This is a genomic window from Micromonospora sp. NPDC005215, assembly GCF_040607915.1.
In the GTDB taxonomy this organism is placed as follows: domain Bacteria; phylum Actinomycetota; class Actinomycetes; order Mycobacteriales; family Micromonosporaceae; genus Micromonospora.
Window position 1 is genome coordinate 1 of sequence record NZ_JBEXHQ010000015.1, and the last position, 114667, is coordinate 114667.

At 71.1% G+C, this 114667-nt stretch carries 100 protein-coding genes and 2 pseudogenes (1 of these 102 cut by a window edge); 59 read left to right on the forward strand and 43 right to left on the reverse strand.

Annotation, left to right across the window (positions count from 1 at the left end):
* Nucleotides 1–217: 217 nt before the first annotated feature.
* A pseudogene (locus ABZU25_RS13945) lies at nucleotides 218–820 on the forward strand (endo-1,4-beta-xylanase); the annotation flags it as partial.
* Nucleotides 821–919: 99 nt separating this feature from the next.
* Here ABZU25_RS13945 and ABZU25_RS13950 read toward each other — a convergent pair.
* From ABZU25_RS13950 to ABZU25_RS13970, 5 genes are all read right to left on the reverse strand, one after another.
* Complete coding sequence (locus ABZU25_RS13950; RefSeq protein WP_355029699.1) at nucleotides 920–2146, reverse strand: sigma-70 family RNA polymerase sigma factor; 1227 nt, start codon at nucleotides 2144–2146, stop codon at nucleotides 920–922.
* Nucleotides 2146–2532, reverse strand: a complete 387-nt coding sequence (locus ABZU25_RS13955; protein ID WP_355029700.1) for a YciI family protein — start codon at nucleotides 2530–2532, stop codon at nucleotides 2146–2148. Before ABZU25_RS13955 ends, ABZU25_RS13950 begins: the two co-directional genes overlap by 1 nt.
* Before the next feature lie 142 nt (nucleotides 2533–2674).
* The gene (locus ABZU25_RS13960; RefSeq protein ID WP_355029701.1) at nucleotides 2675–3829 is read right to left on the reverse strand and encodes a cellulose binding domain-containing protein; all 1155 of its coding nucleotides are present in this window, start codon (nucleotides 3827–3829) and stop codon (nucleotides 2675–2677) included.
* A gap of 303 nt (nucleotides 3830–4132) precedes the next feature.
* Nucleotides 4133–5140: an acetylxylan esterase gene (locus ABZU25_RS13965; RefSeq protein ID WP_355029702.1), complete on the reverse strand. Its 1008-nt coding sequence runs from the start codon at nucleotides 5138–5140 to the stop codon at nucleotides 4133–4135.
* A 21-nt stretch (nucleotides 5141–5161) separates the two neighbouring features.
* Nucleotides 5162–6199: a LacI family DNA-binding transcriptional regulator gene (locus tag ABZU25_RS13970; protein WP_355029703.1), complete on the reverse strand. Its 1038-nt coding sequence runs from the start codon at nucleotides 6197–6199 to the stop codon at nucleotides 5162–5164.
* A 317-nt stretch (nucleotides 6200–6516) separates the two neighbouring features.
* Between ABZU25_RS13970 and ABZU25_RS13975 the strand changes: the two genes are divergently transcribed.
* The 7 genes from ABZU25_RS13975 (at nucleotide 6517) to ABZU25_RS14005 (ending at nucleotide 17436) form a co-directional block, all read left to right on the forward strand.
* Nucleotides 6517–8892: a glycoside hydrolase family 3 N-terminal domain-containing protein gene (locus tag ABZU25_RS13975; protein ID WP_355029704.1), complete on the forward strand. Its 2376-nt coding sequence runs from the start codon at nucleotides 6517–6519 to the stop codon at nucleotides 8890–8892.
* Nucleotides 8893–8904: 12 nt separating this feature from the next.
* On the forward strand, nucleotides 8905–9894 hold the full coding sequence (locus ABZU25_RS13980) for an ABC transporter permease subunit (protein ID WP_355029705.1): 990 nt from the start codon (nucleotides 8905–8907) through the stop codon (nucleotides 9892–9894).
* Complete coding sequence (locus ABZU25_RS13985) at nucleotides 9891–10802, forward strand: carbohydrate ABC transporter permease (protein WP_355029706.1); 912 nt, start codon at nucleotides 9891–9893, stop codon at nucleotides 10800–10802. The genes ABZU25_RS13980 and ABZU25_RS13985 overlap by 4 nt, the downstream gene beginning before the upstream one ends.
* Before the next feature lie 50 nt (nucleotides 10803–10852).
* Nucleotides 10853–12490, forward strand: a complete 1638-nt coding sequence (locus ABZU25_RS13990) for an extracellular solute-binding protein (RefSeq protein WP_355029707.1) — start codon at nucleotides 10853–10855, stop codon at nucleotides 12488–12490.
* A 118-nt stretch (nucleotides 12491–12608) separates the two neighbouring features.
* A complete protein-coding gene (locus ABZU25_RS13995; RefSeq protein WP_355029708.1) occupies nucleotides 12609–13295 on the forward strand; it encodes a DUF624 domain-containing protein in 687 nt (228 codons plus the stop codon).
* Entirely contained in the window at nucleotides 13292–15325 is a 2034-nt protein-coding gene (locus ABZU25_RS14000) for a beta-galactosidase (RefSeq protein WP_355029709.1), read from the forward strand. The genes ABZU25_RS13995 and ABZU25_RS14000 overlap by 4 nt, the downstream gene beginning before the upstream one ends.
* On the forward strand, nucleotides 15322–17436 hold the full coding sequence (locus ABZU25_RS14005) for an alpha-glucuronidase (protein ID WP_355029710.1): 2115 nt from the start codon (nucleotides 15322–15324) through the stop codon (nucleotides 17434–17436). The genes ABZU25_RS14000 and ABZU25_RS14005 overlap by 4 nt, the downstream gene beginning before the upstream one ends.
* Before the next feature lie 31 nt (nucleotides 17437–17467).
* On the opposite strand, the pseudogene ABZU25_RS14010 reads toward ABZU25_RS14005, so the two are convergent.
* Nucleotides 17468–18043: pseudogene (locus ABZU25_RS14010) on the reverse strand (hypothetical protein); the annotation flags it as partial.
* A gap of 165 nt (nucleotides 18044–18208) precedes the next feature.
* Between ABZU25_RS14010 and ABZU25_RS14015 the strand changes: the two are divergent.
* On the forward strand, nucleotides 18209–19564 hold the full coding sequence (locus tag ABZU25_RS14015; protein WP_355029711.1) for a PHB depolymerase family esterase: 1356 nt from the start codon (nucleotides 18209–18211) through the stop codon (nucleotides 19562–19564).
* A 110-nt stretch (nucleotides 19565–19674) separates the two neighbouring features.
* Entirely contained in the window at nucleotides 19675–21000 is a 1326-nt protein-coding gene (locus ABZU25_RS14020) for an endo-1,4-beta-xylanase (RefSeq protein WP_355029816.1), read from the forward strand.
* Nucleotides 21001–21413: 413 nt separating this feature from the next.
* On the opposite strand, the gene sthA is transcribed toward ABZU25_RS14020, so the two are convergent.
* The 4 genes from sthA to ABZU25_RS14040 all read right to left on the reverse strand — a co-directional run bounded on the left by sthA (nucleotide 21414) and on the right by ABZU25_RS14040 (nucleotide 25814).
* Nucleotides 21414–22817: a Si-specific NAD(P)(+) transhydrogenase gene (gene sthA / locus ABZU25_RS14025; RefSeq protein WP_355029712.1), complete on the reverse strand. Its 1404-nt coding sequence runs from the start codon at nucleotides 22815–22817 to the stop codon at nucleotides 21414–21416.
* A 53-nt stretch (nucleotides 22818–22870) separates the two neighbouring features.
* Nucleotides 22871–23896 carry a cellulose binding domain-containing protein gene (locus ABZU25_RS14030; protein WP_355029713.1) on the reverse strand — a complete coding sequence of 342 codons (1026 nt, stop codon included), beginning with the start codon at nucleotides 23894–23896 and terminating at the stop codon, nucleotides 22871–22873.
* Between the two features lie 89 nt (nucleotides 23897–23985).
* Nucleotides 23986–24624 carry a response regulator transcription factor gene (locus ABZU25_RS14035; RefSeq protein ID WP_355029714.1) on the reverse strand — a complete coding sequence of 213 codons (639 nt, stop codon included), beginning with the start codon at nucleotides 24622–24624 and terminating at the stop codon, nucleotides 23986–23988.
* Nucleotides 24621–25814 carry a histidine kinase gene (locus tag ABZU25_RS14040; RefSeq protein WP_355029715.1) on the reverse strand — a complete coding sequence of 398 codons (1194 nt, stop codon included), beginning with the start codon at nucleotides 25812–25814 and terminating at the stop codon, nucleotides 24621–24623. Before ABZU25_RS14040 ends, ABZU25_RS14035 begins: the two co-directional genes overlap by 4 nt.
* 145 nt (nucleotides 25815–25959) lie before the next feature.
* Between ABZU25_RS14040 and ABZU25_RS14045 the strand changes: the two genes are divergently transcribed.
* Both ABZU25_RS14045 and ABZU25_RS14050 read left to right on the forward strand, forming a co-directional pair.
* Nucleotides 25960–26718 carry an ABC transporter ATP-binding protein gene (locus ABZU25_RS14045; RefSeq protein ID WP_355029716.1) on the forward strand — a complete coding sequence of 253 codons (759 nt, stop codon included), beginning with the start codon at nucleotides 25960–25962 and terminating at the stop codon, nucleotides 26716–26718.
* Nucleotides 26715–29246, forward strand: coding sequence for an ABC transporter permease (locus tag ABZU25_RS14050; protein WP_355029717.1), 2532 nt, complete (start codon nucleotides 26715–26717; stop codon nucleotides 29244–29246). The genes ABZU25_RS14045 and ABZU25_RS14050 overlap by 4 nt, the downstream gene beginning before the upstream one ends.
* A 51-nt stretch (nucleotides 29247–29297) precedes the next feature.
* Here ABZU25_RS14050 and ABZU25_RS14055 read toward each other — a convergent pair whose 3' ends face one another.
* Nucleotides 29298–30911, reverse strand: a complete 1614-nt coding sequence (locus tag ABZU25_RS14055) for a ricin-type beta-trefoil lectin domain protein (RefSeq protein ID WP_355029718.1) — start codon at nucleotides 30909–30911, stop codon at nucleotides 29298–29300.
* Between the two features lie 97 nt (nucleotides 30912–31008).
* Entirely contained in the window at nucleotides 31009–31431 is a 423-nt protein-coding gene (locus tag ABZU25_RS14060; RefSeq protein WP_355029719.1) for a DUF2000 domain-containing protein, read from the reverse strand.
* 50 nt (nucleotides 31432–31481) lie between these two features.
* Here ABZU25_RS14060 and ABZU25_RS14065 point away from each other — a divergent pair, with 50 nt between their 5' ends.
* Nucleotides 31482–32285 carry an AraC family transcriptional regulator gene (locus ABZU25_RS14065; protein ID WP_355029720.1) on the forward strand — a complete coding sequence of 268 codons (804 nt, stop codon included), beginning with the start codon at nucleotides 31482–31484 and terminating at the stop codon, nucleotides 32283–32285.
* A gap of 6 nt (nucleotides 32286–32291) precedes the next feature.
* Here the strand turns inward: ABZU25_RS14065 and ABZU25_RS14070 are convergent, their stop codons facing one another.
* Nucleotides 32292–33125 carry a helix-turn-helix transcriptional regulator gene (locus ABZU25_RS14070; protein WP_355029721.1) on the reverse strand — a complete coding sequence of 278 codons (834 nt, stop codon included), beginning with the start codon at nucleotides 33123–33125 and terminating at the stop codon, nucleotides 32292–32294.
* 310 nt (nucleotides 33126–33435) lie between these two features.
* Here ABZU25_RS14070 and ABZU25_RS14075 point away from each other — a divergent pair, with 310 nt between their 5' ends.
* Entirely contained in the window at nucleotides 33436–35016 is a 1581-nt protein-coding gene (locus tag ABZU25_RS14075; RefSeq protein WP_355029722.1) for a DHA2 family efflux MFS transporter permease subunit, read from the forward strand.
* Nucleotides 35017–35078: 62 nt separating this feature from the next.
* Here ABZU25_RS14075 and ABZU25_RS14080 read toward each other — a convergent pair whose 3' ends face one another.
* From ABZU25_RS14080 to ABZU25_RS14090, 3 genes are all read right to left on the reverse strand, one after another.
* On the reverse strand, nucleotides 35079–35963 hold the full coding sequence (locus ABZU25_RS14080; protein ID WP_355029723.1) for an alpha/beta hydrolase: 885 nt from the start codon (nucleotides 35961–35963) through the stop codon (nucleotides 35079–35081).
* 113 nt (nucleotides 35964–36076) lie between these two features.
* Nucleotides 36077–37000, reverse strand: a complete 924-nt coding sequence (locus ABZU25_RS14085; protein WP_355029724.1) for a sigma-70 family RNA polymerase sigma factor — start codon at nucleotides 36998–37000, stop codon at nucleotides 36077–36079.
* Between the two features lie 92 nt (nucleotides 37001–37092).
* Nucleotides 37093–38061 (reverse strand): YafY family protein, encoded by a 969-nt coding sequence (locus tag ABZU25_RS14090; RefSeq protein WP_355029725.1) that lies wholly within the window; start codon nucleotides 38059–38061, stop codon nucleotides 37093–37095.
* Nucleotides 38062–38124: 63 nt separating this feature from the next.
* Here ABZU25_RS14090 and ABZU25_RS14095 point away from each other — a divergent pair, with 63 nt between their 5' ends.
* From ABZU25_RS14095 to ABZU25_RS14105, 3 genes are all read left to right on the forward strand, one after another.
* Nucleotides 38125–39258 carry an epoxide hydrolase gene (locus tag ABZU25_RS14095; RefSeq protein ID WP_355029726.1) on the forward strand — a complete coding sequence of 378 codons (1134 nt, stop codon included), beginning with the start codon at nucleotides 38125–38127 and terminating at the stop codon, nucleotides 39256–39258.
* A gap of 114 nt (nucleotides 39259–39372) precedes the next feature.
* A complete protein-coding gene (locus ABZU25_RS14100; RefSeq protein WP_355029727.1) occupies nucleotides 39373–40413 on the forward strand; it encodes a winged helix DNA-binding domain-containing protein in 1041 nt (346 codons plus the stop codon).
* 37 nt (nucleotides 40414–40450) lie between these two features.
* Nucleotides 40451–41194: a DUF2071 domain-containing protein gene (locus ABZU25_RS14105; protein ID WP_355029728.1), complete on the forward strand. Its 744-nt coding sequence runs from the start codon at nucleotides 40451–40453 to the stop codon at nucleotides 41192–41194.
* A 22-nt stretch (nucleotides 41195–41216) separates the two neighbouring features.
* Here the strand turns inward: ABZU25_RS14105 and ABZU25_RS14110 are convergent, their stop codons facing one another.
* Entirely contained in the window at nucleotides 41217–42194 is a 978-nt protein-coding gene (locus tag ABZU25_RS14110; RefSeq protein WP_355029729.1) for an aldo/keto reductase, read from the reverse strand.
* A gap of 139 nt (nucleotides 42195–42333) precedes the next feature.
* On the opposite strand from ABZU25_RS14110, the gene ABZU25_RS14115 reads away from it, so the two are divergent.
* The 9 genes from ABZU25_RS14115 (at nucleotide 42334) to ABZU25_RS14155 (ending at nucleotide 55556) form a co-directional block, all read left to right on the forward strand.
* Entirely contained in the window at nucleotides 42334–43710 is a 1377-nt protein-coding gene (locus tag ABZU25_RS14115) for a hypothetical protein (protein ID WP_355029730.1), read from the forward strand.
* Nucleotides 43711–43767: 57 nt separating this feature from the next.
* Nucleotides 43768–44994 carry a MoxR family ATPase gene (locus ABZU25_RS14120; RefSeq protein ID WP_355029731.1) on the forward strand — a complete coding sequence of 409 codons (1227 nt, stop codon included), beginning with the start codon at nucleotides 43768–43770 and terminating at the stop codon, nucleotides 44992–44994.
* Nucleotides 44991–46238, forward strand: a complete 1248-nt coding sequence (locus ABZU25_RS14125) for a VWA-like domain-containing protein (RefSeq protein WP_355029732.1) — start codon at nucleotides 44991–44993, stop codon at nucleotides 46236–46238. The genes ABZU25_RS14120 and ABZU25_RS14125 overlap by 4 nt, the downstream gene beginning before the upstream one ends.
* Nucleotides 46239–46390: 152 nt before the next feature.
* Entirely contained in the window at nucleotides 46391–47758 is a 1368-nt protein-coding gene (locus ABZU25_RS14130) for a cellulase family glycosylhydrolase (RefSeq protein ID WP_355029733.1), read from the forward strand.
* A gap of 206 nt (nucleotides 47759–47964) precedes the next feature.
* Nucleotides 47965–50634 (forward strand): carboxylate--amine ligase/circularly permuted type 2 ATP-grasp protein, encoded by a 2670-nt coding sequence (locus tag ABZU25_RS14135; protein WP_355029817.1) that lies wholly within the window; start codon nucleotides 47965–47967, stop codon nucleotides 50632–50634.
* A 98-nt stretch (nucleotides 50635–50732) separates the two neighbouring features.
* The gene (locus tag ABZU25_RS14140; protein WP_355029734.1) at nucleotides 50733–52511 is read left to right on the forward strand and encodes an N-acetylglutaminylglutamine amidotransferase; all 1779 of its coding nucleotides are present in this window, start codon (nucleotides 50733–50735) and stop codon (nucleotides 52509–52511) included.
* A complete protein-coding gene (locus ABZU25_RS14145) occupies nucleotides 52512–54356 on the forward strand; it encodes a S9 family peptidase (protein WP_355029735.1) in 1845 nt (614 codons plus the stop codon).
* Nucleotides 54357–54373: 17 nt separating this feature from the next.
* Nucleotides 54374–54928 (forward strand): hypothetical protein, encoded by a 555-nt coding sequence (locus tag ABZU25_RS14150; RefSeq protein WP_355029736.1) that lies wholly within the window; start codon nucleotides 54374–54376, stop codon nucleotides 54926–54928.
* A 73-nt stretch (nucleotides 54929–55001) separates the two neighbouring features.
* Nucleotides 55002–55556, forward strand: coding sequence for a dihydrofolate reductase family protein (locus ABZU25_RS14155; protein WP_355029737.1), 555 nt, complete (start codon nucleotides 55002–55004; stop codon nucleotides 55554–55556).
* A gap of 7 nt (nucleotides 55557–55563) precedes the next feature.
* Here ABZU25_RS14155 and ABZU25_RS14160 read toward each other — a convergent pair whose 3' ends face one another.
* A complete protein-coding gene (locus ABZU25_RS14160; protein WP_355029738.1) occupies nucleotides 55564–58605 on the reverse strand; it encodes a BTAD domain-containing putative transcriptional regulator in 3042 nt (1013 codons plus the stop codon).
* 17 nt (nucleotides 58606–58622) lie between these two features.
* Nucleotides 58623–59294 (reverse strand): hypothetical protein, encoded by a 672-nt coding sequence (locus ABZU25_RS14165; protein WP_355029739.1) that lies wholly within the window; start codon nucleotides 59292–59294, stop codon nucleotides 58623–58625.
* Nucleotides 59295–59616: 322 nt separating this feature from the next.
* Between ABZU25_RS14165 and ABZU25_RS14170 the strand changes: the two genes are divergently transcribed.
* Nucleotides 59617–60372, forward strand: a complete 756-nt coding sequence (locus ABZU25_RS14170) for an alpha/beta hydrolase (protein WP_355029740.1) — start codon at nucleotides 59617–59619, stop codon at nucleotides 60370–60372.
* Between the two features lie 134 nt (nucleotides 60373–60506).
* On the opposite strand, the gene ABZU25_RS14175 is transcribed toward ABZU25_RS14170, so the two are convergent.
* Nucleotides 60507–60971, reverse strand: coding sequence for a hypothetical protein (locus ABZU25_RS14175; protein ID WP_355029741.1), 465 nt, complete (start codon nucleotides 60969–60971; stop codon nucleotides 60507–60509).
* A 203-nt stretch (nucleotides 60972–61174) separates the two neighbouring features.
* On the opposite strand from ABZU25_RS14175, the gene ABZU25_RS14180 reads away from it, so the two are divergent.
* From ABZU25_RS14180 to ABZU25_RS14190, 3 genes are all read left to right on the forward strand, one after another.
* Nucleotides 61175–63028, forward strand: a complete 1854-nt coding sequence (locus ABZU25_RS14180; RefSeq protein WP_355029742.1) for an adenylyl cyclase — start codon at nucleotides 61175–61177, stop codon at nucleotides 63026–63028.
* Between the two features lie 392 nt (nucleotides 63029–63420).
* Entirely contained in the window at nucleotides 63421–63567 is a 147-nt protein-coding gene (locus ABZU25_RS14185; protein ID WP_355029743.1) for a hypothetical protein, read from the forward strand.
* Nucleotides 63567–64778 (forward strand): putative sulfate exporter family transporter, encoded by a 1212-nt coding sequence (locus tag ABZU25_RS14190; protein WP_355029744.1) that lies wholly within the window; start codon nucleotides 63567–63569, stop codon nucleotides 64776–64778. Before ABZU25_RS14185 ends, ABZU25_RS14190 begins: the two co-directional genes overlap by 1 nt.
* An 81-nt stretch (nucleotides 64779–64859) precedes the next feature.
* Here ABZU25_RS14190 and ABZU25_RS14195 read toward each other — a convergent pair whose 3' ends face one another.
* A complete protein-coding gene (locus ABZU25_RS14195; protein WP_355029745.1) occupies nucleotides 64860–65693 on the reverse strand; it encodes a hypothetical protein in 834 nt (277 codons plus the stop codon).
* Nucleotides 65694–66064: 371 nt separating this feature from the next.
* Between ABZU25_RS14195 and ABZU25_RS14200 the strand changes: the two genes are divergently transcribed.
* On the forward strand, nucleotides 66065–68452 hold the full coding sequence (locus ABZU25_RS14200) for a discoidin domain-containing protein (RefSeq protein ID WP_355029746.1): 2388 nt from the start codon (nucleotides 66065–66067) through the stop codon (nucleotides 68450–68452).
* Between the two features lie 104 nt (nucleotides 68453–68556).
* Here the strand turns inward: ABZU25_RS14200 and ABZU25_RS14205 are convergent, their stop codons facing one another.
* The 4 genes from ABZU25_RS14205 to ABZU25_RS14220 form a co-directional block, all read right to left on the reverse strand.
* Nucleotides 68557–68835, reverse strand: a complete 279-nt coding sequence (locus ABZU25_RS14205) for a hypothetical protein (RefSeq protein WP_355029747.1) — start codon at nucleotides 68833–68835, stop codon at nucleotides 68557–68559.
* Nucleotides 68836–69034: 199 nt separating this feature from the next.
* Nucleotides 69035–70144 carry a hypothetical protein gene (locus ABZU25_RS14210; protein ID WP_355029748.1) on the reverse strand — a complete coding sequence of 370 codons (1110 nt, stop codon included), beginning with the start codon at nucleotides 70142–70144 and terminating at the stop codon, nucleotides 69035–69037.
* Between the two features lie 839 nt (nucleotides 70145–70983).
* On the reverse strand, nucleotides 70984–71520 hold the full coding sequence (locus ABZU25_RS14215) for an NUDIX hydrolase (RefSeq protein ID WP_355029749.1): 537 nt from the start codon (nucleotides 71518–71520) through the stop codon (nucleotides 70984–70986).
* A gap of 41 nt (nucleotides 71521–71561) precedes the next feature.
* Complete coding sequence (locus ABZU25_RS14220; RefSeq protein ID WP_355029750.1) at nucleotides 71562–72920, reverse strand: hypothetical protein; 1359 nt, start codon at nucleotides 72918–72920, stop codon at nucleotides 71562–71564.
* A gap of 193 nt (nucleotides 72921–73113) precedes the next feature.
* Here ABZU25_RS14220 and ABZU25_RS14225 point away from each other — a divergent pair, with 193 nt between their 5' ends.
* The 4 genes from ABZU25_RS14225 to ABZU25_RS14240 all read left to right on the forward strand — a co-directional run bounded on the left by ABZU25_RS14225 (nucleotide 73114) and on the right by ABZU25_RS14240 (nucleotide 76006).
* Nucleotides 73114–73275 (forward strand): hypothetical protein, encoded by a 162-nt coding sequence (locus ABZU25_RS14225; RefSeq protein WP_355029751.1) that lies wholly within the window; start codon nucleotides 73114–73116, stop codon nucleotides 73273–73275.
* On the forward strand, nucleotides 73262–74503 hold the full coding sequence (locus ABZU25_RS14230) for a helix-turn-helix transcriptional regulator (RefSeq protein WP_355029752.1): 1242 nt from the start codon (nucleotides 73262–73264) through the stop codon (nucleotides 74501–74503). Before ABZU25_RS14225 ends, ABZU25_RS14230 begins: the two co-directional genes overlap by 14 nt.
* 99 nt (nucleotides 74504–74602) lie before the next feature.
* Complete coding sequence (locus tag ABZU25_RS14235; RefSeq protein ID WP_355029753.1) at nucleotides 74603–75376, forward strand: hypothetical protein; 774 nt, start codon at nucleotides 74603–74605, stop codon at nucleotides 75374–75376.
* 126 nt (nucleotides 75377–75502) lie between these two features.
* On the forward strand, nucleotides 75503–76006 hold the full coding sequence (locus ABZU25_RS14240) for an NUDIX domain-containing protein (protein ID WP_355029754.1): 504 nt from the start codon (nucleotides 75503–75505) through the stop codon (nucleotides 76004–76006).
* Between the two features lie 102 nt (nucleotides 76007–76108).
* Here the strand turns inward: ABZU25_RS14240 and ABZU25_RS14245 are convergent, their stop codons facing one another.
* The 3 genes from ABZU25_RS14245 to ABZU25_RS14255 form a co-directional block, all read right to left on the reverse strand.
* Nucleotides 76109–76975, reverse strand: a complete 867-nt coding sequence (locus ABZU25_RS14245; protein WP_355029755.1) for a metallophosphoesterase — start codon at nucleotides 76973–76975, stop codon at nucleotides 76109–76111.
* Between the two features lie 70 nt (nucleotides 76976–77045).
* Nucleotides 77046–77333: a hypothetical protein gene (locus ABZU25_RS14250; protein ID WP_355029756.1), complete on the reverse strand. Its 288-nt coding sequence runs from the start codon at nucleotides 77331–77333 to the stop codon at nucleotides 77046–77048.
* Nucleotides 77327–77647: a hypothetical protein gene (locus ABZU25_RS14255; RefSeq protein WP_355029757.1), complete on the reverse strand. Its 321-nt coding sequence runs from the start codon at nucleotides 77645–77647 to the stop codon at nucleotides 77327–77329. Before ABZU25_RS14255 ends, ABZU25_RS14250 begins: the two co-directional genes overlap by 7 nt.
* Before the next feature lie 180 nt (nucleotides 77648–77827).
* On the opposite strand from ABZU25_RS14255, the gene ABZU25_RS14260 reads away from it, so the two are divergent.
* Complete coding sequence (locus ABZU25_RS14260) at nucleotides 77828–78679, forward strand: alpha/beta hydrolase (RefSeq protein WP_355029758.1); 852 nt, start codon at nucleotides 77828–77830, stop codon at nucleotides 78677–78679.
* A 73-nt stretch (nucleotides 78680–78752) separates the two neighbouring features.
* On the opposite strand, the gene ABZU25_RS14265 is transcribed toward ABZU25_RS14260, so the two are convergent.
* From ABZU25_RS14265 to ABZU25_RS14290, 6 genes are read right to left on the reverse strand one after another with little or no spacing between them, the layout of a single operon-like run.
* Nucleotides 78753–79769 carry a methyltransferase gene (locus ABZU25_RS14265; RefSeq protein ID WP_355029759.1) on the reverse strand — a complete coding sequence of 339 codons (1017 nt, stop codon included), beginning with the start codon at nucleotides 79767–79769 and terminating at the stop codon, nucleotides 78753–78755.
* 42 nt (nucleotides 79770–79811) lie between these two features.
* Entirely contained in the window at nucleotides 79812–80441 is a 630-nt protein-coding gene (locus ABZU25_RS14270) for a hypothetical protein (RefSeq protein ID WP_355029760.1), read from the reverse strand.
* Nucleotides 80438–81844 (reverse strand): selenium-binding family protein, encoded by a 1407-nt coding sequence (locus tag ABZU25_RS14275; protein ID WP_355029761.1) that lies wholly within the window; start codon nucleotides 81842–81844, stop codon nucleotides 80438–80440. The genes ABZU25_RS14270 and ABZU25_RS14275 overlap by 4 nt, the downstream gene beginning before the upstream one ends.
* 14 nt (nucleotides 81845–81858) lie before the next feature.
* The gene (locus ABZU25_RS14280; RefSeq protein WP_355029762.1) at nucleotides 81859–82590 is read right to left on the reverse strand and encodes an ABC transporter ATP-binding protein; all 732 of its coding nucleotides are present in this window, start codon (nucleotides 82588–82590) and stop codon (nucleotides 81859–81861) included.
* Nucleotides 82563–83396, reverse strand: a complete 834-nt coding sequence (locus tag ABZU25_RS14285) for an ABC transporter permease (protein WP_355029763.1) — start codon at nucleotides 83394–83396, stop codon at nucleotides 82563–82565. Before ABZU25_RS14285 ends, ABZU25_RS14280 begins: the two co-directional genes overlap by 28 nt.
* Nucleotides 83393–84373, reverse strand: coding sequence for an aliphatic sulfonate ABC transporter substrate-binding protein (locus ABZU25_RS14290; protein ID WP_355029764.1), 981 nt, complete (start codon nucleotides 84371–84373; stop codon nucleotides 83393–83395). Before ABZU25_RS14290 ends, ABZU25_RS14285 begins: the two co-directional genes overlap by 4 nt.
* Nucleotides 84374–84551: 178 nt before the next feature.
* Here ABZU25_RS14290 and ABZU25_RS14295 point away from each other — a divergent pair, with 178 nt between their 5' ends.
* The 8 genes from ABZU25_RS14295 to ABZU25_RS14330 all read left to right on the forward strand — a co-directional run bounded on the left by ABZU25_RS14295 (nucleotide 84552) and on the right by ABZU25_RS14330 (nucleotide 90611).
* Complete coding sequence (locus ABZU25_RS14295) at nucleotides 84552–85742, forward strand: LLM class flavin-dependent oxidoreductase (protein WP_355029765.1); 1191 nt, start codon at nucleotides 84552–84554, stop codon at nucleotides 85740–85742.
* A 115-nt stretch (nucleotides 85743–85857) separates the two neighbouring features.
* Nucleotides 85858–85995: a hypothetical protein gene (locus ABZU25_RS14300; protein WP_355029766.1), complete on the forward strand. Its 138-nt coding sequence runs from the start codon at nucleotides 85858–85860 to the stop codon at nucleotides 85993–85995.
* Between the two features lie 92 nt (nucleotides 85996–86087).
* On the forward strand, nucleotides 86088–86390 hold the full coding sequence (locus tag ABZU25_RS14305) for an urease subunit gamma (RefSeq protein WP_355029767.1): 303 nt from the start codon (nucleotides 86088–86090) through the stop codon (nucleotides 86388–86390).
* Nucleotides 86387–86722, forward strand: a complete 336-nt coding sequence (locus ABZU25_RS14310) for an urease subunit beta (protein WP_355029768.1) — start codon at nucleotides 86387–86389, stop codon at nucleotides 86720–86722. Before ABZU25_RS14305 ends, ABZU25_RS14310 begins: the two co-directional genes overlap by 4 nt.
* Nucleotides 86719–88422, forward strand: a complete 1704-nt coding sequence (locus tag ABZU25_RS14315) for an urease subunit alpha (RefSeq protein ID WP_355029769.1) — start codon at nucleotides 86719–86721, stop codon at nucleotides 88420–88422. The genes ABZU25_RS14310 and ABZU25_RS14315 overlap by 4 nt, the downstream gene beginning before the upstream one ends.
* Nucleotides 88422–89114: an urease accessory UreF family protein gene (locus ABZU25_RS14320; RefSeq protein ID WP_355029770.1), complete on the forward strand. Its 693-nt coding sequence runs from the start codon at nucleotides 88422–88424 to the stop codon at nucleotides 89112–89114. The genes ABZU25_RS14315 and ABZU25_RS14320 overlap by 1 nt, the downstream gene beginning before the upstream one ends.
* Nucleotides 89104–89889, forward strand: a complete 786-nt coding sequence (gene ureG / locus ABZU25_RS14325; protein WP_355029771.1) for an urease accessory protein UreG — start codon at nucleotides 89104–89106, stop codon at nucleotides 89887–89889. Before ABZU25_RS14320 ends, ureG begins: the two co-directional genes overlap by 11 nt.
* A complete protein-coding gene (locus ABZU25_RS14330; RefSeq protein ID WP_355029772.1) occupies nucleotides 89889–90611 on the forward strand; it encodes an urease accessory protein UreD in 723 nt (240 codons plus the stop codon). The genes ureG and ABZU25_RS14330 overlap by 1 nt, the downstream gene beginning before the upstream one ends.
* A gap of 249 nt (nucleotides 90612–90860) precedes the next feature.
* Here the strand turns inward: ABZU25_RS14330 and ABZU25_RS14335 are convergent, their stop codons facing one another.
* Complete coding sequence (locus ABZU25_RS14335) at nucleotides 90861–91382, reverse strand: MarR family winged helix-turn-helix transcriptional regulator (protein ID WP_355029773.1); 522 nt, start codon at nucleotides 91380–91382, stop codon at nucleotides 90861–90863.
* Between the two features lie 96 nt (nucleotides 91383–91478).
* Between ABZU25_RS14335 and ABZU25_RS14340 the strand changes: the two genes are divergently transcribed.
* The 6 genes from ABZU25_RS14340 (at nucleotide 91479) to urtE (ending at nucleotide 97832) form a co-directional block, all read left to right on the forward strand.
* On the forward strand, nucleotides 91479–92561 hold the full coding sequence (locus ABZU25_RS14340) for a substrate-binding domain-containing protein (protein ID WP_355029774.1): 1083 nt from the start codon (nucleotides 91479–91481) through the stop codon (nucleotides 92559–92561).
* 414 nt (nucleotides 92562–92975) lie between these two features.
* The gene (gene urtA / locus ABZU25_RS14345) at nucleotides 92976–94220 is read left to right on the forward strand and encodes an urea ABC transporter substrate-binding protein (protein ID WP_355029775.1); all 1245 of its coding nucleotides are present in this window, start codon (nucleotides 92976–92978) and stop codon (nucleotides 94218–94220) included.
* 75 nt (nucleotides 94221–94295) lie between these two features.
* Complete coding sequence (gene urtB / locus ABZU25_RS14350) at nucleotides 94296–95183, forward strand: urea ABC transporter permease subunit UrtB (protein ID WP_355029776.1); 888 nt, start codon at nucleotides 94296–94298, stop codon at nucleotides 95181–95183.
* On the forward strand, nucleotides 95180–96367 hold the full coding sequence (gene urtC, locus ABZU25_RS14355) for an urea ABC transporter permease subunit UrtC (RefSeq protein WP_355029777.1): 1188 nt from the start codon (nucleotides 95180–95182) through the stop codon (nucleotides 96365–96367). Before urtB ends, urtC begins: the two co-directional genes overlap by 4 nt.
* A complete protein-coding gene (gene urtD / locus ABZU25_RS14360) occupies nucleotides 96364–97146 on the forward strand; it encodes an urea ABC transporter ATP-binding protein UrtD (protein ID WP_355029778.1) in 783 nt (260 codons plus the stop codon). Before urtC ends, urtD begins: the two co-directional genes overlap by 4 nt.
* Nucleotides 97140–97832, forward strand: a complete 693-nt coding sequence (gene urtE / locus ABZU25_RS14365; RefSeq protein ID WP_355029779.1) for an urea ABC transporter ATP-binding subunit UrtE — start codon at nucleotides 97140–97142, stop codon at nucleotides 97830–97832. Before urtD ends, urtE begins: the two co-directional genes overlap by 7 nt.
* 33 nt (nucleotides 97833–97865) lie before the next feature.
* Here the strand turns inward: urtE and ABZU25_RS14370 are convergent, their stop codons facing one another.
* Complete coding sequence (locus ABZU25_RS14370) at nucleotides 97866–98924, reverse strand: LacI family DNA-binding transcriptional regulator (protein ID WP_355029780.1); 1059 nt, start codon at nucleotides 98922–98924, stop codon at nucleotides 97866–97868.
* A gap of 109 nt (nucleotides 98925–99033) precedes the next feature.
* Between ABZU25_RS14370 and ABZU25_RS14375 the strand changes: the two genes are divergently transcribed.
* The 4 genes from ABZU25_RS14375 (at nucleotide 99034) to ABZU25_RS14390 (ending at nucleotide 103400) form a co-directional block, all read left to right on the forward strand.
* Nucleotides 99034–99981, forward strand: coding sequence for a LamG-like jellyroll fold domain-containing protein (locus tag ABZU25_RS14375; RefSeq protein ID WP_355029781.1), 948 nt, complete (start codon nucleotides 99034–99036; stop codon nucleotides 99979–99981).
* A gap of 37 nt (nucleotides 99982–100018) precedes the next feature.
* Entirely contained in the window at nucleotides 100019–102121 is a 2103-nt protein-coding gene (locus tag ABZU25_RS14380) for a PQQ-dependent sugar dehydrogenase (RefSeq protein WP_355029782.1), read from the forward strand.
* A 101-nt stretch (nucleotides 102122–102222) separates the two neighbouring features.
* Nucleotides 102223–102693 (forward strand): molybdenum cofactor biosysynthesis protein, encoded by a 471-nt coding sequence (locus ABZU25_RS14385; protein ID WP_355029783.1) that lies wholly within the window; start codon nucleotides 102223–102225, stop codon nucleotides 102691–102693.
* Nucleotides 102694–102878: 185 nt separating this feature from the next.
* Complete coding sequence (locus ABZU25_RS14390; protein WP_355029784.1) at nucleotides 102879–103400, forward strand: hypothetical protein; 522 nt, start codon at nucleotides 102879–102881, stop codon at nucleotides 103398–103400.
* 6 nt (nucleotides 103401–103406) lie between these two features.
* On the opposite strand, the gene ABZU25_RS14395 is transcribed toward ABZU25_RS14390, so the two are convergent.
* From ABZU25_RS14395 to ABZU25_RS14410, 4 genes are all read right to left on the reverse strand, one after another.
* Nucleotides 103407–103784 (reverse strand): nuclear transport factor 2 family protein, encoded by a 378-nt coding sequence (locus ABZU25_RS14395; protein ID WP_355029785.1) that lies wholly within the window; start codon nucleotides 103782–103784, stop codon nucleotides 103407–103409.
* A gap of 105 nt (nucleotides 103785–103889) precedes the next feature.
* Nucleotides 103890–104309: an ATP-binding protein gene (locus tag ABZU25_RS14400; RefSeq protein WP_355029786.1), complete on the reverse strand. Its 420-nt coding sequence runs from the start codon at nucleotides 104307–104309 to the stop codon at nucleotides 103890–103892.
* Nucleotides 104310–104558: 249 nt separating this feature from the next.
* On the reverse strand, nucleotides 104559–105395 hold the full coding sequence (locus ABZU25_RS14405) for an oxidoreductase (protein WP_355029787.1): 837 nt from the start codon (nucleotides 105393–105395) through the stop codon (nucleotides 104559–104561).
* A gap of 33 nt (nucleotides 105396–105428) precedes the next feature.
* Entirely contained in the window at nucleotides 105429–105761 is a 333-nt protein-coding gene (locus tag ABZU25_RS14410) for a nuclear transport factor 2 family protein (protein ID WP_355029788.1), read from the reverse strand.
* 220 nt (nucleotides 105762–105981) lie between these two features.
* Between ABZU25_RS14410 and ABZU25_RS14415 the strand changes: the two genes are divergently transcribed.
* Nucleotides 105982–106368, forward strand: coding sequence for a DUF2267 domain-containing protein (locus tag ABZU25_RS14415; RefSeq protein WP_355029789.1), 387 nt, complete (start codon nucleotides 105982–105984; stop codon nucleotides 106366–106368).
* Nucleotides 106369–106541: 173 nt separating this feature from the next.
* Entirely contained in the window at nucleotides 106542–107504 is a 963-nt protein-coding gene (locus ABZU25_RS14420) for a hypothetical protein (RefSeq protein ID WP_355029818.1), read from the forward strand.
* Between the two features lie 74 nt (nucleotides 107505–107578).
* Here the strand turns inward: ABZU25_RS14420 and ABZU25_RS14425 are convergent, their stop codons facing one another.
* Nucleotides 107579–109984 (reverse strand): ricin-type beta-trefoil lectin domain protein, encoded by a 2406-nt coding sequence (locus ABZU25_RS14425; RefSeq protein WP_355029790.1) that lies wholly within the window; start codon nucleotides 109982–109984, stop codon nucleotides 107579–107581.
* A 248-nt stretch (nucleotides 109985–110232) separates the two neighbouring features.
* Entirely contained in the window at nucleotides 110233–111084 is an 852-nt protein-coding gene (locus tag ABZU25_RS14430) for a copper resistance protein CopC (protein WP_355029791.1), read from the reverse strand.
* Between the two features lie 103 nt (nucleotides 111085–111187).
* Between ABZU25_RS14430 and ABZU25_RS14435 the strand changes: the two genes are divergently transcribed.
* Genes ABZU25_RS14435 through ABZU25_RS14445 form a run of 3 tightly spaced genes read left to right on the forward strand, consistent with a single transcriptional unit; the run spans nucleotide 111188 to nucleotide 113802 of the window.
* Complete coding sequence (locus ABZU25_RS14435) at nucleotides 111188–111652, forward strand: hypothetical protein (RefSeq protein WP_355029792.1); 465 nt, start codon at nucleotides 111188–111190, stop codon at nucleotides 111650–111652.
* A gap of 5 nt (nucleotides 111653–111657) precedes the next feature.
* On the forward strand, nucleotides 111658–112998 hold the full coding sequence (locus ABZU25_RS14440; protein WP_355029793.1) for a hypothetical protein: 1341 nt from the start codon (nucleotides 111658–111660) through the stop codon (nucleotides 112996–112998).
* A gap of 36 nt (nucleotides 112999–113034) precedes the next feature.
* A complete protein-coding gene (locus ABZU25_RS14445) occupies nucleotides 113035–113802 on the forward strand; it encodes a nucleotidyltransferase domain-containing protein (protein ID WP_355029794.1) in 768 nt (255 codons plus the stop codon).
* Between the two features lie 48 nt (nucleotides 113803–113850).
* On the opposite strand, the gene ABZU25_RS14450 is transcribed toward ABZU25_RS14445, so the two are convergent.
* A protein-coding gene (locus tag ABZU25_RS14450; RefSeq protein ID WP_355029795.1) for an FAD-dependent oxidoreductase crosses the window boundary here: on the reverse strand, nucleotides 113851–114667 show its 3' portion. The gene runs 578 nt beyond the window's last position; only the last 817 of its 1395 coding nucleotides appear in the window; its start codon lies beyond the right edge, outside the window; it ends in the stop codon at nucleotides 113851–113853.

Consider the following 114667-nt stretch of genomic DNA (forward strand, 5'->3'; position numbering starts at 1 on the left):
ATGTGCTGGTGAGCGGTATACCTCAGAGGTATGAATATGACTCTGAGGTATACCGCTCACTACCGCATCCGCCCCCCACTGAGGTGACCGACGGTAACCGCCGGTCACAGCCCGAGCCAGGGTTAGGAGTTACTCGTCTAGGCGGCGCCGCGTTGCGGAACAAGTTCCGGAATTTTGCGGCTCTCCTGCTGCCGTGCGGCACCACTGTCGATGCCTCACGACGTCGCCGTACGTGAGCAGCTACCGCACCACGCTGTCGAGCTTCGCGGCGTTGGGGGTGGATGTGCAGATCACCGAGCTGGACATCCAGGGCGCACCGGCGAACACCTATCGCAGTGTGGTGGAGGACTGCCTGGCCGTCCCCCGCTGCAACGGGATCACCGTGTGGGGCATCCGCGACAGCGACTCGTGGCTGGCCTCGCAGACGCCGCTGCTGTTCAACAGCAACGGGTCCAAGAAGGCGGCGTACGACGCGGTGCTGGCCGCACTGAACAACGGCACCGCGCCGCCCACGACGGCCCCGCCGACCACCACTCCGCCGCCCAGCAGCGGGTGCACCGCGACCCTGCAGGACAGCACCCGGTGGGGTGACCGGTTCAACAGCCAGGTGACAGTCAGCGGGGCGAGTAACTGGGCCGTCGTGGTGGCCGTCACCCCACCGCAGAAGGTCTCCAACACCTGGAACGGCAGCCCGAGCTGGGACACCAGCGGAAACGTCATGACCGTGCGGTCGAACGGCAGCGGCAACGTCTTCGGCTTCACCACGATGGCCAACGGCAACTGGAGTCGCCCACAGGTGCTCTCCTGCACCGCCTCCTGAGCACCACCGCACGCTGATGGGGCGGCGACGGGATCCGTCGCCGCCCTGTCCGTGCCCGCACAGCTGGATCGGAGCCGGCGGCTGGCCGTGCTGCCGACGTCAGCCCAGCGCCGCTGCCTTACCCAGGAGCACCGAGCGCTCGCGCTGGTTGGCGCAGAGCCGGGCCGCCAGCTCCAACTCGGTGCGCGCTTCCGGTCGCCGGCCGAGGCGGGTCAGTAGCTCACCGCGTACGGTCGGGACCAGGTGCGAGCCGGGGAGCCGGTTCGCGGCGATCAGCTCGTCCACGATGGTCAGGGCCTGCGCCGGACCCGAGGCCATGGCCACGGCGACGGCCCGGTTGAGCTCGACCACCGGGGAGGGCGCGGCCCGGCCGAGTGCCTCGTAGAGCACCACGATCCGGCCCCAGTCGGTCTCCTCGACCGAGGGCGCCGACGCGTGGGTGGCGGCGATCGCGGCCTGTAGGCCGTAGGGGCCGAGGCCGCGAGTCGATGCCCTGGCCAGCGCGGCCAGCCCGCGGCGGAGCGCCGAGCGGTCCCACAACCGGCGGTCCTGATCCGCGAGCAGAACTGGCGAACCGTCCGGGCCGGTGCGGGCCGGGAAGCGCGCGGCCGTCAGCTCGCACAACGCGAGGAGGCCGTGCACCTCCGGTTCGTCCGGCTGTAGCGCCGCCAGCATGCGGGTCAGCCGGAGCGCCTCGTACGCGACGTCGGGGCGCACCAGCCGGTCGCCCGTCGTGGCAGTCGACCCTTCGGTGAAGATCACGTAGAGGACGCTGAGCACACCGCCCAGCCGTGCCCGGCGCTCGCCGGCCGGCGGCAGCTCGAACGGCACCCGGGCCGCCGCGATCGTCTTCTTGGCCCGGGTGATGCGGGCCTGCACGGTCGGCACCGGTACCAGGAACGCGCGGGCGATCTCCTCGCTGGTCAGGCCGCCGACCACGCGCAGGGTCAGCGCCACCCGGGCCGCCGGGGAGAGCACCGAATGGCAGCTGACGAACATCAACGCCAGGACGTCGTCGTCGATCCTGTCGAGATCGACGTCCGCGTCGGCCGGCGAGTCGACCGTCGGGTCGGCCGCCAGCAGGGCGTATCGGTCCTGTAGGGCGACCCGGCGGCGGATCGCGTCGATCGCCCGCCGCCGGGCCGTGGCCATCAGCCAGCCGGCCGGGTTGGCCGGTGCAGCACGCGGCCACGACACCAGCGCCTCAGCCACGGCCTCCTGCGCGGCGTCCTCGGCCAGCCCGAAGTCGCCGGTGAAGCGGGTCAACGCGGCGACGATCCGGGCCGACTCGACCCGCCAGACGGCCTCGACGTCGGCCGTACCCATCAGATCTGGCCGTTGCTCTCGCTGCCGGGCGGGACCTCGTCGGCCTCGGCCACCCGCCGGACCTCGATCTTGGACCCGCGGACCGCCGGGACCCGCTTGGCCCACTCGACCGCCTCCTGTTTCGTGGCGACGTCGAGGAGGAAGTAGCCACCGAACAGTTCCCGGGTCTCGCCGTACGGCCCGTCGGTGGCCACCGGGGCCTCGCCGCCGAAGTCGACAACGACGCCCCGGCCCGGATCGTCAAGCCCCTCGGCCGCGACGAGCACACCGGCCTCCATCATCTCCTCGATGAACTGGCCGGTCGCGGCCATCGCCTCGTCGATGGTGGCCATCATTGCCGCGTTCGTCTCGTCGGTGCCCCGCATGATCAGCATGTACTTCGACATCGCGTTCTCCTCGTCCGGCGGGGCCGCCTCCCGGCCCTCGCACCCCCATGTCGAACGAGCGGCGCGCGGATCGACACGGCGCCCAATGATCTCTCGCCGCGGCGGTGCCGGGCCGGTGCGGCCCGGCACCGCGACAGCATCGTCAGGCGAGGGTGCAGGCGGTGCCGTTGAGGGTGAATGCGGACGGTCGGCCGGCGTTCCCGGTGTGGGTGGCCTGGAAGCCGATGTCGACAGAGGTGCTCGGCGCGATCGTCGCGTTGTAGGAGACGTTACGGGCGGTCACCGCGCCGCTCGACGGGGAGTAGCTGGCATTCCAGCCGCTGGTGATGGTCTGCCCGCTCGGTAGCGTGAACGCCAGTGCCCAGCCGTTGACGGGGGTGCTGCTCGTGTTGGCCACCGAGACGGAGGCGGTGAGACCGTTGCCCCAGGCGTTGACCGTGTACGTGACACGGCACGCACCGGTCGGCGGCGGCGTGGTCGGCGGCGCGGTGGTGGGCGGCGGCGTGGTGGGCGGCGCGGTGGTCGGCGGCGTGTCGCCGCCGATGCTGCCGGGCACCGACCGGAGAGCGTCGTACCAGGCCACGGCCATCTTGCGGTAGCCGGTCGCGTTGGGGTGCACCCCGTCGGCCAGGTCACTGAGCGTCAGGGCGCGGTACATGTCGACAAGGTGGACGCGTTTGCCGGCGGCGGCCCTGGTCTGCACGATCCCGGGGATCGCCGCGTTGTACCCCCGGACCTGGTTGTCCGCGCCCGACTTCGGGATGATCGTCGCGACGAACACGTCAGCGTTCGGGGCGGTGTTGGTGATCCGGTCGACGAGGGTGGCCAGCCGGCCCGGGGCGCCGGAGGTGTCGCCGTACATGTCGTTGGTGCCGATGTGCAGCAGCACGGTCCGGGGACTCGTGGCCCGCAACCAGTTGACGACGTTGGCGTCGATCTGGGCGATGGTCCAGCCGGAGTGGCCCTCGTGATCGTGGTCGCCAAGGCTGGCCGGGCCGTTGAACTGGGAGCCGACGAAGTCGATCCGGTACCCACCGGACGTGAACCGCTGCCAGAGCTCGATCCGGTATCCACCCGCGACGTTGAACCCGTCGGTGATCGAGTCGCCGAGGGGCATCACGCGTACGCCGCCGTTGGACTCCGCGCTCGCCGGAGCGGTCGCGATCGGTACGGCCGCGGCCACGGCGGCGACGGCGGCCAGGGCCGCCCACCACAGGCGCGCTCGTCGGGGCTTCGGCGTCGTCGCGGTGGCGGTGGGTGACGGAGGGACGGGGTGGCCGAGCGTTGGACTGCTCATGGGACTTCCTCTGGTGGTGAGGGTGCGCGACAACAGCGGCCACCAGGAAGACGGTCGCCGCCAGGACGCGGTACGCGGGGGAGCGGGCCGCGCGGAACGACCAAGAACCCGGACGTCTGCACTGGTGGTCGTGGCGCTGCCGCTGACACTGGTCATCGATGGTCGGGGGCGACAGATCGACGAACCGTGGCGGAAGTGTGCCCTGCACCTCGCCTGACGCACCTTAGCGTGTTATCGCTAACACCGGCAATAGATCGGCGTCCGGCTATGAGTTGCGACCCAGGCTCCGCCCGGACGGCGTGCTCACGTTCCGGATGGACCAGCCGGGTGCAGCGTGGAGCCGAGCCACCGCAGCTGACGCCGGACGTGCACGGCCTCTCCACCCTCGTGACCGTTGAACGGGTAGACGTGCATCTCGCGCGCCGGTGGCACCGGCAACCCGGCCGCCGCACCGTACTGGTTGTAGGCGGCGAAGCCGGTGCTCGGCGGGCAGACGGTGTCCCGCAGCCCGACCCCGAACTGCGCCGGTGCCGTCGCACGTCGGGCGAAGCTCACCCCGTCGACGTAGGACAGGGTGCGCCACACCGCGTCCTCGGCCTCCCGGTGCACGGCCAGGAACCGGGCGATCTCGCCGTACGGCGCGGGTTCGCTGAGCTTCACGGCCCGCCGCATGTCGCAGAGGAACGGTGCGGTGGTCAGCACCGCGCCGAGATCGCCGACCAGGCCGGCCACCGCGAGGGCGAGGCCGCCGCCCTGGCTGTTGCCGGCCACGGCGACCCGGGCCCCGTCGACTTCCGGCAGGGCGCGGACCGCCTCGACCGCCCGGACCGCGTCGGTGATCAGACGACGGTAGTGGTAGTCGCGCGGGTCGAGGATTCCCCAGGTGGCCGGCCAGGGCCCACCGGGGGCGCCGTGCGGGTCGGGGGTGTCTCCGGCGCCGTACTGACCCGCCTGGCCCCGGTTGTCCATCAGCAGGTGGGCGTACCCGGCCGTCGGCCAGGTCAGCCGCTCGTGGGGCAGGCCGCGACCACGGCCGTAGCCGGCGTACTCGACGACGGCGGGCAGTGGCCCCGACGCGTTGGCGGGGCGGGTGTACCAGGCCCGGACCGGGTCGCCGCCGAAGCCCGCAAAGGTGACGTCCCAGGAGTCGAGCAGCCGCAGGTCGGTGGACTCTGGACGGACGTCGACGAGCACCGGCCGGGCGGTCGCCTCCAGGAGGGTGTCGCGCCAGAACCTGTCGAAGTCGTCGGGTTCGACGACCTCTGGCGCGTACCGCTGGAGTTCGTCGAGCAGGGCGGCGGCGTGGGGCACGGGTCCTCGCAGGGGCTCGGGTCAGTGCGGGCTGGCGGGGGGTGCGGTGCTCTCCCGGACGACCAACTCGGTCACCAGGTCGATCCGGCTGGTCGCCGGCTCGTTGCCCCTGGTCAGGTCGAGCAGCATCTGGGTGGCGATGCCCGCCATGTCGCGCAACGGCTGGTTGATCGTGGTGAGGGCGGGGTCGGTCCAGGCGGAGACCGGCAGGTTGTCGTACCCGATCACCGACAGGTCCTCGGGCACTCGCAGGCCGCACTGGCGGGCGGCCCGGAGCACCCCCATGGCCTGGATGTCGGAGCCGGCGAAGATCGCCGTGGGTCGGGACGGCTGGCGGAGCAGTTCCAGCCCGTGGGCGTGCCCGGCTCCCGCGGAGAAGCTGCCGTAGCGGATCAGCTCGCGATCGACAACGAGCCCGGCTTCCTCGTGGGCCGACTGGAAGCCGGCGGCGCGGGCCCGGCTGCACAGCACATCGGGCGGCCCGGAGATGATGGCGATCCGCCGGTGCCCCAACTCCAGGAGGTGCCGGGCGGCCAGCAGGCCACCGTTCCAGTTGTTCGACCCGACGGTGGGCACGGAGGCCGAGGTCGCGCTGTCGGTGTCGACGACGACGAACGGTATGCCCTGACGCCGCAGGTGCTGCTGTTGGGCCTCGGCCAGGTGGGAGAGGACGAACACCACGCCCAGCGGGCGGTCGGCGAGGATCGCGTCCAACCAGCGGGCCGGAGGGCGGTGCGCGCCGTTGAGCTGAGCGACCGACAACCCGATGCCGGCCGCGGCGGTCACCGCCTCGACACCGCGCAGGATCTCCATGGCCCACCCGGTGTCGAACTCGTGGAACACGAGATCGATCCGCCCCCCGCTGGTCGAGGGTCGCCGGGCGCGGCGCTGGTACTTGTGGCGATCGAGGCTCGCCTCCACGCGTGCTCTGGTGCCGGGGGCGACATCGCCACGTCCGTTGAGGACCTTGGACACCGTGGCGACCGAGACGCCGACGTCGTGGGCGATTGTCGCGATGGTGGTGGAGGCGGGTGGGTCGAGCGGGCGGTGCTCTGTCATCGCAGCCCCATACAGCATCCGAAATTTTCGGGAGACCTTAACACGATTGGCCGGTCGCGCCAGCCGTTACGGCGGTCGTCCGGCCCGTTCGCGGGTCATTCTGCGGCGGATTCGCAACGGTGTGCTGACGGTGGAGTCACCGTGTGCAGGGAACGGTCGTCGGAGTCCAGCTGAGACCCTTGACACTCATCGATGGGGCACTTAGGTTGCCGAAAAGGTTGCGCAGGCTTCCGGAAAGTTTCGGATCGTGTGAACGTCCGCCACGGAACTGGTTCTACCAGGGCACGGGGATGTGGCCGGAGCTAAGGGGTCATGGCATGAGAAGTCAGTTGCCCGTGCACAGCGACGCCGCGCCGTGGCGCGATCCGCAGCTGTCGCCGACCGAACGGGCCGAGGCTCTCCTGCCGTTGATGACACTCGAAGAGAAGATCGCGCAACTCATCGGGGTCTGGGTCGGTGCGGACTCCTCCGGCGAGGGCGTCGCCCCGCACCAGTCCGACATGATCAGCGAGCTTCCGCCGTGGAGCAGCCTCATCCAGCACGGCCTGGGCCAGCTCACCCGGCCGTTCGGCACCGCACCCGTCGACCCGGTGCTCGGTGCCCGGTCGCTCGCCGCCTCCCAGGCGCAGATCGTCGCCGCCAGCCGGTTCGGCATCCCGGCCCAGGTGCACGAGGAGTGCCTCACCGGGTTCGCGGCCTGGCGGGCCACCGTCTACCCGACCCCGCTCAGCTGGGGCGCGTCCTTCGACCCCGACCTGGTCGAGGCGATGGCCGACCGGATCGGGCGCTCCATGCGCGCCGCGGGCGTGCACCAGGGGCTCGCGCCGGTCCTCGACGTCACCCGCGACTACCGCTGGGGCCGCACCGAGGAGACGATCGGCGAGGACCCCTACCTGGTGGGGACGACCGGTGCCGCGTACGTGCGGGGCCTGGAGGGCGCCGGTGTGGTGGCCACCCTCAAGCACTTCGCCGGCTACTCGGCCTCCCGGGGCGGGCGCAACCACGCGCCGGTGCCGATGGGCCGTCGGGAGTTGGCAGACGTGATCCTGCCGCCGTTCGAGATGGCCCTGCGGCTCGGGGGCGCCCGCTCGGTGATGAACTCCTACGCCGAGATCGACGGTTTGCCAGTCGCCGCCGACGAGGAGCTGCTGACCGGCCTGCTGCGCGACGAGTGGGGCTTCACCGGCATCGTGGTCGCCGACTACTTCGCAGTCCGGTTCCTGGAGACCCTGCACGGTGTCGCGGGCGACGCCGCCGACGCCGCCCGGCTCGCCCTGCGCGCCGGGATCGACGTCGAGTTGCCCACTGTGGACGCCTTCGGCGCGCCGCTTGTCGAGGCGGTTCGCCGCGGCGACGTCGACGAGGCGCTCGTCGACCGGGCGCTGCGGCGGGTGCTGATTCAGAAGATCGAGATCGGCCTGCTCGACGACGACTGGCAGGAGCTGCCCGACGACGTGGCAGACCTGCGACTCGACGACGAGGTCAGCCAGGAGGTGGCCCTCCGCCTGGCCCGGGAGTCCGTCGTCCTGCTGCGCAACACCGGCGTTCTCCCGCTTGCCGTCGGCAGCCGGGTCGCAGTGATCGGCCCGCTCGCCGACGACCCGATGGCCATGCTCGGCTGCTACTCCTTCCCCAACCACGTGGGCGTCAACCACCCCGACCACGGGCTCGGCCTGGAGATCCCCTCGCTCCGCGACGAGTTGGCCCGACGCGTCCCGCTGCTCAGCCACGAGCCCGGCTGCGCCATCACCGGCGAGGACACCTCCGGCATTCCGGCGGCGGTCGCCGCGGCCGCTGCCGCCGACGTGTGTGTGCTCGCCGTCGGCGACCGCGCGGGAATGTTCGGCCGGGGCACCTCCGGCGAGGGCTGCGACGCCGTCGACCTGCGGCTGCCCGGCGTGCAGGCGGAGCTCGTCCGGGCCGTCCTCGCCACCGGCACCCCTGTCGTCCTGGTGCTGATGACCGGTCGCCCCTACGCGCTCGGCCCGGAGTTCGACACCGCGGCAGCCGTGGTGCAGGCGTTCTTCCTCGGGCAGCTCGGCGGGCAGGCGCTCGCCGAGGTGCTCACCGGTGCGGTGAACCCGTCCGGGCGGTTGCCGGTCAGCGTTCCCCGCGACGCCGGCGGACTGCCGGGCACCTACCTGGCGCCGCCGCTCGGTCACCGCAACAAGGTCTCCTCCGTCGACCCCACCCCGGCGTACCCGTTCGGGCACGGGTTGAGCTACACCACCTTCGAGTGGTCCGACGCCGGTGTGGTGGATCCGGCCGACGAGACGCCGGATGCGCCGGCGGCCTGGCCGGTCGACGGCGAGGTGCGGGTGCGGATCACCGTCACCAACAGCGGTGACCGGGCCGGCACCGAGGTGGTGCAGCTCTACCTGCACGACCCGGTCGCGCAGACCACCCGCCCGGTGGTCCGGCTGGTCGGCTACACCCGACTGCCGCTGGAGCCGGGCGAGGCGGCGTACGTGACGTTCGGCGTACCGGCCGACGTGGCCTCGTTCACCGGTCTGTCCGGCCGGCGGGTCGTCGAGCCGGGCGAGGTGGAGCTGCGCTTCGGCCGGTCGAGCGGCGACGCGGTGGCGACAGTGCCGCTGCGGCTGACCGGCGTCGAGCGCCAGGTCGGCCACCAGCGGGAACTTCTCACGTCGGTGCGGGTGGAGCCCCTCGTGGCCGTCCCGCATCCCGCCTAGGAGGGGCCGAGGATGACATCGACCTTACGGCCACCGCCGCCGGCGCCACCCCGGTCACCGGCGGAGGCGGCCGGCTCTGCCCCGCGGTCGCCGCGCCGCCGCCAGAGCTGGCGGCAGGCGCTGCGCCGGGACTGGCAGCTCTACTCCCTCGCCATCCTGCCGCTGCTGTTCTTCCTGGTCTTCCGGTACCTGCCGATGATCGGGAACGTCATCGCGTTCCGCCGGTTCAAGCCCGGCGGCAGCATCTTCGGTGAGTACTGGGTCGGCCTGCGGTACTTCCGGATGTTCCTGACCGACCCGACGTTCTGGGAGGTCTTCACGAACACGCTGGTGCTCGGGACGCTGACCCTGCTGTTCTGCTTCCCGTTGCCGATCGTGTTGGCGTTGCTGCTCAACGAGGTGCGTGCCCGCCGGTTCAAGCGGTTCGTGCAGTCGGTGTCCTACCTGCCACACTTCCTGTCGATCGTGATCGTGGCGGCGATGGTCATGCAGTTGACCATGGTCGACGGCGCGGCCAACCAGCTCGTCCGGTTCTTCGGCGGCGACGCGGTGGCGTTCCTGCAACAACCCGGTTGGTTCCGGACCATCTACGTGTCCTCCGAGGTCTGGCAGAGCGTCGGCTGGGGCACGATCCTCTACCTCGCGGCCCTCACCACGATCGACGAGGACCTGTACGAGGCGGCGCGGATCGACGGCGCCAACCGACTGCGGCAGACCTGGCACGTGACCCTGCCGGGGATCCGACCGACGATGATGACGCTGCTCATCCTCAACATCGGCAGCTTCCTGGCGGTCGGGTTCGAGAAGATCCTGCTGCTCTACAACCCGTTGACGTACCCGACCGCCGACGTGGTCTCCACGTACCTGTTCCGGATGGGCTTCCAGTCCAGCAACTTCAGCTACGCCGCGGCCATCGGTCTCTTCGAGGCGGTGATCGGGCTGGTCCTGGTCCTGACGGCGAACCTGATCTCCCGGCGCACGGTGGGGACGAGCCTGTGGTGATCCTCGGTACGAAGAGCGAAGCCCCGAAGACCCGGGGCCAGGTGGACAGTCGGGGCTACCGGATCTTCCGGGTGGTCAACACGGTGGTCCTGATCGGCGTCGTGGTCGTGACGCTGTTCCCGTTCCTCAACATCGTGTCCCGCTCGCTCAGCGACGAGGCGTACATCATCACGGGAAAGGTGAGCATCGTCCCGCGCGGGTTCAACGTCACCGCGTACAAGCTGGTGATGTCCGACCCGATGTTCTGGACGAACTACCGCAACACTGTGGTGTACACGGTGGTCGCCACGATCATCTCGATCGTGCTGACCACCTGTTACGCGTACGTGCTGTCGAAGCCGCAGCTCAAGGGACGCGGCGTCCTCGTCGGCATCGCGCTGTTCACCATGTTCTTCACCGGCGGCCTGATCCCCAACTACGTGCTGGTCACCAGCCTGGGCATGAAGAACACCATCTGGGCCGTCGTGGTCCCCAACGCCATAAGCGTGTTCAACCTGCTGGTCATGAAGGCGTTCTTCGAGAGCCTGCCGACCGAGTTGGAGGAGGCCGCGGCGGTCGACGGGCTGAACACCTACGGCATCCTGCTGCGGATCGTGCTGCCGTTGTCGAAGGCGATCATCGCGACGATGGTGCTCTTCTACGCGGTCGCGTTCTGGAACTCGTGGTTCAGCGCGTTTCTCTACATGGACCGGCAGGAACTGTTGCCGGTCACCGTCTACCTGCGCAACCTGATCGTGGGTGCGACCGACGCGCAGGAGGCGGGGGCCGCCGATGCCGATGTCGTGCAGGCCGCGGCCACCCTGCAGGCCGTGACGGTCGTGCTGACCACCCTGCCGATCCTGGCGGTCTACCCCTTCGTCCAACGGTACTTCGTCCGCGGCGTGATGCTCGGCGCGGTAAAGGGGTGACGCCGCCGCACCGTTCCACCTTCTGATCCCCACCACCGAAAGGACGAGCCATGCTCCACAAGACGTGGCGCCGGGTGGCGATGGCCACCGCGGGTCTGCTCGCGCTCACCCTCAGCACCGCCTGTTCCGAGGATCCCGCCGAGTCGACGGACCTGTCGGACAACAAGGTCGGGGCGATGGCCAGCTACGGCGTCGGCGACCAGTTCAAGGCCACCGAGGCGCTCTCCTTCTCCACCCTCTACAACAACCACACGTTCTATCCGCTCAAGGAAGACTGGCTTTTCTGGTCGGAGCTGACCAAGCGGACCAACGTCAAGATCGACCCGGTCGCCGTCCCGCTGAGCGACTACGAGCAGAAGCGCAGCCTGCTGATCGGCGCCGGCGACGCCCCGCTGATCATCCCGAAGACGTACCACCCGCAGGAGGACGCGTTCGTGGCCTCCGGGGCGATCCTCCCGGTGAGCGACTACCTGGATCTGATGCCCAACTTCAAGGACAAGATCACCAAGTGGAACCTCAAGCCGGAGATCGACAACCTGCGGCAGTCCGACGGCAAGTTCTACCTGCTGCCGGGCGTGCACGAGAAGCCCACGCAGGACTACACGGTGCTGGTGCGCACCGACATCATGCAGGAGCTCAACCTGCCCGTCCCGAAGACCTGGGACGACCTGTACACGGTGCTCAAGGCGATGAAGGCGAAGTACCCGAACGTCTACCCGTACTCCGACCTCTTCAGTAAGCCCACGCCGACCGGCGCCCTGCTGAACCTCCTCGGCTCCTCCCACGGCACCTACGCGGGCTGGGACTACCAGCACGCCACCTGGGATCCGACGGCGAAGAAGTTCACCTACACCGGCGGGTCCGAGCAGTACAAGCAGATGCTCACGTACCTGCACAAGCTCGTCGCCGAGGGCCTGCTCGACCCGGAGAGCTTCACGCAGACCGACGACCAGGCACGCCAGAAGCTCGCCAACGGCAAGTCCTTCGTGGTCACCGGCAACGCACAGACGCTTGTCAACAACCACCGGCCCGACCTGGCCAAGACCCTGCCGAACGCGAAGATGGCCAAGATCCCGCTGCCGATCGGCCCGGCCGGTGAGGTCAACCCCTTCCCCCGGCTGGAGAACGGCATCATGATCTCCACCAAGGCCCGGGAGAGCAAGAACTTCGTGGCCATGATGCAGTTCATCGACTGGCTGTGGTATTCCGACGCCGGCCAGGAGTTCGCCCGCTGGGGCGTCGAGGGCACCACCTTCACCAAGGACGCCGCCGGCAAGCGATCCGTCACCGCCGACGTCGACGTCCTCGGGCTCAACCCGAAGGGCACCAAGCACCTGCAGAAGGACTTCGGCTTCTACAACGGTGTCTTCACCTACGGCGGCACGCCCGACCTGGTCCGTGGCTTCTTCTCCCCGGAGGAGCTGGAGTTCCAGAAGGTGATGGACGCCCGCAAGCCGAGGGAGGTCCCCCCGCCGCGCCCGTTCACCGATGAGGAACGCGAGCAGGTGTCGCTCTGGGAGACCCCGCTGAAGGACTTCGTCACCCAGAACACGCTCAAGTTCGCCCTCGGCCAGCGGCCCCTCAGCGAGTGGGACGCCTACGTGGCCGAGCTGAAGGCCAAGAACTCCGAGCAGTACATCGACGTGGTCAACAAGGCGTACGAGCGGTTCCAGAAGGACAACGGCTGAGCAACGGGGAGTCCGGCCGGGCGGTCACCAGGGCCCGACCGGACTCCCCGACGACCACCGCCCCGGGCGCGCGGGTGACCCCGCCCGCCCTCGGGCAGGACGAGCGGAGGGGACAGCCGTGAGCGCCGCGCGCACCTGGCGACAGTTCGGCGAGGGGCCACTGTCGCGGATCACCTCTCGGGTCTACATCCTGCTCGTCGTCGAGTTGCTGCTCCTGCTCACCACCCTGCCCGGCCTGCTCCCGATGCTGCTGCTGGGCCGCGACCCCAGCAACCTGCCGCTGGCCGCCCTGCTGCTGGTGCCGGTCGGCCCGGCGCTCTCGGCTGCCCTGTACGCCCTGCGCCACCAACGCGCCGACCTGACCGACCTGCGGCCCGCCACAGTGTTCTGGCGCGGGTACCGGGCCAACCTGTCCGGTGTGCTGCGCGTCTGGGTGCCGACGCTGCTGTGGCTGACAGTGCTCGCCGTGAACCTCGCCTACCGGGGTGCGGTCGGCCTCCCGAGCTGGTGGGCGGTGCCGCTGGTCCTGCTCGCTGTGGGTGTGACGCTCTGCGCGGCGAACGCCCTGGTGATCACCTCGCTGTTCGGCTTCCGCACCCGGGACGTGCTCCGACTGGCCGTGCACTTCCTCGTGCGTACCCCCGGTGTCACAGTCGGCAACGCGCTGCTGCTGGCCGCGGCGGCCGCGGTCACCGCGGTCTTCTCCGAGGCGGTGCTGGCGATGCTCGGCTCGGTCGCGGTCCTGGCGTTCCTGCGCGTCAGCGACCCGATGGTCCGGCTGATTCAGAAGGAGTTCACCCGATGAGCCTGCCCGTCACCGCCAAGGTGCCCTTCGGAGGCGACTACAACCCGGAACAGTGGCCGGAGGACGTGTGGAAGCAGGACTACCGTCTCTTCGACACCGCTCGGATCGACCTGGTCACCATCGGCGTGTTCGACTGGGCGCTCTGCCAGCCCGCCGAGGACGTGTACGACTTCGCGCTGCTGGACCGGATCGTCGAGCGGGCCGCCGCGGAGGGGCGCGGGATCTGCCTGGCGACCGGCACCGGCGCTCACCCGCCGTGGCTGGCCAAGGCGTACCCGGAGGTGACCCGGACCGACTTCGAGGGCCGCAGGCACCGGTTCGGCCAGCGGCACAACTCCTGCCCCAGCTCCCCGGTGTTCCGCCGGCTCTCCGTCGAGCTGGCCCGCCGGATCGCCGGCCGTTACGGCCACAACCCGGCGGTCATCGCGTGGCACGTCGGCAACGAGTACGGCGGCGCCTGCTACTGCGAGCTGTGCGCGGCCGGCTTCCGAGACTGGCTGCGCCACCGCTACGGCACCCTCGACCACCTGAACGCGGCCTGGTACACCAGTTTCTGGTCGCACACCTTCACGCACTGGGACCAGATCGAACCGCCGTCGGCGCTCACCGAGCACTGGCGCGGGCCGGACCACACAGCGTTCCAGGGCATCACACTGGACTACCTGCGGTTCACCTCGGACGCCATGCTCACCAACTTCCACGACGAGAAGACCGCCATCCGCGAGTCCAGTCCGGACCTACCGGTGACGACCAACTTCATGGGCCTGTACCGGCCCGTCGACTACCACCGCTGGGCGGCGCACCTGGACTTCGCCTCCTGGGACAACTACCCGCCGAACGACGAGTCGGCGGCCCGGATGGCGCTGACCCACGACCTGATGCGCGGGCTCAAGGACGGCCAGCCGTTCTGGTTGATGGAACAGTCCCCGGGCGTCACCTCGTGCCGGGACGTCAACCCGCTGAAGCGGCCCGGCCTGATGCGGCTGTGGAGTTGGCAGGCGGTCGCGCACGGCGCCGACGCGGTGCTGTTCTTCCAGCTCCGCGCCGCCCGGGGTGCGAGCGAGAAATACCACGGCGCCGTCATCGGTCACGCCGGTCGCTCGGACACCAGGGTGTTCCGGGAGGTCGCCCAGTTGGGCGTCGAACTGGACCGGCTCGGCCCGGTGTCGCTGGGCGCGCGGACCCCGGCCCGGGTGGCGCTGCTGTTCGACTGGGACAGCTGGTGGGCGTTGGACATCTCCGACGGGCCGTCCCGGCTGGTCCGCTACCAGGAGGTCGTGCTCGCCTACCACCGAGCGCTCTGGGACGCCGGGGTGGACCTGGACGTCGTCGCGGTGACCCAGGACCTGACCCGCTACGACGTGGTCGTCGCGCCGGCCCTGCACATGCTCAAGGGTGACCTGCCGCAGCGCCTGGAGGCGGTGGCGGCGCGCGGCGGCTCGGTGCTCACCACCTACCTGTCGGGTCGGGTGGACGAGAACGACAGGGCCTTCCAGATGGACGTGCCCGGCCCGCTCGGTCAGCTGCTGGGTGTCCGGGTCGACGAGTGGGACGCGCGCGGCCCGGAGGCGGTCAACCCGGTCCGTCTCGGCGCTGGCCCGGATCAGCTCGACGTCGAGGCGCGACTGCTGTTCGAACTGGTGATTGCGCAGGGCGCGGCGGTGGTCGGCACCTACCAGGCCGACTTCTACGCGGGCACCCCGGCGGTGACCCGCAACGCCTTCGGCGCCGGCGACGGCTGGTACGTGGCTGCCGGTCTGGACCAGGCCGGGGTGTCCTGGGTGGTGCGGCAGGTGCTGGATCGCCACGACGTGCTCGGCCCCTACCCGGACATCACGGACCTGGAATCCGCCGTCCGCGTCGCGCCGGACGGAACGCGGCTGCTGTTCCTGCTCAACCACCGCGCCGAGCCGGTCGAGGTGACCGCCCCGAGCAGTGGCGTCGACCTGCTCACCGGTCACCGCACGACGACCGGTGCGGCCCTGCCGCTGCCGGCGTACGGTGTCGTCGTGCTACGGGAGGACGAATGAACGCCGAAGAGTGGGTGGACCTGGAGCAACTGATGTTCGTCGAGGAACCGCTGGACGCTGACGAGCCGCGCGTACACCCGGCCTGGCTGCCACCGGAGGCGTTCCGGACCCTAGGCGCGCGCCGCGTTCTCGTCCACGGTGACGGGTTGCTCGTCGACACAGTGCTCGACGAGGTCTCGCGGGCCTGCGCGCGCTACGGCGGGCGGGTGTGGCACAACCCCTCCTGGGACGTCGACGTCGACCTGGTGCTCGCCCTGCGGGGCGCGGGCGAGCTGCCCGGCCCGGCGGTGGAGGCGGCACGCGACGAGGTCGGCGACGGGACGCTCGGCAACGAGGGGTTCCTGCTGACCCACGCCGGCCCGGTGACGGTGGTGGTGGCCGACGCGCCCGCCGGTCTGCTGTACGGGCTCTTCCACGTGGTCCGGCTCTGCGCGGCGGCCTTCGACCCGACCCGCCCGCCGGAGCGGCACCGGCCCGCGCTGCGCCGGCGGATGCTCAACCACTGGGACAACGTGGCAGTGCACCCGGTGATGGGCCAGGTCGAACGGGGTTACGCGGGCGGCTCGATCTTCTGGCAGGACGGTCGGCCGCGCGGCGACCTCTCCCGGATCCGGGAGTACGGACGACTGTTGGCCGCGAGCGGCGTGAACGCCATCTCGGTGAACAACGTCAACGTCTCCCGCACCGAGGCGCTGCTGCTCACCGATCGGCTCGGCGACGTGGCCGAGATCGCCGACGTGCTGCGCCCGTACGGCATTCGGGTGCACCTGTCGGTCTCCTTCGCCGCGCCGATGCTCCTCGGTGGCCTGTCGACAGCCGACCCGCTGGACGACGAGGTGCGGGCCTGGTGGGCGGAGACCACCCGGACCGTCTACGACCGCGTTCCCGACTTCGGCGGCTACGTGGTGAAGGCCGACTCGGAGGGGCAACCCGGCCCGTTCAGCTACGGGCGGGACCACGCCGACGGGGCGAACCTGCTGGCGGACGCGCTCGCCCCGCACGGGGGAGTGGTGCACTGGCGGGCGTTCGTCTACAACCACCACCAGGACTGGCGGGACCGGTCGACCGACCGGGCCCGCGCCGCGTACGACCACTTCGCCCCACTCGACGGGCGGTTCCGCACCAACGTGATCCTGCAGGTGAAGTACGGTCCGGTGGATTTCCAGACCCGTGAGCCGGTCTCCCCGGTGATCGCCGCGATGCCCGCCACCCGACTGGCTGTGGAGTTGCAGGTCACGCAGGAATACACCGGCCAGCAGCGACACGTCTGCCACCTCGGCCCGTTGTGGAGTGAGGTGCTGCGGTTCGCGCCCTGGGGGCCGGGCGGACGGTCGGTGGCCGACGTGGTGGCGGGGGCGGCGGGCGCTGGCGGTGGCCTCGTCGCGGTCGCCAACACCGGCGACGACCTGTTCTGGACCGGGCACCCGTTGGCGCAGGCCAACCTGTACTCGTTCGGGCGGCTCGCCTGGGATCCGCGGCTGGACCCGACGGCGGTCCTCGACGAGTGGATGACGCTGACCTTTCCACCCTCGGCGACCGCCGACCCGGACCTGGTGCGACGGACGCTGCACGAGATCATGGACGACTCGTGGCGCACCTACGAGCGGTACTCCGCCCCGTTGGGCGTTGGCTTCATGGTCAACCCCGGCGACCACTACGGCCCCGGCGTCGACGGGTACGAGTACTCGCGGTGGGGCACCTACCACTTCGCCGACCGCGACGGCGTGGGCGTGGACCGCAGCCGCGCGTCGGGCACCGGCTTCGCCGGCCAGTACCCGCCGTACTGGGCCGAGGTGTACGAGACGCCCGAGAGTTGCCCCGACGACCTGCTGCTCTTCTTCCACCACGTGCCGTACCAGCACGTCCTGCGCAGCGGCTCGACAGTCATCCAGCACATCTACGACACGCACTTCGCCGGTGTCGAGGAGGTGGCGGTGATGCGACGGAGGTGGCAGACGCTGAATGGGATGATCGACCCGGCCGTGTACGAGCGGGTGGCCGAACGGCTCGACGAGCAGGTGCGGTCCGCCACCGAGTGGCGCGACCAGGTCAACACGTACTTCTTCCGCAAGTCCGGGGTGCCGGACGAGCGGGGGCGGCGCATCTACTGAACCGGCCGGCCGGGCTACGGTGGCGCGGTCGCCAGGGGTGGACCGTGCCGTCCTCCAGCCGGTTCACCGGCAGGTACGCCGGCGAGTACGGGTAGCGGGCCGCCGCCTCCTCGTCGATGTCCACCCCGAGACCGGGCGTCTCGGCGGGGTGCAGGTAGCCGTCGGCGAAGTGGTAGCCGTGCGGGAACACCTCGTCGGTCTGCTCGGTGCTGACCCCGTACGTCTTGGGCAGGCCCGGCACCCCACACTGCACCCGGACCGCCCGGTAGACCGGCAGGCCGGCGACCTTGCCCTTGATGTCCCACAGCGCCGTGTCCACGGCGGCGATGGCGCTCATCGTGACCGGGCCGCGCCGCCAGTACGCCCCCTGGTACAGGTACTGCCAGGTGTCCTCGATGCGGGCCGGATCCCGGCCGATCAGCAGGGGTGCCACGTGGTCACGCAGGTACGACGCGACGGCCAGCTCCCGACCGTTGAGGGTGGCGTCCCCGACGCCGGTCACCCCCTCGTCGGTGACGATCTTGAGGGTGACGTTTCGAGAACATCCCGATAATAGCCCGCGAGCCGCCGTCGGCGGCCGGGCCCGCCGGTGTCCCCGGTTGTGCAGGTGGACCCGGGATCCGTTGCAGCGAAAGGTTTCCGGAAGTCTTGACAATCGAGTGTGCTCGATTGAAGCTGACGTGGTCACGCGAGCCGCGGTCAGGGTCGGGCGAAGGGCAGTCCTCGACTTCAGTCCCCTTCCACGCGCCTATCTCCCGAGGGATCGCGATCGATGACACTCAAGACAAGGATGCTCGGCGCCGCCATGGCGGCCCTGACGCTGGCCGCCGCCGCGCTGACCTTCGCCACCCCGGCGTCGGCGGCGACGCTGACCCAGGTGACCGGCTTCGGTACCAACCCCACAAACCTCCAGATGCACCTGTACGTCCCGGACCGGGTGGCCACCCGACCGGCGATCCTGCTCGCGCTGCACTACTGCACCGGGTCGGGTCCGGCATTCCACTCCGGCACCCAGTACGCGTCCCTCGCCGACCGGTACGGGTTCATCGTGATCTACCCGTCGGTGACCCGCAGCAGCAAGTGCTGGGACGTTGCCTCACCGCAGGCCCTGCGCCGTGGCGGAGGCAGCGACCCGGTCGGGCTCATGTCGATGGTCGACTACGTGCGGCAGCGCTACGCCGCCGACCCGGCGCGGATCTTCGCCACCGGCACCTCCTCCGGAGCGATGATGACAAACGTCATGCTTGGTGACTACCCGGACGTGTTCGCGGCAGGCGCTTCCTTCGCCGGGGTGCCGTTCAGCTGCTTCGCCACCGGGGGCAGTTCCGAGTGGAACAGCGAGTGCGCGAACGGGCAGCTCATCAAGACCGCGCAGCAGTGGGGGGACCTGGTCCGTGGGGCGTACCCGGGCTACACCGGCCAGCGACCACGCATGCAGATCTGGCACGGCACCAACGACGAGACGCTGCGCTATCCGAACTTCGGTGAGCAGGTCAAGCAGTGGACCAACGTGCACGGGTTGAGCCAGACCCCGACGTACACCGATTCACCGCAGTCCGGCTACACCCGCACCCGGTACGGCAGCAGCGGCCCGATGGCACCGGTCGAGGCGATCAGCATGCAGGGTGTCACGCACAACCTGCCGGTCGACGCCGCGCAGGTCATCCGCTTCTTCGGGCTGGACGGCACCACGCCGCCCACGACCCCGCCCCCGACGACTCCGCCGCCGACCACGCCGCCGCCCACGACTCCGCCGCCGACCACGCCGCCCCCGACCACGCCGCCCCCGACCACTCCGCCGCCCAGCGCGGGCGCCTGCCGGGTCGGCTACACGGTCAACGCCTGGAACAACGGGCTCACCGCGAGCGTGACCATCACCAACACCGGCACGGCCGCGGTGAACGGGTGGGCGCTGGCCTTCACGCTGCCCAGCGGGCAGGTCATCACCAGCGGCTGGAACGCGCAGTACTCGCCGACGAGCGGTGCGGTGACCGCCCGCAACTTCTCCTACAACGCCACCATCGCTCCGAACGCGTCGGTCGAGATCGGCTTCCAGGCCACGCACGGAGGCGGCACCGGCAAACCCTCGTCGTTCACCCTGAACGGCGCCGCCTGCTCGGTGTCCTGAGCTTCCCTCCCCACCACCACACAAGGAGTCGCACGATGAGAAACACGAGATGGAAGGCGGCATCGAGAGCCGTGATCGCGCTGACCGGCGCGGGTGCGCTCGCCGCCGGCATGGCGCTGTTCGCGACGGCACCCGCCTCCGCCGGGACCACGCTCGGCGCGTCCGCCGCCGAGAAGGGTCGCTATTTCGGTACGGCGGTGGCCGGATTCAAGCTCTCGGACAGTGCGTACACCACGATCTTGAACCGTGAGTTCAACATGGTGACGGCCGAGAACGAAATGAAGATCGACGCCACCGAGCCGCAGCAGGGCCGGTTCAGCTACGGCTCGGCGGAGCAGATCGTCAACCACGCCCGCAGTCGCGGGATGCAGGTACGTGGGCACACCCTGGCCTGGCACGCCCAGCAGCCGAGTTGGATGCAGGGCATGAGCGGCAGCGCTCTGCGGCAGGCGATTCTGAATCACGTGACGCAGGTGGCGACGCACTTCCGGGGGCAGATCTATTCCTGGGACGTGGTGAACGAGGCGTTCGCCGACGGTAGTTCCGGAGGCCGTCGCGACTCGAACCTGCAGCGGACGGGCAACGACTGGATCGAGGCCGCTTTCCGCGCCGCACGGGCGGCGGATCCCGGCGCGAAGCTCTGCTACAACGACTACAACACCGACAACTGGACGCACGCGAAGACCCAGGGCGTCTACAACATGGTGCGGGACTTCAAGGCCCGTGGTGTGCCGATCGACTGCGTGGGCTTCCAGTCGCACTTCAACAACGACTCGCCGTACGTGAGCAACTACCGCACCACGTTGTCGAGCTTCGCGGCGTTGGGGGTGGATGTGCAGATCACCGAGCTGGACATCCAGGGCGCACCAGCGAACACGTACCGCAGTGTGGTCGAGGACTGCCTGGCGGTGGCCCGGTGCAACGGGATCACGGTGTGGGGCATCCGCGACAGTGACTCGTGGCGGTCATCGCAGACGCCGCTGCTGTTCAACAACAACGGGTCCAAGAAGGCGGCGTACGACGCGGTGCTGGCCGCACTGAACAACGGCACCCCGCCGCCGACCACTCCGCCGCCCACGACTCCGCCACCCACGACTCCTCCGCCGACCACCACTCCTCCGCCGACCACTCCTCCGCCGGGGCAGGGTGGCTGCACCGCGACGGTGACGGTGAACCAGTGGACCGGTGGCTTCGTGGCGAACGTACGGGTGACGGCCGGCTCGTCGGCTCTCAACGGTTGGACCGTGACGATCACGTTGCCGTCCGGCGCGACGGTCACCAACGCCTGGAGCGCCACCAACAGCGGTAACACCGGCACGACTAACTGGACGAACGTGGCCTACAACGGCCAGGTCGGCGCCGGGCAGTCCACCGAGTTCGGCTTCCAGGGCAACGGCACCGCGGGCAGCCTCAGCCCAACCTGCGCGGCCGGCTAGGAGGATCATCGGCCGGTGCGGAGGGCTTCCCGCCCCCGCACCGGCCCCCGGCCCCCGGCCCTTCCGCCCTCCGTCAGACGGCGGCCGAGGTGGGGCTGATGAGGGCGGGGACGAGGCTCAGCAGGGGACTGATGAGGCCGCAGAGGGTGGCGCGGTCAGGGAAGCAACCTGTTCGTTGGTGCCTGTAGAGCTGCCCCGGATATGGGGCGGCAAGCGTTCGCTGCCCTGTCTCCCGGACGCCGCTCGGATCTTGCGTGCGAATCGGGTAGGACGCGCCGCCCCATTTCTGGGGCAGCTCTACAGGCGCTCCGGGGACTGGTTGAGCCCCCGCGTCGAGGCGGCCGGCGCGCCGAATCGCCTGTTGCGCAGTGACCGACTCGACCGACTTGACCGACTCGACCGAGGTGCAGAGCTCAACCGTCGATGCGGGTGATGTTGCGGATCTTGTTGGACGCGTCCAGGGCGGCCACCTTGTACGCCTCAGCCAGCGTCGGGTAGTTGAACACCGCGTCGACCAGGTAGTCGATCGTGCCGCCGCAGCCCATCACCGCCTGCCCGATGTGGACGATCTCGGTGGCCGCGGTGCCGAACACGTGCACCCCGAGCAGCCGGCCGTCGTCGGGGGAGACGAGCAGCTTGAGCATGCCGTACGAGTCGCCGACGATCTGACCCCGGGCCAGCTCCCGATAACGGGCGATGCCGACCTCGAACGGAGTCGAGGTGTCGGTGAGCTGCGCCTCCGTCTGCCCGACGAAGCTGATCTCCGGGATGGTGTAGATGCCGATCGGTTGCAGGCCGTGCATCTCCCGGATCGGTTCGCCGCAGGCGTGCTGTGCCGCCAGTCGGCCCTGCTCCATTGAGGTGGACGCGAGCGCGGGAAAGCCGATCACGTCGCCCACCGCGTAGATGTTCTCCACCGAGGTGCGGTAGTTGACGTCCACAGTGATCCGGCCGCGTCGGTCCGCCTCCAACCCGGCGGCCTCCAGGGCCAGATCGTCGGTCTGGCCCTGCCGGCCGGCCGAGTACATGACGGTGTCCGCGACGATCTTCTTGCCACTCTTGAGGATGCACAGCGCGGCGGTCTGGTGCTTCTCCACGGCGGCGACCTCCTCGCCGAAGCGGAACGCCACCGACAAGTCGCGCAGGTGATATTTGAGCGACTCGATGACCTCGTCGTCGCAGAACTCGAGCATCCGATCGCGGCGCTCCACCACTGTCACCTTGGTGCCCAGCGCCGCGAACATGGACGCGTACTCCATGCCGATCACGCCGGCACCGACCACGACCATGCTGCGCGGTACGGCCTGGAGGTTGATGACGCCGTCGGAGTCCACGATCGTCCGGTCGTCGAAGTCGACGCTGTCCGGGCGGGCCGGGCGGGTGCCCGCCGCGATGATGGCCTTGTCGAAGGTCACCTTCGACTCGCGGCCGGAGCCGCTGTCGACCCAGATCGAGTGCGCGTCCGCGAATCGGCCGGTGCCGGTGATCATCGCGACCCGGTTGCGGGCCAGTTGATTGCGGATGACGTCGGTCTGCCGGGTGATCACGTGCTGTGTCCGGGCGGCCAGGTCGCTGACCGTGATCTCGTCCTTGACCCGGTAGCTGCTGCCGTAGAGGTCTCGCTGGCTCAGCCCGGTCAGATAGAGAACGGCCTCGCGCAGCGTCTTGGAGGGGACCGTGCCGGTGTTGATGCACACCCCACCGATCATGTCGCGGCGGTCCACGATGCCGACCCGCCTGCCGAGCTTGGCGGCAGCGATCGCGGCCTTCTGACCGCTGGGTCCGGAGCCCAGCACCACCAGGTCGTAGTCATCCACAACCGCTAGCGTCGCAAGATGTCGTGGTTGGCGCCAGACCCCGGAGCGGAGCGTTATTCGTCTGCCACCGTGCAGGGGCCGCCGTTCAGCGTGATCTCCTCCGGCAGTTGCGTGCCGGTGGCGACGAGCCCCAGCGACACGCTGCCGCCCGGCGGGATCACCGCGTTGCGACTGGTGTTGCGCACCCGCAGGTAGCTGTTGTTGAGACGGTCGACGACCTTCGCGCCCCAGATGCCGTGAACCTGCTGGCTGGCCCAGAACCGCCAGGTCATCGTCCACCCGTCGACCGTCGTGGTGCCGGTGTTCGTGACGACGAGGTGCGCCACGAAGCCGTCGGACCACTGCCGCACGACGGACCGGACCGCGCAACTCGGCGGCGGGGGCAGGGTGGTCACGGTGACCGGTGCGGACAGGGGGGACAGGTGGCCGGCCTCGTCGCGGGCCTGCACCACGAAGGTGTACGTGGTGTTCGGCGTCAACCCGCTGATCTGGGTGCTGTTGCGTCCGGGTGGGTACTGGTACACCTCACTGACCCGGGTGAGAGTGCCGCCAGCGCCGACCCGGAACACCTCATACCGTTCGAGGGCGACGTTCTCGACCGAGTGGGCCCATCGCAGCCACACCAGCGTTGCGGCGACGTCGTACGCCACCGGTTGGCCCGGCGCGCTCGGCGGTTGGTCGTCCCCCGGTGGCATGGTCAGCCGCAGGGTCGGGTTTGACACTGAGCTGTTGCCGGCCGCGTCCAGCGCCCACACCGAGAAGGTGTACGTGCGCGAGGGCCGCAGGCCGGTGATCCGGATGCTTGTGGTGTCTGTCGAATACTGGGCGCCGTTATCCTCGAACCGCGCGCCGACCGGGTAGCGGACCACGCCCACGTTGTCGGTCGAGGCCGCCCAGGTCAGCTCGACCCAGGTGGTGTCGACGGCGACGACCGTGATCGCACCGGGGGTGGTGGGACGCTCGGTGTCCGCCGCGGCGTACGCCGGGGTCGCGCCCGTCGCCACCAGGGCCGCCGTGAGCGTGCAGGCGGCCAGTGCGGCGGCCCTGGAACGGACGCCGCGCCACGGATGATCGCGCATGATGATCGCCTCGCCTTCGGGGTGACCGCAGCGGACCAGTCATCGACTGATGACGATGGTAGGTCAGTGCCGGTCGGGCCGCTGTCCCCTCAGCCGACGAGGCGGCGTTCCCAGGCCCACGCGGCGATCTCCACCCGGTTGCGGGCCTTGAGCTTCATCTGCACGCTGGCCAGGTGGGTCTTGACCGTGCCGACGGCGATGAAGAGCCCGGCGGCGATCTCGGCGTTGGTCAGGCCCCGCGCGACGAGCTTCACGACGTCGAGTTCCCGTGGTGACAGCCCGGTGTCGCCGCGCGCCGGGGCGGGCGAGCTGAGGTGCTCCAACAGCCGTACCGTGATGGAGGGGCTGATCAGCGCGTCACCGGACACGGCCGCGCGGACCGCCTCCACCAGCAGCGTCGGGCCGGAGTCCTTGAGCAGGAAACCGCAGGCGCCGTTGGAGAGCGCCGTGTGCACGTACTCGTCGAGGTCGAAGGTCGTCACCACGACCACCCGGATCGGGTCGGCGACGCCCGGCCCGGCGATCAGCCGCAGTGCTTCGAGTCCGTCGAGGCGGGGCATCCGGATGTCCAGCAGCACCACGTCCGGGCGCAGCCGCCGGGCCAACTCCACCGCGACAACCCCGTCGGCGGCCTCGCCGACCACCTCCATGTCCGACTGGGCCCCAATGATCATGCCGAAGCCGGTCCGGACCATCGCCTGGTCGTCGGCGATCAACACCCGGATCATCGCCCCACCGCCGTGCGCAGCGGAAACGCCGCATCGAGCACCCAGCCGCCGGCGACGCCGGGTCCGGCGGTGATCGTGCCGCCCAGGGCGCGTACCCGCTCGGTGAGGCCGATCAGGCCGAAGCCGTGCCGCCGGGCGGGCGCGGTGCGCCCGGCCGTGCCGTCGTCGGCGACCCGGACCAGCAACCAGTCCGGGGTACGGCGCACGGCCACGTTCACGGATCGGGCGTCCGGCGCGTGCTGGCGGGTGTTGGTCAGCCCCTCCATCACCACCCGGTACGCCGAGGTCGAGACCTCCACCGGCAATCCGTCCAGGTCGCCGTCGACGTGCAGGCGTGCCGGGGCGCTCGCCGTGCCGTTGAACCCCGCCAGCAGTGGCGGCAACTCGGTCACGCCGGCCAGTGGGGCCAACGGCGCGTCCGGCGGGGCGTCCGGGTTGCGCAGGATCCCCACCATCCGGCGCATCGAGGCCATCGTCTCCGTGCCGGCCCGCTCGATCTGCTCCAGCGCGACGATCACCCGACGTGGGTCCTGCTCGGCGACGAACCGGGCGCCCTGCGCCAGCACCACGATGCCTGTCACGTGGTGGGCGATGAAGTCGTGCAGGTCCCGGGCGAACTCCGCGCGCTGCTCGGCCCGAACCAGCGCGATCGTCCGATCCCGACCGGCAGCCATGATCCGCAGGTAGAGCCCCACCCCGGCGGCACCGGCCGCGGCGAGCACCTGGAGCAGACCGAAGATCACCAGCAGGTACGCGGTGCCGGAGCGCAGCGGCAACGCGGCGACGGCCAGCCCGACGGCCACCGCCGCCCACGGGGCGAGCCGGGGCGCGCCCCAGCGGGTGACCACGAAGACCACCCCGATCAGCCCGGCGGACTCGGCGAGCCCCCAGCTGCCGCCGATCAGGTAATTGCTGCCGGAGAGGACCCGGATGGCCGCGGTCACGGCCAGTGAGGCGCAGGCGAGCGCCAACGCGGCCAGCGGCACCACCCGCGAACCCACCCGGTGCACCGGCAACCAGAGCGGCACCGTCGCCACCGCCAGCCCCATGCGCACCAGCAGGAGCAGGAGAGCGGCCATGCTCTCGGGCGCGCCGAACCGGAGGTCGAAGAGGGCGAGCAGACCAAGGGCCAGCAGACCGGCGGCCTGGGCCAGGCGTACCCACCAACGTCGAAGATCCGGCGTGCTCATGGTGACCCAGCGTAGCCAGCGGACGGCACCGGCAGATCGGCCGAAAGACAGACCCGGCGCTGGCGATACCCGGCCGCCGGCCGATGCGCCCGCCCGCCGGTGGCGGCGACGCTGTCCGGGCCACATCGCAGCCACTGGAGGAACAATGACAACCCACGCCCCGCCGGAGACCAGCCACGCCGCGGTCGCCGCGGTCGACCTGGTGAAGGTGTACGGCAGCGGCGACACCGCCGTCCGTGCCCTGGACGGGGTCTCGGTCGGCTTCGGCCGGGCCGAGTTCACCGCCATCATGGGCTCGTCCGGGTCCGGCAAGTCGACGCTGATGCACTGCCTCGCCGGTCTCGACACCGCCACCTCCGGCCGCGTTTTGCTCGGCGGCACGGAGCTGACCGGCCAGTCGGACCGGACGCTGACCCGGGTCCGCCGGGAGCGGATCGGCTTCGTGTTCCAGTCCTTCAACCTGCTGCCGCAGCTCACCGCCGCCCAGAACATCACCCTGCCGCTGGACCTCGCCGGCCGGGAGCCCGACCGTCAACTGCTGGAGCACCTGGTGCGGGTGCTGGGCCTCGGTGACCGGCTCAACCACCGGCCCAGCGAACTCTCCGGCGGCCAGCAGCAGCGGGTCGCGATGGCCCGCGCCCTGGTGGCGCGGCCCGAGGTGGTCTTCGCCGACGAGCCGACCGGCAACCTCGACTCCCGCTCCGGCGCGGAGGTGCTCACCATCCTGCGCGACTCGGTCCGCGACCTGGGCCAGACCGTCGTGATGGTCACCCACGACCCGGTCGCCGCCGCGTACGCCGACCGGGTGGTGCTGCTCGCCGACGGCCGGGTCGCCGGCGAGATCGACAAGCCGGACCAGGTGTCGGTCACCGACGCGCTGCGTGATCTGGCGGCCCGCGCATGAGGGCGACGGTGCTGCGTACCCAGACGAGCGCCGCCGCCCGGCGGCCCGGCCGGCTGATCCTGACCGGTCTGGCGATCCTGGTCGCGTCCTTCGTCGTCTTCGGCGCCGTGTTGGTGCAGCAGATCACCGAGCGGACCGTGCGGGACAACCTCAGTGGCACCCCGGCCGTCACCGACCTGGTGATCGGCAGCGTCGACGTGCCGCCACCCACCGTCGCGGACGTGCGGCAGATCCGGGCCGTGCCCGGAGTGGCCGAGGCGGTGGCCCGGGTGGCGACCGGGGTCTCCATCGGCGAGGGGTACCTCAACCTCCAGTCCGATCCGGGGAGTGGCCCGCTGACCACGGTCCGGGTGATCGAGGGCAGCTACCCGGACCAACCCGGCGAGATCGCGATCACCCCGCGTACCGCCGAGCGGCTCGGGCTCTCGGTCGGCACCACCACCAGCGGTACCGGCGGTGAGGTCACCTCGCCCGCCCCACTGACCGTCACCGGCCTGGTCGACGCCGCCCGCGACGCCGGCTACGACGCGTACGCCCCGGACAGCGCCGTGATCGGCTGGGCGCGCCTGACGGCCGTGGAGCGCGTCGACGTGCGGGTGGCCCCCGGCACCTCGACCGACGCGGTCCGCCAACGGGTGACAGCGGCGGTCGCCGGCCAGCCGATCCGCTCCGGCGCGGAGGTACGTGAGGCCGAGGCCAACGCGGCGGCCCAACAGGTCGGAAAGCTCTTCATCCTGGTCGGCATGTTCGTCTCCATCGCGGTCGTCGCGGCGGCGCTGGTGGTCACCTCGACCTTCCGCATCGTCTTCGCCCAGCGGATGCGGCAGCTCGCGCTGCTGCGGGCCGTCGGCGCGGGTCGGGGCACCCTGGTGGGCGCGTTGACCGCCGAGGGCGCCCTGACCGGGCTGGTCGCCGGGGTCGTCGGGGTCGCCAGCGCCCTCACCCTCGGGTACGCGCTGCCGGCGATCCTGCGCGCCACCGGTCACGAGGTCTCCTCGCCGGGCCTGCCCCTGGCGGCGGCGGTCACTGTGGTGATCGGCGCCGTCGTGATCACCGTGCTGGCCGTGCTGGCGCCGGCGCTCTCGGCGGCCCGGGTCTCCCCGCTGGAGGCGCTGCGGACGGCGAGCACCACCGCCGGCCGGCGCGGCATCGGGGTGCTGCGTCTGATCGTCGGGCTGATCCTGGCCGTCGGCGCGATCCTGGCGGCGGTCGCGACGATCAGCCAGTTGCCGAAGCCGGACCAGTCGGACTACGACCCTTCGAGGCCGCTACTCCTGCTTGTCGCGTCCGGCGCGCTGGCGTTCTTCGCGCTGGTGACCCTCGGTCCGCTGCTGGTGCGTCCGGTGCTGGCCGTGGTGGGTTGGCCGCTGCGCCAGCTCGGGCCGCTCGGGCGGATGTCGGTCGGCGGGATCGGCGGGGCGCCGCGCCGGGCGGCCGCGGTCTCCGTCGTGGTCGCGCTGGGCGTGACCCTGATCTCCGGGGTGGTCATCGGCGGCGCGTCGTTGCAGATCCTCGCCGACCGCGAGATGGCGCTTGCGGCGCCGACCGACTTCGAGGTCACCGGCAACGGTGGGACGCTGCCGCCGGCCGTGGTGACCCGGGCCGAGGCGGCGCGCGGCGCACTGGCCCGGGTGGTGCCGTACCGGATGGTCGGCGACGCCACGCTGCTGCGCGCCGCCGACAAGCTCGGCGACGTCGAGTCCGGCTACCCGACCAGCGACCTGGACCTGGCGGCGTTACCGAGCACCGGTGACCTGGACGTCGCCCAGGGCACCCTGGCCGATCGTGGCCCGGGCCGGATCGTGCTCTCCAGCTGGGTCGCCCGGGACGCGGGTCTGCGGGCCGGCGACACCGTCACCCTCGCCGTCGCCACGGGCCGGGTCGACGTGCGGGTGGCCGCGGTCCTGCCCGGTGACGGCCCGCTGCACGCCGGCATCCTCGCCGATCCAGCCGACCTGGACCGGATCGGCGTGCCGGCCGCGTACACCGGTCTGCTGGCCGACGCGGCCGGCGCCGGCGAGGACGGTCGCACCGCTGGCGTGCGGGCGTTGCGGCAGGCGATCGGGGGCAGCGACGGGGTGGGCCTCGCGGTGCTCGCCGACGAACGGGACCGCAACGACTCGTTGGTGCGCACCCTGGTCTGGATCGCGGTGGGCCTGGTCGGCCTGACCGTGCTGATCGCTGTCGTCGGCGTGGGCTCCACGACCGCGCTGTCGGTGGTGGAGCGGGTCCGCGAGTCCGGGCTGCTCCGCGCGATCGGGCTGTCCCGGACCGGCCTACGCACGATGCTGACCGTCGAGTCCGGCCTGTACGGGGTGATCGGCGCGACCATCGGCCTGGTGCTCGGTATCCCGTACGCCTGGTTGGCGGTCCAGACCCTCGGGATCGAGGCGCCGCTGACCGCGCCCCTGCTGCCGCTGGCCGGGCTCTTCGTGGCCCTGGTCGGGCTGACCGCGCTGGCCGGGGTGCTGCCGGCGCGTCGGGCGTCGCGGGTCAGCCCGGTGGTGGCGTTGGGGGCCGACAACTGAGCGCCGTCGTGGGCCGGCACCGGAACGTGGTGCCGGCCCACGACGTCCTGGTCAGTTGGGGTTGTCGGCGTGGGTGAGCGTCTCCCAGGCGACGAAGAGGTTGTTCGTCGCGGCCGGACGTTGTTGCAGCGTGAGGGTCTGGGTGTTGGTCATGACGTTGCCCAACCGGGTGCTCATCGCGTTGAAGCCGACCTCGGTGATCGGGCCGAGGCCCCGGGTGAGGCTGCCGCCGCAGAGCCAGGACGGCGGCGCCTCGCCGAGCTGGTAGCGCGAGTGGAAGCCGAGCGCCTGCCGCAACCGCTCACCGACCTGTGGGTACAGGTCTCGTCCCTGGATGCGGGAGGTCTCCGCGACGTGCGAGATGGCGGAGATCCCGTATCCGGTGTGGACGAAGTCGCGGCACGTCTCCTGGGCGAGGCCGGCGACGAAGGTGGACTGGCCCTGCCAGTAGCCGATGATCTCGGAGCTGGTGTCCAGGCCGCTGCCGGGCACCGTGTAGGGCAGTGCGCCGTCGCTGGGCAGGTAGACGAAGGCCCGGGTGCGGTTGAGGAAGCGGGTGACCGCCGCGTCGTAGGCGCTCCGATCCTCCAGGAAGACGGCGATGCCGACGGCGGCCTCCATCATCGTCAGTTCCCAGTTGCCGTTGCTGTTGGAGCCGTTGCGCACCATCGGCAGGTAGACGGTGCGCAGCATGGTGGCGAACCGGTTGGCGTTGGGCCAGCTGGTGTACGTGTACCTGATGATCTCGGCGGCCCGGGGCCAGACCGAGGCGGCCCAGCCGGTCTGCAACGGGGCGTTGCTGCCGGTGTGCGCGGTGATCGTCGCCGACCACGCGTCCATGATCTGGATCGACTTCTGCGCGTACCGGGCGTCGCCGGTGACATACCAGGCGAGCGCGTCGGTGTACGCGGCGATCGCGTCCTCCCGCTCGTCGGTGCAGCCGTTGTTCGGGTTGGAGTAGGACCCGCACTCGACCACCGACCGGGGTGCCGGGGTGCGCGACAGGGAGGCGTACCGGCTGCCCATCATCTGGCTGTAGGCAGACGCCCACGGCTGTGCGCCGGCCTGCACCCGCGCGCGGACGAAGTCGAGCTGACCCCGGCTGACCAGCACGCCGGGGTGCGTGAAACCACCGGACGGGGGTGGTGTGGTGCCACCGCCGGTGGGCAGCGTCCAGGTCTGGTTGGCGGTGCCGGTGCAACTCCAGATCTGTAGCGGGGTGCCGTCGGCGGAGCTCTGGCCGGTCGCGTCGAGGCACTTGCCGGAGGTGGGGTTGACCAGCTGTCCATTGGTGGACGACCACTGCTGCGCCCCGGTGCCGTTGCAGTCGTAGATCTGCACCCGGGCACCGTTGGCGGTGCTGGCCGCGGCGATGTCGAGGCACCTGCCGAGCGCCCGGATCGTGCCGTCGTCGCCTACCGTCCACTGTTGCGCGGTCGAGCCGTTGCAGGTGTAGAGCTGGACCGCTGTGTTGTTGGCCGGGTTCGCGGCGGCCACGTCGACGCACTTGCCGCCGTACCCGGTGATGGTGCCCGTCGCGGCCGCCGTCGCGGGTGATGGGCCGACGACCAGGCCGAGCGGTACGGCGAGCACTGCCGCGGCGAGTGCGGAGGTCAGTCTGCTGCGGGGACGGCGGGGCGCGGGCCCGGCCAATCGTCGCGCCATGTCGGGGGTCCTTCCGGGGCGGCGAAACAACTGTAAAGTGTGTTAATCATTACAGCCATACGCACCGGTATCAATGTCTTCGCCGCCCCGGATACCGTTACGGGTGCATGGACGCACCCTTGAGCACCTTGTCCACCACGTTGCGCGGCGCGTGCAGCGCCAGGCCCACCAGGTCGAGCTTCTCCCGACCGACCGCCTGGACGGCGGCGCGGTTGTCCCGGTCGTTGCCGGTGGCGAACAGCTCGGACGTGAAGATCGCCATCCGCAACCCGCGGGCCAGGGCGCGCGAATGCGCGCCGACCAGCGCCGCCCGGTCCCCGGCGAAGACAAGCACCGGCTGGCCGAACATCGGCAGGTACGCGGTGCCGTCCGCGTCGCGGTACTCCTCGCCGAGCAGCTCCGGTACGGCGTTCGCGATGCCACTGACCAGGAAGGCCGTGACGTTCAGCCGCTGCCAGCTCGCCAGGTCGTTGCGGAGCAGCACGGCGATCTTGGTGGGAAATCGGATCGGTTCGGTCATGGCGTCGAGCCTGCCGACCTCGACGCCGGCCGGTCTTGTACGTTCTTAGCGTGGCCACCCGCCCGGCGGGCTCGCACGTCAGCGCGTGGCGACCCGCGGTAGCCGGGGTCGCCGAGGTCTTCCACGCCCATTTCGTGGACCACGCCTACCCTCGGCACATCCACCAGGTATGGACGCTGCTGATCGTCGACGACGGCGCCGTCCGCTTCGACCTGGACCGGCACCGGCACGGAGCGCTGCGGACGTCGGTCACCCTGCTGCCGCCGTACGTGCCGCACGACGGCAGCTCCGCCACACCGGACGGCTTCCGCAAGCGGGTCCTCTACCTCGACACCTCGGCGCTCGACGCCGAACTGGTCGGCCGGGCCGTCGACGAACCGGATTTGGCCGATCCGCAGCTGCGGGACCGGATCCACCACCTGCATCAGGCGCTCGCCGCACCCGGAGACGAGTTCGAGGCCGAGAGCCGCCTCGCGCTCATCCTGGACGGGCTGCGCCGGCGGCTGCGCCAGCGTCCCCCGGTCAGCGGCCGACCCGTCGGACGCGGCCTCGCGATCCGACTACGGGAGCTGCTGGACGCCCGGACCGTGGAGGGCGTCACACTGGGGGAGGCCGCCGAGTTGCTGCACGCCCACCCGACGCACCTGGTCCGGACGTTCACCCACGTGCTCGGCGTGCCACCACACTCGTACCTGACCGGTCGCCGGGTCGAGTTGGCACGTCGTCTGCTCCTCGCCGGGCAGCGGCCCGCCGAGGCGGCCGTCGCGGCCGGGTTCTTCGATCAGGCGCACCTCACCCGCCACTTCCGGCGCTACCTGGGCGTCAGCCCAGCCCGCTTCCCCGCCGGCAGGTGACCACGATCAGACGAGCTGGCCACCGATGACGGACAGCAGCCGCAGCTTCTCGTCGCTCTTTGAGCCGGGCACGGCGGTGAAGACCAGCAACGTCTGGGACTGGTCGGGGTCCACCAGGGTCTGGCAGTGCAGCTCCAACGCCCCGACGTCGGGGTGCAGGAAGCGCTTCGGCGGACAGTAGCCGGCCGGCACCGGGTGCTCCCGCCAGAGCTGGGCGAACTCCGGGCTCCTGGCCAGCAGGTCGTCGACGAGGGTCGCCGCCCGCGACCCCCGGCCGTCACGGGTGTACGAGGCGTGCAGGCTCGCCACGAGCAGGCGGCTCTGCGTGTGGTGGTCCTCCGCCGGGTGCAGCCGCCGGGCCGCCGGGTCGGTGAACCAGCGGTGGTGCGCGCTGCGGGCCAACCCGGTGTGCCGGGTCTCGTCACCGAGCAGGGCGACGGCCGGCGCGGTCTGCGCCAGGGTCTCGCCGAGGTGGTTCACCACCTGGGCCGGGGTGTCGTGCATCCGGTCGAGGATCCGCATCATCCCCGGGTTGACGTGGTCGGCCCGCACCGCCCGGTGGGGGATCGCGTGGCCGGCGAGCTGGAACAGGTGGTCCCGTTCGGCCAGGGAGAGCCGCAGGCCACGGGCCAGGGCGGCGAGCATCTGCTCCGAGGGGTGCGGCCCCCGCTGCTGCTCCAACCGGCTGTAGTAGTCGGTGGACATCCCGCTCAGCGTGGCGACCTCCTCGCGCCGCAACCCACCGGTGCGCCGACGCGGGCCACGGGGCAACCCCACGTCCTCGGGCTGGAGCGCCTCCCGTCGGGTGCGCAGGAAGCTGGCGAACTGGGCGCGGTCCACGGAGCCTCCGATCGGTGGGTGCCGGCGGTGAACCGGCACGTCAAGTGCAACGGGCGAGCCCGGCCGAGGTGTTCCGCCTCGGCCGCCGTGCCGATGGTCACCGCCTGATCGACATTCCGACGTCCGGCTCCAATGGGACGGCCGATCGGTTTTCGCCGCCGGGCGGTCACGAAACCCGGCGGCGAACCGTCACAACTGACGGTTAGTCTGCCAGCGCGCGTCGCCCCGGTACGTCGCGTCACGCGTCGGTGCGGGCGCGGCACGTCGCCACCACCCACCATTCGACGCTCAATCGACTTCAGGAGAGTTAGTGACACAGCAATCCGTCGCGACATCGGACAAACTCGACGCCGCGGTGCTCAAGGTGGCCGGCGTCGTCGTCCTCGGCGCGATCATGTCGATCCTCGACGTGACGGTGGTCAGCGTGGCGCTGCCCAAATTCCAGAGCGAGTTCGACGCGTCGTACGCCCGCGTCGCGTGGACGATGACCGCCTACACCCTCGCGCTCGCCACCGTGATTCCGCTCAGCGGCTGGGCGGCCGACCGGTTCGGCACCAAACGTCTCTACATGGTGGCGCTGGCCCTTTTCACCATCGGGTCGGCGCTCTGCGCCACGGCCGACACGATCGGTGAGCTGATCGGCTACCGGGTGCTGCAGGGCCTCGGCGGCGGCATGCTCATGCCGCTGGGCATGACCATCATGACCCGCGCGGCCGGCCCACACCGGATCGGCCGACTGATGGCCGTCCTCGGCATCCCGATGCTGCTCGGGCCGATCGGCGGCCCGATCCTCGGCGGCTGGTTGATCGACACCGCGAGCTGGCACTGGATCTTCCTGATCAACCTGCCGATCGGCGTCGTCGCCCTGATCTACGCGCAGATGGCGCTGCCGAAGGACGCCCCCGAGCCGTCCGAGTCGTTCGACTTCGTCGGCATGCTCATGCTCTCGCCGGGCCTGGCGCTCTTCCTCTACGGCGTCTCGTCGCTGCCGGAGGCGGGCACCTTCGCCGAGGCCAAGGTGTGGGCGCCGATGCTTGTCGGTGGCGCGCTGGTGGTGGCTTTCGTGCTCTACTCGTTCAAGCCCCGGCACCCGCTGCTCGACCTGCGACTGTTCCGCAACCGCAGCCTGACCATCGCGTCGGTGACGCTGTTCGTGTTCATCATCGCGTTCATGGGCGCCGGCCTGCTGTTCCCGAGCTACTTCCTCCAGGTGCGCGGCGAGACGACGCTGACCGCCGGTCTGCTGATGGCCCCGCAGGGCATCGGCGCGATGATCACCATGCCGATCGCCGGCACGTTGGCCGACCGGGTGCCGATCGGGCGGACCGTCCCGTTCGCGCTGGCGCTCATCGTCGTCGGGTTCTTCGGCTTCACCCAGGTCGACCCGCAGACCTCGTACTGGCTGCTCGGCGGGTCGCTGTTCGTGATGGGCCTGGGCATGGGCGGCACGATGATGCCGATCATGACCTCCGCGTTGCGGACGTTGCAGGCCCAGGAGGTGGCGCGCGGCTCGACGCTTGTCAACATCCTCCAGCAGATCGGCGGCTCGGTCGGCGCCGCCGTGATGTCGGTGATCCTCACCAACGAGCTGAACGGCTCCCGGCCGATCCCCGGCCTGGTGGACCCGAGCGGCAAGCCGATCACCGAGGCCGGCCTGGCCATCGCCTCCCAGCAGCGGCCGGAACTGCTTCAGCAGATGCCGGTCGACCCGTCGATCATCGAGCGGGGGCTCGACTTCGCCGCGAAGTCGTTCGCTACCACGTTCTGGGTCGCGTTCGCGCTTGTCGTGCTCACCTTCGTCCCGGCCGCTCTGCTGCCGCGCCGACGTCAGCCGGCGCAGCTCGACGACACGCAGGGCGAGCAGGTCAAGACGCCCGTCGTCATCCACTGAACGACCCGCCCGCCGCGCTCAGCACCTCCTACGGTGCTGAGCGCGGCGGCTGCGGTGGTGGGTCAGCGCGTGAGCAGCCCCACCACGGCCTCGGTGAACTCCGCCGGTTGCTCGATGTGGGCGAAGTGCCCGCTCTGCTCCAGCAGCACCAGCCGCGAGTCCTTGAGCCCCGCGTGCAACTGCTCGGCCCAGCGCGGGCCACAGATGAAGTCGTACGCCCCGACGATCACCACGACGGGCACGGTGATCTCAGCCAGGTTCTCCCGCACGTCGAAGGGCGTGGGATCCTGCGCGCCGGCCGGCGCCGACCAGATCCGGACGGCGGCCTGGAACGGGGCGAACTCGTCCTGTCGGCCCCAGAAGTCCGCGAAGTACACCGGAAGGGCGGCGCGCAGGGCGGCCGCCAACGACTCGTCGTCAGTGGCGGCACCGATCTGGCCGAAGGCCGCCGGGACCGCCGCCGCCTCGGGCCGGTCCGGGTGCCGCTGCGGGTACGCGGTCAGACCGGCCATCGCCTCGGCCCAGAACTCGCCGCCGGTGACGGGTGAGGTGTCGTACAGGGCGAGACCGGCGATCCGGTCCGGGTAAGCGAGCGCGTACCGCTGGACGACGAAACCGCCGTGCGAGTGCCCGAGGAGGTACACCCGGGGTTCGCCGAGGTGCTCGACGACGGCGTGCAGGAACCGGACGTACGTGTCGAGACGATAATCGGCGGGGTCGTCGAGACGCCCCGAGGCGCCCGTGCCCACCGGCTCGACGTACACCATCGTGAAGTGCTCTTCCAGGCTCGGCGCCCGCAGGTAGGCCCACTCGATGCCGGGGCCGCCGGAGTGCGCCACGCACACCGGGCCAGTGCCGGCGACGCGGTAGACCTGCCGGACGCCGTCGACGGTGAAGGTGTGGGCGCCCGGTGCGAGGGCACTGACGTCGTGGCTTGTGGAACCCATGAGCTATCTCCCGATCCGAGACCCGCGCGGCGTGTGCCGGCACGGCAACTGGTGCATGACGCGGACCAGATGCGTGGGTCGACGGAAAAGTTCGCTCGGTCGGGGAAGTTTTTTCAGACCAGCGCGGGGACGGGGTGGAAGAGGGTGAGTTGGCGCACCCGGCCCTCGCGCAGCACCTGCAACCACAGCGCCGCGGGTGGGCAGTGCTCCGGGTCGTCCGGCGGGCTGATCAGGTCGGTCTCCCAGATCAGCACGTCGCCACTGGCCACCACGTTGCGCAGCCGCTGGCGTACCCCGGCGGTCAGGTCGCGGTTCATGCCGTTGACCGCCAGGTCACGGCCACCGCGCGGGCCGCCCGGCACGATCATCTCGGCGTCCGGCCACCAGCTCTCGCGCACGACCCGGTCGAAGTCGCCGCCCATCGCCGTGGCGATCATGTCGCGACCCTCCCGCCACCGCGACTCGCTCGACGCGGCGACGTCGGTGTACGCGGCGCTCGCCGCCGTGCGGAGGCCGCCGGCGAGCGCACGGCGGGCGTGGCTGAGGCGGCTGCGGACGGTGCCGACCGGGACACCACACACTGTCGCGATCTGCTCGTAGGAGGACGCGTCGCTGAAGTAGCGCAGCAGCGTGACCAGCCGGTCCGGCTCGGACAACTGCCCGATGGCGTGCCACACCCAGTCGCGCATCGCGCCCCGGTCCAGTGCCTCCTCCGGGGTGGGTGTGTCGGCGGGGCCGGCGAACCAGTCCGGCTCGGCGACCGTGACGGCCCTGGGCCCGCGCAGTGTCATCCGACTGTTGTTGCGGACGATGGCACGCAACCAGGGGCCGACGGCGGCCGGGTCGCGGACCTCGCCGATGCGCCGCAACGCCACCACCATCGCGTCCTGCACCGCGTCCTCGGCGTCCGGTCCGTAGCCGAGGACGCTGAGCGCCACGGCCCGCATCTCGGCCTCGTGACGGGTCAGCAGCGCACCGAGCGCCGCCGCGTCTCCCGCCCGCGCGAGCACGACCAGCTCCACGTCGCTCTGCGTCACGCCCAGTTCCTCCCCGAAAAGCACGTTTTGCCGGCTTGCGCTCCATCAAGCGTACGGCGGGCCGGCGTGTCGATGCCCCGAGCGCTGGCCGCCTACGCTGCGGAATGGCTGGCGGCGCGGGTGGCCCGGGTGCCGATCTGCCGTAGGTGCGCGACCAATTCCGGCGGCTCGTGCACCTCCAGGTCGCAACCGAGGGTCAGCAGGCGCCACGCCAGCCACTCCAGCGTGTCGGCATTGCTGCGCAGCCGGCACGAGGTCGCGTCGATCGGCTCCAGCTCGACGCCGGCGCCACTGAGCGGACCCGCCATCCGCTCGACTGGCGCGTACAGCGTCACCACCGCTTGGTAGACGGGCGTCAGCTCAAGCAGCTTCTCCGTCATGAACGAAGCGGCGTCGGACGCCGGGAGGTGCCGGGCGGCGACCCGGACCCGGGTGGGCCGCAGGTCGGTGATCCGGTCGACCCGGAAGATCCGCCAGTCGTCGCGGTCGTTGTCGTAGCCCACCAGATACCAGCGCCGACCCGCCGACACCAGCTTGTACGGCTCGACGAGCCGTTCGGTGTCGACGCCGTCGCGACGGCGGTAGGTGAACCGCAGTCGCTCCTGGTTGTTGACGGCGGCGGCCAGTGCGCTCAGGTGCTCCGGGTCGACCGTCGGTCGGTCCCAGGTGAGCAGCGGTTCGGTGGCCGCCCCCAGCGCGCTGACCCGGTGCCGCAGCCGGGACGGCAGCACCTGTTCGAGCTTCGCCAGCGCCCGTACCGAGGCTTCCTCGATGCCGGCCACCGCGTGACCGGCGGCGGTGCGCAGACCGACCGCGATCGCCACCGCCTCTTCGTCGTCGAGCAGCAGCGGTGGCATCGCCTTGCCGGCGACCAGGCGGTAACCGCCGATCGCGCCCATCGTCGCCTGGACCGGGTAGCCGAGGTCGCGCAGCCGCTCCACGTCACGGCGGATGGTGCGCAGGCTGACACCGAGCCGGGCGGCCAGTTCGCTGCCGGGCCACTCGCGGGGCGTCTGCAACAGCGACAGTAGGCCCAGCAGTCGGGCGGGGGTGTCGGACATGGTTCCCAGAATGCCAGCGATGTGTGCCAGAAGCTGTCCTATATGGGCCGTAGCGTTTCCGGCATGACGCCCTTTCGCATCGACATCCCCCAGTCGGACCTCGACGACCTGCGTGACCGGCTCTCCCGAACCCGGTGGCCCCGCTCGTTGCCCGGCACCGGCTGGAGCCGCGGGGTGCCGGTGGACTACCTCCGTGAGCTGACCGACTACTGGGCAAGTGGTTACGACTGGCGGGCGCACGAGGCGCGTCTCAACGACTTTCCCCAACTCGTCACCAAGCTCGACGGCCTGGACGTGCATCTCCTGCACGTCCGCTCGCCGGAGCCGGACGCGCTGCCGTTGCTGCTCACGCACGGCTGGCCGAACTCCGTGGTCGAGTTCACCGAGCTGATCGGCCCGCTGTCCGACCCGCGCGCCCACGGCGGGGATCCCACGCAGGCGTTTCACGTGGTGGTGCCGTCGGTGCCCGGCTGCGGTTACTCGCAGGCGCCGCCGGCCGGGTTCACGATCGACCGGCTCGCCCGGATGTGGGCGGAGCTGATGGCCCAGCTCGGCTACCACCGCTACGGCACCCAGGGCGGCGACCTCGGCGCATACGTCGCGCCGCGGGTGGCGGCGGTGGCGCCGGAGCGGGTGGTCGGCGTACACATCGACGGTGGGTTCGGCTTTCCGACCGCCGCCGACGTGCCGGAGATGAGCACGGCGGAGCGCGCCGAGTGGGAGCTGATGCAGCGATGGATGAGCGGTGGCGTGGACCACCACGCGCTGCTGCGGGCAGCGCCGCAGACCTTCTCCTACGCCTGGAACGACTCGCCGGTCGGGCTGCTGGCCTGGATGATGCAGAAGTTCAAGGAGTTCACCATGACGGTGCCGACGCCAGAGCAAGCCATCGACCGGGACCACCTGCTCACCAATGTCAGCCTCTACTGGTTCACCGATACGTCGGGAACGTCGTCGTGGCCCATGTACGAGCGACTCACCATTGCCGATGATGGCGGTTTCGCATGGCCGACGGGCCAGCGGCGAGTGCCGTCCGGTGTGTACGGCGGCGGGTCCGCGCTGATGCGCCGCCTCGCCGAGCGGGACAACACCATCGTGCACTGGCCGCAGGGCAACCCGGGCAGCCACTTCGTGGCGATGGACGAGCCGTTGGCGCACGCCGCGGACATCCGCGCGTTCTTCAAGGGTCTGCGATGACCGAGCTGAGCTGGGCTCAGGTGTCCGTCCGACGTCTACAAACGACACCGGCTCTCCCCGTGGGCGGCGGACGCGGCACCGGACGCCGGGCGCGTCGCCGAGGTGGTGTCGACGATGTGCGGCGCGCACGCCCAGATTGCCTCCGCGGCCGAGCTGTCCGTCGGGCTGCGGGTGCCCGGCGCGACCCGCGCCCTGGTGCGCCGGGCACTGTGGACCGAACGCACCCTGGTCAAGACCCGGGGGCCGCGCGGAACGGTGCACCTGCTCGCCGCAGCGGACCTGCCGATGTGGGTCGGCGCGCTGTCCGCGTTGCCGGCGCCGTCCTGGGAGCGGAGTGTGGTCCTGCTGACGCCCCGGCAGACCGACCAGGTCCTCGCGGCCATCGCCGACGCGGTCGCCGAGGCCGACCTGACCACCGCCGAGCTGACCGAGGAGATCGTCGCTCGTACCGGCCCGTGGGCGGGTGATCCGGTCATGGAGGCGTTCCAGGACAAATGGCCCCGGTGGGTCGCCGCGATGCCCGCCGCCACCCGGGGCGGGGTGGTCTGCTTCGGCCCGAATCGCGGTCGGGTCACCACGTACACCAGCCCGGCCCGGTGGCTGCCCGACTTCGCGCCGATGCCCGGTCGCGCCGCCCTGGCCGCACTCGTCCGCAGCTACCTGTACGCGTACGGGCCGGTCACCCCTGGGCAGTTCGCCAGGTGGTTGGGGGTGCCACCGGACTGGTCGACGTGGCTGTTCGACTCGGCCGATCTGGCCGAGGTGACGGTGGAGGGCAGCCGGGCCTGGGTGGCCGCCGACGACACCGAGTTCCCCGCCGATCGACCATCCGGGGTGCGGCTGCTGCCCTACTTTGACGCGTACGCGGTGGGCTGCCACCCCCGCGAGCGGCTCTACCCCGGTGCCGCCGCCGAGCGGGCGCTTGCCGGTGGTCAGGCCGGCAACTACCCGGTGCTGCTGGTGGACGGGGTGGTCGCCGGCGTGTGGCACCAGCGTCGATCCGGGCGCACGATCCACGTCACCGTCGAGCCGTTGCGGACGCTCGGTGCCGCCCGGCAGCGGGAGCTGGCCGAGGAGGTCGAACGGGTCGGCGAGATCCTGGAGGGTAAGGCGTCGCTGACCATCGGCACCGTCAGTGTCGGACCGCACGCCTGAGACCACGCCGGCTCACCACCTGGGCGAAGATGAGGGCGTGGACATCGAACCGGTCGAGCACACACCCCGGCAGGCGTTCCCCTGGGCGGTCCTGCGGCAGCGCTGGGAGGACCTCACCTTCCTGCACTGGGCCGTCGCCCCGGAGGTCGTCGCGCCGCTGCTGCCGGCCGGCACCCGTCCGGACACGATGGACGGCGTGAGCTTCGTCGGCCTGATCGGCTTCCGGATGGTGGGGCTGGGCTTCGGCCGCGGTCCGGGTGTGCCGTATTTTGGCACCTTCGCCGAGACCAACGTCCGGCTCTACTCCGTCGACGACACCGGCCGGCGGGCGGTGGTGTTCCGCTCGCTCGACGCGTCCCGCCTGGTGCCGGTGCTGGTGGCGCGGGCGACGCTGCGTCTGCCGTACCTCTGGTCGTCGATGCGGCTGGACCACGACGGTGACCGCCGCAGCTACCGGTGCCGGCGACGCTGGCCCGGTCCGGCGGGTACGACGAGCCGGATGGCGGTGCGGGTGGGGGAGCCGATCGCCGACCCGACCCCCCTTGAGCACTTCGTCACCGCGCGCTGGGGGCTGCACACGCGGGCTCACGGGCGCACCCTGCACCTGCCGAACTGGCATCCGCGCTGGCCGCTGCACCGGGCCGAGCTGCTGCACCTGGACGACGAACTGGTCACCGCCGCCGGGTTACCGACACCGGTCGGGCCGCCGGTCAGCGTGCTCTATTCGCCCGGCGTCGGGGTCAGCTTCGGCCCGCCGGTGGCACTGCGGCGGCCCGGCTGAGCGGTGCCGGGCCGCCGCAGCCTCAGTAGCGACCGCCCTCGGGTGCGGGCAACGCGTCCAGGTCGGCGAGGTCCTCGGCGCTGAGCCGCACGTCGCCGGCGGCGCAGTTGTCCACCAGGTACTTCGGGGTCTTGGTGCCCGGGATCGGGATGACCTGGTCACCCTGGGCGACCACCCAGGCGAGGGCGACCTGCGCGGGGCTGACCCCGGCCCGGTCGGCGATCTCGCGGACCCGGGCGACGATGGCGAGGTTGGCGCGCAGCGCGTCCTGTTGGAAACGGGGCAGGCCACGACGGAAGTCGTCGGCGGGCAGGTCGTCGAACGAGGTGAACCGGCCGGCGAGGAAGCCGCGACCGAGCGGGGAGAACGGCAGGAAGGCGATGCCCTGCTCGACGCAGTACGGCAGCACCTCGGCCAGCGGGTCGCGGGTCCACAGCGACAGCTCGGACTGCACCGACGCCACCGGGTGCACCGCCTGGGCCCGCACGATCTGGGTCACCGTCACCTCGGACAGCCCGATCTGCCGTGCCTTGCCCGCCGCGACGACCTCCGCCATCGCACCCCAGGACTCCTCGACGGGCACCTCCGGGTCGACGCGGTGCAGCTGGTAGAGGTCGACGTGGTCGGTGCCGAGCCGGCGCAGGCTGTCGTCGATCGCCCTGCGGATGTGTTCCGGGCGGCCGTTGTTGCCGATCTTGGGGGAGTTGCCGGGACCACCGGTGGGGGAGGTGACCACCAGACCGGCCTTGGTCGCCAGGACCGCACGCTCGCGGTGACCGCCGGCCAGCGCCCGCCCGACCAGTTCCTCATTGGTGTACGGCCCGTACACGTCCGACGTGTCGACAAGCGTGGCGCCCAGGTCCAGGGCCTGGTGGATGACCGAGATCGACGTGTCGTCGTCGCGCGGGCCGGTGATGTCGTAGCCGTGGCTCATGCCCATGCAGCCGAGGCCGATGACGCCGACCTCGGGGCCTGCGCTGCCCAGCGTGGTGGTTCGCATGCGCCCTACGCTACGACTGGCGCGGCCGGCCCGCACCCGCCGGTGTGGCGGACTCGGGACCCGGGGCGGTATGCTCCGCCGCGATGATCACTTCCTCTCGTTCCAGATTGGGGGTCCGATCCGCGAACGGTGAGTGCTGATGCACTCCCGGGCCGCTGATGCGGATTCTCGACTGTCCTTCTGGCGGCGCGTGCGCGAGTTCGCCGTGCCGCCGTCCATGATCGAACGAGCGGGTGCTCGCCGCCGGGTCGGTGACTGGGGCGGTGCGTGCGCCGCCGCGCGCGTCGATGCCGACATCAGCCTGCGTGCGGTCGCCCACCGCCACGGTCGGGAGCTGGCGGCACGGCTTCGGGCCGACCTCCGTCACCTGGCCCCCGACCTGCTGCGCTGGCACCTACCGAGGGTCGCCCCCGACGGTCTGCTGCGTCCGGGCCTGACCATCTCGCTGATCCGGTACGACCCGGAGCAGCCCGCCGCTGGCGCAATGCACCTGGTGGCCCGTACTCCACCGGTCTGGGCCGATGCCGGGCAACGCATCAGCCTCGGACTGTGGGACGGGTCCGGTCCGCATTCCCGCCCCGACCAGCGTTTCCGCCTCGATCTGCACCGCCACCTGTTCGACGCGCGCCGGACCGCTGAGTTGCGGACCCGATCAGGTGCGGGCCGGGCGTCGGACACCGCCCCACCCGAGGGCGTCCCCGACGAGTTGGTTGGCGTACACCGGTTTGCGATTGACAGGTGGCCAGCCGAGGCGGCGCTGTTGCTCGCCTCGGAGGGCCGGACCGGCGGTGCCGTCGCGGTGCGGCTCGGCACCGGTCGCCGGCTGGTCCTGCACGTCAGCGCACGGGCTGGTGTGCCGGCAGGCGCGGACGAGCGCTGGTCGGCCGTGGCGCGGGTCAGCCCGCCGGCGGGCGGGACGGGTCTGCCGGTGCTGCCCGACGCGGCGACCTGGGTGCTGCCCGATCTGGCGCTGCTGCGCGCCGGGATGATCGAGCCCGCCGGACTGCATCCCCTGGTCGCGGCGGCACTGATGCCGGAAGATCCGGTGCCCACCCGCCCGGCGGCGTCGGACCGGGCCTCGGCACCGCGCCTGGTGCCGTGCCGGGGCGCCCACCATCGCATCGGCCTGGTCGACGGGGTACTCGCCGCACTGGACCACGGCCCGGCCGAGATCCGCCGCGAGGAGCTGCTGGCCGCGCTCACCGGGACCCCGTTGCCCTGTCTGCGGGCCATCGACGAGGCGCACCGACAGCCGGAGTGCCTTCCCGACGTGCGGGCGCGGCTCGACCACGGCGACACCGCCGGCGCGCTGGCCACCGTCGAGGCCCTGCTCGGCCCCGAGGCGCTGCTGCGCGACGGTGCCCTGCGCGACGAACTTGAGGCCGCCGCACAGCGGCGGATCACCCACGGCCTGTTCCGGGCCGGCCTGATCGAGGCCGGGCGCGGCCCCACCGCCGAAGAACCTCGCCGCTCCGGCGTGCGCCGACGGCGCACCCGGCACGCGACATTCAGCTGACCGACGACCCCGTCTGCCCGGTACGGCTCCCACTCACCCAACGCGAACCCAAAGGTGATGACCATGCCTGCGTCCAGTCCTCAGCTCGATGTCGCCGACGACCTGCTCGCCCTGCTCGGCGCGACCACCACCGAACCCCGCACCGACACCCAGTTGTCGGCCCTGACCCTGACCGTGGCGGCCGATCTGCCCGTCCTCCTCTGGGGGGCGCCCGGCATCGGCAAGACGGCGGCCCTGACTCACCTGGCCGCAACCCTGGACCTGCCACTGACGACGGTCGTCGCCAGCGTCCACGAACCATCCGACTTCTCGGGACTGCCGATCGTCGGCGACGATCCGGCGACCCAGGGTGTCCCGATGGCCCCGCCGGACTGGGCGGTGCGCCTGGTCCGGGCGGGTCGGGGCCTGCTGTTCCTCGACGAGTTGTCCACCGCGCCACCCGCGGTCCAGGCCGCCCTGCTGCGCCTCGTCCTGGAGCGCCGCGTCGGCGCCCTGCGGCTGCCACCCGGCGTACGGATCGTCGCCGCCGCCAATCCACGGTCGTCGGCCGCCGAGGGATGGGAGTTGAGTCCGCCGCTGGCCAACCGCTTCGTCCATCTTCAGTGGACCCACGACCACGAGGTCGTCGTACGCGGACTCGGCGGCACCTGGCCGCGCGCGGCACTGCCCCGGCTCGACCCGGACCTGCTGCCGGAGGCCGTCGCCTTCGCCCGCCGGGCGGTGTGCGGCCTGCTGTCCGTCCGTCCGGATCTCGTGCACCGGCTGCCCACCACCGACGCCGCCCGTGGTGGGCCGTGGCCGTCGCCCCGGAGCTGGGAGATGGCGCTGCGCCTGACCGCCTTCGCGACGGCGGCGGGCGTCTCCCGCGAGGTGCTGTCGCTCCTGGTCCGGGGCACGGTCGGCGACGGCCCCGGGCTGGAGCTGCTGGCCAGTATGGATCGGATGGACCTGCCCGACCCGGAGGACCTGCTGGCTGATCCGGCCACGGCGGCGCTGCCCGATCGGGGTGATCTGCGGCAGGCCGTGTTGGACGCCGTGGTGGCGGCGGTCCGCAACCGCCCGGAACGGTCCCGGTGGGACGCGGCGTGGGTGCTGTTGGCGCGGGCCGTGGAGACCGGCGCGCCGGATCTGGTGGTGGTTCCCGCGACCACTCTCGCCACCCTGCGCCGCGAGGACTGGGACGTGCCCGCCACTATCGAACGCCTCGCCGGGGTCGTGTCGCTGTCCCGGCGAGCAGACCAGGCGGCAACCCGGATCGCGGCCGCCGCCGGGGCTGGACGATGAACGCCGGGGACCCGACGACGCTGGACGTCGACAAGCTGGACGTCGACAAGCTGTACGCCGCCCGCCTGTACGCCGCCCGGGTGCGTCCCTACCTGGCGACCGCGTTGTTCGCCCTGCACCCGGTGGCGTCGCGGCAGGTGCCGACGATGGCAGTGGACCGACACTGGCGCTGCTACGTCTCGCCGACGTTCGTGGACCGCACCCCGCTGGAGGAGCTCGCCGGGGTGTGGGTGCACGAGGTGTCGCATCTGCTGCGCGACCACCACGGCCGGGGTGACCGGGTCGCCCGGGACCGAGGGCTGAACGGCCCGGGGGAGCGGCTGCGCATGAACATCGCCGCGGACTGCGAGATCAACGACGACGTCTTCGGTGACGGCCTGACGATGCCCGAGGGCGCCGTCGAGCCGGCGTCGCTGGGGCTCGCCCCCGGGGAGTTGATGGAGGACTACCTGCGCCAGTTCGGGTTGGGTCCGCGTACCCAGGGTCTGGTCTGGTTGGACTGTGGCAGTGGCGCGGACGGGCTGGAGCGGGAGTGGGACCTGGGACCGGACGGCGCGCACGGCCTCAGCGAGCAGGAGCGCGACGCGGTCCGGTTCCGGGTGGCGGAGGGCATCACCGGCCACCCGGGATCCGTGCCCCGGGGGTGGCGACGGTGGGCGGAGCAGGCGTTCCACCCACCGCAGCCGTGGCGTGACCTGCTGGGGGCGGCGGTTCGCTCGGCGGCGGTGGCGGCCGGGACCGGTACGGACCACAGCTACGGCCGGCCGTCCCGGCGATCCCACGGCGTGCCGGGGGTGATTCTGCCCAGCCTGCGCCGCCGACCTCCGACGGTGTGCGTCATCGTCGACACCTCCGGGTCGGTAAGCGACGCCGAGCTGGGCAGCGCGCTGCTTGAGGTGGCGGCGATCTCCCGGGCCGTGGGCGGTCGACGCGACCTGGTGAGCGTGTTGCCGTGCGACGCGGCGGCCCGGGTCGTGCACGCACTGTGTCGCGCCGAGGAGATCCCGCTGATCGGCGGTGGGGGCACGGATCTGCGGACCGGCTTCGTCCGTGCGCAGCGGGTGCGGCCGGACGTCATCGTGGCACTGACCGACGGGCAGACGCCCTGGCCGAGCGCCCGTCCGGTGGCGCGGACGGTGGTGGGCCTCTTTCCCCGGAGCCGGGCGTCGTGGACCGAGGACGCGGATCGGGTTCCGGTCACGCCACCGGCGTGGGCGCGGGTGGTGACCATCGGGCCGCACTGAGTCCGACGAGTGGTCGCCCTGCTGCCGACGCCCCGGCCAGCGAGAAAATCAGTGGCCCGGTCTTGAACTGCATAGCGAATGATCGATATCGTCTGCCGCAGGCGCCGCCCCGCCCCAGGCCATCACCGTCGATTGACCGAAGCGGGTTCAGCATGCGCGCACTGAGACTTGTCACGACTCTGGCCGTCGCCGGCCTGCTCGCCGGTGCGGTGGCGATGGTCGCCACACCGGCCAGCGCGGCGACCGCCGTGTTCTCCGTGACCAACAACTGGGGCAATGGCTACCAGGGGCAGGTCACCGTCACCAACAACACCTCCGCACAGATCACCAGTTGGCGGGTCGAGTTCGACCTGCCCGCCGGGTCGAGCGTCAGCCAGTCGTGGAACGCGCAGCAGACGACCTCCGGCAGCCACTACACGTTCACCAACGTGTCGTGGAACGGGACGCTCGCCGCCGGGGCGTCGACCTCGTTCGGCTTTCTCGTCAACGGCTCCGGCACCCCGCTCAACTGCACAGTGAACGGCGCGTCCTGCACCGGTGGCGGCACGCCGCCGACGACCCCGCCGCCGACGACCCCGCCGCCGACGACCCCGCCGCCGACGACTCCGCCGCCGAGCACCGGCACGCCGGTCGAGCGGCACGGGCAGCTACGGGTCTGCGGCACGACGATGTGCGACAGGTCCGGCGCGCGGGTGCAGTTGCGCGGCATCAGCAGCATGTGGCTCAACTGGGAAACCGCCCCGTACGCCGAGAACCTCTCCGCGCTGCGCTGGATGCGGGACAACTGGAACCTCCAGGTGATCCGCGCGGCCATGGGCGTGGAGCCGGCCGGCGCGTACCTGAGTGATCCGGGCAGGGCGCGGGCGCAGGTGGAGACCATCATCAACAACGCGGTCACCGCCGGGGTCTACGTGATCGTCGACTGGCACGCGCACGAGGCGCAGAACAACCAGTCCCAGGCGGTGGCGTTCTTCGGCGACCTGGCCCGCCGCTACGGGCACCTGCCCAATGTCATCTGGGAGCCGTACAACGAGCCGTTGCAGGTGAGTTGGACCAACGTCATCAAGCCGTACCACCAGGCGGTGGTCTCCGCGATCCGCGCCGCCGACCCGGACAACATCGTCGTGCTCGGCACGCCGACCTGGTCGCAGGACGTGGACGTGGCGGCGGCCAGCCCGGTAACCGGCACGAACCTGATGTACACCCTGCACTTCTACTCGTGCACGCACGGCGCGTCGCTGCGGGCCAAGGGTGACGCGGCGATCCGTGCCGGCCTCGCGCTCTTCGTCACCGAGTGGGGCGCCAGCAACGCCGACGGCGGCCTCGACGGCCGGTCCTGCCTGCCGGAGGCGCAGTCCTGGATCGACTGGATGAGGGCGAACGGCATCTCCTGGACGGCGTGGAAGCTCGACGTCGGCACCGACACCACCAACCTGCTCAGCCCCGGCGCGCCGGTGACCGGGGGGTGGACCAACTACCTGCACGGCCACGCGCCGTTCGTGGTGGCGAACATGAGGTGACTTCGGTCAGTAACTGAGGATCAGCGATGTCGGGGTGTCGGTCAGCGTGACACCCCGACATCGCCGATCCTGCGTCGATGCTCGTGGTGAGACGCGACCCTGGTGAGAACGGTCCGCCACCTTAACGCACCGGAAACACGCTCGGTACCAACCCTGGGAACGCTCGTCGGACAGCCACGACCACCGATACGCGAACCGGGGTGACCATGGCCGACAACACCACGAACGCGCCGACGTTCGACGGGCCGATCAGCCGGTCCGGCAACGGCCGGGCACTGCCGACGCCGCGCGCCAACACCGCCGCGACCCTCGACGACGGCGATCCGGCGGATCTCGCCACGATCGGTGTGGAGGAGGAGTTCCACGTCGTCGACCTGCACACCCGGGAACTGGTGCCCCGGGCCGGGGAGTTGCTCGACCGTCTCCCGGCCGACTCGTTCACCGCGGAGTTGCACCGCAGCGTGGTGGAGACCAACACCGCGGTCTGCCGCACCCTGGACGAGATCCGCGCCGAGCTGACCCGGCTGCGCCAGCTGGCCGTCCAGGTCGCCGACCGGGCCGGGCTGGGCATCGTGGCGGCCGGCACGGTGCCATTGCGCGCCGACGGCGACCCGAGCGTCACCCCCACCTCCCGTTACCGGCGGATGCTCGACGAGTACCAACTGCTCGCGCGGGAGCAGTTGATCTGCGGTGCGCAGGTGCACGTCGGGGTGTCCGACCGGGACCTGGCCGTCGCTGTCACCCGCCGGGTCCAGCCGTGGCTGCCGGTGCTGCTCGCCCTGTCGACCAGTTCCCCGTACTGGATGGGTCAGGACAGCGGCTACGCCAGCGTCCGGTCGCTGGTCTGGCAGCGCTGGCCCACGGCGGGTGACCCGGGCGAGGTGACCAGCGCGGCGGACCATGAGGCGTTGGTGGCCGAGCTGATCTCCTCCGGCACGATCACCGACCCTGCCATGATCTACTTCGATGTCCGGCCGTCGGCCCACGTGCCCACAGTGGAGCTGCGGATCACCGACGCCAACGCGGACGTGGAGACCATCGTCCTGCTCACCGGACTGTTCCGGGCGTTGGTCCGGCGGGAGGTCGCCGCCCTGCGCGCCGGGGTGGAGCGCACCGCCGTGCGGCCCCCGGTGCTGCGCGCCGCCGTGTGGCGGGCGGCCCGCTCCGGGCTGGAGGGCGACCTGCTCGACCTGCCCCGCTCGGCCCGGCCGGTGCCGGCCGCCGAGGCGGTCCGCCGCCTGGTGACCGACCTGCGCCCGCAGCTGGAGGCGACCGGTGACTGGGAGCAGATCCGGGAGCTGACCCGGTACGCCCTGGAGCGCGGCAGCTCCGCCGCGCGGCAGCGACGGGCGTACGAGCGTCGCGGCCGGCTGGCCGACGTGGTGGACCTGCTCCTCGACGAGACCCGGGGCCGGATCCGCGAGGCGCAGCCGGGCGCGCCCACACCGCCGGCGCTGCCCACGTACGCCGATGCCGGCGACGAGGTCTTCGGAGCGGCCGGGCCCGAGCCGGCGTACGCCCCGATCCTGGCGGCCCTGCGCCAACTCGGTGCCGGCGCCCTGCGGCAACGTGAGCACGACCGGGACGAGGAGCAGCGCGCGCGGGGCGTGACGTTCAGCGTGGCCGGCGAGGCGAGCACCCGGCTGTTCCCCGTCGACCTGGTGCCGCGCGTCGTACCGGCCGCCGACTGGCAGACCCTGCGCACCGGCCTGGTGCAACGCGCTTACGCCCTGGACGCGTTCCTCCGGGACGTCTACGGCGACCGGGCCGTGGTGGCCGACGGCGTGGTGCCGGCGTGGGTGGTGGAGTCCTCACCCGGGCTGCGCCCGACCGGCGCGCTGATGGGCCGGCGGGGCACCCGCGCCCAGGTGTCCGGGACCGACCTCGTCCGGGACCCGGACGGCGGCTGGTACGTCCTGGAGGACAACCTGCGGGTGCCGTCCGGGATCGGCTACGCGGTGCAGAACCGCAGGCTGACCCAGGCGGTGCTACCGGAGCTGCCGGTGCCGGAGGACCTGCTGTCCGCCGACGAGACGCCAGCGATGCTGTACCGGGCGCTGCTCGCCGCCGCGCCCGCCGCGGCCGACGATCCCGCCGTGGTGGTGCTCAGCAGCGGCTCGGGTGACCCGGCATGGTTCGAGCACCGGTTGCTCGCCGACGAGATGGGTGTGCCGCTGACCGAGACCAGCGACCTGCTGGTGCAGGAGGGTCGGGTCTGGCTGGTCCGCGCCGGCACCCGCGGCCGGGTCGACGTGATCTACCTGCGGATGGACGAGGAGGCGCTGCTGCACGCGCCCGGCGCCGACGGGGTGCCGCTGGGCTGGCCGTTGCTCGCCGCGGTGCACGCCGGGCGGCTCACGCTCGCCAACGCGCTGGGCAACGGCGTCGGCGACGACAAGGCGCTGTACGCGTACGTGCCCCGACTGATCGAGTATTACCTGGGCGAGAAGCCCCTGCTGGGGGATGTGCCGACGTACCTGTGCGGGCTGCCCGAGCAGCGGGCCGAGGTGCTGGACCGGCTCGACCAGTTGGTGCTCAAGCCCGTCGACGGGTACGGCGGCGACCGCGTGGTGCTCGGCCCGCGGGCCGAGGCGGAGGAGTTGGACGCCGTCCGGGAGCAGATCCTCGCGGCCCCGCACCGGTGGATCGCCCAGGAAATGGTCTCGCTCACCACCCACCCGGTCTTCGACGGCACGGCTCTCGCGCCCCGCCACGTCGACCTGCGGGCGTTCGTGTTCCTCGGCGAGAAGGCCGAGGTCGCGCCGGTGGCGCTGACCCGGGTGGCGCCGGCCGGCAGCATGATCGTCAACTCGTCGCGAGGCGGTGGGTCGAAGGACACCTGGTTGCTCGGCGGAGCCGCGCAGAATTCGGTGTAACGCACGGTTGACCTACCCGTCATCGGTACGCAACCCGGTCCGCCAAACCTGGACCGGCAGCGGCCCGAGCGGATCCGAGCCGATGAGAGGTGAGTGCCATGTGCGGTATCGGAGGCGAGTTACGCCTCGACGGGGCGCCACCGGACCTGGCCGCCGTCGAGCGGATGCTTCCCGTCCTGACCTCCCGAGGCCCGGACGGTGCGGGGCGGTGGCAGCACGGGCCGGTGGCCCTGGTGCACCGCCGGTTGCGCATCATCGACCTCTCCGACGCCGGCGCCCAGCCGATGGTCGACCCCGAGCTGGGCCTGGCCGTGGTCTTCAACGGCTGCATCTACAACTACCGGGAGCTGCGCGACGAGCTGACCGCCCTCGGTTACTCCTTCCGGTCGACCTCCGACACGGAGGTGATCCTCAAGGCGTACCACCGGTGGGGGACGGCCTGCGTCGAACGGTTCTACGGGATGTTCGCGTTCGCCCTGGTCGAGCTGGCCACCCACACCCTGGTGCTGGCCCGCGACCGGCTCGGCATCAAGCCGCTCTACCTGGCCCAGGGGCCGGGACGGATCCGCTTCGCCTCGACCCTGCCAGCGTTGCTCGCCGCCGGTGACGTGGACACCGACCTCGACCCGGTGGCGCTGCACCACTACATGACCTTCCACTCGGTGGTGCCCCCACCGCGCACGATCCTCGCCGGGGTCCGCAAGCTCCCACCGGCCACCGTGCGGGTGATCACCGCGGACGGCCGGAGCACCGACACGCTCTACTGGCAGCCGGAGTTCAGCCGGGCCGCCGCCGCTGCGATGTCCGCCGACGAGTGGCAGGAACGGATCATGGCGGCGTTGCGCACCGCCGTACGCCGACGGATGGTCGCCGACGTGCCGGTCGGGGTGCTGCTCTCCGGCGGTCTCGACTCCAGCCTGATCGTCGCGCTACTGGCCGAGCAGGGCCAGACCGGGTTGGCGACCTTCAGCATCGGGTTCGAGGCGGCGGCGGGGGAGAGCGGCGACGAGTTCCACTACTCCGACCTGGTGGCCCGCCACTTCGACACCGACCACCAGCAGATCCGCATCGGCGCCAGCCGGTTCGTCCCCGCCGTGCACGAGGCCATCGCGGCGATGAGCGAGCCGATGGTCAGCCACGACTGCGTCGCGTTCCACCTGCTCTCCGAGGAGGTCTCGCAGCGCATCACTGTGGTGCAGTCCGGGCAGGGCGCCGACGAGATCCTGGCCGGCTACGACTGGTACCCGCCGATGGCCAACGTGGCCCGCGCGGACGCCGTCGAGGCGTACGCCCGGGTGTTCTTCGACCGTCGCCACGACGCGCTCGCCGGGCACCTGGCGCCGGAATGGATGCTCGACCACGACGCGAGCCTGGAATTCGTCGCCGCCCACTTCGGCGCGCCCGGTGCGGACACCGCGCTGGACGCGGCGCTGCGCCAGGACAGCCTGGTGATGCTCGTCGACGACCCGGTCAAACGGGTCGACAACATGACGATGGCCTGGGGGCTGGAGGCCCGCGTGCCGTTCCTCGACCACGAGGTGGTCGAGCTGGCCGCCGCCTGCCCACCCGCGCTGAAGCTGGCCCACGGCGGCAAGGGCGTGCTCAAGGCGGCGAGCCGGGGCATCGTGCCGGACGAGGTGATCGACCGGCCGAAGGGCTACTTCCCGGTGCCCGCCATCCGGCACCTCTCCGGCCCGCTGCTCGACGACGTCCGGGACGCGCTGACCGCCCAGCCGGCGCGCGAGCGGGGCCTGTTCCGCAAGGACTACCTGGAGGAGTTGCTGGACGCGCCGAACGCCCGGCGGACCACGCTGGGTTCCAACGCGCTCTGGCAGCTCGGGCTGCTGGAGCTCTGGTTGCAGCGGATCGGGGTTTAGATGAGCGTACGGATTGAGCTGCCGCGTACCGTCCTGCGGACCCGACCCGCCAGCCCTCGGCCGCCGCTGCCGGTGCCCGTGGGCGAGGACTACCGTCCGGCGCCGTCGCCCGACGGACGCCGGGTGGCGTACCTCTCCGACCAGGGCGGCAGCCCGCGCGTCTGGGTTCGTGACATCGACGCCGCCGAGGCGGTGGCGCTGCCCACCGGTGACGAGCCGGTGCTGGCGCTGAGCTGGTCCCCGGATGGGCGGTGGCTGGCCTGCGTCGTCGCCCCCGGCGGCGCGCCCCGCACCGAGCTGTGGGTGCTGCGCCCGGACGGTTCGCGACGCCGCCAGGTCGCCGGGTTCGGCCGGCGCAGCGCCGCGCTGGCCGGCTGGCTGCCCCACGGCGCGGTCCTGCTGGTCACCGAGACCGACGAGCAGGGCCGGGCCGTCCTGGTCGACGCGGGCACCGGGCATCGGCGGGTGCTCGCCGAGGGCGATCTGCTCACGCTCCTGGACGTGACAGCGGACGTCGGCGTCGCGCTGCTGCGCCGTGGCCCGCGTAACGCCCGCTGGCTGGAGCTGCTCGACGTGGCGACCGGCGAACAGCGGCGGTTGTTCCCGGCCACCGGCCAGGGCAGCACCGACCAGGGTTGGTTCGGCCCGGACGGCACGAGCGTGCTGGCCCGCACCGACGCGTTCTCGGAGCTGGCCGCGCTGGTGCGGGTCGACCTGACCCGACCGGAGCGGACGCCGACCCGGCTCGCCGGGCGATCGGACGCCGAGTTGGAGCACGTGACGCCGAGCCCGGACGGGCGACGCGCCGCGCTGCTGTGGAACACCTACGGCGGGCGCAGCGAGCTGAGCCTGCTCGACCTCACCGACGGCGTGCAGCGGGCCGTCGGCGCCCCCGGGGAGGTGCTCGACGACGTCGTCTTCGCCGCCGGCGGCGACCTGCTCTGTCTGACCGCGCAGGGGCCGGTGCAGCCCCGGGAGGTCTGGCTGGTCGACCCACCGACCGGCGCGCCGCGCCCGTTGCGGCCGAGCGCCACGACCACCGGCACGAGCGGCGGCGGCATCGCGCCACAACTTGTCGACCTGCGCGCCCAGGACGGGTTGCCGCTGTCCGGCTGGCTCTACCGCCCGGCCGGGCCGGGCCCGTGGCCGACAGCGATCAGCCTGCACGGTGGCCCGGAGGCGCAGGAGCGCCCCGGCTACAACCCGCTGTTCCAGGCCCTCGTGGCGCAGGGTGTCGCGGTGTTCGCGCCCAACGTACGCGGGTCGTCCGGGTTCGGCCGTTCCTTCGTCGCCGCCGACAACCTCGCCGGCCGCTACGGTGCGATCGCCGACGTGGCGGCCTGCGGTGAGTTCCTCGTCGACGCCGGTGTCGCCCGGCCTGGTCAGCTCGGCTGTCTGGGCCGTTCCTACGGTGGTTACCTCGTCCTCGCGGTGCTTGTGAACTTCCCCGGGCTGTTCGCCGCCGGGGTCGCCGAGTGCGGCATCTCCGACTTCCACACCTTCTACGCCGGCACCGAGCCGTGGATCGCTGCCGCCGCCGTCAGCAAGTACGGCGACCCGCAGCGGGACGCGGAGCTGCTGCGTGACCTGTCGCCGCTTACCCACATCGACCGGCTGGACGTGCCGGTGCTGCTCATCCACGGCGCGAACGACACAAACGTGCCGGCCGGGGAGTCGGCGCAGGTGGCGCAGGCCCTCGCCGTCCGGGACGTGCCGCACGGGCACCTGGTGCTCACCGGCGAGGGGCACGACTTCCTGGCGCGGGCCAACCAGGAGGCGGCCCGTACGGCCACCACCGCCTGGCTGACCCGGCACCTCGCCGCGACCGCGACCCCCGTCGGCTGAGGCGTTATCCTGCGCCGGTGGAGGTCACGGCGCAGGGCGAGCGGTTGGCCGCCGACCTGGATCACTGGCTGACCGAGCTGACCTTCGTCGACCTGGACGCCGACGCGGTCACCGCCCGGGTGATCGACTCGGTGGTGCGGTGGGCCGAGGCCCAGGGCTGGCGGGTCTACCGGCGCGCCCCCAGCGTGGTGCCGTTGCCACCGCCGATGGAGCAGCGACACTCGGTCCTCGACGTGGCGTGTGCCCGCCCGGACGGCCCGCCGGTCGTCGTGGAGGTCGACCACACCGACCGGGCCCGTACGGTGCAGAAGCTGCGCGCCGAGGCGGACGCCGGTCGCATCCCACTGTGGGTGCGGTGGGGTGTCGGGCGGTTCACCGCGCCGCCACCGCCGGTGCGGATGGTGACCGTCGAGGTGACCAGGCGGGCCGGGCCCGCCGGGCGCGGACGGCTGCACAGCCGCACCGGGGACCGCCCCGCCCCGGCGCACTCGACCGGCGGTGGCACGGTGGCCGCGCAGGCGCTGCCCATCCCACTGACCGGCCCGGACGCGGACGACGGTAAGGGCACCTGAAGCGAATCGTAAGCGCAGGCCGGCAGAGTTCTGGGTGTCACCGGAGAGCACTACCGAAACCCAGGAGATCCCGATGCGTAAGTTGATTAACTCGACCTACATCACCCTCGATGGTGTCATCGAGAACCCGATGTGGACCGGGCCGTACTTCGACGAGGAGGCCATGAGCCTCGCCGGCGAGCAGACCAACGAGGCCGACGCGATGCTGATGGGCCGGGCCACCTACGACGGCATGTCCGCCGCCTGGCCGAACATGGACGAGAGCGACCCGACCACGGGCGCCGCGTACTTCAACAACGTCAAGAAGTACGTCGCCTCGACCACCCTGACCAACCCCACCTGGAACAACACGGAGGTGCTCCAGGGCGACCTGGTCGAGGCGGTCACCGCGCTCAAGGCCCAGGAGGGCAGGAACATCATCCAGTTCGGCTTCGGCTCGGTCACCGCGCAGCTGATCCGGGCCGGGCTGGTGGACGAGGTCCGGTTCTGGATCCACCCGGTGCTGGAGGGCGGCCCCAGCCTCACCGCGCCGCTGACCGACGTCAAGGCGTCGTTCGACCTGGTCGACACCCGGGTGCACAAGAGCGGCGTGATCGTCGCGTCGTACCGGCCGAAGACGACGGCCTGACCAGAGATCAGAGCTGGGCCCGGGCCTCGCTCGGGCTCAGCTGCGCGCCCTCGGCGAGCAGCGCGTCGAACCGTTCCGGACCGAGGTCGGCCCGCAGTCGTGCGGTCGTCCGGTCGGTGTCGTCGCGTTCGGCCGGCGCGGCGGGGGACCGCGTGGCGAGTCGGGCGGCGGCCGCGGCGCCCAGCAGCCGGGCGGCGACCTCGGGGGAGCGCACCGCCGCCGCCATCCCCTCCAGGGGGCCGACCGCGTCGCGCATCGTCGCCATCACCTCGGCGGCCTCGAACGCCTCGATGTGCAGGGCCAACGCGGCGTCCGGGTCGCCGCCCTGCTCGACCGCGTAGCCCAGCTCCACCAGGATCATCGGCAGGTAGAGCGCGGGTTGGCTCTCTCCCCGGCCCAGGTCGGCGAGGCGGCTGAGGTGGGTGACGGCCAGGTCGAGCTTGCCGTCGCGGCGGGCGGCCAGCCCGAGGCTCATCTCCGCGAAGATCAACGCTCCGGGCGAGCCCTGCTCCACCGCCAGGTCATACGCGCGTTCGGCCAGTTCCCGACCCTGGGTGTAGTCGCGGGTCTGCACGGCGAGCCAGGCCAGCCAGGACAGCTCGGCGCAGACCTGCGGCCACAGCGCCAACTCCTCGGCCCAGCGCAGCCCCTCGCGGTGCAGCGCGGCGGCACGCTCGTGCTCGCCGCGCATGTCGGCCAGCCCACCCACCCACTCGGTCGCCCGGAGCCGACCCCACCGGTCGCCGAGGTCGGCGAAGAGCGCGGCGCTGCGGGTCGCGGTGCGCTCCAGGGTGGCCTGGTCACCGTTGGCGTGGGCGATGTGGGCCAGGGAGGTGAGCACCGCGGCCTCGGTCCACGGGTCGGCGGCGGCGGTGGGCAGCAGCTCCGACACCAGGGCCAGATCGCCGCGTTCGATAAGCGCGTTGGCCGCGAACCAGGCGGCGTGGCTGTCCGGGTCGGCGGCCACCGCGGCGCGCACGTCGTCCGGTGCGATCACCTCACCCTGCGACAGGGCGAAGCCGACCCGCCAGGGGGCCGCGCGGGCCTCCTGCTCCGGGTCGCCGGGCACGGCCAGGGCCCGCCGTGCCTCGGTGAGCCGGCCGCGCAGGAACCAGTACCAGCTCAGTGCGACCGCCAGGCGCAGCCCGTGACCGTGCGCCAGCGCCGCGCGCAGGTTCGCCAGCTCGGTGTCGAGCAGCGCCAACCAGCGTTGCTGGTCGGACCCGCGCAGCCCGGGGTCGGCCCGCTCGGCCAGCTCGGTGTAGTAGGCGGCGTGCCGCGCGCGTACCTGGTCGGCGTCGCTGAGGCGTTCCAGGCAGAACGCGGCCACCGATTCGAGTAGCCGGTAGCGGGGGGCCGCGCCCGAGTCGTCGAGCACCACCAGCGACCGGTCCACCAGCCGGGCGAGGGCGTCCAGGTCGGTTCGGCAGACCTGTTCGGCGGCCTCCGGGGTGCAGCCGTCCGGGAACACCGCCAGTTGGGCGAGCACCACGCGGTCGGACTCGTCCAGGAGGTCCCAGCTCCAGCCGATCACCGCGGTGAGCGTCCGCTGCCGGGGCGGCACGTCCCGCTGCGCGGTGGTGAGCAGCCGGAACCGGTCGTCGAGCCGGTCCACCACCCCGCGTACGCCCAGCGCGCGGACCCGGGTCGCGGCCAGCTCCAACGCCAGCGGCAGACCGTCGAGGCGGCGGCACAGCTGGGCCACCGCTGTCGCGGTCTGCCCGTCGAGGCGGAAACCGCGCTGCTGCGCGGCGGCGCGGGCGACGAACAACCGGGCCGCCGCCGAGCGCCGGACCGCGTCCAGGTCACCGTCGTCCGGCACCGGCAGTGGGGGTACCTCCCAGAGCAGCTCACCGGTCAGCCCGAGTGGCTCTCTGCTGGTGGCCAGCACGCTCACCCCGGGCACGTCGCGCAGCAGCCGGGCGACCAGCTCGGCGACCGGTTCGATGACGTGTTCGCAGTTGTCCAGCACGAGCAGCAGCTGCCGGTGCCGCAGGGCCGTGACCACCCGGTCGGCGGGGGACACTGTCGTTCCGGCGGCCTCGTGGGCGCCCAGCGCGCCGAGCACCTGTTCGGCGACGCGCGCGTCACCGGCCGGGAGCGGGGCCAGTTCGATGAGCTGCACGCCGTCCGGATAGGACACTGCGCGGGCCGTCTCGGTGGCCAGCCGGGTCTTGCCGACGCCCCCCGGCCCGACCAGTGTGACCAGCCGCTGCCGAGGCAGCAGCGCCCGCAGCTCGGCCAGCGCCTCGGCCCGCCCGATCAACTCGTCGAGCGGGGCCGGCAGGTTGTTCCGGATGAACGTCGCCTTCGGCGGGGCGCTCAGGCCGGCGTCCTGTTCGAGGATCCTGCGGTGCAGGGCGACCAGCTCCGGGCCGGGGTCGAGGCCCAGGTCCTCGGCGAGCCGGTCCCGCAGGTCGGCGTAGCTCTCCAACGCCTCGGACTGGCGGCCGGCCGCGTACAACGCGCGCAACTGCACCGCCCGCAGACCCTCGCGCAGTGGATGCCGGGTGACCAGCTCGGCCAGGTCCGCGGCCACCAGGTCATGCTCACCCCGGGCCAGCCGGGCCTGCGCCAACCGCTCCTGGACGACGAGGCGTTGTTCGGCGAGTCGGGCCGCCTCGGCCCGCACGAACTCGGCGTCGGCCACGTCGGCGTACGCCTCGCCGCGCCACAGCCCGAGCGCCTCGGTCAACCGGTCGGCGTCGTTGCTGCGGGCCAACTCGGCGAACCGGTCCGCGTCGACCGCGTCGACCCGCAGCAGATAGCCGGGTGGCCGGGACTCGACCAGCTCGCGGGCGCCCGGCTCGGCGTCGTCTAGCGCCTTGCGGAGCTGGGACACCCGCACCTGGAGGGCGCCGGCGGGGTTGGCGGGCGCGTCGTCGCCCCACAGGTCGTCGATGAGCCGGTCCGCCGAGACCACCTGGTTGCGGTTGGTCAGCAGGTCGGCGAGCAGGGCGCGCACCTTGGTGCCGGGCACCACCACCGGCTCGCCGGCATCGGTGGTGACGGCGAGCGGCCCGAGCACCCCGAACTGCACGGCGGTCATCCTAGTGCGCCGGCGTACTAATCCTCGCCTCCTCCACCCCCGTTTCCTTCCAGGCAGTCCTCGATGCACTGGGTGTATTCCTTGTTCGCTTTCGTCATCGCCACGATCATGAGTATCAGCATGACCGCCGCGCAGGCGATGACCAGCGGCGGGAAAACCAGGACCGCACAAGCCATCATCCGCTGGACGGCATCGATCTGCGCAGCGAACAACTTCATCAAGAAGGTCAGCAGACAAGCGTTCTTGCACGCGCTGGATTGGTCGTCGGCGGCGACGCCGTCGGTGGTCGCGAGCTTGACCGCATCCATGAACGCCTCGTCGCGTCGCATCGCGTCGAAGATCAGCATGTTCTTCGTGTGATCGTCCATCGACGTCAGCTCCGGGAACGCCTCGATCAGCGCCATCCCGTGGGTGAGAGCCCGGTGCGTGAGGTCGGTGATGTCGGTCGGGGCGAGCCCGGCCAGCTCGGCCAGCTTCGCCAGCTCGGGCTCGGAGATTTCCGAACGCTGCCGAGCCCGGGCACGCAGTCGTACCGCCAGGGCCTCGGCCTCGGCCTGTTGAACGCCTAGCTGATCGGCGGTCAACTGTCGGACCGCCGCGGTGTGTGCGGGTAGGACCGTCAGGCCAACCGACAGCAATCCCTGAAACGCCGCGTTCCCGGATAGGTCGGCTGCACTGGGTGTGGGCATTTGCGACTCCTTGGTAATCGAGAGGTGGGCCGCCATCGGGCGAGCCCCGACGCACCCGGCGGGGCGAGCGGCCAAGCGGTCCGATTGCGTCCGGATCGGTCACACAATCGGGCGGCATCCAGGCCAGAATCAACCATCATCGATCTCTGCGCCATTGTCCCGTCGGAAGGGCGACTCGTCCGCGAGAAAGCACACGTCCCACGGGCGGCAGGAACGGCGAATCAATGTCGAAGGTCCACCACAATTCCATACGGCGGCTCTTCGCCAGCCTCGACAAGGGGATCTGAAGCGGATCGTAAGCGCGTGGGCGCACCGTGTGGGCATGGACATCTACCACGAGACACATGGCAACGACGAGGGCCGCCCGCTGGTGCTGATCCACGGCGCGCTCTCCGGCATCGGCACCTCGTTCGGCACGATCCTGCCGACCCTGGCGAAGTCCCGGCGGGTGATCGCCGTGGAGTTGCAGGCCCACGGTCACACTCCGGACGTGGACCGTCCGCTGACCGTGGAGCACTTCGCCGCCGACGTGGTCGAGCTGCTCGACCGGCTGGGCGTCGTACGGGCGGACGTGTTCGGCTGGAGTCTCGGCGCGGCGGTGGCGCTGCGCCTGGGCACCGACCACGCCGAGCGGGTCGGGCGGCTGGTGCTCGCCTCGGTGAGCTTCGACGACGCCGGCCTGCATCCCGGGCTGCTCGACGGGATCCAGGATCTGCGACCGGAACACCTGCACGGCTCCGAGTTTCACGAGGAGTACCTGCGGACCGCGCCGGACCCGGCGGGCTGGGCCAACCTGGTCACCAAGATGAAGGTGTTGGACGCGAACCTGCCGCGGTGGAGCCCGGCGCAGATCCGCGCGCTGGCCGCGCCCGCCATGATCGTGCTGGGCGACGCGGACATCGTCCAACCCGAACACGCGGTGCACATGCTCCGGCTGCTCGGCGGCGGGGTGCCGGGCGACCTGACCGGTCTGCCGGCCTGCCGGCTGGCCATCCTGCCCGGGACGACGCACACCTCGATCCCGCAGCGCGCCGACTGGCTGGCCCCGATGATCGACGAGTTCCTGAACGAGGTTTAGGGGCCTGCACAGCGTTGATCATTGACTTGTGGTGGCCATGTTGACAGCCAATTGCTGTTTCGCGCACCACCACAACTCGATGATCGACAGAGCGGCGGAGAGGATGGGTCACTGCTGTCCGGGAGGCCGTCGCGTCAATCGGTGGATTCCTTTTCGGATCGTCGTCGGACCGCCGCGAGCATCCGGCGTACGCCGATGACGTGGCCGCCCGATCTGAGAAGCAGGTGCCGGTACAGCCCCCCGGCCAGGCCGGGGAAGACCGCTCGCGTCTCGGCTCGCAGCCGCGACCTGGCGGGACCGTCGGGGTCGAGACGGAAGATCAGCGCGTAGGTCGAGAACCGATGGCTGCCACGCAGGGTCAGTTCTTGGCTGGGGATCGCGGTGGCGACGTGGAATCCGGGAAATGTCGAGCCCTCGGTGAGCGGTCGGGGCCCGGACGTGATGGGGTCGGCCGCGCCCATCAGGCGGGCGTACCCGGTCATGCCGGGCCGCGAGAACGTCGCTTCGACGACACCGGCGAGGTGCGGCCAGACATGGTAGGGCGTCGCCGCGATGAGCGTGGCGTGTTCATCCAGGTGGGGCAGTGAGTCGGTGCACATCGGCGCCTCCCTTATGACCCACCATTCTCACCCTTCTGGTCCGAGTTCGCCGTCCGTGCCATGGCGCGCGGCCGGTTGACCGGGTAGAAACATGGCGACCCCTTCACCGCGCCGCACTCTCGGCCGGCGGGGCCAGAGAGCGCTCTCACGCCGCCGTAGCTGCGCCCGGGCGAACGGTCCGGCCAGCGGAGAGGACGAATCACATGACAAGTCCGTCCCGACGTACCCTCACTCTTGCTCTGCTGGTGACCGCCGCGGTCGCCATGACCAGCACCGCCGCCAGCGCCGGCCGCCCGACCCACGGCGCTCCCGACTTCGGCCCGAACGTCACGATCTTCGACCCGTCCACGCCGGTCGGCGAGATCCAGCAGACCCTCGACGAGGCGCACGCCCGGCAGGTCGACAACGAGATGGGCACCGAGCGGCACGCCTACCTGTTCAAGCCGGGCACGTACGGCACGGCCGAGCAGCCCTTGCAGGCCAAGGTCGGCTACTACACCGAGGTCTCCGGCCTGGGCGCCTCGCCCACCGACGTCACCGTCAACGGCAAACTCGAGGTCTACAACCGATGCCTGGCCGACGGCGGCACCGGCAACTGCCTCGCGCTTGTCAACTTCTGGCGTACCCTGTCCAACCTGTCGCTCAGCATCAACGCCGCGGGCCAGGACGACTGCCGGTCCACTGCGAACTTCTGGGCGGTGTCCCAGGCGGTGTCGATGCGCCGGCTCAACATCAGCGGCGGTGGTCTGTCGCTTATGGACTACTGCACCGCCGGCCCGCAGTACGCCAGCGGCGGGTTCATCGCCGACTCGCGGCTGCCGGCCACCACCAACGGCTCCCAGCAGCAGTGGTTGACCCGCAACAGCGAGGTCGGCGGCTGGTCCAACGCGGTGTGGAACCAGGTCTTCGCGGGGGTCGAGGGCGCGCCGGACGACGTGACCTTCCCCGACCCGCCGTACACGACCCTGGAGACCACCCCGCTCAGTCGGGAGAAGCCGTACCTCTTCGTCGACGGCAAGGGTCGCTACCAGGTGCGGGTGCCGGCCGCGCAGCGCGACAGTCGGGGCGTCTCCTGGGCCGACGGCAGCACGCCGGGGCGGACCCTCGACATCGGTGACTTCTTCATCGCCAAGCCGACCGACTCGGTGCGCGTCATCAACAGCCAGCTCGCGCGCGGCAAGCACCTGCTGCTCACCCCCGGCACGTACGACATCGCCCGCAGCATCGAGGTCCGGCGCCCCGGCACGGTGGTGCTCGGCATCGGGCACGCCACGCTCACCGCGGTGAACGGGGCCATCCCGCTGGACGTCGCCGGCGTCCCGGGTGTGATCGTCGCGGGCGTCACGATCGACGCGGGCCTCGTCGAGTCACCGGTCCTGTTGCGGGTGGGTCGCCAGCACGGCCACAACGCCAGCAGCCCGACCAACCCGACCACGCTGTCCGACGTGTACTTCCGGGTCGGCGGCCCGCACATCGGGCGGACGAACACCGCGCTGGAGGTCAACAGCGACAACGTGCTCATCGACCACACCTGGGTGTGGCGCGGTGACCACGGCGTGGAGGGCTTCACCGAGGGCGTCAACGGGGACACCGACCGCTGGCGCACCAACACCGGTCGCTACGGCGCCGTCATCAACGGCGACCACGTGACCGCGACCGGCCTCTTCGTCGAGCACTTCCAGCGCTACAACACGGTCTGGAACGGCGAGCACGGCACCACGATCCTGTACCAGAACGAGCTGCCGTACGACCCGCCGACGCAGGCCGACTGGATGAACGGCTCGGTCGAGGGTTGGGCCGGCTACAAGGTCGGCGACCAGGTGCGGCACCACACCCTGTACGGCGGCGGGGTGTACGTCTTCAACCAGAACAACCCGTCGATCCACGCCGAGAACGGCTTCGAGGTCCCGAACCGACCGGGCGTAAAGCTCCACCACATCATGACCGTCAACCTCAGTGCCGGCACTATCGACCACGTGGTCAACGGCGTGGGCGACGCGGCCGACATGACAAAGGTCGGCGCACCGGTCTACGTCACGCAGTACCCGACCCCGTAGGGATCCCGGGCGTACCGACGGGGCCGGAGCCGGCGATGGCTCCGGCCCCGTCGGCCGTTACCGCCACGGAGATTGTGCGTCCAACCGTCTTGAATTCCTATCATGATGGTAGGAAAATAGGGGAATGCCGGTCGGTCCGCTCCTTACCTCGCGTCGGGTCGTCGACCTGATGCGGGTCGCCTCCGAGCTCTGTCCGGGCTCACCGGCGACTGGCTGAGCGCCGTCACCACCCGCACTCCCCATCCGGCCGTGCTGGCCGGAATACGTGCCGCCACCTGACCTTCCGGCCCTGGCGGTTCCCCGCGCGCGGTCGTCGAGGCCCTCGCGTGTCCGTGTCCCGCTCCTCAGCCGATCCGGCACACCCGGACCGGTAACCCCCTCGGAGGTACGTCATGACCACCGATCCGTCACCGTCCACCCCACCGACGTCCGGGGAGTCCCGGCTCGCGTTCAACGAGGACTGGCTGGCGACCGTCCTCGGTCTGGCCCTGCTCGCGCTGGTCCTGCTCGGTGCGATCCCCGCCGGGCTGGTGCCCTGATGACCACCGATGCGACCCGTACGGGCGACGAGCCCCGTGCGGCCGACGCCACCCCCATCGACGCCGTCGCGCCCGCAACGGACAGTGGGCCGCCGACCACCGATGACCCCGCCGACCCGACCACCGCGGCGCGCGGCGGCGTCTTCTGGGCCTGGACAGCGCTCGGCCTGGTGATCGTGGTCGGCCTCGCCGCGCTCACCCGCTACCTGGAGCAGAACGTTCCCGGGTGGGCCGAGGGCACCGCCGTCGAGGACGTCGGTGCGGCGATCGAGTACCCGGTCTACGCCATTCTGCTGGGCCTGCTGGGCAACGTCGCCGTTTCGCTGCTCGGGTGGCGGGACCGGATCGCCGCGGCGTTCCGGACCGAGTTCTTCATCAAGACCGGCCTCGTGCTGCTCGGGGCCTCGATCAACCTCGCCGTCATCGCCAGTGCCGCCGGCCCGGCGATCGCCCAGGCGATTCTGCTGATCAGCGGCGTCTTCCTGTTCACCTGGTGGCTGGCCGGCCGGTTCGGCCTCGACGACAAGCTGCGCGCGCTGCTCGCGGCGGCGGTGTCGATCTGCGGGGTCAGCGCGGCGATCGCCGCAGCCGGTGCGGTCCGGGCGCGCCGGGAACAGTTGGCCTACACGGCGACCCTGGTCATCATCTTCGCGCTGCCGTCGATCTTCATCCTGCCCTGGCTGGCCGACGTGTTCGGGCTGTCCGACGCGGTGGCCGGCGCCTGGATCGGAGGCAACATCGACACCACCGCCGCGGTCACCGCCGCCGGGGCGATCGCCGGTGAGGAGGCCCTCCAGATCGCCAGCATCGTCAAGGTCACCCAGAACGCGCTGATGGGCGTGGTCGCGGTCGCGCTCACCGCGTACTTCACGCTGCGGGTGGAGCGGCGGCCCGGCGCGGAACGGCCGGGCCTGCGCGAGCTGTGGACGCGGTTTCCCAAGTTCGTCCTGGGTTTCATCGCCGCCTCGGTCATCGCCACCTGGTATCTCGACACGGCTGGTGCGGACGGCAAGGCCACCATCGCGATCGTCAACGACCTGCGCGTCTGGTTCCTGATCCTGGCGTTCGTCAGCATCGGCCTGGAGGTCCGGGTCGCGTCGTTGCGGGAGGCCGGTTGGCGGCCGGTGGCGGTGTTCGCCAGTGCCACCGTCTTCAACCTGGCGTTGGCGTTCGGCCTGGCGTCGCTGTTGTTCCGCAACTTTTCCGCCTGAACGTGCCGCACCGTGTGGAGAGGGTCAGACCGGAGGTCTGGTCTGGACCCTCTCCACACTGGGCCACTCAGGTGGTGCGTGTCACGCCTCGATCGACGCGCGGGACCGGCGGGAGATCAGCCGTGCCGTCGTACCGGCGATGACCATGACGAGGCCGGTGCCGAGGAACCACCACAGGCTGGCGGCGTCGCCACCGGTGACGGGCAGGGTCGGGCTGGCCGTGGGGGCCAGCGTGGGCTGTGTCGGGTCAGCGGTCGGGGCCGCCGTGGGCTGGGCCGGTGACGGTGTGGGCTGCGTCGGCGTGGCGGTCGGCGTCGGCGTGGGCTGCAGAGGGCGTTCGCAGCGGGCCTCGGCCAGGATGACGGTGCCGACGGGGATGTCCAGCAGCGGCCCACCCACGATGGTGCCGGTGAGCCGGATGGTGGCCTGGACGGCGATGGCCGTGGCACTGTCGGCGGTGGTTGTCTCCACGTTGGTGAGTGTGACGTTCAAGCTGGCACCCGTCAGTCCGGGGACCGTGACGGCGGCGCTGGCGGTGACGCCGGGGGTGTTCGGCAGCAGCTCGACCGGCTCGCCGAACAGTTCCAACCCGACGAAGGTGGTGTCCGCGGTCTGGGGCCCGACCCGGGGGCAGGCCACCGCTGCGGTGATCGCGTCGGCGTCGATCACCGCTGTGCCGAGTACGCCGAGTGCGAGATTGGCGATCTCGGCGTTCGCGGAGGACGCCGTGTCACCGCGAGTGGCGCTGACCTCGACCACGGTGCCGGAGGCGGTGACGCCCAGAGCGCCGGGGATGGTGATCGCCAGGGCGGTGTCGCTGTCCGTACCACCGCCTGCCGGGGCCGTCGCGGTGCCAATGACGGCGCCAGCGGTGATCACCGGAATGCCAAGCACGGACGCGGACAGGTCGACCACAACTCCCCGGGCGCTGGCGTCACCAGGTGCTGCGTAAGCCGGAGCTCCTCCGGACAGGACCATCACTCCCACGGCCGCCACCGCGATTGCTCCAGTAGCTGAGAGTTGCTGGGAAAATCTCACGTTGTCGCCTCTGATCAGTCATCCCTTCCCGACCGTCGAGAAGGCACTGTTGAGGGTATGTCCGATAAGTTATAGATTGGGCGGTAATGCAAGAAATCGGGATCTTGAGGTAGGCTCGCAAATCCTCAGGCTCGCCTCCTTTCTATGTGTTGAGCCAAAATTCCATCAATCAGTCGTACTCTTGCGGGTTGGCATCGACTGCTGCCACGATGACCGTCAATGCCTTCCGTCCCGAAGGAGTGGTCCTCATGGCGGTCTCCCGCCGCAGGTTCGTCACGTCGGTGCTGGGCGGGTCCGCCCTCGCCGCCGCCTCCACCACCGAGCTGCTCACCACCCTCGCCAGCCCCGCCGCAGCCGCCAGTCCCCCCGGGGACGTGGTCGGCAAGGTGACGGTCGGCTACCAGGGCTGGTTCAGCGCCCCCGGCGACTCCGCGCCGATCGGCGGCTGGTGGCACTGGAGCCGCGACCGGTTCCAGCCGCCCTCGCCCGCGAACACCACGATCGTGTCCTGGCCGGACATGCGCGAGTACACGCGCAGCTATCCCACCGCGTACCCCAACCTGGGCAACGGCTCACCGGCCACCCTCTTCTCCTCCTACGACCAGCAGACGGTGGACACCCACTTCCGCTGGATGCAGGAGTATGGCTGCGACACCGCCGCCCTGCAACGGTTCAACCCGACGGGCGACGAGGGGCCGACCCGCGACGCGATGACGCTGAAGGTCCGCACCGCCGCCGAGCGCTACAACCGCAAGTTCTACATCATGTACGACGTCACCGACTGGCTGAGCTTCCAGTCGGACATCAAGACCGACTGGACGACGAAGATGGCGGCGCACACCGCGTCCTCCGCGTACGCCCGGCAGAACGGCAAGCCGGTCGTCTGCATCTGGGGATTCGGCTTCAGCGAGCCCAGCCGGCCCTTCACCCCAGGCCCCTGCCTGGAGGTCATCAACTGGTTCAAGGCCCAGGGCTGCTACGTCATCGGTGGCGTGCCCACCTGGTGGCGGCAGGGCATCGAAGACTCCCGCCCCGGCTTCCTCGACGTCTACCACGCGTTCCACGCGATCTCGCCGTGGATGGTCTACCGGGCCAGGACCGTGGAGGAACTGGACTCGTACTACAACAACGTCAACGTGGGCGACATGGCCGACTGCGCGGCGCGCGGCATCGACTACCTGCCCTGCGTGATGCCCGGCGACCTCGCCGGAGGGCACCGCAAACACGGCGACTTCTACTGGCGGCACATCTACAACATGGTCCGGCTCGGCTCCCAGGGCCTCTACGTGTCCATGTACGACGAGTACAACGAGGGCAACCAGATCGCCAAGACCTCCGAGACCCAGGCCACCACCCCGGCCGGCGCGAACATCCGCGCCCTGGACGAGGACGGCGTGGCCTGCTCCGCCGACTACTACCTGCGGATCACCGGCGACGGCGGCCGGATGCTCAAGGGGCAGCTCGCGCTCACCGCGGTCCGTCCCACGCCACCGATGACCGGCACCCCGCCCCCGACCGGCGGGAACCTCGCCGCCGGCCGGTCCACCTCGGCGAGCAGCCAGGGTGGCGGGTTCCCGTCGGGCAACGCTGTCGACGCCAACGCCGGCAGCTACTGGGAGAGCGGCGGCGGCGCGTTCCCGCACTGGTGGCAGGTCGACCTCGGCGCCAGCCACCAGGTCAACAAGCTCGTGGTACGGCTGCCCGCCGGCTGGGGCGCGCGGACCCAGACCATCACCGTGCAGGGCAGCGTCGACGGCAGCTCCTTCGCCACCATCGCCGCAGCCTCCGCGTTCACCTTCGACCCGGCCACCGGCAACACCGTTACGCGCACGCTGACGACCACCACGGCCCGCTACGTCCGGCTGAGCATCGCCGGCAACACCGGCTGGCCGGCGGGCCAGCTCGCCCAGGTCGAGGTGTACGCCGGGAGCACCGTCCCGGACAACCCGCCGACCGCGCCGAGCGGCCTCACGGTGACCGGCAAGACGGCGAGCAGCGTGTCTTTGGCCTGGACGGCGTCCACTGACGACACCGGCGTGACCGGTTACCAGGTGCGCCAGGGCGGCACTGTGGTCGCCACCGTCACCGGCACCACGGCGACGGTGAGCGGGCTCAGCGCCTCCACCGCGTACACCTTCACGGTCGTCGCCCGCGACGCCGCCGGCAACACCTCCGGCGCGTCCTCGGCGGTCACCGTGACCACGGACGCCGCAGCCAACGCGGACCTCGCCCGGGGTCGACCCACGTCGGAGAGCAGCCACGTCCAGAGCTACGGGTCGGGCAACGTGGTCGACGGTGACGCGAACAGCTACTGGGAGAGCGCCAACAGTGCGTTCCCGCAGTGGGTGCAGGTCGACCTGGGTTCCTCGCGCACGGTCGGGCGGGTGGTGCTGAAGCTGCCGCCGTCGTCGGCGTGGGTCAGCCGGACGCAGACCGTCGCTGTGCAGGGCAGCACTGACGGGAGCAGCTTCGGCACGCTCGCCGGATCGGCGGGGCGGACGTTCGACCCGGCCACCGGCAACCAGGTGAGCGTCACCTTCACTGCCGGCCAGGCCCGCTACGTCCGGGTCACCGTCACCGGCAACACGGGGTGGCCGGCCGGGCAGTTGTCGGCCTTGGAGGTGTACGCGAGCTGACCGGGCGTGGGGTGGCCGCCGGACGCCGACCGGCGGTCGCCACCCCCGGCGTGCGGGCGCAAGCCGCACCTCGCCAGCCCGATCGCTCCTTCATGCCGAAGCAGTCACTCGACGAACGTGCCATCCGGATTCATGATCTGGTCTCGCACCAGCGGTACGAACGCCGACCAGGTCCCGTCATCCACGACCACCGACATGCGGATGCGCCCATCGCCGTCATCAAGGGCGTAGCTGACCAGGCTGTACCGCTCGCCGTCCTCACCGACGACCTGGCGTACATCCTTGTCGTCGAGCATCGTCCGCCACTCGCCATAGCCGAGGCGTTGCCATTCAGTCAGGCGCGCATCGGCAAGCCCTGCCGCGATCTCCTTGTTCAGCCCCACGCGCTCAGCCTTTCACCCAGACGACGGCGGCCTCGATCACGTGCCCGATGCGGAGGTCGTCGCGATTGTGAGCCTTGTCCCGATTGTTGGCATGCGCCCCAGGTGCACCCAGGCCGGACGGTCCCAACCTCTCTATCTAGGCCAGACCCCTGCCATTATAACGAGAGGAGCGGACCAGCTGTCCGGCACCTGCAATGGACTAGCCGGCTAACCCCTTCAGTAAGGCACCTAGAATGGCTGATGTAATAGCGACCACGAGTACCCACATCGCGTTTATCTCACGCAGTCGTCGTGGTTCTAATACCTCTGCAATCTCCCGGCAGTTCTTAAGATCCTCGTTATGATCAACCGCTAGCTCATCGTCTATCCACGAGCGAAAAGTTGGGAGATCCTCATCTTCACAAAGGCGCGCGAGCGCCTCTTTGGCACTCCGCTGATCCTCAGAAAATCGATATGTTAGAACGAGCACTAGAAGGTTCAACTCACGGGCCCAAGCTCCTGACCTAAAGTTTCTGAGGAACCACGCCTTCACTCCTGATCGGCGGTGAACCGCAATCAGCCGATCCACTTGACGCCGAACCTCGCTCGCCTGGTCTGCTCGACGGTCCCCGCGTGCAACTAGTCGATAGAAAAAGCTAAGCTGCTCGAAGGTTATCGTTATGAAGCTGGTCGCAGCTTCATAGGCGCTAGCAAAACGCGCCTGATCAAAGCGTACGGTCAGCCTTGGATAGCCCTCCCCTTGTCGCTTATCAACGGTCATTCCTGTCCGCTCAAACGCCTGATCGTCGTCACGAGCAGGCTGTCCGGGCTCAAATCTCAGGTCTACGTGGAATGGGCTCGGGCCGCGGCAGACAAAGTTAACGCCATCTGCAATGCCCTCCAGGCGTCCCATCTCGCGCTCGATAAAGTTTCTAACTAGCCCAACAGCAAGTGTCGCGTCATCTTCAGGCCCGGCACCATCAATGAAGACGAAGGTTGCTGGGTCGCCGCTACCATATAGAGTGAGGACTGTGAAATTTTCCCACCGAGTGCCACGCCAGTACGGGAACACCTCTTTCTGCATCCGCTCTGGGATGTTGACCCGAAAGCGAATTGCTCCGGACATGGGGTGAGGACAATAGAAAACGTCCGACCCTTCTTCGGGGTCGTCGATGGCGTAGGTACTCGGCACGTCTATCTCGACATCCCGCACGCTTGGTATAGCTTCGAGCGCCCGCCTGACCTTTTCAGGCCAAACGTTCACGATAGGCTCATCCGACGAGCGCAATTCAAAGTGGAATGACCCGATGCCCGATGCTATCCCCTGCATCGAGGCAGTCTAGGGGATCAGAGTCCTCCTCGTGGACGGGAAGAAGCTAGAAGCGCTGGAGCCTGGGGAACTTTGTTCCGCCGGTGATTGCGAAACCGGCGTAGATCGCCACAGAAGCGCACTTATCCTGCCGCTCTGTGCGCACAACCCAGCGCCCTCACTGTCACTGAGTTTGCGGGTCGGAGAATCGCGGCGGGACTGTCGGCGTGAGGGATTACTTGGGAGATTTTGTTCCCGACATACCTTCCCGCGGGACATGCTTTCCCGCTGTTGCCGATTTCTTCTGTTCTAGATCAAGGAACCGCGCTTCGCGCGGTGCGGGCGGCAAGCCTGGCCGGCGGCAAGCCGCAGCGGTCGCCTTCGGCACCGGGGGGCGGTTAGCCACCGATAGCCGCCGGGACGCCGGCCCACAGACCGCAGGGACCAGTTCCAGCAATGCTGTGACGGAAGTCGATGTGTCAGCCTGATCGCGGGGGCAGGGCTTCCGGCTGCCGCGCCAGTCCAACCCCGGGACTGGCTTGCCGCCTTTCCGAGTCGCGCCAGGAGCAACACCGCGAGGACGTGCCCGGCATTCGCGACAGCCAGCGGCACCGCGCAGGAGCCCCGCCAAGCCACCGAACGGCCGTCAGGACGGGGCGGTGCGCCGTGCGGATTCGGAGGGCTACTGACCCAGGGCTCAGGGCGACGTCAGGGCGTAAGGGGGTTCTCACGGCGTCAGACGCCGCCCAATATTGACCATGAACGACCATCGACACCCGAACATAGAACCAGCCCAGAGGCCTGATTAGGTCTTTGAGCTAGTGGGCGACGGAAGGGTCAACCTGTACGCCGGATTGTGTTCACGCAGTCTGCGACCGAGGCCGTGCTTCGTGTTCTGCTCCGCCAACGGAGGGCAGTGGGACGACCGAGCCGTCAGCAAGGTAAACCGGAGTGCGTCGGTCACGGGCGCTCATCGCCGCATGAACTCGTGTGGCGACGTTGCCGGGAAGACGCTGATCGGCCTGTCGGTGCGAGAAGAAGGCGACATCCTCCAACTCCTGTCTCGGCAGATTGACGCCATCAAGGTTAGCGACGGACCCGCAGTCGAACGTAAAGCTGATGATCGCGCGTGGCCGCTGCCCGGCGGGCGGTGCCCAGTCGACTACGAGAAGGTTGCCCACCACCACCGAGAGCCCCAACTCCTCATAGATCTCACGGGCGCAGGCATCATGTGGGTATTCGCCCTCGTCGACATAGCCACCGGGAAACGCCCAGTGGTCGCGGTACGTGGGCTTGACGAGTAGCACGTTACCGTCGGGATCGGTGATGAAGGCCGCAGCGGCGGCGTAGAAGGAAGCCAGGTTGGCGTACCAGGTGGCGGGCTCCGTCCAGGTCACCTCGGTGACGCTAGCGGACGGGCCGAGGTGGGGCTCTCGCGCTATGCGGCTGTTGGCATGCTCGCGAGGGTGTGTAGGACTTCGTTGACCTGGGGCGATGTCCGTTGCGGGCTGAGCGCTGCAACAAGTTCGCGGACGCGCTGTTGAACACGTGCCGACTGGATGCCCGCAGCGCGCTGTGCCAAATCCCGCCCCCAGTCGCAGGCGGCGTCGGTGTCTCCAGCGCGGGCATGAGTCATGGCGATGAGAGCTGTGTGCAGGGCGCGTGTCCGGGTGTTCTCGCTGGCGAGGGCGAGAGCATCGGGAGCGTGGCCAAGAGCCTGCGCGTACAGATGCAGGTCACCCAGGCACCTCAGTGCGGCTCCGGCGAGGTGGGCTGGGCTGAAGTAGCTAACCCAGCGTGGGCCGGGGTCTGCGCCTGCGCGATCGAGAGCACGCTCTGCTCTGGCGAGCGCGAGTTGGCAGGCACGTCGTTCGCCTGACTGGCCGTATGCGGTGGCGGCGGTGGCGTGCAGCCGAGCGAGCACGGTGGCTGGTGCACGCCCTGCCCCGTCGATGGCCGCTTCAGCGAGGCGCGCCGCGTCCCGGGAGTGGCCCAGGTGCACGGCCTGGGTGGCGAGGTTGGCCAGCAGGTGAGCGCCGTACAGGCGGTCATCGGCGGCCTTGGCGAACCGCAGGGCGACGGTCACGTGTTGTTGGGCGCGGGCGTGGTCGCCCGCGTCGTACGACATGAAAGCGAGTTGACCGCAGAGTGTCGCGGCTGCGCGCATGAGGTCGCGTCCCACGGCTTCGGTGTAGGTGCCGTGCATCATGAGGGTGACCTGGCGTACGAGGAAGTCGGCCATGAGCGCCCGGGTGCGCGGCGAGCCGCTGCCGTGACGTCGGTCGAGAGCGGTGAAGTGATCGGCCAGCGCGTACAGCGACTGAACGTCGGTGGGGGTGACTGTCTGTCGGCCGCTCCGGGCGACCGTCTCGTCGCGCCGGTCATACCGCCAACCGAGCGCCGCCTGTAGGGCTTTGCCGCTGTCGAACGTCCCGTTGGCTTGGTGGTTGAGGTGCTTTGCCAGCGTGGTCCAGATCTGCTCGGCGGTGTCGATCGCGCCATCGACGGAGGCGGGGTAGACCCATGTTCCGACGCTGTCGGACGCACCGAAGCCCAACTCCGTGGCGGCGACCGATCGGCCGAGCTTGCGGGCAAGTGTTTCCGCCATGGCGGCCTGGACGTGCTCGCCCGGCCGGCGACCGCGCAACCACCAGTAGACGCTGGCCGCGTCGTACCGCCAGGTGCCCTGGTCGCGGCCGGCGTGATTGAGCTGGCGAGCGAATGCGGCGTGGGCGTTGCTGTAGCCGGCGGCAAGCAACAGCTTTTCGAACGCCGCGTTCGTCACCGGTCGCGCCACGGTTTTGCCTCCAGGCATCAGTCAACTACAACTAGTGACGAGCCTATGGGTTGATTGGGTCCTATGGGGACCGGCGCAACCCCGCGCAACCCACGTCCTGAGCAGCGCAAGAGCGCGCATCGCTCGCCATCTGGTCCGCCCCCTGGCGGTGGGCTTCGCTGATCACCGGAGGCCATGGGCGACGGAGGTGGGCATGCGGGGCGACGAGCCGGCGAGCAAGGGCGAAGAGTCGGAAGCCATCGAGCGTGAGGCTGCCAAGCAGCGCCTCCTGGCCCAGGCCGAGGCGGAGCGCGTACCGGTGGAGGACACGACCCGCGCGGTCCCGGATCGGCGGTGGCGGCGTGAGCAGCGATGACCTGCCGATCGGCCGCCGGGTCGCGCGGTGGCGGGTGCGGCGCTCGATGACGCAGCAGCAACTCGCGGACCGTCTCTGTCGGTCGAAGAGTTGGGTCGACAAGGTCGAGCGGGGTGTGCGCGCCCTGGACCGGTACTCGGTGATTCAAGAGTTGGCCGAGGTGCTGCGGGTCGATCCGGAGGTGCTGCTCAGTCAGCGGTCGCGGCGAACACCGTTCGGCACTGTCGACGGGGTGGACGACATCCGGGCCGCTCTCGCCCACTACGACATCCCCCAGGCCCCAGCGCAGACGACGGAAGAGGCAAGAAGGCGGGTTGGGTACGCCTGGTTGACCTACCAGCACGCGGACTACGCGCAGTTGGCGCGGGCGTTACCGGGTCTGCTCGACGTCGTCCAGGGCGCGCGGTCACCGGAGTTGCTGGTGCAGGCGTACCGGATCACCTCGTCGCTGCTGGTCAAGCTCGGTGAGGCCGACCTCGGCTGGCTGGCAGCCGACCGGGCAATGTCCGCCGCTGGCGACGACCCGGTGCTCGCGGCGACGGCGGCCATCTCGGTAGGCCAGGCGCTCCGCGCACAAGATCGAGACCAGCTGGCCCTGACCGCGCTGCTCCCCGCCGCCAACCGCGTCCTTCCACCCTCATCCCAACGCGGTGATCAAGAGGTTAGCGGGACTTTTAAAGATCAAACTTCCCGCAAACCTCTTGATCACCGCGGTCGGGACGATCGCCGGGAGTGGGCTGTGGGTGGGACGCTGCTGGTGCAGGGGGCACTGGCCGCCGCCGGGTGCGGCGAGCATCGGCGTGCCGCCGACCTGATTGACCGGGCCGCGGGAATCGCCGCCAGCCTGAGGGGGTACGACGACCCGCACCGCACCAGCTTCGGGCCGGCGGCCCTCGACGTGGCGCGGGTGCTGCTGGCGGCCTCGCGAGGTGACGTTGCAGAGGCGGTGCGTCGACACTCGGGCGTGGTGCGGCGGGAGGGGTGGCGGCGACTGCCGGCCGAGTATCGAAGCGCGTACCTGCTCGACGTCGCACGGGCGTACCTCCGGGTGGGTGACCTGCGCGGGGCTGCGCGCGCCCTGGTCGACGCGGACCACGTCGCGCCGGCCGAGGTCCGGTGCCGGCCGTTGGCGCGTACCCTGATCGCCGAGATCGCCGAGATCGCCCGCGCGCGGCCGGCACCAGCCGGTGTGGCGCGACTGGCGACGGTCGTTGGTCTTACCCGCTGACGCCGACCGGCGGCCGTCAACCACCGGCGAACGGGCAGGTCGTCGAACCCTTTGAGTACGGCCGCTGCCCTCGTCGCCCAGTACCGGTAGGGAGCACTGTTGCCGAAGAACAAGCCGCCGTTCAGGATGACGGCGATGCTCAGGCTGGAACGCGGCACCGGGACCGCCACCGACACTCTGCGCCGTTACGCTCCGCTCGCCGACGAGATCGGCGCCGACGGCATCGACGTCGACGTGGACCGCGCGGACCTGCTGCTGTCGGGCTACCGGGTGGCCGCCAACGAGGAACGCGCCATGCACGACTTGGCGCAGGGCCTGCTGCACCGCTTCGGCTGGCGCGATCAGGACTTCAGCTACGCGAGCAACGTCCGCTACGCCGAGACCGACGTACCCCCGTCCGGTCCGCCGGCCACTCGCCTGGTGATCAACCGTGCCGACCAGTATCTGGGCTGGGAAGGCGAGACCCACGGCTGTGCCCTCACTCCCGACCGCACCCTGGACATCGGGCCGACCGAGGCCGATGTCGTCGCCCGGCTCTTCGTGACCGTTGCGGCGGCCACGATCGCCGAGAGCGTACAGGCGCTGGGACCGTGGCTGGCTCGCGTCGGGCCGGCCGCCGTCAGTGTGGACCCGGGCCGTGCGGTCCTGCTCTACCTTGCCCGCGCCGACCTGCGGACCGAGGCGGAGATGCTTGGCCTGGGCCCGGTCGAGACCGGCCGCATCGAGGGGGACGCCGATCACGTCATCGAGACCGCGACGGCCGCCGACGGCACGACCCTCTGGCTGCGGCGGGGCGACGACCCGATTTCCCCGCGCTGGCCCGGCATCTTCGAGCCCCGAGAGTTGATAATTTCCGACTCCTATCCGGACTAGCTCGGCAACGGTGGCCGGGTCCGGGCAGCTCCGTCAACTGATCGGCGAAGCCAACGGCGCTTGCGCCGGCCAATACACCCGTAATCAGGTGGACGGGCTGGCTCGGCAACGGGCAGCATCGGGTGGGTGCGCATCGCAACGGATGGGGAAGTCGTCGACATCGTCACCGCCGACGACCACTGGCAGTCCTCCTGGCATCCGCCGTCGGACGTTCCCACGGGCACTGCACATGGATCGACCGGGGTCTGCGTTGTCGATGGTCAGGTGGTCCTGGTCAGCGATGACGGCACGTACTGGCAGCTTCCGGGCGGACGCCCGGAGGCCGGCGAGGACTGGTCCGACACCCTGGCGCGTGAGGTGAGCGAAGAGGCCTGCGCGACGGTGCTCGACTGTCGATTGCTGGGCTTCAGCCGGGGGCTGTGCAGGCGCGGGCCAGAGCAGGGTCTCGTGCTCGTGCGGGCCCTGTGGCGCGCCAACGTCCGCCTGGACGCGTGGACGCCCGAGCACGAGATGGTCGAACGTCGCTTGGTCTCTCCGGAAGGCGTGTGGGACGCGTTGACTGTTCCGACTGGCTGGGAGCCGATCTACCGCCGAATCTTGGTCGAGGCAGGCATCCCGGCTGGTCGATAGCTGAGGTCCGGTGCCGGCCGTTGGCGCGTACCGTGATCGCCGAGATCGCCTGCGCGCACCCGACGCCGGCCGGCGTGGCGCGACTGGCAACGCTGGTCGGTGTTACCCGCTGACGGACGAGCGCCGGCGCATGTCCTCCGCCGGGTTGATGGTGCGCACCGGGTCGGGCACCGAACCGCGTCGCCGCCACTCGCGCGGGTAGCCGAGCGACACCTCCTCGAACCGCACCTCGTCGTAGAACGTGGTGCGGGGGATGTGCAGGTGCCCGTAGACCATCGTGGCCGCACCGAAGCGCAGGTGCCAGTCGCGGGTCCGAACGGTGCCGCACCACTGGGCGAACTCCGGGTACCACAGCACGTCGGTGGGTTCGCGCACCAGCGGATAGTGGTTGACCAGCACTGTCGGCAGGGCCCTGTCGAGTTCGGCCAACCGGCGCTCGGTCTCGGTGATCCGGGCGTCGCACCACGCCTCGCGGCTCGGGTAGGGGTCGGGGTGCAGCAGCGCCTCGTCAGTGCACACCACCCCGGCCTGGTACGCCAGGTCGAGTGACTCCTGCTTGGTGTTCGCCCCGGGCACCCGGAACGTGTAGTCGTAGAGCACGAAGAGGGGGGCGATGGTGGCCGGGCCGCCCACGCCGTCCCAGACCGGGTACGGGTCCTCCGGGGTGACCACGCCCAGCCCACGGCACAGTCGGACCAGCTCCTGGTAGCGCGCCTCGCCGCGCAGCTGCACCGGGTCGTCGGGTGGCGTCCACAACTCGTGGTTGCCCGGCGCCCAGACGACCTTCGCGAACCGGGTGCTCAGCAACTGGAGTGCCCACTCGATGTCGGCGTACCGCTCGGCCACGTCGCCGGCGACGAGCAGCCAGTCACCGTCGTGGGCCGGGCGCAGCTCCTGAACGAACGAGCGGTTCTCCGGGTGGGCGATGTGCAGGTCGCTGACGGCTCGCAGTCCGGGAGAAGGGCTCACGCTCCGAGGTTAGGCCTTCGTGGCCCGATCCGGACACCCCTGTCGCGCCGTTTCGCGACAGCGGGGACGGTCAGCAGAACCAGCCGTCCTGCACCCAGCCGCGCCGGTTGATGTGCCCGTACGCGAAGCCGTAGACGTAGCCGCCGCTGCGGGGACCCTCGACCAGGAAGGTCTGACCTTGGTAGAGAGTGCCCATCCAGGCGCCGTTGGGTTGGGTGCGGACGAACAGATCGCTCGCGCACACCGTTTCCCGTTGGCCGATCGTGCCGTTGGCGGCCTGCGCGGGGGACGGCAGGGCCACGGTGGCGGCGACGACCCCGGCGAGCAGGGCGGCGAGGGCGCGCCGTCGGGTCACCATGAGTCGTACCCGCCAATGCACTCGGCGCGCAGGTAGCCCCAGTCGTTGGGGCCGAAGTCGAACGACGCCGCCCACCCGTTGTAGACCGGGTGCGCCCCCGGCGTGTGGCCGATCTTGTTTCCGTAGGTCAAGGTGCGCTTGAGGCCGGTGGGCCCGCCGGCGGAGTCGTAGTTGGCGTAGAAACTGGCGCTCTGACAGACCACGATGGCGTGCCGGGGCACCACCGGGTCGGCGTGGGCCGGCGTGGCGCCCACTGCGGCCGTGGCCGCTCCGATGGCCAACGCGGCGACCCTCGCGCGCATTCGTCGGGGCATGCCCACCTCCCGTACGCCGAAACTTTTCTACCGGCGAGCGTACCGATTAGGTCGATAAATGTCGATGGCGATTGGGCGGGTGAGCCCCCTCCGGGGGGTGCCTTCGGTGGCCCGCATATCCGCCGACTCGGCGGGAAAGCCGCGACGTCCAACAGCCCGAAACCGGAGCAGGAGACAAACATGCCTTTCATCACCGTGGGGACGGAAAACTCCGCGCCCATCGACCTGTACTACGAGGACCACGGTTCCGGTAAGCCGGTGGTGCTGATCCACGGCTTCCCGTTCAACGGGGCGACCTGGGAGAAGGTGACCACCCAGCTGCTCAACGCCGGATACCGGACGATCACCTACGATCGGCGCGGTAACGGTAACTCCGCCCAACCGGCGTTCGGGTACGACTACAACACGTTCGCGGCGGACCTGGACGTGCTGATGACCGAGCTGAACCTGAACGAGGTGACCCTGATCGGTCACTCGATGGGCACCGGCGAGGTGGTCCGCTACCTGGGCAACTACGGCTCGCAACGGGTCAGCCGGGCCGTGCTGCTCAGCCCGCTGCAACCCATGTTGGCAAAGGCCAGCGACAACCCGGAGGGTGTCGACCGGAGCCTCTTCAAGGGTTTCCAGGACGCCATCATCAAGGACCGCTTCGCCTATCTGACGTCCTTCTGCGACGCGTTCTTCAACCCGGACCAGAACATGGGCAAGCGGGTCAGCGAGGAGGCGTACCGGGCACACTGGCAGATCGGCGCGATGGCCTCCGGTAGGGCCACCCACGACAGTGTGGACGCCTGGCAGGAAGACTTCCGCCAGGACCTGCCGAAGATCAACATTCCGGTGCTGATCGTGCAGGGCGACCAGGACCGGGTGCTGCCCTATCCGGTGACCGGCCAGCGGCTCGGGCCGATGATGCCGACCGGTCAGCTCGTCACGCTCAAGGGCGCGCCGCACGGCATTCCGTGGACCCACGCCAACGAAATCGGCAAGGCGATCATGGACTTCATGAAGCAGCCGGCCAAGGCCCGCGCCTGACCCGTACCGGTAGCCGATCGGACGCCACGACACCCGGCCCAGGGTTCGCACCGGGGCCGGGTGTCGCCGTCGGTCAGGGCCGGCGGGCCACCACCGCGCCGTTGGCGCCGGGGGCGTCGAACGGCACCGTACGCACGTCGACGAACCCGGCGTCGGTGAGCCAGGCGCTGTATTCCGCGCCCGAGTAGTTGCGCCCGCCCTCGGTCTCGACAAGCATGTTCATGCCCATCAACGCCGCCTCCGGCGGCCCGGTGCGCTCGTCGTTGAGCAGCAGCTCACACACGACGATCGCCCCACCGGGCGGCAGCGCCGCGTGGCAGCGGGCCAGCAGCGCCCGGTTCGTCGGCTCGTCCCAGTCGTGCAGGATCATGCTGAGCAGGATGACGTCGTGCCCGTCCGGCAGCGCCGGGTCGGCGAGGAAGTCCCCGGCGACCGCGTCGATCCGCCCGGTCAGACCGGCCTCCGCGATCCGCTCCCGGGCCCGTACGCAGACGTGCGGCAGGTCCAGCACGGTGGCCCGCAGGTCGGGCAGGCGGCGGCAGAACTCGATCGGGAACGCGCCAGCCCCGCCGCCCACGTCGAGCAACCGGCGGTGCGCGGAGAAGTCGTACGCGTCGGCCAACGCGCTGGCGGTGAAACTGGACGTGGAGAACATCGCGTCCCAGAACTGGGCAAGCATCTCCGGGTCGGCGGTGTCGAACATCGACTGTTGGGCCTCCGGGTCCCAGGTCAACGGTCGATCCGTGCGCAGGGCCTCGCCGATGCGGTGCCAGGGCAGGTAGGTACGCAGGTCCGAGTAGCGGACCTGCGCGCCGAAGTAGTACGGGCGACCCTCGACCAGGAACTTCTCGGCCAACTCGGAGTTGCGGTAGCCGTCGCCACCCTTCTCCAACAGGCCGAGCGAGGCACTGGCGGCCAGCAGCAGGTCCGCGGGCCGGTCGGGCAGCCCGAACTCGGCGGCGACCTCGTCGACGGTCATCGTCCGCCCGCCGGCCAACCGGGTGAACAGGCCGAGCTCGACGCCGACCGCGAGGGTCTTGAACCCCCACACACCGGCCACCAGGCGCATGAGGGGAGTGGGAGTGGTCACCAGGACATGAGATCACAGGTCGGCTCCGTCCACGATGGTCGTTCACGCCCGGATGAGCGTCACCAACCCGGCCGCGACCAGCACGCCAGCCCAGAGCCGATCCACGTTGAACCAGGCCCGACGCAGCACCCCGACCCCGAGCACCTCGTAGACCAGCATCGCCACGACCAGGGCGGTGCCGAGCATCGCCACCGTGTGCACCCCCGCCGCCGCGAGCCCGGACAGCGCGCCCACCGGCGCGGCGGACAGGTGCCCGGCGTGACCCCCGGGCACCGGCTCGGCCACCAACAGTGGCAGCAGCATCAGCCCCGCGCCGTGCGCCGACGACATGAGAAACGACCAGCCGGCGAGCTGAGCAGAGGACAGCCGCATCCCCGCCCAGCGGAAGTGCCGCTCCGAGAGCAGCCGCCACAGCCCGAACGCGACGAGCAGCACACCGCCGACCACCGCCAGGGCGGTGCTCGCCGTCACCGACCGGGTCGCGGTCACCAGCGCCGCGACGATACCCACCGAGGCGAGATGCCCCGCCGCGATCGGCGGCAGCGACCGCAGCAGGGCCGCCCGGCTGCGCTCCTGAAGGCCCCGGGCCACCGCGAACAGCCAGCCCATCGCCGGGTTCAGACCGTGGAACGCGCCGAGCGCGGCGAGCGTCGCCCAGGTGGCGACGGTCACGGGAAGCAGTACGAGTCGGAGGACGCGTCCCCGCCCTGCAACCGGGTCTGGTGCACCCGCAGCCCGCGGAACTCCTCCCCGTGCGGGAAGAACCTCTCGTCGGGAGTGAGCCCACCGGCGTCCACGTCGACGTCGAGCTTCGCCAGCCAGGCCCCCACCCCGTCCGGGTAGAACTGGTCGTCCCAGGCGCCGTAGAGGGAGTTGCTGACGTAGACCCGCCGGCCGTCGCGGCTGACCTCGACCATCTGCGGGCCGCCGGCCAACGCCTCGTCGGGCGCGGACGGATGGGCCGTGCGACGGACGATCCCGCCGAGGCGCACCGAGCCGGTCTGCACGGGGTGCAGCGGGTCGCTGACGTCGTACTGGCGTAGCTCTCCGGTGCCCCAACAGGAGACGTAGAGGAAGTGGTCGTCGACCGACAGGTCGATGTCGGTCACCAGCGGCGGCACCGCGCCGAACGGCTTGAGCAGGTCGGGCAGATCGGCCGGATCGGCCGGCTCCGCCGGGATGTCGATCACCTTGGTGACCGCCCAGGCATCGCCGTCGCGGTGCCACAGCCACACCGATGCGGACAGGTCCTCGACGCTGATCACCACCCCGACGAACCCGTACGACTTCGTCGGGTCGTGCGCCGGGCGCAGCTCCAACGGCATCTGATACTGATCGCCCAGGTCGACGCGCTGCACGTGTCGGCGCTTCGCGAGATCCCAGAAGTGGATCGCGTGGCCGTAGCGCCGGCCCAGCAGCAACTCGCCGACGATGCCGTCCTCGATCATCGACGGGGTGCCCCACTCGCTGGTGACCAGCACGTCCTGGGTGAGGTGCCACCACACGTCGTACGCCAGGAACTGCGGACCACGGTCGGACTCCCACGCCCCGCGTACCTCGAACGTGGTGTGGTCGAGGATGGCGATGCCGCCCGGACCCTCCGCGCCGTCCGCGCCGCCGAGGGCGGAGAGGTAGATGCCGTCCGGACCACAGTGCACTGTGTGCGGGCGCGAGTAGCCGGCCTTCTTCGCCAACTCCTCCGGCCCGATCACCTTGACCACCTGGGGCTGGCGCGGATCGGGCTGCGTGTCGAGCACGTGGATCCGTGACGACCGCAGACCGGGCACGATCAGGTAGCGCCGCTCGACGTGCGGGTGCGGGGCGGTCGGGCAGAGCGCGCTGCTGCACGCGTTCCACCCGAAGTGGTGCAGCTCGTCGCCGAGGTGCGGCAGGTCGGTCCAGCCGACCACAGTGCCGTAGGTGGGGGAGTCGGGATCGGTGTCCAGCACCACTATGGCGTCCGGACGGCTGGCCGTACGGTCGAAGGCCGCCACGTAGGCGAGCTTCTCCGCCGGCGCGGCCACCGCCTCGGAAGGGGAGGGGTAGAAGGTGGGATCGGGGGTCCAGCGGGTCATCGGGTCTCCGCTCGTCAGGTGGTGGGAACGCCGAGTCGGTCGAGCAGGTGCCGACGCAGCGCGCCGAAGGCCGGGTCGTCCGGCGTACGGGTGGGAGCCAGGTCGACGGGCAGGTCCGCGACGATGCGGCAGTCGTCGAGGAGCAGGATCCGGTCGGCGAGCAACAGCGCCTCCTCCACGTCGTGGGTGACAAGCAGGGCGGCGAAGCCGTGCTCGGCGCGCAGCCGGCGCAGCAGGGCCTGCATCCGCAGTCGAGTCAGCGCGTCCAGGGCGCCGAACGGCTCGTCGAGCAGCAACAGGTCCGGTTCGCGGACCAGGGCCCGTGCGACCGCGACCCGTTGCGCCTGCCCACCCGACAGCTCGGCCGGCCAGGCGCGGTGCCGTTCGGCGAGCCCGACCTCGGCCAGCGCGCGCTGGACCCGAGCGGCGGTGTCCGCGCCGGACAGCCCGAGCCCGACGTTGGGCGCCACCCGTTTCCAGGGCAGCAACCGGTGCTCCTGGAAGACCACGGCGGCGGTGCCGTGCACGACGATCTCGCCGCTGGCCTCGCCGTCCAGCCCGGCGAGAATCCGCAGGAGGGTGCTCTTACCGGAGCCGCTGCCGCCCAGCAGGGCCACCACCTCGCCACGGGCGATGCTCAGGTCGACTCCGGCCAGCACGACCGTCGGCCCGAACGCCCGGTGCACCGCGTGCGCGGTCAACACCGGCGTCGTGCCGGTCAGGTGGCCCGCAATCCGCGACGCCATGTCAACATCCTCCTCTCCACCATCCGCAACGCACTGTCGGATATCAGCCCGAGCAGCGCGTAGACGAGCAGGCCGAGCACCACCACATCGGTCTGGCTGAACTCCCGCGCCTCCATCATCAGAAAGCCGATCCCGGTCTGGGCGTTTACCTGCTCGCCGACGACCAGGCTGAGCCAGGCGGCGCCGATCGCCAGCCGCAGGCCGAGGAAGAGCGAGGGCAGCGCGCCGGGCAGCACCACGTGCCGCAGTCGGGCGGCCTGCCCCAGCCCGCAGGTACGGGCGGCCTCCACCAGCCGCTCGTCGATGTCCCGGATGCCGGCGTAGGTGTTGAAGTAGATGGGGAAGAACACGCCCAGGGCCACCAGGCTGATCTTGAGTGACTCGCCGATGCCCACCCAGATGATCAGCAACGGGACGAGGCCCAGGTGTGGCAGCATCCGGGCCATCTGCACCGGAGGGTCGACCAGGTCGTCGCCGAGCCGCAGCAGCCCGGCCAGGGTGCCCAGGATCAGCGCCAGGACGCCGCCGATCAGCAGCCCCGCCCCGGCGCGGGTGAGGGAGTCCAACAGGTGCACGAGGAGCGTCCCGTCCCGGGTCAGCCGCCAGCCGGCGGCCAGGACGTCGCTGGGCGCGGGCAGCTTCTCCGGTGCCAGCAGCCCGGTCCGGGCGGCCACCTCCCAACCCAGGACCAGCGCCACCGGGCTGATCAGCCGCCGGTAGCGCCGGACCGGCCGAGGGCGCCGAGGCGTGGCGGGCGCGGCGGTCACGACCTCGCCGGGGGCCTCGGCGAGCGTGGTGCGGCTCATTGGAAGACCGCGCTGAACCGGTCGTCGACCCGGGATCGGAGGTCGACCGGCCCGGGAATGAGATCCAGGGCGATGAAACTGTCGGTGATCGCCTGGAGCTCGTCGCCGATGGCCGGGGTGACCGGGGCGAGGGGCCGGGCGCTGCGGGCCAGGGCGCGGCTGGTGACGTCCTGCGGGATCTTCAGCTCCGGCGCGAGGGTGCTGGCCCGCTCCTCGGGATGGGCGATACCCCAGTCGGTCACCTCACGGTAGCGCTGGAGGAAGGCCCGGACCTCGTCCGACCGCTTCGTGACGGCGTCCGGGGCGGCCAGGACGTACTCGCGGTTGCTGGCCAGACCTGTCGCGTCCGCGAGCACCTGGACCCCCGGTTGCTCGGCCAGCGCGAAGTACGGGTCCCAGATCACCCAGGCGTCGACCTGGCCGCTGTCGAACGCGGGCCGCCCCTCGGCGGGCTTGAGGTACTTGACCTCAATGTCCTTCAGGGTCATGTTGTTCGCCTTGAGCAGTTGGACCAGCAGCCAGTGCACGTTGGACCCCTTGTTCAGGGCCACCGTCCTGCCCTTGAGGTCGGCGAAGCTGCGGTAACCGCTGTCGGCCTTGACGAGCACGGCCTCACCCTGCGGGATCGGCGCCGAGGTGCCGATGATGGAGAACGGGATCTTCCCGGCCGCGGCGAAGACGGGTGGCGCCTCGCCGACCTGTCCGATGTCGATGGACCCGGCCTTGAGGGCCTCGGTGAGCGCGGGGCCACTCTCGAACAGCGACCACTCCACCTCCGGTGCCGCGCCACGCGCCTTGACCAGGCTGAGGCCGCCGAAGCGCTGGTACCCGACCCGGAGCTTGCCCGCGCCGTCCCCGGCGTCGGCGGAGCCGCCACAGGCGCTCAGGACGGCCGTGGCGAGCAGGGCCACGATCGTCAGCGCGGCGGTGGCCGGGCGACGGTGGTACGGGGGACGGCGGACCGAGGGGGTACGCATGGCGGCTCCTTGGGGTGGGCAGGTGTGCCGGGCCGCGTCGACCGGCGTGAGTGCGTGGGCGGTAGCCTACTAACCCGATAGGTTTTATGGGTAGGCTGTCCGCGCGATCGTCCCACCCCTCAGGAGGTGCCCGCCGCACCGCGTGCGCCGACCGTCCCCGCTGGAGGAAAGAGCCGCCATGACCCTCACCTTCCACTGGTTCCTGCCCACCAACGGCGACAGCCGGGACATCGTCGGCGGCGGACACGGCGTACCGACCGGCGCCGCCGGAGGAGCCCGCCCGGCCAGCGTGGCGTACCTGGGACAGATCGCCCGCACCGCCGAGCAGCTCGGCTTCGTCGGCGCGCTCACCCCGACCGGCGCCTGGTGCGAGGACGCCTGGCTGAGCACGGCGATGCTGACCGAGGTGACCGAGCGCCTCAAGTTCCTTGTCGCCTTCCGACCCGGGCTGCTGGCTCCCACGCTGGCCGCCCAGATGGCCTCGTCCTTCCAACGGCTGTCCCGGGGCCGGCTGCTGCTCAACGTGGTCACCGGTGGCGAGTCACAGGAGCAGCGGGCCTACGGCGACTTCCTGGACAAGGACTCCCGGTACGCCCGGTGTGACGAGTTCCTGCACGTGGTGCGCGCCCTGTGGCGCGGCGAGACGGTCGACCACGCCGGCACCCACGTACGCGTCGAACAGGCGCGCCTGCACCGCCTGCCCGACCCGGTCCCGCCGGTCTACTTCGGGGGCTCCTCCGCCGCCGCGCTGCCGGTGGCGGCGCGGCACAGCGACGTCTACCTGACCTGGGGTGAGCCCCCGGCCCTGGTCGCCGCCAAACTGGCCCGGGTCCGGGCGCTGACCGCCGACGCCGGGCGCGAGGTGCGCTTCGGCATCCGGCTGCACGTCATCGCCCGGGACACCGCCGAGCAGGCCTGGGCGCAGGCCCGGCGACTGCTCGACGGCATCGCCGAGGCCGACATCCGGGCGGTGCAGGACGGGCTGCGCCGCAGCGAGTCCGAGGGGCAGCGCCGGATGCTCGACCTGCACGGCGGTTCCCGCGACGGCCTGGAGGTCGCACCCAACCTGTGGGCGGGAGTCGGGCTGGTCCGCGGCGGGGCCGGCACCGCGCTCGTGGGCAGCCACACCGAGGTCGCCGACCGGATCGCCGAATACCATGCCCTCGGCATCGACGAGTTCATCCTCTCCGGCTACCCGCATCTGGAGGAGGCGTACTGGTTCGGCGAGGGAGTGCTGCCGATCCTGCGGGACCGCGGCCTGTGGCGACACCCCGACGGCCAACCGGGGCCGGCAAACCACGTCGACGTCCCCTTCGCCGGCACGTCGACCCCCCGCCCGCGACCCGCGTCCGTGATCGCTGGCGGCTGAGCGACTCGACACGCCGCGCACCCCACCGCTGAACTGCCAACGATCGGCGGGAGCACGGTGGCCGCCGGCCGCGGCTGCGTGATCTCTCATCCCGGGCGCACTGTTGCCTCGGTCGGTGGCGATCCTCTACGGTCTGCTCAGCGGTGGGCGGTGCGGTCCGCATCCGACCGGACACCGCCGGTTGCCCGTCGCGCGGGCCGGGATGGTGGAGTCCCGGATCACCCCGTCGGCAGTGGTTCCGGCGGTCGTGTGACTCCAACTCGTACCCCGGGCAGTGCTGCCCGGCGCGGCTCCCTGCGGAGCCGACGACGAGCCGGGGCACGCCGATCCCACCGGGAGAAGCCCGTGTTTCTCAGCCCGCACGAGCAGGACCGCCTGCTCGTCCATGTCGCGGCCGATGTCGCCCGCCGCCGCCGCGAGCGCGGCCTGCGCCTCAACTATCCCGAAGCGGTCGCGCTGATCACCGCGTTCCTGCTGGAGGGCGCCCGCGACGGCCAGTCGGTGGTCGACCTCATGTCGACGGGCCGGACCGTGCTCAGCCGTGACGACGTCCAGGACGGCATCCCCGAGCTGCTGAGGGAGGTGCAGGTGGAGGCGACGTTCCCGGACGGCACCAAGCTGGTGACGGTGCACCACCCGATCCCGTGATCCCGGGGGAGATCCTGCCGGCCGCCGGCCCGGTCGAGATCAACGCGGGTCGTCCGGTGACCACCCTGCTGGTGGTGAACACCGCCGACCGGCCGGTACAGGTCGGTTCGCACTACCACTTCGCCGAGTCCAACCCGGCGCTGGCGTTCGACCGGCACGCCGCCTGGGGGCAACGGCTCGCCGTGCCGGCGGGCACCTCGGTCCGGTTCGAGCCGGGCATCAGCCGCAGCGTCGACCTCGTCCCGTTCGGGGGAGCGCGCGTCGTGCCAGGGCTGCGCGGGGAGTGCGTCGGTCCGCTGGACGCGCCCACGGCCGACGGGTCACCGGAGTGAGCGCCGTGCGGCGGGACCGCTACATCGACCTGTACGGGCCCACCACCGGTGACCGGATCCGGCTTGCCGACACCAACCTGCTGATCGAGGTGGAGACCGACCACTGCGTGGGCGGTGACGAGGCGGTCTTCGGCGGCGGGAAGGTGATCCGCGAGTCGATGGGGCAGTCCCGTGCGACCCGCGCCGAGGGGGCGCTGGACACCGTCATCACCGGCGCCGTGGTGCTCGACCACTGGGGTGTGATCAAGGCCGACGTGGGCCTGCGCGACGGGCGGATCGTGGCGCTGGGGCGGGCCGGCAATCCGGACACCATGCCCGGTGTCCACCCCGACCTGGTCATCGGCCCGGCCACCGAGGTGATCGCCGGCAACGGGCGGATCCTCACCGCCGGCGCGGTGGACACCCACGTGCACTTCATCTGCCCGCAGATCGTCACCGAGGCGCTGGCCAGCGGCATCACCACGATGGTCGGCGGCGGCACCGGGCCAGCCGAGGGGACGCGGGCCACCACTGTCACCCCGAACGCCTGGCACCTGGCCCGGATGCACGAGGCCCTGGACACGCTGCCGGTCAACGTGCTGCTGCTCGGCAAGGGCAACACCGTCTCCAGCGAGGCGCTCTGGGAGCAGTTGCGGGCCGGCGCGGGAGGTTTCAAGCTGCACGAGGACTGGGGCACCACACCGGCGGCGATCGACGCCTGCCTGCGGGTGGCGGACGCGTCCGGGGTCCAGGTGTCGATCCACACCGACACGCTCAACGAGGCCGGTTTCGTCGCCGACACCCTGCGCGCGATCGGCGGCCGGGCCATCCACTCGTACCACACCGAGGGCGCTGGCGGCGGGCACGCACCGGACATCATCACCGTCGCCGGTGAGCCGAACGTGTTGCCGTCGTCGACCAACCCGACCCGGCCGTACACCGCGAACACCCTCGCCGAGCACCTGGACATGTTGATGGTCTGCCACCACCTCAACCCGTCCGTGCCGGAGGACCTGGCGTTCGCCGAGAGCCGGATCCGGCCGTCCACGATGGCCGCCGAGGACCTGCTGCACGACCTCGGCGCGATCTCCATCATCGGCTCCGACGCGCAGGCGATGGGCCGGGTCGGCGAGGTGATCCTGCGAACCTGGCAGAGCGCGCACGTCATGAAGGACCGGGTCGGCGCGCTGCCGGGCGACGGCGCCGCCGACAACCACCGGGCCCGCCGGTACGTCGCGAAATACACCATCTGCGCGGCGATGGCCAACGGGTTGGAGGACGAGGTCGGCTCGGTCGAGCCGGGCAAGCTCGCCGATCTGGTGCTCTGGGACCCGGCGTTCTTCGGCGTACGACCGCACCTGGTCCTCAAGGGCGGCATGATCGCGTACGCCCAGATGGGTGACGCGAACGCGTCGATCCCCACGCCGCAGCCGATGTTGCCGAGGCCGATGTTCGGGGCGTACGGCGCGGCGGCCGCCGCGACCAGCCTGGCCTTCGTGGCGCCGGCGGCCCTGGACGCGGGGCTCCGCCTCGACGTGCGACGCCGGGTGGTGCCGGTGCGCGACGTGCGGTCGCGGGGCAAGGCCGACCTGCCGGAGAACAACGCGATGCCGCGAATCGAGGTGGACCCGGACACGTTCACGGTCCGGATCGACGGGGTGGTGGTGGAGCCGGACCCGGTGACCCGGCTGCCGATGGCCCAGCGGTACTTCCTGTTCTGATGGCGACGCCGAGCCTGCTGTTGCTGTTGGCCGACGGACGCTTCCCGGCCGGGGCGCACGCGCACTCCGGCGGTCTGGAGGCGGCCGTCGCCGCAGGCCGGGTCCGGGACCTGGCCTCGTTGGAGGCGTTCCTGGCCGGACGGTTGGCCACCGCCGGCCTGGTCGGCGCGGCCTTCGCGGCTGCCGCACACCGGGCGGCGGCGTTGGCTGGGCCCGCCGTCCGGTCGGGGGCGCTGGCTCGGCTCGACGTGGAGTTGGACGCGCGTACCGCGTCGCCGACGTTGCGGACGATCTCCCGCCGGCAGGGCCGAGCGCTGCTGCGCGCCGGCCGGGCCATCTGGCCGGACGCGCCGTTCGGTGACCTGCCCGCGACGTCCTGCGGCGTACACCAACCGCTGGTGCTGGGGCTGCTCTGTGCCGAAGCCGGGCTGTCCCGCGTCGAAACCGCCACTATCGCCGCGTACGGAACGTTGACCGGGGCGGCCAGCGCCGGCGTACGCCTGCTCGGCCTCGACCCGTACCAGGTGCAGGCCCTGCTGGTCGGTCTTGCCGACGTCTGCGACGGCACAGCCGCCGACGCGGCGCGGGCCGCCGACGACCCACCGGAGCGGCTGCCGGCCGCGGCCGCTCCGCTCGCCGACATCCATGCCGAAATCCATGCCACCTGGGAGGTGCGTCTCTTTGCGTCCTGACACTGTTGTGCCGAGCGCTGGGTCCGCTGTCGAACCGATCACGCCGGCACCGAACGGCCAACCGCACGACGAGAGCGTCCCGCACACCCATCCCGAACCAGGGGTCGACCCGCATCCGCCGCTGGCAGGTGCGGGTCGTGCCCTGCGGGTCGGCATCGGTGGCCCGGTCGGATCCGGCAAGACGGCACTGGTGGCCGCGCTCTGCCGTGTCTTCGCCGACGAGTTGCGGCTCGGTGTGGTGACAAACGACATCTACACGACCGAGGACGCCGACTTCCTCAGGCGGGCCGGAGTGCTGGACCCGGCGCGGATCCGCGCGGTGGAGACCGGGTGCTGCCCGCACACAGCGATCCGCGACGACATCGGCGCCAACCTGGACGCCGTGGACGAGTTGGCCGAGGCGGTCGGCCCGTTGGACCTGGTACTGGTGGAGAGCGGCGGGGACAACCTGACAGCGACCTTCAGCCGGGGTCTGGTCGATCGGCAGATCTTCGTGGTCGACGTGGCGGGAGGCGACAAGGTGCCGCGCAAGGGCGGACCCGGCGTCACCGCCGCCGACCTCCTCGTGATCAACAAGACCGACCTGGCGCCGATGGTGGGGGCGGACCTCGCCGTGATGGATCGCGACGCGCGGGCCCGACGCGGCGACCTGCCGACCGTCTTCCTGTCCATCGTGGGCGACCCGACGGCGAGTCGGGTCGCGGACTGGATTCGGCACGAGTTGACCCACCACGCCACCGCGCACCCACGTGCCGTACCGGTCGGTCCGCTCTGATGCGGGCGTCCGCCCGGCTGGTCGCTCGGGCCGACGGTCGGGGCGGGACGGTCCTTGTCGAGTTGCACGGCGAGACGCCACTGCTGCTGCGCCAGACCCCGACCGACGGTGGTGTCGCCACCGTGCACCTCGTCGGCGGGGCCGCCGGGCCGATCGCCGGCGACGATCTGCGGCTGGACATCGAGGTGGGGCCGGGCGCGGCGGTCCGGGTGCACACCGTCGCCGCGTCGATCGCCCTACCGGGCCGACCCGGTGCGGTGTCCCGGATGGCGGTGCGGGCGGTGGTGCGTAGCGGGGCCACGTTGCACTGGCTTCCCGAACAGTTGGTCGCGGCGGCGGGCTGCGCGCATCTGGCCGAATCCAGGATCGACCTGGCCGCCGGGGCGAGCCTGCGCTGGCGCGACGAGCTGATCTGCGGCCGGTACGGCGAGGCGCCCGGTGGGGCCGTCGTGCACACCCAGGTCGACTACGGGGGCCGGCCGTTGCTGCGGCAGTCCCTGGCCGTGGGACCACAGGCACCCGGCTGGGCCGGACCCGCCGTGCTCGACGGCGCACCGGCCACCGGCTCGCTGCTGGTGGTCGACCCGTCGCGACCCGCCGAACCGGCGCACGTCCGGCCCGACGCGACAGTTGCCCGACTGCCGCTGGCCGGCGGCCCGGCGACACTGTGGACCGCCACCGCCCCGGACGCCCACACCCTGCGCACGCACCTGACCGCCTAGCGCCACCGGCTGCGCGCGCGGCGCGGCTGGCCCGCCAGCTTTTTCGGGCCAGCCTTCGCCACCACCAGGTCGGCATCGCTCCACAGAGCGATATACCTCTGAGTCATAACTATGACTCAGAGGTATATCGCGTACGGGGGGTAGCGACCTCTGAGACAACGCGGTCGGCCTGCCATGACGGCAGAGCAGGGGCCACGCGGCGCTGCCCTACTGGTGTCGGTCGGGCCGCCGAGGTTCGGCCGGGGTGGGTCAGCGGTGGGGGCTGCCGGCCGGGCTGACTTCGGCGTGGTGGCGCTGGCGGGCCGGGTCGAGACGGCCGATCAGGTCGTCGAGCGCGCCGACCAGGTCGGGGGTCTGCGCCGCACCCGGCTCGGAGGGCTGCGCGATGCCCGGCTCGGCGGCCTGTGCGATGCCCAGCTCGGCGAGGCTGGCCCGGACCCGCTGGTCGAGGCGGTCGTGCTCGCGTCGGCCCCGAGCGGTGAGATAGGCGCGGATCCGCCGGCGGTCGACCGGATCGATCCGGCGGAAGACGAGGTTACGGTCGACCAGCTGGTCGACCAGCTTGGTGAGGGTGCCGGGAGGCAGCGACGCCTCGGCGGAGACCGCACTCATCGGGTGGCCCTGGCCGTCGGCGAGCAGGCAGAGCACCCGCCACGCCTCGATGGTCAGTGCGTCGTCGGCCAGGACGGCGCCAAGTCGGCGGGAGAGCAGCCGCTCGGCGCGGGTGAGCGAGCGCAGCAGGTCGGCTGGCGCCCCGGGCACGTCTGACATGAAACTCCCTGGTCCGGTGGCCCTGTCATGCTACCGAGTCGTCCCGGTCCGTGGTGAGCTCTGGCCTTCCGTGGTGGGCCGGGCAATCATGTGCACATGTCCGCGCCGGGACCGCCGTGGCTGACCGTCGACCGTGCCGTGGTCAGCATCGCTCTGGTCTATCCGATGCGCGGGCCAGCCGGCATGTTCGGCCCGACCTGCGAGCTGTGTGCGCAACTCGCGGTCGAGGAAATCAACCGGTGCGGCGGGGTGCTGGGTCGGGAGGTGCGGCTGGTGCTTGTCGACGGTGGCGCGCCGCCGGCCGAGGTGGCTGCCGAGGTCGAGGCGCTGATATCGGTGGGGGCCGTGCAGGGTGTGACGGGGTGGCACATCTCCTCGGTGCGCCAGGCGCTGGCACCCCGCGTCGCGCACCGGGTGCCGTACGTCTACACCGCACTCTACGAGGGTGGCGAGCGTACCGAAGGGGTCTTCCTGACCAGCGAGACGCCGGACGCCCAACTGTGGCCCGCGATGCGGCTGCTCGCCGGAGAGCAGGGAGTGCGTCGCTGGTTCGTGGTCGGTAACGACTACGTGTGGCCGCGGCGTACCGCTCGGGCCGCCCAGTTGTACGCGCTGCGCGGCGGCGGACAGGTGGTGGGGCAGCACTTCCTGCCGTTGGACGCACACGACTTCGACGAGGTGCTGCGCCGCATCGAGCACAGCGACGCCGACGCGGTGTTGATGCTGCTGGTGGGTGCGGACGCGGTGCGGTTCAACCGAGCGTTCGCCCGCTCCGGGCTGGACCAGCGGTGTCTGCGGCTGAGCACCCTGATGGACGAGAACATGCTGCTGGCCAGCGGTGCGGGCGCGACCCGCCGGCTGTACAGCACAGCGGGTTTCTTCGCCGGGCTGGTGACGCAGGAGAACCTCGACTTCCACGGCGAGTTCGCCCGTCGGTTCGGGATCGAGGCGCCGCCGCTGGGCAGTCTGGGGGAGTCCTGCTACGAGGGTGTGATGCTGCTCGCCGCGCTGATCGGTCGGGCCCGCACCCTCGACGTGCGGGCCATCGAGACGGCCGCCGACACCGTGGCGTACCACGGGCCGCGCGGGCGGTTGCGGTTGCGCCGGCGGCACGTGCGTCAGCGCATCTACCTCGCCGAGGCCGACGGGCTCGACTTCACAGTGCTCGCCCAGCTCTGACTGGCGGCCGGGTCGAGGCAACCCCTTGACAGCCGCACCCGGCCCGGCCCTAAGATGCTTCCTGTGTGAAGTATCTGCCTCTGCGGGCAGCTGCCACCAATGTGTGTCCACGATCGGCGACATCATTCGCCGACCATTGTGATGGCAATTTCTCCGAGATTTCCAGCGGCCGACACCGTCTTTCCCTGACAGTGTCGGCCGTCTTTTGGTGACCCTGCTGCGCCGCTGGCGGGAAACACTCAATTAAGGGCCGGGAAACACGATCGCAATGATGCCGGTCGACGCTTTCCCTGCCCGTATCCGCTGCGGTGCCCCGGTGGCGTCCACCCGTCGACCCCGGCATCGCCCACTTCAGATCCACCGGACCGCACCGACCGTCCATTCGCCACGTGAGTGCACCGCAGGGGAGAATTGATGTCATTATTCCGGGGCCGCCGCATCCTGGCGGGTGCCATGACCCTGGTCGCCGCGGCAGCGATGACCGCGTGCGGCAGCAAGACCACCGACGAGGGCAGTGCGACCGGCGTCGCCGCCGACGTCTCCGGCGACACCGTCAAGGTCGGCCTGCTCAACTCGCTCTCCGGGACCATGGCGATCAGCGAGGTCACCGTCCGCGACTCCATCATGCTCGCCGTCGAGGAGATCAACGCGGCCGGCGGCGTGCTCGGCAAGAAGATCCAGCCGGTCGGCGAGGACGGCGCCTCGGACTGGCCCACCTTCGCCGAGAAGGCCGAGAAGCTCATCTCCGAGGACCGGGTCGCCGCCGTCTTCGGCTGCTGGACCTCGGCCAGCCGCAAGGCGGTCAAGCCGGTGTTCGAGAAGAACAAGGCGCTGCTGTTCTATCCCGTGCAGTACGAGGGACTGGAACAGTCGCCCTACATCTTCTACACCGGCGCGACGACAAACCAGCAGATCGTCCCCGGGCTCGACTATCTCAAGGCGCAGGGCGCGAAGTCGGTCTATCTGGTCGGCAGCGACTACGTCTTTCCCCGTACCGCCAACAAAATCATCAAGGCGTACGCCGCCGCCAACGGGATGACCGTGTCGGGCGAGGACTACGCGCCGCTCGGATCCACCGAGTTCGGCACGATCGTCAACAAGGTCAAATCAGCCGAGGCCGACGCCGTGTTCAACACCCTCAACGGTGACAGCAATGTGGCCTTCTTCAAGGAGTACAAGTCGGCTGGCCTGACCGCGGCCGCGATGCCGGTGGTGTCGGTGTCGATCGCCGAGGAGGAGGTCAAGGGGATCGGCACCCAGTACCTGGAGGGCCAGCTGACCGCCTGGAACTACTACCAGACCACGCCCGGGGCGGCGAACTCGACGTTCGTGGCCGCGTACAAGGCCAAGTACGGGGCGGACAAGCCGACGAGTGACCCGATGGAGGCCGCGTACGTGGCGGTGCACCTGTGGAAGGCGATGGTCGAGAAGGCCGGCGCCTTCGACGTGGAGAAGGTCCGCGCCGCGTCCGGGGGGATCACCTTCGACGCCCCGGAGGGCACTGTCACTGTCGACGGCCCGACCCAGCACATCGCCAAGACCGCCCGGATCGGCAAGATCGGCGCGGACGGGTTGATCAGCGAGGTGTGGAACTCCGGCAAGCCGGTCCAGCCCGACCCGTACCTCAAGACCTACCCCTGGGCGAGTGGCCTGAGCTGACGATGCCGGCCCGGGCGGGGCGCGTTGCCGCGCGGCCTGCCCGGGCCCCCCGACCAGCAGTACGGAGTACCCACCGTGACAGTCCTCTTCGGTCAACTCTTCACCGGCATCAGCATTGGCGCGGTGCTGCTGCTCATCGCTCTCGGTCTCGCGCTGACCTTCGGCCAGATGAACGTGATCAACATGGCGCACGGTGAGTTCATCATGGCCGGCGCGTACACCACCTACGTCCTGCAACAGAGCATCACCGGGGCCGGCCTGTCACTGGTGGTCGCGTTGCCGGTGGCGTTCGTGGTCGCCGGCACGATGGGCGTCCTGCTGGAGATGCTGCTCATCCGCCGGCTCTACGCCCGACCGTTGGACACCCTGCTTGTCACCTGGGGCGTGTCGCTGATGCTGCAACAACTGGCCCGGGACGTGTTCGGCAGCCCGAACGTGCAGGCCCGCGCTCCCGAACTGCTGACCGGCAACGTGGCGCTGCCCGGCGGGCTGACCATCGCCAACAACCGGCTGTTCATCCTGGCCCTGGCGTTGGCCGCCGTCGCGGCGCTCACCCTGGCGCTGCGGCTCACCCCGCTGGGACGCCGCATCCGCGCGGTGGTGCAGAACCGCGACCTCGCCGCGGTGTCCGGCATCCCGACCGCCCGGGTCGACCGGACGACCTTCTTCGTCGGCTCCGGCCTGGCCGGGCTGGCCGGGGTGGCGCTGACCCTGCTCGGCCCGATCGGCCCGACCATGGGCACCAACCTGATCATCGATGCCTTCCTGGTCGTCGTGGTCGGCGGGATCGGCCAGCTCAAGGGCACTGTGATCGTCGCCTTCGCCCTCGGCGTGCTCCAGGCCACCGGGGAGTACCTGACCACCCTCAGCGTCGCCAAGGTGATCGTGTTCGTGGCGATCGTCGCGTTCCTTCAGTGGCGGCCACAGGGCCTGTTCACCCTGCGGACCAGGAGCCTCGCATGACCGCCGTCACCCCCGCGCCCCCCAGCACCGCTGTCCGTCCGACGCCCGCCAGCCCCGTACCACCGGGTCGGTCATCCCGTCGCAGCCGGCTGCGGACGGCGGCCGGCTTCGCGTTCGGCGCGGCGCTGCTGTTCGCCGTGGCGCCGCTGGCGCTGTCGGACTTCCGGCTGGCCCTGCTCGCCAAGTATCTCTGCGTCGCCATGGTGGCGGTCGGCATCGGGATCGCCTGGGGCCGGGGCGGGATGCTGACCCTCGGCCAGGGCGTCTTCTTCGGCCTCGGCGGCTACGCGATGGCCATGCACCTCAAGCTCGCCGACGCGGGTCCCGGTGGGATGCCCGACTTCATGCAGCTGTACGGGCAGCTCGACGAGCTGCCGTTGTGGTGGCGGCCGTTCGCCAGCCCGTGGTTCGCGCTGCCCGCGACGGTGCTGTTGCCGATGGCTGTCGCCTTCGGGCTCGGCTCGCTGGTCTTCCGCCGCCGCGTTCGCGGTGCGTACTTCGCCATCCTCAGCCAGGCGCTCGCGGCGGCGATGGTGATTCTGCTGATCGGGCAGCAGGGCACCACGGGTGGCACCAACGGGCTGACCGACATCAAGGGCTTCTTCGGCTATGACCTGGACGACCCGGTCAACCAACGAATGGTCTACTTCATCATCGCCGGCCTGCTGCTGGCGTTGCTCGCGCTGGCCCGCCAACTGATGCAGAGCCGCTACGGGGAGCTGCTGGTGGCGGTCCGCGACGGTGAGGAGCGGGTCCGTTTCCTCGGCTACGACCCGGCGTCGGTCAAGCTTGTCGCGTACGTCGTGGCGGCGGGCATGGCGGGGCTGGCCGGGGCGCTGTTCGTGCCGGCGGTGGGCATCATCTCGCCCGCGTTGATCGGCATCGTCCCGTCGATCGAGTTCGTCATCGGGGTCGCGGTGGGCGGCCGGGCCACCCTGCTCGGCCCGGTGCTCGGCGCGGTGGCGGTGGCCTGGGCGCGTACCGCCCTGTCGGAGCGTTTTCCCGGCACCTGGACGTACCTGCAGGGTCTGCTCTTCGTGGTGGTGGTGGCGTTCCTCCCCGGTGGCCTGGCGTCGCTGTGGGCGCTGGCCCGCCGCCGGGAGGGCGGCGCGAAAGCGCGTGGGCGTGGGTGGTTACCGACGGGTCGACGACGCGCCGAGCGGGCGGAGGTGCCGGCGGCATGAGCGACGAGCGGCTGGACGGGTTGTCCGTCCGTGACGTGCGGGTCACTTTCGACGGGTTCACCGCCGTCGACGGTGTCTCGTTGGAGGTGCCCGCCGGTGACATCAGGTTCCTGATCGGGCCGAACGGCGCCGGCAAGACCACCCTGGTCGACGCGATCACCGGCCTGGTCCGGGCCACCGGTTCGGTCCGCTTCGGTGAGCACGAGCTGCTGGGCCGCCCGGTGCACCGGATCAGCCGGCTGGGTATCGGGCGCACGTTCCAGACGTCGACGGTCTTCGAGGAGCTGTCGGTGTTGCAGAACCTCGACATCGCGGCGGGTGCCCGTCGCAGCTGGGCGACCCTGGCTCGTCGTCGGCGCGACATCCCCGACGAGGTGGCCGCGGCCCTGGAGACCATCGGGCTGACCGGGCGGGCCGGGCACCTCGCCGGGACGCTCGCGCACGGCCAGAAGCAGTGGCTGGAGATCGGCATGCTGCTGGTGCAGGACGTCCGGCTGCTGCTGCTCGACGAGCCGGTCGCCGGGATGAGCCACGAGGAACGCGACGCCACGGGTGCCCTGCTGGAGACGGTGAGCCGGGACCGCACGGTGGTGGTGATCGAGCACGACATGGATTTCCTGCGCCGGTTCGCGCGCAGCGTCACCGTGTTGCACGCCGGTCGGGTGCTCAGCGAGGGCACTGTGGCGCAGGTCCAGGCGGACCCGCGCGTGCAGGAGGTCTACCTTGGCCACCCGGTCGACGCCGGGTCGGCCCCCACGGTTCGGGAGGCAGGATGCTGACGCTGCGCGGGGTGCACGCCGGGTACGGGCGCTCTCGGGTGCTGCACGGGGTGGACCTCGCCGTCCCGCCCGACGGGGTGGCCGCCGTGCTCGGGCACAACGGCGCCGGCAAGAGCACCCTGCTGCGGGTCGCGGCCGGGCTGCTGCGCCCGAGTGCCGGCACCGTCGAGTTGGACGGTGAGGACGTGACCCGTCTCGGGCCGCACGAGCGGGTGGCGCGCGGCATGGCGTACGTCCCGCAGGGCCAGCAGAGCTTCCCGCACCTGACCGCCGCGGAGAACCTGCGGCTCGTCGCCGACGGGCGGCGCGACGGCGCGGTGGCCACCGCTGAGGTGCTGGACCTCTTTCCGGCGTTGCGCCAGTTGCTGCGGCGGCGGGCCGGGTTGCTGTCCGGCGGTCAGCGGCAGCAACTGGCCATCGCCCGCGCGTTGATCACCCGGCCGAGGTTGTTGATGCTCGACGAGCCGACCGAGGGCATCCAGCCGTCGGTGGTCGCCGAGATCCAGGAACGGATCGTCGAGTTGACCAGGCAGTCGGGGTTCAGCGTGTTGCTCGTCGAGCAGCACCTGGGCTTCGCGTTGCGGGTGGCGAACCGCTATCACGTGCTGGAGTCCGGCCGGGTCACCTCGCACGGCGACGGGGGTGTCACGGCGGAACGGGAGGTCCGAGCGGCTCTGGCGGTCTGATCGGCTCTGGCGGTCTGATCGGCGCAGCGTCGGTCAGGTCGTCGGCGCGGGGCCGGTCGAGTCGCGGACGACAAGCAGGTGCCCGGTGGGACGGCGGCGGGGGCGGGCCGCGCGCGGCTTCAGCGCGAGGGTGAGTGCCGTGCGGCCCATCTCGGTCATCGGCAGGCGGATGGTGGTGAGGCTGGGCGCGAGGTCGGCCGCCACGGAGACGTCGTCGAACCCGACGACGGACATCCGCGCGGGCACCGGCACCCGGCGGGACCGCAGCGTCGACAGCACACCCATGGCCATGGCGTCGTTGAGCGCGATGATCGCCGTCGTCTCGGGATGTTCGTCGAGGATCTGCTCGGCGGCGGCGCGCCCGCCACCGCGGGTGAAGTCGCCGTGTACGACGGCGAGGTCGGCGGGAGACCGCCCGCGCTGCCGCAGGGCCGACGACACTCCGGCCAGCCGGTCGGCGACAGTGGTGAGGCCGGCGCTGCCCGCGGCGACCGCGATCCGCCGGTGGCCGAGATCCAGCAGGTGCTGGGCGAGCGCGACGCCGCCGGCCTCGTTGTCCGGCAGGACGGCGTCGACGCCGAGCGCGTGCCGTCCGATGGCCGCGGCCCGCCCGCCGTGGTCCTGGAACGCGGCCAGCTCGGCGCGGGCGGCGGCCTCCATGCGGGGGTCGTCGTAGCCGGAACCGCTGATCAGGACGATGCCGACCCGCTGGGCGATCAGGTGGCGCAGCTGTTGCAGCTCGTAGCCGGGGTCGCGGCCGGACTGGCAGATCTGCACCAGCAGCCCCTGCTCGGCGGCGAGTTGGATGACTCCGGCGGCGATCTCGGAGAAGTACGGGTCGTCGACCTGATGGACGATCAACCCCACTGTGGAGGTGGCACCGCTGGCCAGGGTGCGGGCGTACGGGTTGGCCACGTAGCCCAGCTCACCGGCGATCTGCCGGATCCGGTCGGCGACCTCGGCGCTGACCCCCGCGCGGCCGGCGAGGGCGCGGGAGGCGGTCGCCAGTGAGACGGCGGCGTGTTCGGCGACGTCCACGAGGCGCGGCCGCTGGCTGGCCCTGGGCATCCGCAACCCTCCGAGAACATTCATGTCACCCGATCTATTGCGAGCGACATTGATCGAAGCCTAGGGTACGTAAGCGCTTTCGTAAGCGCTTACGTGACCGGCATCCGGCATGCCGCGAAACGAGGTGACAGTCATGTCCAGGGCCCGACGAGCGGCCGTCTCCCTCCTGGCGATCGGCGCACTGACCGGCGCCGGTACGCCGCCAGCGCACGCGGATCGCAGCACCTCGCCCGATGTCCATCCGGCGCTGCGCGCGCACCTGGTCGCCGCGTACGACTTCGACCACCCGGTGCCCGGCGACCCCGCCCTGGAACGCGACAGGGGGCGTTCCGGCACGGAGATCGAGCTGATCAACGGCGGTGCCGCCATGCGGGTGCCGGACCGCGCCTACCGGGGCAGCCGCAACGCGGTGCAGACGCGGCAGGTCGCCCCCACCGTCGCCGGCAACGACGACTGGAAGGCCGGCACGTGGTCGGCCAGCGGGGTGCGGACGCTGCGCGCCTTCAGCGCCACCACGGGCACCACCGTCATGGGCTGGTTCAAGCTGAACATGGACAGCCCGTTGCCCAACTCCACCACCGCCGACCCGGACGACCGGTACAACGCGATCGGGCTGGCCGGCGTGCTGACCGGCGACTCCGACGGACACGGCGTGCGCGCCCTGCTGGAGCTGATCGACGTCGAGGGGGAGTTGCGTCTCGTCGCGCTCGGCCGGCGGCTCGACGGTGGCAACTCGCAGACCTTCGCCGCCAACCAGGACTGGCGCGAGCTGCTGCCGGTGGGGGAGTGGGTGCACCTGGCCGCCACCTTCGACTTCGACACCGGCGCGCTCGCCCTCTACCGCAACGGCGAACCGGTGGACGGCTTCTACACCCGCGCCGACGACCCGTGGCTGGTGTCCGGGCCCGGCCCGCACGTGACCACCGCGTCCGACCCGCGCGGCATCAAGATCGGCGGGAGCTTCCCGCAGGACACGCTGGAGCGCAACCCGTGTGACTGCCGCATGGACGGCCTGATGTTCCTCGACAGTGTGGTCTCCGCGACCGACGTGCGGAGGCAGTACCGCCACCTTGCCCGCTGACCACCCTCGGCACCGTCCCACCGAGAAGGAGACGCGCGTGCACACCCTGCGCCGCCGCGCCGGCAGAGTCCGCCGGCCCACAGTGAGGGCCGGCCTCACCGCCCTCGTGCTGATCCTGTCCGCCCTGGTCGCCACACCCGCACGGGCCGCCGACGCGGTCGACGACCCGATCCCGGAGATGCCGATCCAATCCCGCCTCGGGCTGGTCCTCAGCGAGTACGCCAGCTTCCCGCAGTCGTACCCCACTCCCGCGCCGACCGACGCGCGGCTCATGCGTACCGCGCGGATCAACACCGTCATGGAGCTGCCCGACGGCTCCGGCCGGCGGGCGGTGCCCGACCTCAACGGCAGCCTCTACCTGGTCGAGGGCGGCGTGCCGCACGTCTACCTGGACGTGGCCGCGACGTTCGCGCCGCGGTTCTTCTCCGGTCGTGGGCTCGGTCAGGGCTTCGGGTACGTCGCGTTCCACCCGGAGTTCGGGGTGAACGGCCGGTTCTACACCATCCACACCGAGTTGGCGTCGACGACGACCGCCACTCCGGACCACGCCCAGCCCAACACGCTCTTCCACGGTGTCATCACGGAGTGGACGGCGACCGATCCGGCCGCCGCCACCTTCGCCGGTACGCACCGCGAGGTGCTGCGCATCGGTTTCGGCGGCCAGGTACACGGCATCCAGGAGATCAACTTCAACCCGACGGCCAAGCGCCACGACCCTGACTACGGCCTGCTGTACCTCGCCGTCGGCGACGGCGGTCAGGGCGCGCGCAACACCGACCCGCAGAACCTGGCCCTGCCCCACGGCAAGCTGCTGCGCATCGACCCCCGGGGCACCAACTCCGCGAACGGGCGCTACGGCATCCCACCGGCGAACCCGTTCGTCGGCCGGGCCGGCGCGCTCGGCGAGATCTACGCCGTGGGTTTCCGCGACCCGCACCGGTTCAGCTGGGACCGGGCGACCGGCCGGATGTACCTCGGGCACATCGGTGAGCACGCCGTCGAGGCGATCTACGAGGTCCGCGCCGGGGACAACTTCGGCTGGAGCGAGCGTGAGGGCTCGTTCGTCTTCGACAGGGCGGCCACGAACCCCTGCGACCGGCTGCTCCCACTGCCCGCCGACGACGACCGGTACGGCTACACGTACCCGGTCGCCGCGTACGACCACGACCCCGCCGCCGGCTGGAACTGCACCGACGACGTCGGTGTCGCGGTGGCCGGCGGGTTCGTGTACCGGGGGCGGGCGCTGCCCGCGCTGCGCGGCAAGTACGTCTTCGGCGACCTGGTCGACGGCCGGGTGCTCTACACCGAGGCGAACGAGATGCGCCGGGGTCGAGGGCTGGCAACGATCCACCAGCTCGCGCTCTTCGACACGGCGGGCACCCCGGTCCGGATGCGGGACCTCTCCGGACCGGGCGCGCCCGGCGACCCCAACCGGGTGGACCTGCGCTTCGGCACCGACGCCGCCGGTGAGCTCTACCTGGTCGCCAAGGCCAACGGGAAGATCTGGAAGGTCACCGGTACGCGGGAGTTCGCCAGCGGCGACGTCGGCGACACCACAGTGCGCCGCACCGCCGGGGCGTCGAACTGGGCGCCGGTGACCCCGGCGAAGTGGCAGTTCACCCGCGACCAGGTCATCCTCGCCGAGGCCGGCGAGAGCCGACCGGGCCCGCGTCGGCCGTTCGAGTACGCCGTGCTGACCGCCGGCCCGGCGTGGTCGTCGGTGCAGGTCGACGCACGGGTACGGCTGGACACCCCGGTGGAGGTCACCAACCGTGACGTGATCATCATCTTCGGCTGGCGGTCGGACACCGAGTTCTACTATGCCCACCTGTCCACCGACAACACGATCTATCCGCACAACGGCATCTTCAAGGTCGACAACGCCGACCGGGAGCGCATCGACCACCAGTGGAACGGCCGTTCCCGGGGCGCGAACCCGGCGATCACCGATGCCGACTGGCACCGCGTCCGGGTGGTGCACCTGCCGGCCACCGGCGAGATCGCCGTCTACGTCGACGGGCACCGGGACCCGCTGCTGACCGCGAGGGACACCACGTTCGGCTCGGGGCGGGTGGGCTTCGGCTCGTTCGACAACGTGGGCCGGGTACGGAACCTGACGGTGACCGGCACGCCGGCCTGAGCCGTGTCGCGGTGGGGACGGCGGCGTTCGTGCCGCCGTCCCCACCGGGTCATCCGTCGACCTGCCCCGCAGGACCCGGTCCGCTTCGTAGAATCCCTGCCATGCCGGAGATCGTCGAGTTGCTGGCCTCGCCCGTGCACCGCTTCCTGGGCCGGCCCGCCGACGGCCCCGCGCCGGCCCCACCCGGTGAGCTTGTCGACGCGGTCCGGATCCGGGCACACCTGGGCATCGTCGGCGACCGGTACTTCGGCCAGCAGGCGCACCGCGACGCCAGCGTCACTGTCATCGCCCAGGAGTCACTGCCGGTCGGCATCGGCCTGGCGGAGGTCCGGCGCAACATCCTCACCACCGGGATCGCCGTGGACGAGCTGATCGGCAGGGTGCTGGTCCTGGACTCCGGAGACGGCCCGGTGAGCCTGCGGGTCAACCGGGCAGCCCGGCCCTGCGCCTGGATGGACGTCACCGTCGGCCCGGGGACCTGGAAGGCGTTACGCACCACCGGCGGCATCCGCTGCACGCCGCTCAACGACGGAACCCTGCGCATCGGACCGGTCGACGCCGTGGTCAGCTGAGGAAGAGCGTAACCCGCCGGGGCGGCTCAGCTCGACGACCTGGTGGTGGCGGCCCGGCTGGCCGATTCGCCGAGGTGACGCCCGCAGCCGCCGGCGCGTGGTAGAACCGACACGCGCACCGGTTCGCGAGCTGCGGGCAGAGCCGGGCCGACCGGACGGGACCTGATCCGAACGGAGGTGGTGGATTGATCCCCGAGCTGCGGCAGCTCATCGAGGAGCTGCGGGTGGATCTGGCCGACCAGCCGGCGAGCCTGGCGTTCGCCGAGTTCGCCGAGGGTGCCGCCATCGATGCCGTTCCGGCGGGTCTGCCTGACGATCTGCGGGATCTGCTGCTTGTCGCCGACGGGCTGCGCGCCGGTCGGGTCGAGCTGGCGTCCACGTCGACCCTCACGGGAATCCAGTACCACCTCGACTACGCGCCGGACTTCTCGTCGATCCCCGAGGACCGGGCCGGCTGGCTGGTGGTCGGCACCCGGAGCGACGAGCCGATCTTCATGGACCGCGGCACGGGTGCCATCTGGTACTTCCCACCGAACGGCACCGAGTGGTTCATGTCCGACGCGTTCGAGGAACTCGCCCCCGACCTCGGCTCCTTCGTGGACTACTACGTGCTCGGCCCGGGTTACGCCGAGCTGACCCCCGGCGACGACAGGTGGTTCGCGTTCCTCGACGAGCAGGGCCTGCTCGACACCGACGACGAGACCTGACCTCGGTCAGACCGGGCTGACGTGCGCGGCGAGGACCCGCCAGCCGTGCGGGTCGTCGTGGACCCAGGTCCGGGTGTAGCGCAGGCGCGCCGCGAACGCCGTCCCATCGAACACCCCAGCCACCCGGCCCAGGAAGAACGTCACACCGGTCTTTCCGACGACGAGCAGGTCCAACTCCTCCTCGACCAACTCCTCCACCACCGAGCGGCGGTCCCGGTGGGCGGCCAGGTCCTCCTGCTTGGTGTACGCCCGGCCGTCCGGGCCGATGGCGATCAGCTGGTCGACGAGCAGTTGGTCGAGGGCGGCCACGTCGCCGGCCCGCTGGGCGGCCTGCAGGGTCCGCTCGGCATCGAGCAGCTCTGCCTCGCGTGCGCTGTCCGGCATCGGTGGTGTCCTCCCGATCGGTGTCGACCCGGCGTCACCATCGGCCCGGGCTGTCCGCATTGTGGCAGCCAGCGGGGCCCCGAGCGGGCGGATCGCCGGCGGCGGTCACAGGCTCAGGCGAATCCGCACGACGGTCTCGCCGGGGCTGGTGAGAACGGCGACCTCGTCGCAGATCTGCTCCACGATCGCCAGCCCTCGACCCCGGATCGCGTCGGCGGCCGGCATGCGCCGACCCAACGCCCGCGTCTGCCCCCGGTCGACGACGTCGCAGAACAGGTGGCCCGACTCGGCCCAGAGACGGACCCGGCCGCCGCCGGTGGCGTGCTGCAACGTGTTGGTGGCCAACTCGCTGACCGCCAGGGTCAGCAGCTCGACCCGATCAGGTGGCAGGCCCCGGGCCAGCGCCCCGACGCTGACGAACGCGCGGAGCGCTCGCACGTCCGTCGCGACCTGGTACGACATGGTGTCCATGAGATGGGCGGGGACGCTCTGCTCGGCCACGGCCTCCGGTCGCTCGGCCGGCATCAGCCCGCCATCCGCGGGTTGACGGCGAGCGTCACCACGACAGGCCCGGGTGCGGGGAACGTGCGAGCCGCGAAGTGCACCATCGGGCAGCAGCAACCCTTCTCCTAGCGACAGCTGGTTGTCGGCACATCATGTCACCTGTTGGCGCGCTGGCTGTCCCACCCGTTCGGCGGTCGATCCGGCGACGCCCGGTCACATGCCGGCCGCACCCCCGTCTGCTGGCCATGTCGGTCCGGGGAGCCGGGTCGGTCAGGGGGCCGGGTCGAAGGCGATGGACTCGCTCAGCTCGCGCCACCGCGCGTCGGACGTGGCCAGCGCCTCCGCGGCGGCCGAAGCGCCCGCCACGGCATCCGCGCCGAGCAGCAGCCGCAGGGGCGGGTCGTCGACCCGGGTGATTCGGATGATCGCCTGGGCGGCACGGGCCGGGTCGCCCGGCTGGTTGCCGCTGGCCTGGCGTAGCCGCTGCACGGCCGGATCGATGACCGGCCGGTACGGATCGCTGATTGGCAACATGCTCATCGACGAGCCGGCCCAGTCGGTCCGCAACGCGCCCGGCTCGACGCTGGTGATCCGAATCCCGAACCCTTCGACCTCCTTGGCGAGCACCCCGGAGAAGCCGCTCACCGCCCACTTGGCGGCCTGGTACGCGCCCAGGCCGGTGCTGGCGACCCGGCTGCCGACGCTGGAGATCTGGAGGATGTGCCCGCGCCCCTGAGCGCGCATCGCCGGCAGGGCCGCGCGGGAGAGATTGACCACCCCGTAGAAGTTGGCCTCGACCTGGGCCCGGAAGTTGCCCTCCGGCATGTCCTCGATCGCGGCGACGTCGGCGTATCCGGCGTTGTTGACGAGGATGTCCAGGCTGCCGAACGTGTCCACTGTGGTGCGGGCGACGGTGTGGGCGGCCGCGGGGTCGGTGACGTCGAGGGCCACCGTCCTGACCCGGTCGCCGTACTTGTCGCTGAGGGCGTCGAGCTGGGCCGGGTTGCGGGCGGTGGCGACCAGGTGGTCGCCGTCGGCCAGCACGGCCTCGGCGAGCGCCCGACCGAGACCCCGGGAACACCCGGTGATGAGCCAGACTCGCGGCACGTGGTCTCCTCCGGTCGGGCGGGTCGGCGGCTGCTACGGGCGGATGTCCAGCGCGCCGACCAGGTCGTCGCGCAGGGTGAACCGGTAGCGCAGTTCGATCGGGCTGCCGGGAAAGTCGCCGGACACCCGGGTGCGGACCAGGTACGAGTCGCCCGCCTGCGGTGTGACACCGAGCGGCTCGGCCGTGTACGAGTAGGCATCCATCGTCTTCTGCCGCCAGGCGCGGATCGCGGCCCGTCCGTCGTAGAGCCGGTCCTCGTCGGCGACCCTCGCGGTGTCCGCGAAGCAGGCGACGAAGGCATCCAGGTCCCGGTCGTCGACGGCCCGGAAGTACCTGTCGATCACGTCGGGCAGGTCCACCGCCATCTGCTCCTCCTGCGGCACGGGCCGCCGTCGGCAGCCGTCGGGTTCCCGGTCCGACCTCACCGTACGAGAAGCGGACGGCACCGCGCGGAGCAACGAACAGACCGGCCGGGCGCGATCCGGGCGTGCCGCCCACGGCGCGGTGGTCGTCCGGGCCGGTGGGCGGGGGTTTGCTGCCGGTGGGTCGGGGTAGGCACGGCTTTCCGGAACGAAGGGCGGTGGCATGGCCGAGCTGAGGTTCGTCGACAAGGTCGCGGCGCGGGCGGGGATTCCGCCGGAGCAGGCGCGTCCACTGACCGAGGCTGTTCTGCGGACCCTCACCGAGCGCCTCAGTGGCGGTGAGGCGGGCGCGTTGGCCCCCCACCTGGCCAACGAGCTGAGCCCGCTGCTGGTCAAGGCCGCGGAGCCGCCGGAAGCGTTCGGCTACGACGAGTTCCTGCGCCGGGTGGCCGACCGCGCCGGGATCGACCGGCCCGCCGCCGAGCGGGGCGCCCGCGCCGTCCTGCAGACGATGCACCGGGTGGTCGGGCACCGGGAGTTCGAGGATGCCCTGGCCCAACTCCCGTCGGAGCTGCGGGCGCTGGCGCAGCCCCTGCCGCACGGCCCCTGACCGACGCGGGTACCGCCGGACGCCCAGGCATCGATGACCGTTCGGTCCCTGGCGTGCCGGGCGCGACGCCGGATCTACTGTGCGTGACCGATCGAACGCGCAGTGGTGTTGCCCGGCCGTGCCCCCGTGCCGGGAATGCGCTGCTCCGATGCGAGGAGCGTCCCTTGACGTCCGTGGTGTCCCCGCGTTCCCTGCTGACCATCGTGACGACGACCGCCGTCGCCCTGACCACCCTCGCTCCCACTTCCGCCACCGCCTCCCCGCGCACCTACCGGGTCGTCGACCTCGGCACCCTGAGCGGAGGCGACGGCGCCGCGACGGCGATGAACGACCGCGGCGACATCGTCGGCTGGAGCACCGTCGCCAGCGGGGCTCGGCACGCCGTGCTCTGGCGACACGGCGTCATCACCGACCTGGGCGTACTGCCGGGTGACACGGATTCCACCGCCGTGGACGTCAACGAGTTCGGCGACGTGGCGATCACCTCGTTCGGTGCCGACTACCTGACCCGCGCGGTGCTCTGGCGTGCCGGCCGACTCGTCGACCTGGGCACCCTGGGCGGGGAGAACAGCGTGGCGATCGGCGTCAACGACCGGCGGCAGGTGCTCGGCACCAGCGAACCCGCCGGCGACATGCCGCACCGGTTCCTGTGGCGGAACGGCTCCTTCACCGACCTGGGTCGGCAGTACTTCTACGAGTTCACCGCCGACGTCAACAACGCCGGTGACGTGGTGGGCGGGTTCAACGTGCCGCCGCAGGACTATCCGTGCACCTGCGTCGGCGGCCGGTTACGCGACGGTGTGCTCACCCAGATCGGCGGCGAGGCCCTCGGGATCAACAACCGGGGCCAGGTGGTGGGCGCGGCCAACGGGCGGGCCTTCCGCTGGCAGAACGGGACACTGACCGACCTGGGCACGCTCGGCGGCGACTGGAGCCGGGCCACCGCGATCAACGACCGGGGCGACGTGGTGGGGCAGAGCACCACCACCGCGCAGTGGCACCCGTTCCTCTGGCACAACGGGGTGATGACCGACCTGACCACGCGGGGCGTGCTGGAGACCGACTCGATCGAGGACATCAACATTCGGGGTCAGCTGGTCGGCGCCCGGGGGAACCGGCCTGTGCTGTTCCGCTGAGCGTCGGTCGTCAGCCGGCGCGGCGGTCCGGGGCGTGGCCTGACCCGCCGGTCAGACCACGCCCCTCGCCGAGGTCAGCCGGTTACCCCGCTGCCGACCACCCACTTCTGATGCGCCCCGCCCGAGTACGTGCCGAGCTGGATCTGGGTGCCGTTGGCGGTGCTGCCGCCGGCGGCCTCCAGGATCTTGCCCGACTGCGGGTTGCGGATCGACCCGTCGGACTGCGGCTGCCAGACCTGCGCGCCGGTACCGTTGCAGGTCCAGAGCTGGACCTTCGTCCCGTTCGCCGTGCCGCCGTTGTCGATGTCCAGGCACTTGCCGAGGACCCGGTACGTGTCGTCGACCCGCGTCCACGACTGCGCGGCGGTGCCGTTGCAGGTGTAGAGCTGGATCTTCGTGCCGTCGGCCAGGCCGGAGTTGTCGACGTCCAGGCACTTGCCGCCGACGCCGGTGATGGTGCCGCCGGTCGGCGGCGGAGGACTGCCCGGGATGAAATTGAGCGTGTACCACGCCTCGGTGCTCCACAGTGACTGGCCGCTGGTGGAGGTGAACGGGCGCGGCGAGCGCAGGTGCACCACCCGGCCGGCCTTGCGACCGGGCACCGTGAGGCTTACCTTCTTTCCGTCCGACGAGAGGGTGGCCGAGGTGACTGTCAACGTCTCCTCGTCGATCTTCGGCCCGCCGTAGTTCGACGTCGCCACGTACCGCCACTGCTTGATCTTGTAACGTGCGGCCAACTCGGCGGCGGTCTCCGTCGAGACGGGCTGGGTGTACTCCACCTCGAAGCCGGTCGTGGTGGCCCGCATGGCGAGCATCTCGAACGCGGTGGTGCTGGTCGGGGTCAGCTTCTGCAGGCCGTACGACAGCTTGCCGGTCTGACCCCAGTTGCCGCCCGCGCCGAGCCCGCCGACGTAGATCGCGCCGTCCGGGCCGACGTTGACCTCCGAGACGCCCGCCTCCAGGCCCTGGGTGAGCCGGAACAGGGCGCCCTGGTACTCGCCGTTGACCTTCTCCACATTGGCCCGCTGGAGGCCGCCGTACGTCACGTCGCCGATGACGAACTGGCCGGCGTAACGGCCGCTGGTCAGGTACAGCGGCGTGCTGGGCGAGTTGGCGATCTCGTTCTGCGGCATCCAGAGCACCGGCTGGGTGACCTGGGCGGTGTCGAAGGGGCCGGCCGGGTTCGTGTAGTGGTTGAAGAACCGGCCCTGCTTGACGTGCAGCAGCTTCGACGAGGGCAGCCAGCCGCCCTGGTTGTCGGTGACGAAGATGCCGCCCTCCGGACCCCAACCGATGCCGTGCGGGGTACGCAGGCCGCCGGCGACGTAGCTGACCGCGCCGGTGTCCTTGTTGACCTTGAGGGTGGTGCCCCGGTTGACGGCGGGCTGCGGGTTGGTGGTGGCGCCGCCGGAGTTGATCGACACCGACAGGTTCAGGTAGAAGAACCCGTCCTGATAGAGCAGCCCGAACGCGAACTCGTGGAAGTTGCCGCCGTACGGCCAGGTGGCGACGGTGTCCAGGCGCTCGGCCACCTCGTCGCCGCCGGTGTTGACCAGGCGGGTCAGCCGCTGCTTCTCCGAGACGTACACGACCCCGTCGACGACCTTGAGCCCCTGCGGCTCCTTCAGGCCACCGGCGATCTTCTTCGTCGTCACGGCTCCCGGAGTGGTCGAACCGCCGGTGTTGCCGAGGATCCACACCTCACCGTCCTGGGAGGTGCCGGACTGGTCGCTGCCGCCCCAGGTCGAGATGACCAGCCGCCCGTCGGCGAGCCAGTCCATCCCGGTGACCTTCGGCTGGAAGCCGCTGGGCCGCAGATTGGTGAGCGTGTAGCCCGGGTGCACCCCGGTCAGCGGCAGGCCGTCGCCGGGGGTGTCGGCGATGCCCTCGCACTCCTTGCGGCCGGGCGCGGTCACCCGGACCACGCCGGCGTCGGTGCTCAACGCCGAGTTCGGTACGACAGCGAAGGACGACGAGCCGGGCGTCTTCCATTCCAGGGTGATCTGCTGCCCGCCGCCACGCTCGAAGTGGTCGATGCGCAGCGGGTGCAGGCCGGCGGTGAGGGTGACGGTGCCCTCCTTCGGCGGGGTCGCGCCGTGCAGGCCGTCGTGGTTGATCACGACGGTGTTGTCGATCGCCAGCTTGGAACCGTCGTCGCTGCTGAGCCGGAACGTGTAGCTACCGGCCTGGGTGGTGGTGATGTTGCCGAGCACCTGCGAGACGAAGTTGTCCTCGAAGCCGAAGTCGGACGCCGCGGTCCAGTTGATCGTGGACATCAGTCTGTCCACGTTGGGGGTCTGCGCGGGCTTGAGGGTGCACAGTTCGGAGAGCGGCACCTGCACGTCGAAGACGCGCAGCGTGACGCCCGGTTCCTGCGCGGGGGCGGCGGTCGCGGGGGCGGCCCAGAGGCCGGTGGTGAGGACGAGTGCGAGCGCACCCAGGACGGGATGGTGGAGTCGGCGTTGCAGGCGTGGGCCCATCGTTCCTCCAGGAGGCAGTGGAGTGCCCGACGGCAGGTGCGAGGCTGTGGTGAGGATGGCCGTCGGCCCCGGCTCCGTAACGTCCTCGACGCCGACGAGTGACATTGCGGAAACACCGGGTTGATGGATCGAGACATTAAGGTGTTTCGATTGGGCTGTCCATGGCTTCGCGTCGATACATCAAAAGTTCCCGCTGTCCGTGCGAAAGTCCGTGGTGGTACGCGAAGAATGCCCCCTGTGGAAGCGGCTTACCGCCGTCCGCGCCGGGCCGGACGACCGGTCTTGCGCGGGGGAGCGGCCTTGCTGGCCGGGGCACCGGCCTTGCGGGCGGGGCCGGCGGGCCGGCGGCCCGGCGTCGAGGCCCCGCGCGTGGCAGGTCGGCGGCGCGCCGCCACCAGCACGATCGCGGAGACCACGACCACGATCAGGGCCGGGACCAGCCAGGCCGGAAACCCGCCGCCGGACTTCTCCCCGGTGGCACCGGCCGGACTGTCCGTCGGAGCGCCGGTAGGACCCACCGGGCTGCCGGTCACCCCGGGGCTGGCCGATCCCTCGCCCTCGGCAAGGGCCAGCAGCGCCGGCTCCGGCCCGGCCGTGGGCGCCGTCCAGCCGGCCGGCGCCGCCGTGGTGCGCCCCTGGTAGTCGAAGGTGACGGTGCCGCGGACCGCCTCACCGTCGGAGGCGACGGAGAGGTAGCTGGCGGTGTAGCGGCCCTTCGCCGGCCAGTGCGCGACGGTCACCATGGCCGGGAACCCGGTGTGGTAGAGCCGGGGCTCGAACACACCGTTGACCATGAAGTATTCCGTGACCGGCTTGTCCAGTCGCTTGGGCTCACCGAAGGACCAGCCATTGTCCACCCGCGAGCCGTTCGGCCCGCTGATGGCGAAGTGCGCGTTGGCGGCCGGCTTCTCGGTGAAGTACAGGGCCAGCTGAGCCAGTGGCTCGCGCACCACGGTGCCGGTCAGCGGGGTGGAGGTCGCCAACTGGCCGTGCGCGGACGCCGGAGCGGCGGGCAGCAGCAGCGACACCACAAGCGTCGCGGCCACCGCCACCATCGCACGGCTCAGGGTGTTACGCGCAGTGACCAGTCTCGATCGCATTCGTTCATCATGGTCATTTCCCCTCCGCCGAACAAGACGTAGAGTTCTCCTCCCCGACGATCACCCCGACACCCGCCCCCCTCGCGTCGTTCGGAGTCCGCCCGTGTTCCTCCGTACCCCCGCCACCCGCACCTCTGTCGCCCTCGCCGCAGGTCTCCTCACCACCCTGCTCGTCGCTGGTTGTGGGCACGACGACGACCCCTCCGTGGCCACCCCCTCCGCGCCGGCCACGTCCGCCGCCCCGCCGAGCGCCGCCACCACCGCGCCGAGCCCGACGGCCAGCCCCAGCCCCAGCGCACCGGCAGCGGACCGCGAGATCGTCGTGACGATCGCGAAGCGGCGAATCAGTCCGCCGACCGGACGGGTCACAGTGGGTAAGGGCGAACTGGTCCGGATCACTGTCACCTCCGACGTGTCGGACGAGCTGCACGTGCACGGCTACGACCTGGGCACCCGACTGCCGGCCGGCAAGCCCGGCTCGGTGGAGTTCCGCGCCGACAAGACCGGGCTGTTCGAGGTGGAGACGCACGAGACCGAGCTGGTGCTGTTCCAGCTCGTCGTCCGCTGAGCGAGATGGCCACCCCCGCAACGCTGCTGGCGCACGGCGTCGGCGGCCGCCAGGACCTGCCGATCACGCTGCCGCAGTTGGTCGTGGCCGCCGCCCTGACCCTCGTCGTCACGTTCCTCGCGCTGGGCCTGCTCTGGCGCGAACCCCGACTCGACCGGGACGCGGCCGGCGGCCACCCGGTGCCCCGATGGCTCGCCCGGCTCATCGACTCGCCCACGTTCCGGTGGGCGTTGCGCGGGCTCGGCCTGCTCGCCGCCGCCTGGTTCTGCCTGGGTCTGCTGGGCGGGCCGGACACCGCGGACAACCCGACGGCCGGCGCGCTCTACGTGCTGCTCTGGGTTGGGCTGGCGCCACTGTCACTGCTGCTCGGCCCGGTCTGGCGGGTGCTCAACCCGCTGCGTACCGTGCACCTGCTCGCCGCGCAGGCGTTGCGCCGCGACCCGGACCGTGGGGTTCGTGACCTGCCGCCCGGTGTGGGCAGGTGGCCGGCCGCCGCCACGCTGTTCGGGTTCGTCTGGCTGGAGCTTGTCGCACCCGATCGGGCCACCCTGCCGGTCATCACCGCCTGGCTCGCCACGTACGCGGTGGTCATGCTGGTCGGGGCGGCGCTGTTCGGTGCCGGCTGGTTCGACAGCGCCGACCCGTTCGAGGCGTACAGCGCCCTGATCGGCCAGCTCGCCCCGATCGGCCGCGCCGCGGACGGCGTGCTGGTCTGGCGCAACCCGCTCGACGGGATCGCCGGGCTGCGGCCCCGCCCCGGGCTGGTCGCCGTGGTGATCGTGCTGCTCGGCTCGACAATGTACGACAGCCTCTCCAACGCGCCGGGCTGGCTGCGCTTCAGCCAGGAGAACGGCCTGCACCCGGCGGTCACCGGCAGCGGCGGACTGGTCCTGGTCATCGCCGCCGTCGCGGTGGCGTACCTGCTCGCCACCGCAGCCGCGGCCCGCATCGGCCGGGCCGACCCGGCCGACGCCCGAGCGGTGCCGGGCGAGATCGCCCACTCGATAGTGCCGATCGCGGTGGGCTACGTGGTGGCGCACTACTACTCGCTGCTGATCCTGGAAGGGCAACGCACCGTCGCGCTGCTCTCCGACCCGCTGGGCACCGGCGCCAACTGGCTCGGCACCGCCGACTGGGAGCCGCACACCGGGCTGGTCACGCCCTCCGGGGTCGCCACCCTCCAGATCACCGTCATCATCCTGGGACACCTGGTCGGCACGCTGCTCGCCCACGACCGCGCCCTGTACCTGTTCCCCCGGGCCCGGGCGGTGGCCGGTCAACTCCCGCTGCTGGCGCTGATGGTCGCGTACACCGTCGCCGGACTGCTGCTGCTCTACGCGGGGTAGCCCCGACCGGCTCCGACCCGTGCGTCATGATGGCCCGTGGACTCCGACCTTCAGCACTACCTCGACAACCTGGTCGCCGCCGCCCGCGACGTGCTCGGGGCCGACCTGGTCGGCGCGTACGCGGCCGGCTCGGTCGGGCTCGGCGCGTACCAGGCCGGCCGCAGCGACGTGGACGTGGCGTTGGTCAGCGCCGGGCCGCTCGCCGACGCCGCCAAACGGACGCTTGTGGCCCGGCTGCGGCACGAGACCCTGCCCTGCCCGGCACGCGGGCTGGAGCTGGTCGCCTACCGGCGTGCGGTGGCCGCCTCCGGGACCCCCGAGGCGGGCTTCGAGGTCGAACTGAACACCGGCTCCGGCATGCCGTTCCGGTGCACCCTCGACCCCGCCGACCGACCGGCCGCCGACGGCCGCTTCTGGTACGGGCTGGATCGCAGCATCCTGCACCAGAGTGGACTGCCGCTGCTCGGCCCGCCGGCGGGGGAGGTCTTCGCCGACCTCACCCCCGCCGACCTGCGCCGCCTGCTCGTCGACGCGCTGTCCTGGTGGCTGGCCCTGCCGACCCCGCCGGACGACCAGCCCGCGCCCGGCACGGAGGACGCCGTGCTCGGCGCCTGCCGATCGCTGGTGCGCCACCGCGACGGCGTCTGGCTGGCCAAGGTCGCCGCCGGTCAGCGGCTGATCGACACCGACGACTCGGCCGAGGTGATCCGCCAGGCGGTCGCCGCGCGGCACGGCGGACCGCCGCCCACCGGAGCGAAGGCCCGCGCCTTCCAGCAACGGGTACGCGCCGAGATCGCCGCGTAGCGGGGCCGGGCAGCCCGGTAGCCGTCGTAGCCGCCAGCCGCGCGGAGGTCAGCGGACCGGGCGGGACGTGAGCGAGGCGAAGAGCAGGTTGAGCCCTTCGGTCATGGTCGGGTGGGTGATGATCGCGTCGCGCAGGGCGGTCCACGGCATCCCGGCGAGCATGGCCAGCTGCACCGAGGTGATCACCTCACCGGCCTCGGCGCCGAGCAGCGCCGCGCCGAGGATCCGGTCGGTGCTGGTGTCGATGACCGCCTTCCACATGCCCTCGGTCTGGCGCAGGGTGCGCGCCCGGGGGATCGCGGCGACCGGCAGGTGGGCGACCTGGATGTCGTACCCGGCGCGACGCGCCTCGGTTTCGGTGAGTCCGACCCGGGCCAGCTCCGGGGTGGTGAAGACGGTGTACGGGATCAGCCGGTCGGCGGTGCTGCGTTGCCCACCCGCGAGGTTGGCCCGGATGATCCGGTAGTCGTCCAACGAGACGTGGGTGAACTGCGGGCTGCCGGCGACGTCACCGGCTGCCCAGGTCCGTTCGGCGCTGGTGCGCAGGTACTCGTCGACAAGCACGAAGCCCCGTTCGGTGCGGCGTACGCCGGCCGCGTCCAGGTCGAGCCCGTCGGTGACCGGTTCCCGGCCGGCCGCCACCAGCACGTCATCCCCGGTCACCAGGCTGCCGTCGTCCAGCGTCACGCGCAGTGTGCCGGTGACGTCCCGGTCGACGCGGGCGACCGCGACGCCGACGCGCACGTCGATGCCGTCGTCGACGAAGACGCGGAGTACCGCGTCGCTGACGTCGGGATCCTCCCGGGTGAGCAGTCGCGGGCCGCCCTCGACCAGCGTCACCGCGCTGCCGAACGACGCGAACATC

Excerpts from the sequence above, each read along its gene's own strand:
- ABZU25_RS13950 (WP_355029699.1), bottom strand. The coding sequence starts at position 2,146 with ATGGGTACGGCCGACGTCGAGGCCGTCTGGCGGGTCGAGTCGGCCCGG.
- ABZU25_RS13955 (WP_355029700.1), bottom strand. The coding sequence starts at position 2,532 with ATGTCGAAGTACATGCTGATCATGCGGGGCACCGACGAGACGAACGCG.
- ABZU25_RS13960 (WP_355029701.1), bottom strand. The coding sequence starts at position 3,829 with ATGAGCAGTCCAACGCTCGGCCACCCCGTCCCTCCGTCACCCACCGCC.
- ABZU25_RS13970 (WP_355029703.1), bottom strand. The coding sequence starts at position 6,199 with ATGACAGAGCACCGCCCGCTCGACCCACCCGCCTCCACCACCATCGCG.
- ABZU25_RS13975 (WP_355029704.1), top strand. The coding sequence starts at position 6,517 with ATGAGAAGTCAGTTGCCCGTGCACAGCGACGCCGCGCCGTGGCGCGAT.
- ABZU25_RS13980 (WP_355029705.1), top strand. The coding sequence starts at position 8,905 with ATGACATCGACCTTACGGCCACCGCCGCCGGCGCCACCCCGGTCACCG.
- ABZU25_RS13990 (WP_355029707.1), top strand. The coding sequence starts at position 10,853 with ATGCTCCACAAGACGTGGCGCCGGGTGGCGATGGCCACCGCGGGTCTG.
- ABZU25_RS14000 (WP_355029709.1), top strand. The coding sequence starts at position 13,292 with ATGAGCCTGCCCGTCACCGCCAAGGTGCCCTTCGGAGGCGACTACAAC.
- ABZU25_RS14005 (WP_355029710.1), top strand. The coding sequence starts at position 15,322 with ATGAACGCCGAAGAGTGGGTGGACCTGGAGCAACTGATGTTCGTCGAG.
- ABZU25_RS14015 (WP_355029711.1), top strand. The coding sequence starts at position 18,209 with ATGACACTCAAGACAAGGATGCTCGGCGCCGCCATGGCGGCCCTGACG.
- ABZU25_RS14020 (WP_355029816.1), top strand. The coding sequence starts at position 19,675 with ATGGCGCTGTTCGCGACGGCACCCGCCTCCGCCGGGACCACGCTCGGC.
- ABZU25_RS14030 (WP_355029713.1), bottom strand. The coding sequence starts at position 23,896 with ATGCGCGATCATCCGTGGCGCGGCGTCCGTTCCAGGGCCGCCGCACTG.
- ABZU25_RS14035 (WP_355029714.1), bottom strand. The coding sequence starts at position 24,624 with ATGATCCGGGTGTTGATCGCCGACGACCAGGCGATGGTCCGGACCGGC.
- ABZU25_RS14040 (WP_355029715.1), bottom strand. The coding sequence starts at position 25,814 with ATGAGCACGCCGGATCTTCGACGTTGGTGGGTACGCCTGGCCCAGGCC.
- ABZU25_RS14045 (WP_355029716.1), top strand. The coding sequence starts at position 25,960 with ATGACAACCCACGCCCCGCCGGAGACCAGCCACGCCGCGGTCGCCGCG.
- ABZU25_RS14050 (WP_355029717.1), top strand. The coding sequence starts at position 26,715 with ATGAGGGCGACGGTGCTGCGTACCCAGACGAGCGCCGCCGCCCGGCGG.
- ABZU25_RS14055 (WP_355029718.1), bottom strand. The coding sequence starts at position 30,911 with ATGGCGCGACGATTGGCCGGGCCCGCGCCCCGCCGTCCCCGCAGCAGA.
- ABZU25_RS14060 (WP_355029719.1), bottom strand. The coding sequence starts at position 31,431 with ATGACCGAACCGATCCGATTTCCCACCAAGATCGCCGTGCTGCTCCGC.
- ABZU25_RS14080 (WP_355029723.1), bottom strand. The coding sequence starts at position 35,963 with ATGGGTTCCACAAGCCACGACGTCAGTGCCCTCGCACCGGGCGCCCAC.
- ABZU25_RS14090 (WP_355029725.1), bottom strand. The coding sequence starts at position 38,061 with ATGTCCGACACCCCCGCCCGACTGCTGGGCCTACTGTCGCTGTTGCAG.
- ABZU25_RS14095 (WP_355029726.1), top strand. The coding sequence starts at position 38,125 with ATGACGCCCTTTCGCATCGACATCCCCCAGTCGGACCTCGACGACCTG.
- ABZU25_RS14100 (WP_355029727.1), top strand. The coding sequence starts at position 39,373 with ATGTGCGGCGCGCACGCCCAGATTGCCTCCGCGGCCGAGCTGTCCGTC.
- ABZU25_RS14110 (WP_355029729.1), bottom strand. The coding sequence starts at position 42,194 with ATGCGAACCACCACGCTGGGCAGCGCAGGCCCCGAGGTCGGCGTCATC.
- ABZU25_RS14115 (WP_355029730.1), top strand. The coding sequence starts at position 42,334 with ATGCACTCCCGGGCCGCTGATGCGGATTCTCGACTGTCCTTCTGGCGG.
- ABZU25_RS14120 (WP_355029731.1), top strand. The coding sequence starts at position 43,768 with ATGACCATGCCTGCGTCCAGTCCTCAGCTCGATGTCGCCGACGACCTG.
- ABZU25_RS14125 (WP_355029732.1), top strand. The coding sequence starts at position 44,991 with ATGAACGCCGGGGACCCGACGACGCTGGACGTCGACAAGCTGGACGTC.
- ABZU25_RS14130 (WP_355029733.1), top strand. The coding sequence starts at position 46,391 with ATGCGCGCACTGAGACTTGTCACGACTCTGGCCGTCGCCGGCCTGCTC.
- ABZU25_RS14135 (WP_355029817.1), top strand. The coding sequence starts at position 47,965 with ATGGCCGACAACACCACGAACGCGCCGACGTTCGACGGGCCGATCAGC.
- ABZU25_RS14140 (WP_355029734.1), top strand. The coding sequence starts at position 50,733 with ATGTGCGGTATCGGAGGCGAGTTACGCCTCGACGGGGCGCCACCGGAC.
- ABZU25_RS14145 (WP_355029735.1), top strand. The coding sequence starts at position 52,512 with ATGAGCGTACGGATTGAGCTGCCGCGTACCGTCCTGCGGACCCGACCC.
- ABZU25_RS14155 (WP_355029737.1), top strand. The coding sequence starts at position 55,002 with ATGCGTAAGTTGATTAACTCGACCTACATCACCCTCGATGGTGTCATC.
- ABZU25_RS14160 (WP_355029738.1), bottom strand. The coding sequence starts at position 58,605 with ATGACCGCCGTGCAGTTCGGGGTGCTCGGGCCGCTCGCCGTCACCACC.
- ABZU25_RS14165 (WP_355029739.1), bottom strand. The coding sequence starts at position 59,294 with ATGCCCACACCCAGTGCAGCCGACCTATCCGGGAACGCGGCGTTTCAG.
- ABZU25_RS14170 (WP_355029740.1), top strand. The coding sequence starts at position 59,617 with ATGGACATCTACCACGAGACACATGGCAACGACGAGGGCCGCCCGCTG.
- ABZU25_RS14175 (WP_355029741.1), bottom strand. The coding sequence starts at position 60,971 with ATGTGCACCGACTCACTGCCCCACCTGGATGAACACGCCACGCTCATC.
- ABZU25_RS14180 (WP_355029742.1), top strand. The coding sequence starts at position 61,175 with ATGACAAGTCCGTCCCGACGTACCCTCACTCTTGCTCTGCTGGTGACC.
- ABZU25_RS14185 (WP_355029743.1), top strand. The coding sequence starts at position 63,421 with ATGACCACCGATCCGTCACCGTCCACCCCACCGACGTCCGGGGAGTCC.
- ABZU25_RS14190 (WP_355029744.1), top strand. The coding sequence starts at position 63,567 with ATGACCACCGATGCGACCCGTACGGGCGACGAGCCCCGTGCGGCCGAC.
- ABZU25_RS14200 (WP_355029746.1), top strand. The coding sequence starts at position 66,065 with ATGGCGGTCTCCCGCCGCAGGTTCGTCACGTCGGTGCTGGGCGGGTCC.
- ABZU25_RS14210 (WP_355029748.1), bottom strand. The coding sequence starts at position 70,144 with ATGCAGGGGATAGCATCGGGCATCGGGTCATTCCACTTTGAATTGCGC.
- ABZU25_RS14225 (WP_355029751.1), top strand. The coding sequence starts at position 73,114 with ATGCGGGGCGACGAGCCGGCGAGCAAGGGCGAAGAGTCGGAAGCCATC.
- ABZU25_RS14250 (WP_355029756.1), bottom strand. The coding sequence starts at position 77,333 with ATGGTGACCCGACGGCGCGCCCTCGCCGCCCTGCTCGCCGGGGTCGTC.
- ABZU25_RS14255 (WP_355029757.1), bottom strand. The coding sequence starts at position 77,647 with ATGCCCCGACGAATGCGCGCGAGGGTCGCCGCGTTGGCCATCGGAGCG.
- ABZU25_RS14260 (WP_355029758.1), top strand. The coding sequence starts at position 77,828 with ATGCCTTTCATCACCGTGGGGACGGAAAACTCCGCGCCCATCGACCTG.
- ABZU25_RS14275 (WP_355029761.1), bottom strand. The coding sequence starts at position 81,844 with ATGACCCGCTGGACCCCCGATCCCACCTTCTACCCCTCCCCTTCCGAG.
- ABZU25_RS14280 (WP_355029762.1), bottom strand. The coding sequence starts at position 82,590 with ATGGCGTCGCGGATTGCGGGCCACCTGACCGGCACGACGCCGGTGTTG.
- ABZU25_RS14285 (WP_355029763.1), bottom strand. The coding sequence starts at position 83,396 with ATGAGCCGCACCACGCTCGCCGAGGCCCCCGGCGAGGTCGTGACCGCC.
- ABZU25_RS14290 (WP_355029764.1), bottom strand. The coding sequence starts at position 84,373 with ATGCGTACCCCCTCGGTCCGCCGTCCCCCGTACCACCGTCGCCCGGCC.
- ABZU25_RS14295 (WP_355029765.1), top strand. The coding sequence starts at position 84,552 with ATGACCCTCACCTTCCACTGGTTCCTGCCCACCAACGGCGACAGCCGG.
- ABZU25_RS14320 (WP_355029770.1), top strand. The coding sequence starts at position 88,422 with ATGGCGACGCCGAGCCTGCTGTTGCTGTTGGCCGACGGACGCTTCCCG.
- ABZU25_RS14330 (WP_355029772.1), top strand. The coding sequence starts at position 89,889 with ATGCGGGCGTCCGCCCGGCTGGTCGCTCGGGCCGACGGTCGGGGCGGG.
- ABZU25_RS14335 (WP_355029773.1), bottom strand. The coding sequence starts at position 91,382 with ATGTCAGACGTGCCCGGGGCGCCAGCCGACCTGCTGCGCTCGCTCACC.
- ABZU25_RS14340 (WP_355029774.1), top strand. The coding sequence starts at position 91,479 with ATGTCCGCGCCGGGACCGCCGTGGCTGACCGTCGACCGTGCCGTGGTC.
- urtA (WP_355029775.1), top strand. The coding sequence starts at position 92,976 with ATGTCATTATTCCGGGGCCGCCGCATCCTGGCGGGTGCCATGACCCTG.
- urtC (WP_355029777.1), top strand. The coding sequence starts at position 95,180 with ATGACCGCCGTCACCCCCGCGCCCCCCAGCACCGCTGTCCGTCCGACG.
- urtD (WP_355029778.1), top strand. The coding sequence starts at position 96,364 with ATGAGCGACGAGCGGCTGGACGGGTTGTCCGTCCGTGACGTGCGGGTC.
- urtE (WP_355029779.1), top strand. The coding sequence starts at position 97,140 with ATGCTGACGCTGCGCGGGGTGCACGCCGGGTACGGGCGCTCTCGGGTG.
- ABZU25_RS14370 (WP_355029780.1), bottom strand. The coding sequence starts at position 98,924 with ATGAATGTTCTCGGAGGGTTGCGGATGCCCAGGGCCAGCCAGCGGCCG.
- ABZU25_RS14375 (WP_355029781.1), top strand. The coding sequence starts at position 99,034 with ATGTCCAGGGCCCGACGAGCGGCCGTCTCCCTCCTGGCGATCGGCGCA.
- ABZU25_RS14385 (WP_355029783.1), top strand. The coding sequence starts at position 102,223 with ATGCCGGAGATCGTCGAGTTGCTGGCCTCGCCCGTGCACCGCTTCCTG.
- ABZU25_RS14395 (WP_355029785.1), bottom strand. The coding sequence starts at position 103,784 with ATGCCGGACAGCGCACGCGAGGCAGAGCTGCTCGATGCCGAGCGGACC.
- ABZU25_RS14400 (WP_355029786.1), bottom strand. The coding sequence starts at position 104,309 with ATGCCGGCCGAGCGACCGGAGGCCGTGGCCGAGCAGAGCGTCCCCGCC.
- ABZU25_RS14410 (WP_355029788.1), bottom strand. The coding sequence starts at position 105,761 with ATGGCGGTGGACCTGCCCGACGTGATCGACAGGTACTTCCGGGCCGTC.
- ABZU25_RS14415 (WP_355029789.1), top strand. The coding sequence starts at position 105,982 with ATGGCCGAGCTGAGGTTCGTCGACAAGGTCGCGGCGCGGGCGGGGATT.
- ABZU25_RS14425 (WP_355029790.1), bottom strand. The coding sequence starts at position 109,984 with ATGGGCCCACGCCTGCAACGCCGACTCCACCATCCCGTCCTGGGTGCG.
- ABZU25_RS14430 (WP_355029791.1), bottom strand. The coding sequence starts at position 111,084 with ATGCGATCGAGACTGGTCACTGCGCGTAACACCCTGAGCCGTGCGATG.
- ABZU25_RS14440 (WP_355029793.1), top strand. The coding sequence starts at position 111,658 with ATGGCCACCCCCGCAACGCTGCTGGCGCACGGCGTCGGCGGCCGCCAG.